Origin of the sequence: Pseudoflavonifractor hominis (assembly GCF_014288125.1) — a bacterium.
Classification (GTDB): Bacteria; Bacillota; Clostridia; order Oscillospirales; family Oscillospiraceae; genus Pseudoflavonifractor_A; species Pseudoflavonifractor_A gallinarum.
Genome location: NZ_JACOPR010000003.1, coordinates 285566 through 399690, shown reverse-complemented (window position 1 = coordinate 399690; position 114125 = coordinate 285566). Strand labels below are relative to the sequence as shown.

Genomic DNA, 114125 nt, shown 5'->3' with positions numbered 1-114125 from the left:
GCTGCGGCTGGCCCTGCTGGAGAACCTCCTCTTCTTCGTGGGCAACCAGAACATGAAGAAATACTACAAGATCGACGCCCTCTCGGTGAAGAGCGCCCGGGCGCGCATCCTGAAATACCTCACCGCCCAGGCCAGCCGCCAGCGGAGCGACACCTTCACCATCCCCTTTGACCGGGAGGCCCTGGCCGCCGATGAGTGCGACGCGGTGGTGGTGTGGAAGGAGAACGTGAAGGAGGGAGAGGCCGAGATCGTGCCCAGCGAGGAGATGGAAGCCTACATCAAGACCATCCCCGCCGCCCGGCTGACCTGCTCGGACGCCCCGGAGGCCGCCGATGCCCTGGAGGAGTTCCTGGCCGGGGAGACGGCCCGCTCCATCTGGACCGGCTGCGGCTATGAGCTGGCGGAGTAAGACCCCCTTTCACCCTCTGGAGTGGGTGAGCCTGGTGGTGCTGCTGGCGGTGCTGGGGTATGTGGCGGTCAACCTGTGGGCGGTGGTGGCCGGGGGACTGCCCCACCTGGGGGAGGCCCTGGGGCAGCGGGAGACCCGCTTTGCCCTGTGGCTGAGCCTGTGGACCACCACGGTGTCCACCCTGCTGTGCGTGCTCATCGGCATCCCCTGCGCCTACCTGCTCGCCTGCCGGGAGCTGCCCGGCCGGGGACTGGCCCGGGCGGTGCTGGAGCTCCCCCTGTCTCTGCCGTATCTGGTGCTGGGTCTGTGCCTGCTGACGGTGTGGTCCTCCCCCGCCGGGAAGGCCCTCAAGGAGCTGGGGCTGCGCATCGTCTTTGACCCCAAGGGGATCGTGGCCGTCCACCTGCTCATCAACCTGCCCTTTGTGATCCACCTGGCCGCCGAGGCCTTTGAGCGGGTGGATCCGGAGCTCCCCCTCACCGCCCAGACTCTGGGGGCCACCCGGATGCAGGCATTCCGGTATGTGACCCTCCCCCTGTGTGTGCCAAGCCTTGCCTCGGCGGTGCTGCTGGCCTGGAGCCGGGGCATCGGGGAGTTTGGGGCCACCCTCATGCTGGTGGGGGTGACCCGGATGAAGACGGAAACCCTGCCCGGGAGCATCTATCTCCACATCTCCACGGGCGAGAATGATCTGGCGCTGGCCACGGCGCTCCTCCTCCTGCTCCTCTCCCTGTCGGTGCAGGGGGTGAGCCGCCTGGCCGGACGGAAAGGAAGCGACTATCTATGACGTCAAAGGAGCTCTATGAGACCCTCCGCCGCTCCCTGGAGGGGGTACTGGCGGAGGAGGGAATGGAGGCCGAGCGGGTGGAGATCAACGCCCGGGGCCTCACCCCCGAGGAGGCCATCGGCCACACCCAGCGCACCGATTTCCCCATCCTCACCGGAAAGGAGGTCATGCTCATGGCCACCTTCCGGGGTGCCATGGGACAGGCCTTTACCGACGCCCCCGCCCGGTTTGAGGGCACCCTCCGGGACATCCTGTCCCTGGATCTGGAGGGGGATTCCCACGCCCGGGGGCTCTTTATCGCCTCCCTCAACGCGGTGATGAAGGCTCTGGGCCGGGCCGACAACACGGTCCACTGCAAGGACGGCGGCCCGGAGTTCTGCGCCCGGCACATGGCCGACTGGGTGGCCGAGACCTACGGCGCCCCCAAGATCGCCCTGGTGGGCTTCCAGCCCGCCCTCATCGGGGCCCTCTCCCAGCGCTTCCCCCTGCGGGTGCTGGACCTGAACCCGGACAACATCGGCAAGGAGAAGGACGGCTGCCCCGTGCTCTCGGGAGAGAAGTGCCGGGAGGAGGCGGTGGCCTGGGCCGATCTGGTGCTCTGCACCGGCAGCACCCTGTGCAACGGCACCATCGTGGACTACCTGGATCTGGACAAAGAGGTGGTCTTCTTCGGCACCACCCTGGCGGGCGCCGCCCCCATCCTGGGGCTGAAGCGGGCCTGCTTTGCCGACGAGAGCATGAAATAAGCCATAGAAAACCGCCCCTGGTTCCCAAAAGCGGAACCGGGGGCGTCAGACTGTCAAAAAAGTGTACATCTGCGATTGGCGCTGCAAGAGCCTCGCAGAGTTCCGCCGTCCGCAGACGGCGGAAAAAGTCAAAATCGTGTTTTCCGGCGGCGTGTACGTCGGAAAACACTCTGCTCAGGCCGCAAGTGTGCGAGCGCAAGCGAGTGCATGAAGGGGCCTGCATCCCCCTCTCAAAAATGCCTGCATTTTTGAGAAGCGTGTCGAAGTTCTTCGACACGCTGACGCCCCTGGTTCCCAAAAGCGGAACCGGGGGCGGTTTTGCTATCCTTCGGCGGGGGGCGCGGAGCGGAGCTGGTCCAGCTTGTAGGCCACCCGGAGCTGGAGCTGGGTCTCCACGTCGTGGATGGGCAGGCCCAGCAGCCGCTCGATCTGGGTCACCCGGTAGACCACCGTGTTGTAGTGGCTGTGGAGGAGCTGGGCGGTCTTCTGGGTGTTGCACCCGGCCTCCAGATAGACCCGCAGGGTCTCCAGCAGGGCGGTGCGGTGGCTGGCGTCGTACTCCCGGAGGGGGCGGAGGAATTTGTTCTGATACTGCTCCACCGCCTCGTCCTCGGGCAGGAGGGCCAGGAGGTAGAGGATGCCCAGCTTGTCGTAGGTGATGATGTGATCCCGGATGCCGCAGCGCTGGCTGATGCTGCTCACCGTGCGGGCCTGCTGATAGGCCTTGGGCAGGTCCTGGACCGGATAGGCGCTGCTCAGACAGAAGCTCATGTCCCCCTTGTCCATGATGTAGTTGAGCTTTTCCGTGAGGAGGGAGAGCTCCCGCAGGGAGGCCGCCGCGTCGGGGCGGTCCTCCACCACCAGGATGAGCTTCCCCTCCAGCACGGTGAACATGATGTTGGAGTCCAGATTGCGGATGATGTGGCGGATCACGTTCACGTCCTGGCTGCGGAAGCGCCCGGCGGAGCGGGTGGTGTTCAGGTTGACGATGGCCACATAGTAGGACTGGTCGGCCCGGACCGGATACCCGTCGCTCTGGGCGGAGACACAGATGTGGATGGCGTCCCCCAGGCGGCCGAAGAGCCAGTTCTCCACGAACTGCTGCTTGTACTTCCGGCGCAGCTTCTTCAGGGCCAGGGCGTTTTTCATCTCGGCGGCCAGCAGGTGGCGCACCCGGTTGATGACCTGCTGGTCCACCGGGCTGAGGGGGCCGTAGTACTCCGGGATGATGATGCGGATGCCCGTGGGGCCGCCGATGTCGAAGAAGTGGACGGGGACCTGCTCGCTCTTTCCCTCCCGCCGGATGGTGAGGGTGTGGCGGTTGGTGCGCTTGTAGAGCTGGCGGATGATGTCGTCCTGCAGGGGCTCCAGCAGGAGGGAGCGGCTCTGGGGGGAGACCAGAAGCTCATTCTCCTCGTCAAAGATCATCACCGGGTTGGCGATGACCTCCTCCACGGCCAGAAGGGTCTGCTCCGGGTCGTCCGAGCGGAGAAAGGCCCCCAGCAATCGCTCCATCTTGTCCTGGATGACCTGGAAGGAGTGGGTCTCCCGCTGGAAGAGGGCCTCCATGCTCTCCTGCACGATGTTGGAGAAGATGGCCGTTATGGGCAGCTCCACCAGGGGGAAGTCCAGGGCCTGGGCCTCCTTCACCACGGCCTGGGGCAGTCCCTGGCGGAAGCGGGTGGGCTTGAGGCACAGGACGGCCACCCCCTTGTCCCGGATGCGCCGCAGCTGGGTCAGCAGCAGCTCATCCTGCCCCCGGAAGGCATAGCCCGAGCTGATGATACAGTCCCCCGCCTCGCCCCAGTCGGAGAGCTGTGCCCCCTCGATCACATTGGCGCGGAGAATGGCGCGGCCGGTCTGATCCGCACCGGCGCGCAGAAGGGCCCCCTCCATGGCGCTGAGCTGGAGGAGGTCTCCCAGGGTAAAATCCAGGGATGGGTCGGGGGCGGTAGGTGTTCGGTGCATAGCGGGTACCTCCTCTGTCTGGGTAAAAAAAGGCCGGACGGGCACGTTTTCCCTTTATACGGCCGGTTTGACACCCAATCATTATAGTCTTTTTCACTGAAAAGGCAAGAGAAGAACCGGGTGTTTTCCGTCGCTTTTGTGAACGCTTCCCAAAATTGCACGAATCAAATTGGTGTCAGACCACATTGTTTTGGTGGAAAGTGCCAGTTATAATGGAGCATGTGAACCAAGACAGCCCTTAGGTTGGTCCTACCAACCGGAAGAAGACCGCCGGGGGCCTCTGATTGGAAAGAAACGGGGAATCACAGTGAAAGAATATGTCTATACGGTCAAAAGCAGTCTGGGCATGCACGCCCGCCCCGCCGGAATGTTCGTCAAGCTGGCCAAGCAGTGTGAGTCAGTCATCGAGGTCTGCAAGGGCGATAAGCGGGTCAATGTCAGCCGCATCCTGGCAGTGATGGGCATGGGCATTCAGCAGGGCGATACCATTACCCTCACCGTAGAGGGACCGGACGAGGAGACGGTGTTTCCTCAGCTCCGGCAGATCTGTGAGGAAAATCTGTAAACAAACCGCGGGAAGGGAGGAGCCCTTCCCCGGGAGACGGGAATAGGAGGAATGTGACTATGAGACGACTGGGTAAGATTTTCCGGGAAGACGGCCGCACCGTCATTGTGGCCATGGACCACGGCATGGGGATGAACGTCAACCCCGCCCTGGACCGGACCGGTGAGATCCTGGAGGCCATCGTGGCCGGCGGCGCCGACGCCGTGCTGACCACCTACGGCATCGCCAGCAAGTACGCCGACATACTGCGCCATGTGGGACTGATCCTCCGCTGCGACGGCGGCTACTCCGCCATCCCCAGCGCCGCCAACGGCCATCCCCGGATGCTCTTCTCGGTGGAGGACGCCCTGCGCCTGGGCGCCGACGCGGTGGCCTGCAACGGCTTCCCCGGCACTCCCACCGAGCAGGACTGCATGAAGAACGTGGCAGAGCTCTCGGCCCAGGGCCGGGCCTGGGGGATGCCGGTCATGGCCGAGATGCTCCCCGGCGGCTTCGGCAATGAGGTGCCCAAGACGGTGGAGAACGTCCGCCTGGCCGCCCGGACCGGCTGTGAGTACGGCGCCAGCATCATCAAGACCACCTTCACCGGCACGCCCGAGGAGTTCCGGGGGGTCATCGAGGCCTCCTACCAGCCCGTGGTGGTGCTGGGCGGGGAAAAGACCAGCCAGCTCTCCGACCTCTTCGTCTGCATCGAGCAGGCCATCTCGGTGGGTGCGGCCGGCGTGGCCATCGGCCGCAACGTGTGGAAGCATCCCGAACCCGAGGCCGTGACCCGGGCGCTGGTGGATCTGGTCCACAACGGCAAGCGGGCCGCCGACATCCAGGGCCTGTAAGAGAGGAGGGAAGCGACATGATTCCGGAAACCATGAAAGCCATCGTCGTGACCGAGCCCCGCAAGGCGGAGGTCAAAGAGCTCCATACCCCCGTCCCCGCCGCCGGCGAGGTGCTGGTGCGGGTGGAGAAGGCGCTGATCTGCACCTGGGAGCAGCGGATCTTCTCCGGCGGCGACGTGGCCCTTCCCTTCGTGCCCGGCCATGAGATCTCGGGCACCGTGGCCGCCATCGGCGAGGGGACCTTCGCCAACGTAAAGGTGGGGGACAAGGTCGTGGTCAAGACCTTCGACAGCTGCGGACAGTGCGAGCAGTGCTACCGGGGCCATGACAACGAGTGTACCGGCAACGCGAAAAAACGGTTCTATGACGGCATCCCCGGCACGGGAGGCTTCGCCCAGTACCTGGCCATCGGCTCCGAGCGGGTCTATGCCCTGCCGGACAAGGAGGCCGACCTCTCGGTGGCCGCCTTTGCCGAGCCGCTGGCCTGCTGCCTGGGCAGCCTGGACCAGGGCGAGGTGGACTTCGGCGAGGACGTGGTCATTGTGGGCGGCGGCATCATGGGCCAGCTCCACAATGTGCTGTGCAAGAAGCGGGGCGCCCGCACCATCCTGATGGAGCCCGACCCCGCCCGGCGGGAAATGGCCAAAAAGATGGGGGCCGACGTGGTGGTGGACCCCACCCAGTGCGATCCCATCCAGACCATCCTGGAGCTGACCGGCGGCCGGGGCGCCCACGTGTGCTTCTACACCGTCAACGTGCTCTCTCTGGCCCAGGATTATCTGGAATGTCTGGCCAAGCGGGGCCGTATGGTATATTACGGCTCCTTCCATCCCAGCGGACCCATCCAGATCGACCCCAACAAGATCCATTACAGTGAAAAGCGCATCACCGGCTCTTACAGCCCCACCGCCAGACATTTCTGGACAGCGTCCCGGCTTCTGGGGTATCATCTGATCGATGTGGAGCCCTTCATCACCGAGCGCTATGCCATGGAGGATTGCCAGACCGCCTTTGAGCGGGCCTCCAGCCCGGAGACCTACCGGGTCCTCATCGATTTGAGCGGGGATTGACCGTATCCCTGAAGCGGAAAGGAACGAAACAGCGTGATCAATTTGATTCTGATTAGCCATGGCGCCTTTGCAGCCGGTGTGCGGGAGGCGGCCGAGATGATCCTGGGCCCCCAGGAGAACCTGGAGGTATTCGGCCTCTACCCGGGCGACACGGTGGAGACCTTCTCCCTCAAGCTGGAGCAGGCCATCGACGCCTTCGGAGACCCGGATCACACCCTGATCCTGGCCGACCTGCCCAGCGGCACGCCGTCCAACACCGCCATGCTGATGGTGATGAAGCACCATGTGCACGCCCTGTCGGGTTACAATCTGCCCGCCCTGCTGGAGCTGCTCACCCTCCGGGAAGAGATGGAGGCCGGGGAGCTCATCGCAGCGGCCACCGAGGCCGGACGGGAGGGATTTGTCAACGCCGAGCAGGTGATCGCAGAAAGGGAGGGAACCGTATGAGCGTGGTATTTTACCGCATTGACGACCGCCTGATCCACGGACAGGTGATGACGGGGTGGAGCAAGGTCTATCAGGCCACCCGGATCTTCGTGGTGGACGACAAGACCGCCCAGGACCAGTTCCTGTGTCAGGTCATGAAGATGGCGGTCCCCCGGGATTACGACGTACACATCTACACGGTGGAGCAGGCCCTGGAGGCCATCGCCAACGATCCCCCCGAGCTGCGCACCATCGTGCTGGCCAAGACCCCCGATGTGATGCAGCGCCTGCTGGAGGGCGGCGCCCCCATGAAGGAGCTCAACCTGGGCGGCATGGGCTATGTGGCCGGCCGGAAGATGATCCTGCGCAACATCCAGGTCTCTCCCGCCGAGCTGGAACAGCTCCAGGCCATCGCCGCCAAGGGGGTGCGGGTGTTCTGCCAGATCGTGCCCGACGGCAAGTGCATCGAGATCGACAAGGTCAAGCTGTAACACCTGTATTTTCTCCTGCGCGCCCATGAAAACTCCGCGGGGAACCAACGGCGGGGGACGAAAGGAGGGCGTTGCCCGCCGTACTGATAGATTGTCCCGGATTCTGAGCGAATGAAAAGAGGAGGTCATTTGTTATGAGTTGGTTGCAAGCCCTGATTATCGGAGTGCTCTACTATCTCTCCGACGCACCCTGGTTCTTCGGTGAAGGATATTACGTGCTCCAGCGTCCCATTGTGGCAGGCTTCCTGACGGGCCTGGTCATGGGCGATCCCGTGACGGGCACCATCATCGGCGCCACCATCAACCTGATCTATCTGGGCCACCTGAACGTAGGCGGCTCCATGCCCTCCGACATGGCCGTGGCCGGCTACATCGGCACCGCCCTGGCCATCGCCACCAACGTCAGCACCGAAGTGGCTCTGGCCATCGCCGTTCCCCTGGGCCTGCTGGGCACCATCTGGTGGGTCGGCAAGATGACCATCGACTCCTTCTTCGTCCACTGGGCCGACAGCTATGCGGCCAAGGGCGATGAGAAGGGCGTCATGCTCATGAACTGGCTGCCCAGCGCCGTGATGATGCTGGTCTTCAAGGTCATCGTGGCCGTGGTCATCCTCATGGCCGGCGTGCCTCTGATGGAGAGCTTCCTGAACGTGGTGCAGGGCACCAACATCCTCCACGCCCTGGAGGTGGTGGGCGGCCTGCTGCCCGCCCTGGGCATCGGCCTGAACCTGCGTGCCATCCTGAAGAACGAGACCATGCCCTTCCTGCTGGTGGGCTTCCTGCTGGTGGCCTACTTCCAGATCAGCATCGTGGGCGTGGCCATGTTCGGACTGGTCTTTGCCCTCATCTACATGCAGATGAATCAGAAGGAGGATGCGAGCTATGGCGGCTAATGTGGAAAACAATGCGGTCCAGGAGACCGATAAGCGGATTAAGCTGGACAAGAAGGACATCCGCCGCTCCTACTGGCTGTGGCAGTTCTTCTCTCACGCCAACTACAACTACGAGCGCATGCAGGGCGGCGCCTTCGCCATGTGCATGGCGCCCATCATCAAAAAGCTCTATCCCGACCGGGAGGAGAAGATCGCCGGCCTTCAGCGCCACCTGACCTTCTTCAACACCAACCCCAACGTGGGCGCGGTCATCCACGGCGCCGTCATCTCCATGGAGGAGGAGCGGGCCAACGGAGCCGAGATCAGCGACGAGGCCATCAACGCCGTCAAGACCGGTATGATGGGCCCCATGGCCGGCATCGGCGACGCGCTGGACCAGGGCGTCATCATCCCCCTGGTGGTGGCTCTTGGTATCAGCTTCGGCAGCACCGGAAACCTCTTCGGGCCCCTGCTGGTCCTCATCGGCCTGCCCATCATCCTGATGCTCATCGCCTACAACTGCTGGATGAAGGGTTATTCCCTGGGCAGCAGCGCCATCACCGCCATGCTGGCCGGCGGCCGGATGAAGCAGCTCATCGGCGCGGCGGGCATCCTGGGCTGTACCGTCATGGGCGGCCTGGTGGCCACCTCCGTCAGCTTCAAGACCGCCATCGCCTTCAACATCGGAGAGCAGGCCTTCGATCTGCAGAGCCAGCTCTTTGACGCGATCATGCCGGGTCTTCTGCCTCTGGGCGTGACCCTGGGCGTCTACGCTCTGCTGCGGAAGGAGAAGTTCACTTCCATCCAGATCATGCTGGGTCTGGTCGTGATCGGTTTTGTCGGCGGAATGGTCGGCATCTTCTGATCGAAACCGAGCAAGCCGGGCGGCAGACCTGCCGTCCGGCTCGTTTTTACAGGAGGGACATGGACTATGACCACATTACATGGACAGGGGGTCAGCCGTGGCGTGGCCATCGGCCCCATCCACCGCCTGGGGAGCGGCCCGGCCGAGCTCCGGCCCAGGAGCGGCGCCGTGCCCGAGGAGGAGCTGGCGCGCTTTGAGGCGGCCCGTGCCCAGGCCGGCGTGGAGCTGGAGGAGATCTACCAGCAGACGCTGGAGACCCTGGGGGAGGAGAACGCCCTGCTCTTCCAGATCCACCAGATGGTGCTGGAGGACCCGGATTTCTGCGAGGGGGTGGAGGAGCGCATCCGTGACGGAGCCGACGCGGCCTATGCCGTGCAGGAGGCCTCCCGGGACGCGGCCGCCGCCTTCGCCGCCATGGACAACGACTATATGCAGGGCCGGACCGCCGACGTGCTGGACATCGGCGCGCGGCTCATCCACATCCTGAACGGGACGGAGGAGGAGGCCCTGGTCCTCACCGAGCCGGCCGTCCTGGCCGCCGAGGACCTGGCCCCCAGCCAGACCGCCCGCCTGGACCGGAGCAAGGTGCTGGCCTTCGTGACGGCGGGCGGCTCGGTCAACTCCCACACGGCCATCTTTGCCCGCACCATGGGCATCCCGGCGGTGGTGGGCCTGGGCCGCTCCCTGGAGCTGCTCTCCCAGGGCCGGGAGGTGGCGGTGGACGGGAGCACCGGCGAGGTGGTCGTGGCCCCCGACGGGGCGGTCCGGGCGGAATTTGAGGCCCGGCAGAGCGCCGCCTGCGCCGAGCGGGCGGAGGCCGAGTGCTACCGGGGCCGGGCCAGCGTGACCCGGGGCGGGCGGAAGATCGAGCTGTGCGCCAACGTGGGCGGCCCGGAGGACATCGAGGCCGCCCTGGCGGGAGACGCCGAGGGCATCGGTCTCTTCCGCAGCGAGTTCCTCTACCTCCAGCGCAGCGACTACCCCGATGAGGAGACCCAGCTGAGTGCCTACCGGGACGTGCTGGAGCGGATGGGGGGCAAGCGGGTGGTCATCCGCACCCTGGACATCGGCGCCGACAAGCAGGCCGACTACTTCCAGCTCCCTCCCGAGGAGAACCCCGCCATGGGCATGCGGGCCATCCGCATCTGCCTGACCCGGCCGGAGGTCTTTCGCACCCAGCTGCGGGCCCTGTACCGGGCGTCGGTCTACGGGAAGCTGGCCATCATGTTCCCCATGATCACCTCCCCCGCCGAGGTGCGCTCCGTCCTGGAGGCGGCCGCCGCCGTCCGGGGGGAGCTGGACGCCGAGGGCATCCCCTATGCCGGAGATGTGGAGCTGGGCATCATGATCGAGACCCCGGCCGCCGCCCTCCTCAGCGAGGAGCTGGCCCGGCAGGTGGACTTCTTCAGCGTGGGCACCAACGACCTGACCCAGTACACCCTGGCCCTGGACCGCCAGAACGCCAGCGTGGCCTGCTTTGACGACCCGGAGCACCGGGCGGTGCTCCGCCTCATCGCCATGGCCGCCGAAAACGCCCACCGGGCGGGCATCTGGATCGGCATCTGCGGCGAGCTGGGGGCCGACCCGTCCCTCCTCCAGACCTTCCTGGACCTGGGGATCGACGAGCTGTCCATGAGTCCCGGCGCCATCCTGCGCACCCGGATGCAGGTGTGCCAGATGGGGCAGTAATCCCGAAAAAAGAAGTGCGCCCCCGGTTCCGCTGGTTTGGAACCGGGGGCGCGTCTGCGCGGCGGGAGAGCGGGTCAGCGGGGGCGGGAGAGGGAGAGCTCCTCCGCCCGGTACCAGCGGCGGGTGCCGTCCTCAAAGAGCACCCGGAACACGCCCTCCTCCCCCACCTCCACGATGGTGCCCTCGGGCCGGATGGCCGGGCGGCAGCCCACACAGGCGCCGGCGGTCACCACCACCCGGGTCAGGAGGGGAATGGTCTGCTTGCACGTGACATTCATAGCGATACACTCCTCTATTTCAGCGGCGTGTCCCCGGCGGGGACGGCCCTTGTCGATGTATCCTATGCCGGGAAAGGGAAATTCAGAACCGGAAGGAGAGCCCTCCTCCCAGAGGCGGGCAGAAGGGCACCGGATGGAGGAAAATCCATCCAAAAAGCCGCGGCTTTGTGAAAAACAGTTTAGAAAAGGGCAAGAATCGCCAGTTTATTTTCCACATCGTACCGTTGCCGGGCGGGGGGATCTATGCTATACTAAAGCCGGTGAAAATCTGTTTTACAGCCTGCGATAGAACCATTCAATAAAGGAGGGAATTTTTCATGCGCCTGACCAATATTAAGGATGTCCAGAAGTTTATCGACGTGGTCAACTCCTGCGAGCACGAGGTCTACCTGAAGTCCCTGGAGGGGGATATCTTCAACCTGAAGTCCTCCATGTCTCAGTACATCGCCATCGGCCGTCTGATCCAGGAGTCCGGCTCTTCTCTGGAGCTCTTCGCCAACGATAAGAACGACCAGATCCGCCTGATCAACTTCCTGCACGAGCTGAACGCGGAGTAAACAACGCACAGGAGGGCCGCACCTGCCGGAGAGATCCGCAGGTGCGGCCTTTTTGCCGGAGGGAACGACCATGAATCTGAAGCTCACCATCCAATACGACGGCACCCGCTACGACGGCTGGCAGCGCCAGGGCAACACGGGCAACACCATCCAGGGCAAGCTGGAGGGGGTGCTCTCCCGCATGGCGGGGGAGGCGGTGGAGATCCACGGCGCCGGGCGCACCGACGCGGGGGTCCACGCCCAGGGCCAGGTGGCCAGCGTCCGCCTGCCGGGCACATGGGAGCCCGGGGAGGTGCGCGCCTATCTCAACCGCTATCTCCCCGAGGACATCGCCGTGATCGGAGTGGAACCGGCGGGGGAGCGCTTCCATGCCCGGCTCAACGCCGTGGGCAAGACCTACCGCTACGCCATCCGCCTGGGGGATGCCCCCGACGTGTTCCGCCGGAAGTACCAGCTCCGGGTGGAGGAGACGCTGGACCTGGCGGCCATGGAGCGGGCGGCCGCCGCCCTGACCGGACGGCACGACTACCGCTCCTTCTGCTCCAACCGGCGCTTCAAGAAGTCCACCGTGCGCACGGTGGACGCCATCCGGATTGTGCGCCGGGGGGACGACCTGGACCTCACCTTCCACGGGGACGGGTTCCTCTACCACATGGTGCGTATCCTCACGGGAACTCTGCTGGAGGTGGGCACCGGAAAGCGTGCCCCTGAGGAGATGGCGGCCATCCTGGCCGCCCGGGACCGCTCCGCCGCCGGTCCCACCGCCCCGCCCCAGGGGCTCACCCTGGTGGAAGTGGAATACGCATAAAGCGCTTCTCAAAAATGCAAGCATTTTTTCGAGGGGATGCAGGCCGCCGCGCGCATCGTCGGGGCAAAGTCCGCACCGTTCCCCCCGGCCTGACGGCCAGGGCTCACTTCACTCCCTTGCCCCTCCTCTCCCTAACAAACCCGCTTCGCTGGGCTTCGTTTGGGTCCCCGAGGGGGGCCACACACTTGCGGCCTGAGAAGTGTTTTTTCCCACGTACATGCCGCCGGAAAAAACGATTTGATTCTATTCCGTTGTCTGCGGACAACGGAACTCTGCGAGGCTCTTTCTCCGTTGATGGATAGACGAAGTCCGCCGGACAACAGTCCGGCGGACTTATTTTTTGATCAGATTGTTTTATCAGGCGGGACGGATGACCAGCTCCCGGATGAGACCGGAGACCGGGTCATAGCTCTCGATGGTGGCCAGAGCGTGGTTGACCTGGCCGCCGTAGTTGATGTAGAGGTTCACGGTGCGCTCGTCCACGATGCGGGGGTCCAGCACGGACAGCCCGCCCAGGACGAATTTGTTGTGGTAGAACATCTCCACCGCCCAGCGACCGTAGATGTAGTAGTTCTCATTCTTGATGCGCAGGGGGCAGTAGTCGAACAGGCGGCACTCGTCGGCAAAACAGGCGGCCATGGCCTTGTGATCCTTTGCCTGAAGGGCGCGGACAAAATCAGCGATGATCATAGCAGGTCCCTCCTCAATACACTTTTTCCGAGTTGAGCAGCGCGTCGGTCCCGCCGTCCACAAAGAGCACCACGCCGTTGACGCCGTGGGCCTCGGGGGAGGCCAGGAAGGCGATGGCGTTGGCGATGTCACTGGGGTCCATCAGCTCGCCGCTCTCATAGTTGACGGGCACGGGCAGAGCCTCCACAGCCGCGCGCTGCTCGGGGGAGAGGCCGTCGGTCATGGCGGTGCGGACGTTGCCGGGGGCCACTGCGTTGAGCCGCACCCCCTGGGCCCCCCAGCTGGCGCTCATCCGCCGGGCCCAGCGGGCCAGGGCGTACTTGGTGGCCGCGTAGAAGGAGTGGGCCGCCCGGGGGTCATAGTCCTTCACCAGCTCCAGGATGCGCGCCTCGTCGGCCTGGTTGTTGAGCATGCCCACCACGTCCATCCGGGCCGCGCCCTGGACGATGGAGTTGGAGGAGGTGACCACACAGCTGCCGCCCTTTTTCTTCAGAAGGTCGAAGGCTCCCGCGGCCATCTCGGTGGCCCCGAAGTAGTTCAGGGAGATGATGAGGGGAATGTTCCGGTTGACCCCCGCGTTGCAGATCATGGCGTCGATGCCGTCCGGGTAGCGGCGGTGCAGCTCCTCCAGCGCGGCGGAGCGCCCGGCGGGGGTGGCCAGGTTGGCGTTGATGTCCCCGTCCTTCAGGTCGATGTTGACGGTCTCATGGCCCCGCTCCTTCAGAATTTCCACCGTGCGCTTTCCGATGCCGCTGGAGCCGCCGGTGATGACGTAGATGCCCATAGATACTCCTCCTAACAATTTGTTTTCTTATCTAACAATAAGTTTGATGTCAAAAGTATAAAAAGTAAACTGTGAAGTATTACAAATAAAATGGATAAGAGAATCCAGGAAACGGTCAAAACATCCAAAAAGAAGCCGGGCGAATCTGTGATTTTTTTCACGATTCGTCTAATTTATTTTTTCACAAAGAGAGGGGGCCTTTTTGCCGGGGAAGGGGGCTGATTCTCGCCGGAGAGTTTGCTATAATAGAAGCAATCTTGCCCTCCGTCCTGCCGGACGGAGGGCCATCTGTCACCGAGGAGGGACTTCCATGCACGAGAGAGCGGAAAAGACGCCCTGGGCCGCCCGGGCATGCTATGCCCTGGGAGGACTGGCCGCCGGCCTCTTCCTGGGGGTGCGCCTGGCGGCCTTTCTGGTCCAGGCCCGGGGCATCCCCCTGCCGCTGGGGGCGGCGCTGGCCCTGGGGCCCCTGCTGGCCCTGCTGGGCGGGCTGTGCGCCCCCCTGGTGAACGGCCATCTGGCCCGGTACGCCTTCGGCGGGCAGCGGGCGGGGTGGGTCCTCTACCCCCTGTGCGTGGTCTTTGCCCTGCGCTTCCGGGGGCTGGTGCTGGACCGGGCCGTGGAGGGGGGCGGGATCGCCCTCTCCTGGGGGATGAACCTGCTGGTCCTGGCAGGGGGCGGGATTTTGCTGGCCCTCTTTCTCCTGCACCTGCTCTTCGCCCTGCGGGAGTGCCTGGGCGGGGCGGGGACGTGGCTGCGGGGCCTCTCCCGGCGGGATGTATGCGCCATCCTGGTCCTGTGGGGGCTGGTCAACCTGCTGGTCTACGCCTACGCCCGGGGGAGCGCCACCATTTACAGCTGGGACAGCGCCATCTACTGGCGCAGCACCTACTCCCTGGCCGAGACCTTCCGGGACCAGGGGGTGGCCGCCGCCCTGAGCCGGGTGTATGAGTCCATCTTCACCACCGACTACAACGACACCATCGGCCTTCTGTGTGTCCCCTTCGCCCTGCTCTTCGGGCCCTCCCGGCTGGTCTATCTCATGTCCATCGGGAACTTCTGCCTCTTTCCCACCCTGCTGCTCATCTGGGGGTACGCCCGCAGCCTGCGCCCCCGGGGCTATTGGCTCCCGGCCGCCGGGATGCTGGCCTTGCCCTCCCTCTTTTACACCTCGGTGACCGGCTATGTGGACATCGCCGGGACCGCGGTGGCTCTGGGGGCCCTCCTCCTCCACCTGAAGGAGCCGGGGAAGGGCCGCTTCTCCCGCTATCTGCTGATCGGACTGCTGGCCGCCGGGGCGGTGGTGCTGCGGCGGTGGTACGCCTTCTACGCCCTGGCCTTCCTGCTGGTCCTGTGCGTGGAGGCCCTCGCCTTCCGCCGCTCCCCGGCCCCGGTGCTGGGGTACCTGTGCGGCTTCGGCTTCCCGCTGCTCTACTTCCTCCAGACCTTCGTCTCGGGGCGCCTCTTGGCCGACTACGCCCAGATGTACGCCGCCTATGACCTGGGGCTGGGGGTGGATGTGCGCATCCTCCAGCGGTACTACGGGCTCTTCCTCCTGTTGGCGGCGGCGGCCCTGGGGCTGTGGCTGTGCCGGGGGAAGGCCACCCGGCGGCAGGCCCTCTTCCTCCTGCTGGAGCCGGCGGTGTGCGCCTTCCTCTTCGTCCATGTCCAGTCCCACGGACAGCAGCACCTGCTCCTCTACGCCCCGGCTCTGGCCTGCCTGCTGGTGCTGGGCTTCCACTACCTGGCCGGACGGGGGAGACTGGGCGTGATTTTGACGGCGGCCATCGTGCTCCCTACCGCCCTGAGTCCCGCCCTGCCCCGGGTGCAGTCGGGGATCATCCAGGACTATCCCCTCATTCAGATGCTGCCCACCTTCTCCTACGCCCCGCCCCGGCGGGAGGACGCCTATGAGATGGTGGAGCTCATCCGCCGCCTGGACGAGTTCGGAGCGGAGGGGAAGAAGGTGGGGGTGCTGGCCTCCTCCTTCGTCCTGAACCAGAGCGCCCTGGTCAACGTGGAGGACTCCCTCAACCTGCCCCGGGTGTCCGATGTGGACCGGGACGAATATCTGGTCAACCTGGCCGCCGTGGACCAGCGGGACGGCTTCTGGGACAGCATCTACACCTGCGACATCCTGGCCGTGGCCGATCCCATCCAACTCCACCTGGGGGAGGAGAACCAGCAGGTGGTCTGGGCCCCCGCCCACTGTCTGCTGGAAGGGGAGGCCATCGCCGGGGCCTACCGGAAGCTGGATGAGACCTTCGTACTGGAGAGCGACGGCATCACGGTCTATTTCTTCGAAAAGCTGCGGGAGCCCACGCCGGAGGAAAAACAGGAGCTGGCCGACCTCATCCACCAGGTCCACCCGGAGATGGAGATCCACACAGGAGCTTAGAGCGTATGAAAAAGGGGCCGCGCTTCCAGAAAGAAGCGCGGCCCCTCGGACTATTCGTAAGAAGGATCTCTGCGGTTGCGGCAAGAGCCTCGCAGAGTTCCGCCGTCCGCAGACGGCGGAAGGAAGTTGAATCGTGTTTTCCGGCGGCATGTACGTCGGAAAACACTCCCCTCAGGCCGCAAGCGTGCGCCCTAAAGGGGCGTGCGACGCAGCGGACTGCATCCCCTCTCAAAAATGCTCGCATTTTTGAGAAGCAGCGTGTCGAACCGGTTCGACACGCGGTTAAAAAGACAAAGCGTGGCGGTGGGTCCAGCGGTGATAGCGGGCCTGCTCCTCCTCGTCGGCGAAGGGCTGGCCGTACTGCCGGGCGGCGACCACCTGGGCACTCTGGGCGGTGTCGGCCAGGGCGGCGTCCTGGGGAGCGGCGCACTCCCCCGCCACCACGGCGGCCAGGGACTCGCACTCGCTGTCACTGAAGCAGGCGAGCAGGTGGAGGAAGCTGCGCAGATCCTCCCCGTCGGAGAAGACGCCCGCGCAGATCTTCAGGGACGCGGCACAGGCGGCCATACAGGGGTCATCCCCCAGCTCCTCGGCCATGTTCCAGGCGATGGTCCCTGCGCTGGCCATGTGCAGGGCGGTCCAGGCTGCCTCTTCCCCGGACCCCAGACGGGTCAGCAGCGCCGATTGCAGGGTAAAAAGTCGATTCATACCAGTTCACGTCCCTTTCGGAGATTGGTTCCCCCGCCCGGGAGAAACGGCGGGAGGCGAGTGTTTCCTCTATATTGAAAGTCATTATAGCACACCCCCCGACAGGGGGGGAAGTATGGAAGAAATTCTTGTGGACTACGCTGTCTATTTTCGTATAACTGGTATTTATTTTGGGCAAAAACACAATGAAAATGGTTTCTTTCTGTAAAAAATAGCTTACAAAGCGGAATCGGGGCGGGCCGCTTGCAATTTGGAGGGGAATATGCTATACTGTCTCACAATGATGCAGGCGCATCCAATCTGTGTGGAAGGAGCAGGTGAGCCCAGGTGGACGAACCTCCCTTGTGTCAACAGAATCGAGCGATTTTTAGGACAGCCTTACTCCGATGGTGAGATGGGGCTGTCCTTTCCTGCGTTGAGACGAAAACCAATCTTATGATGAAAATGGAGTTGATGAGTTCCCCTATGGGCAGTGACAGTATTGGAATGTTGATCGCAATCGTGATCCTGGTGGCCATGTCGGCCTACTTTTCCGCCACCGAGACGGCCTTTACCTCCCTCAACCGCATCCGGCTCAAGAGCCGGGCGGACAACGGCGACCAGCGGGCCGCCCGCACCTTAGCGCTGGCAGAGAGCTATGACAAGCTCCTCTCCACCATCCTGATCGGCAACAACATCGTGAACATCACGGCCACCACCGTGTCCACCCTCCTCTTCGTGAAGCTGCTGGACGAACAGAGCGGCCCCGCCGTCTCCACCGTGGTGCTCACCATTGTGATCCTGATTTTTGGCGAGATCTCCCCCAAGAGCCTGGCCAAGGAGTCCCCCGAGGCCTTCGCCATGTTCTCCGCGCCTCTGCTGCGCTTTTTCATGGTGGTGCTGACCCCGGCCAACTTCCTCTTCAGCCAGTGGAAGCGCCTGCTCTCCAAGCTCTTCCATAACGCCTCCAACGACGGCATCACCGAGGAGGAGCTGGTCACCATGGTGGACCAGGCCGAGACCGAGGGCGGGCTGGACCAGCACGAGAGCCAGCTCATCCGGGCCGCCATCGAGTTCAACGACCTGGAGGTGGAGGAGATCCTCACCCCCCGGGTGGACATTGTGGCGGTGGAGGACACCGACTCCATGGACGAGATCGCCCGGGTCTTTGCCGAGAGCGGTTTCTCCCGCATTCCGGTCTACCATGAGGACATCGACGACGTGGTGGGCGTGATCCACGAGAAGGACTTCCACGCCGCCCGCTTCCGCGGCCGGGAGGATGTGAGCTCCTTTATGAGCAACGTGCTCTACACCACCGGAAACACCAAGATCTCGGACCTGCTGCGCATCCTCCAGAAGGAGAAGGCCCACATGGTCATCGTGGTGGACGAGTACGGCGGCACCGAGGGCCTGGTCACCCTGGAGGACATCGTGGAGGAACTGGTGGGCGAGATCTGGGACGAGCACGACGAGGTCATCGAGGAGTTCAAGAAGCAGGAGGACGGCAGCTACCTCATCTCCTGCAACGCCGACCTCACCGATCTCTTCGACCTCTTCTCCATCCGGGGCGAGTGCGACGCCAATACGGTCTCCGGCTGGGTCATGGAACAGATCGGCCGGGTCCCCGAGGAGGGGGACCGCTTCCAGGCCGAGGGCCTGGACGTGACGGTCACCCGGGTGGACCACCGCCGGGTCATGGAGATCCGGGTGGAGGTCCTCCCCGAGGAGGACGCCGAGTCCGTGGAAAAGGAAAAATAAAGAAAACGAGGGCGTGCCGGAGTTCCGGCACGCCCTTCAGGCTGTCGATAAAGTGAATTTCTGCGATTTTAGATGCAAGAGCCTCGCAGAGTTCCGCCGTCCGCAGATGGCGGAAGAAGGTCAAATCGTGTTTTCCGGCGGCGTGTACGTCGGAAAACACTCTGATCAGGCCGTAAGTGTGTGGCCCTTCGGGCCATGCGCGCGGCGGCCTGCATCCCCTCGAAAAAATGCTTGCATTTTTGAGAAGCGTGTCGAAGTTTTTCGACACGCTGAAGGGCGTGCCGGAGTTCCGGCACGCCCTTTGTGCGTGTATGGGGTTATTTCTTGGCGGGGGGATTGGGCTCCATGGAGTCGAAGACTCCCTTGGCGCTGGCGCACAGACCGGCCAGGCCCTGGATCTCGCTGGGAATGATGATCTTGGTGGCCCGTCCGTCGGCGGCGGCCTGGAAGGCCTCCAGCGCCTTGATCTTGACCACCTGGTCGTTGGGGTTGGCCTTGTTGAGCATCTCGATGGAGTCGGCCAGGGCCTGCTGCACCTTGAGGATGGCCTCGGCCTTGCCTTCGGCCTCCAGGATGGCGGCCTGCTTGGCCGCGTCGGCCCGCAGGATGGCCGACTGCTTCTCGCCCTCGGCCACCAGGATCTGAGACTGCTTCTGGCCCTCGGCCTGGAGGATGGACTCCCGGCGCTCGCGCTCGGCCTTCATCTGCTTCTCCATGGCGTCCTGGATCTCTCTGGGCGGGATGATGTTCTTGAGCTCCACCCGGTTGACCTTGATGCCCCAGGGGTCGGTGGCCTCGTCCAGAAGGGTGCGCATCTTGGTGTTGATGATGTCCCGGCTGGTGAGGGTCTGGTCCAGCTCCAGCTCGCCGATGATGTTGCGCAGGGTGGTGGCGGTCAGGTTCTCAATGGCGCTCATGGGGTGCTCCACGCCGTAGGTGTAGAGCTTGGGATCGGTGATCTGGAAGTAGATCACGGTGTCGATCTGCATGGTGACGTTGTCCTTGGTGATGACCGGCTGGGGGGCGAAGTCCACCACCTGCTCCTTGAGGGAGACCGCCTTGGCCACCCGCTCAAAGAAGGGGACCTTGAAGTGGGGACCCACGCCCCAGACCTCGTGGAAAGCGCCCAGGCGCTCGATGACATAGGCCTTGGACTGGGGCACGAACTTGATGTTGATGACCAGGATCAGCAGGATCAGGACGCCCAGGATACTCAGAATAATGGGTAACATGTACAATTCCTCCTCTTACGCATTTCTTCCAATGTGGTTTGGGAACAGGGGGATGACTCAGGGCTGAGACACAGCGGCAGGGGCGCCTACCGGCTCCACAAAGAGCTTGACGCCCTCCATGCGCACCACCCGCACCCGGGTACCGGCGGGGATGGTCTCCTCCCCGGCGCTGCGGGCCGACCAGTCCATGCCGCGGACCTGGACCGTGCCGGTGGAGCGGAGATTATCGATGGCCTGGGTGACCACGCCCTCCATGCCCAGAACCCGGTCGGCATTGGTGGGGGTGCGCCGGGAGGGGTTCAGGTACTTGAGGGCCATGGGCCGGAAGGCCGCCAGACACAGGGCGGACACCGCCAGGAAGCAGGCGATCTGTGCCCAGATGTTCTCCACTCCGAGGGAGAGGAGCAGCGCGGCCAGCGCACCGGCAGAGAACCAGATGGAGACCAGGCCCACCGTGAGGCCCTCCACCACCAGAAAGACCACCAGGGCCACCAGCCAGAGAATGGTTGGGAGCATACGCGTCCCTCCTTTCATGGGCTCCGGAACGGGGGGACCGGAGCGGAATGGGGGTTGCCGGGGATTCCCGGAAACCTTGGTGGTATCATACCATATTCCCTGTGGAAAATCCACAGCCCTTCCGGGGCGGTTGGGGCGGATTTTGGACGGCTTTGCTCCCTTGGGCCCATCCGGGCGCGTGAAATCGCCTCTTTTCGCGTCCGCGGTCCAAAAGGGTTTGCCTTGCGGGGGAAAATCAGATATACTGGACGGGAAACATAGCTGCGTGTCGAACTGGGTTCGACACGCTTCTCAAAAATGCAAGCATTTTTTCGAGGGGATGCAGGCCGCCGCGCGCATGGCCCGAAGGGCCACACACTTGCGGCCTGAGCAGAGTGTTTTCCGACGTACACGCCGCCGGAAAACACGATTTGACCCTCTTCCGCCGTCTGCGCCCGGCGGAACTCTGCGAGGCGATAGTGCCTGAACTCAAAAGAGTGCACTTGAATTGACAGACCGGTATTTGTATTTTGTATAGGAAATGGAGTATGTCTCGATGATGACCAACCTGCAACTTGTCGTCCCCACCCTCTTCGGCCTGGAGGGCCTGGCCGCGGAGGAGCTGCGCCGCCTCTCCCTGCCCAACGTCCGGGCCGAGAACGGCCGGGTCTTCTGCGACGCCACCCCCGCCGACATCGCCCGGGTCAACCTGAACCTGCGCACCGGCGAGCGGGTGCTGATCGTCCTGGGCCGCTTTTACGCCGGGGACTTCGACGCCCTCTTTGAGGGGGTGCGCGCCCTGCCCTGGGAGGAATTCATTCCCCGGGAGGGCGCCTTCCCGGTGAAGGGCCACTCCCTGAACTCGGCCCTCCACTCGGTCCCCGCCTGCCAGTCCATCGTGAAAAAGGCCGTGTGCGCCCGCCTGGGGGCCAAGTACGGCCTGGAGAAGCTCCCCGAGACCGGGGCCCTCCACCAGATCCAGTTCTCCATCCTCAAGGACGAGGTCACCCTCATGCTGGACACCAGCGGCGCCGGGCTCCACAAGCGGGGCTACCGGGCGGTGGGCGTGGCGGCCCCCCTGCGAGAGACCCTGGCCGCCGCCATGGTGCTCCTCTCCCGCTACCGGGGGAGGGACCCATTCTGCGACCCCTTCTGCGGCAGCGGCACCATCCCCATCGAGGCCGCCCTCATCGCCAAGAACCGGGCCCCCGGCCTGAGCCGCTCCTTCGCCGCCCAGAAGTGGGACTGGCTCCCCGCCAAGGTGTGGATGGAGGGGGCCGACGAGGCCATGGACAAGGAGTTTGACGGGCACTACGACATCTGGGGCGGGGACATGGATCCCGCCGCCGTGGCCATCGCCCGGGACAACGCGGTCAAGGCCGACGTGGAGGACCTGGTCCGCTTCGAGGTGGCCGACGCCCGCACCTTCCACCGGAGCGACCCCTACGGGCGCATCGTCACCAACCCGCCCTACGGCGAGCGCATCCTGGAAAAGCAGGAGGCCGAGGAGCTCTACCGGGCCTTCGGACAGGCCGTGCGGGACCTGCCCAATGGGTGGAAGGTCTCGGTCCTCTCCTCCCACACGGAGTTCGAGCGCACCTTCGGCCGCACGGCGGACAAACGCCGCAAGCTCTATAACGGCATGTTAAAATGTGACCTATTTCAGTATACAGACAGGAAATAAGATAGAATAAATTACGGGGAGGAATGGAAAATGGCCCATCGTTGGACCAAAGCCGCCCGAGCGGGGCTGGCTGCGCTGGCTCTGTGCGCCCTCCTTCCTCTGGGCGCGGGGGCCGCTCCCGCCGGGGTGACCATCTGGGGCTACCAGGAGGGCATGGCCAAGGCCCAGAGCCCGGACGGGAAATTCGGATACGCCAACGCCCGGCGGGAGGTGGTCATCCCCATGCAGTACACCTCGGTGCTGGACTTCACCCTGGGGCTGGGCCAGGTCCAGCTGGGCGACCGGCTGGGGGTCATCCGGCAGGACGGGACCTACCTGATCCAGCCGGAATACGGCTCCCTCTTCCACATGACCGGCGGGCTGTACATCGCCCAGAAGGGGACCAAATGGGGTGTGGTGAGCCTGCTGCCCTTCCCAGACGGGAAGGGTGGGACCACCCAGATCTTCTACGACTTCGTCTATGACTCGGCCCGGCTGACCGAGGTGAGCGGGGGAGAGGCCCTCCTCCTCACCAAGGACGGGGAGACCACCGTCCTCCCCTTCTACCAGATCAACCAGCTCATGCTGGAGCGGCAGGTCCCCTCGGCCCGCTTCCCCCTCAACCGGGGACGGCTGCCCGACTTTTCCGACGTGTCCCCCCGGTCCTGGTACGATCTGTGGGTGGACCTGGCCTACAACCTGGAGCTCATGGAGGGTGTGGGGGACAACCGCTTCGCCCCGGACCGTACCATGACCGTGGCCGAGGCGGTGCGCCTGGCCGCCTGCATGGAGAGCCGCCAGCGGGGGGACAACTTCCACCAGCAGAGCGTCTCCGGGGCGGTGTGGTACCGCTCCTCGGTGGACTACTGCGTGGCCAGCGGCATCCTCCGGCGGGGGGAGTTCCTGGACTATGAACGCCCCGTCACCCGGGCCGAGATGGCCCACATCTTTGCCTCCACCTCCCTGGGCCGCGCCATCCCCGAGAAGAACAGCCTGGAGCGGGTGAAGGCCTCCGTCCCCGACGTGAAGGCCGGGGACTATGCCGCCGACGACATCTATGCCCTCTACGCCAAGGGGGTGCTGGCCGGGAGCGACGGAAAGCTCACCTTCCGGCCCGGGGATACGGTCACCCGCGCCGAGGCCGCCGGCATCGCCGCGCGCATGGCCCGGATGGAGCAGCGTATCACCCTCTTTTGAATGGGAATCTGAACACAGTAGGATGGATGGACCATGAAGCATTTGTTTGTGCTCAACCCCTCCGCGGGGCAGTATGACCGCAGCCAGGAGATGATCGCCCGGCTGGCCGACACCCTGGACCCCCTGGGGGTGGCATGGGAGGCCAGGGTGACCGACTACCCCGGCCACGCCGTGGAGCTGGCACGGGCGGCCGCCGAGACGGGGGAGAGCGTGCGCATCTACGCCTGCGGGGGCGACGGCACCCTCAACGAGGTGGTCAACGGGGCCGCCGGGTATCCCAACGCCGCCGTGACCCAGTACCCCTGCGGGTCGGGCAACGACTTTCTCCGGCTCTTCGGGCAGGACCGGGGGCGCTTTTATGATCTGAAGGAGCTGGTCTACGGCGACCAGGCCGCCGCCGACCTGATGGACTGCAACGGCCGCCTCTCCCTCAACATCTGCTCGGTGGGCTTTGACGCCCGCATCGGGCTGGGCATGGCCCAGTTCCGGCGCTATCCCATGGTCAGCGGTGCCATGGCCTACCAGCTCTCTCTGGTGAAGAACCTGATCGCCGGCATCGCCCGCCCCTACGAGGTGGAGGTGGACGGGGAGATCTTTGCCGGGGACTTCTCCCTGCTGTGCGCCTGCAACGGGCGCTACTATGGCGGGGGCTTCCACCCCTCGCCCCGGGCCGTCCCCGACGACGGGGTGCTGGAATTTCTGCTGGTGAAGGGGGTCTCCCGCCTGACGGTGGCCCGGCTGGTGAAGCTCTACGCCGCGGGCCGGGCGGAGGAGATCCCGGAGCTGGTCATCCTCCGGCGGGGCAGGTCCATGAAGGTGCGCTGCGACCGGCTCTCCATGGTCAATGTGGACGGGGAGCGGCTGGATACGGATGAGCTCTCCATCGCCCTCTCTGCTAAAAAAGTGAACTTTGTGTTCCCCAGGGGAGCCTCCTGGGCCCCGGCCTCCGGTGTAAAAAATGAGATTTCCGGAGAAAAAAAGAGATAAGAAGACTTTGAGGGAGATTGAGAGAGATTCGCCTGGAAATTCACCCATCATTCATAAAAAATTTAAAAATTAGGGCTTGCAGAATTGTAGAACTAAGTTTATTATAATAAGCGTGTTAGCACTCCGGTAAAATGAGTGCTAACACGCTGAACTTGTTTTGAAAAAGATTTATCACATATAAGGAGGAACCTGTTATGAAACTCAAGCCTTTGGCTGACCGCGTTGTCCTGAAGATGGTGGAGGCCGAGGAGACCACCAAGGGCGGCATCATCCTCACCGGCGCTGCCAAGGAGAAGCCCGAAGTGGCTGAGGTCATCGAAGTGGGCCCCGGCGGCGTGGTGGACGGCAAGGAAGTCGTCATGACCGTGAAGGCCGGCGACAAGGTCATCACCAGCAAGTACTCCGGCACCCAGGTCAAGATTGACGGTGTGGAGTACACCATCGTGCGCCAGGGCGACATTCTGGCTATCGTCGAGTAACAAACCACCGGCCGCTCCGGCGGCGGTGTATCAACATCTCATTTTTTGGAGGTAATTCATTATGGCTAAGATCATTTGCTACGGCGAGGAAGCCCGTCACGCTCTGGAGCGCGGCGTCAACCAGCTGGCCGATACTGTGAAGATCACCATGGGCCCCAAGGGCCGCAACGTGGTGCTGGCGAAGAAGTTCGGCGCCCCCCTCATCACCAACGACGGCGTGACCATCGCCAAGGAAATCGAGCTGGACGATCCCTTTGAGAACATGGGCGCTCAGCTGGTGAAGGAAGTCTCCACCAAGACCAACGACGTGGCCGGCGACGGCACCACCACCGCCACCCTGCTGGCTCAGGCCATCATCCGCGAGGGCCTGAAGAACCTGGCTGCCGGTGCCAACCCCATGGTCATGAAGAAGGGCATCTCCAAGGCTACCGCCGCCGCCATCGAGGCCATCAAGGCCAACAGCCAGAAGGTCAACGGCAGCGATGACATCGCCCGCGTCGGCGCTGTCTCCTCCGGCGACGAGACAATCGGCAAGCTGATCGCCGAGGCCATGGAGAAGGTCTCCCACGACGGCGTCATCACCGTTGAGGAGTCCAAGACCGCTGAGACCTACAGCGAGGTCGTGGAGGGCATGCAGTTCGACCGCGGCTACATCACCCCCTACATGGTCACCGACACCGAGAAGATGGAGGCCGTCCTGGACGATCCCTACATCCTCATCACCGATAAGAAGATCTCCAACATCCAGGAGCTGCTGCCCGTGCTGGAGCAGGTCGTCAAGACCAGCAAGCCCCTGATGATCGTGGCTGACGACGTGGAGGGCGAGGCTCTGTCCACCCTGATCGTCAACAAGCTGCGCGGCACCCTGAACGTGGCCTGCGTGAAGGCCCCCGGCTTCGGCGACCGCCGCAAGGAGATGCTCAAGGATATCGCCATCCTGACCGGCGGCACCCTGGTTTCCGCCGACCTGGGCTATGAGCTCAAGGACGCCACCCTCGACATGCTGGGCAAGGCCCGCCAGGTGAAGGTCCAGAAGGAGAACACCATCATCGTGGACGGCGCCGGCAGCAGCGAGGCCATCAAGGGCCGCGTGGATCAGATCCGCAACGAGCTGGCCATCAGCACCTCCGACTACGACAAGGAGAAGCTGCAGGAGCGCCTGGCCAAGATGGCCGGCGGTGTGGCCATCATCCGCGTGGGCGCTGCCACCGAGGTGGAGATGAAGGAGAAGAAGCTGCGCATCGAGGACGCCCTGAACGCCACCCGCGCCGCGGTTGAGGAAGGCATCGTGGCCGGCGGCGGCACCGCCTATGTGAACGCTGTCTCCGCTGTGGAGAAGCTCATCCCCGAGGTTGAGGGCGACGAGAAGACCGGCGTGCGCATCATCGCCAAGGCCCTGACCGAGCCCATGAAGCAGATCGCTGCCAACGCCGGCATCGACGGCTCCGTGGTCCTGGAGAAGATCCGTGAGTCCGGCAAGGTCGGCTACGGCTTCGACGCCTACAAGGAGACCTATGTGGACATGATCTCCGCCGGCATCGTGGATCCCACCAAGGTGACCCGCTCCGCTCTGGAGAACGCGGCTTCCATCGCCGCCACCCTGCTGACCACCGAGTCCCTGGTGGCCGACAAGAAGGAGCCCGCTGCTCCCGCTCCCGCTGCTCCCGACATGGGCGGTATGTACTAAGCAATAGCCTGAACCCATTGGGACGCAAGCAATTGCCAGAAGTACAGCCGTGAATTTACGATAAACTTACGACAATTGCAAAGAAAAAGCGTCTGATATGTATGAACGCCGCTGTCTGTGATTTGCAGACAGCGGCGTTTTATTTTGTTTATCCCTCCTGCGAAAAAAGTCTTCGGCTTCTACCTGTCGAGGGAAAAATGAAAAATCTTTTGATGGATCTTGATTTATTTTATAAGTATGTTAGTATGTAAACATACATACTAAATGCAAAGGAGGTGGGCGTATGAATCATCGGCAGAAAACAGCATTTGGTGAATATCTGGTCGGAGAGATCAAAAAGGCAGAAATGTCGCAGGAAGAGTTTTATACCGCAGTCGGCATTAAAAAACCGTACTTCTACGATCTGTTGACAGCCACGCCCCCTCCAACCGCGCTTCAGGATAAGATTGTAGCTGTACTGGATGAAAAGACTGGCGCCGATGATATCCGACGAAAACAGTTATACGATCTGGCAGCAGAAGGCCGCAACGAGATCCCAGCAGACATAGCAAAGCTCATTAAAGACAATCCGGCCAAACTGGACATGATACGCAAAACACTGAACGAGCTGCTTGCGGCGCAAGGATAAGGAGATGGAGATATGGCAGCATTAAATGAACTGATTCAAAAAATAGAGAATCCGGAGCTGCGGGCGCAGATTCAGGCAGCGGCAGACAAACTGATAAAGCAGAAAAAGTTTGGTCTTGTGTTTGAGGACCATCTTCCGGAGTGTACGCCCCTCTATGATATTCCAGTTAGAAAAGGCCTCAAAGTATCGCTTCGTAATGGAAAGGCAAATGAAACTTATACTGTTTTGAAAATTGAGGCAGGTAAGGCTCTCTGTTTGCCGAGAAATGGGAACGAAGCTGTAGAATTTGCTGTTTCAGATCTCGTAACAACGGCAGAACTGGGTGACCCAATTTACCCCTGCCTCCAGATGCTGGACGAAGTATGTAATGCGCCGGGCAGTGACCTTTGGCATACACTGATTGAAGCAGATAACTACCATGCCCTGCAGCTTCTGGAATATTTATATGCCGGCCAGGTGGACTGTATTTACATTGACCCACCCTATAATTCTGGCGCCAAAGACTGGAAATATAACAATGACTATGTTGATAACAATGATACTTACCGTCACAGCAAATGGCTTTCTATGATGAAAAAACGGCTAGAGATTGCTAGGCAGCTGTTAAATCCAAATGATTCAGTATTAATTGTAACCATTGACGAAAAAGAATACTTACATCTGGGCTGTCTATTGGAAGAAATGTTTCCAGACTCAAAAATGCAAATGGTAAGTGATGTAATTAATCCCAGAGGAGCCACTAGGGATGGCCAGTTTTCTCGATCTGACGAATATATATTTATTGTCCAACTAGGTGCAAATAGTGTTTCCTATCCGAAGGCAGGAAGTAAGCACTATGTTGAATGGTATCGTTTACGACGGACAGATTATGATTCCAGACGAGGCACTGTTAAGGGTGGAACGCGACAATTTTACCCCATTTATGTTGATACTAAGTCTGAAAAGATAGTACACATAGGAGAGCCACTTTCTATAGGTCAAGATCGAAATTCTGTACCTCAAATTGAGGGTGCTGTGCCAGTTTTTCCAATTAAAAATGACGGAACGGAAATGAACTGGGGAGTAACACCAGAGACACTTAAACTATTAATAGATAATCACTTTGTCCGTGTACGCAGAAACGATGATGAAAAGTATCAGCCTTATTTGCTTCACTATATTTCATATAAACAATTAGAAGCCATCAGAGAGGGCAAATCGTCAATTGAAGGATACAATCCTGATGGGACAGCAATTGTTGTTGAAGATGATGGCCACATTATTCGACCTGGTTCAGCTTGGAATATCGCTAGCCATAACGCCGGTACATATGGTTCAGAGATTTTAGCAAATATAATTGGGGAAAAAAGATTTAATTTCCCCAAATCACTATATTCTGTACTCGATATATTACGCTATTTTTTAAGAGAAAAACCAAATGCACTGGTGGTTGATTTTTTCGCTGGTTCAGGTACAACTCTACATGCGATTAACCTTCTCAACTTTGAAGATAACGGCAATCGTCGGTGCATTATGGTTACAAATAATGAAGTATCTTCAAGCGAGGGCAAAGTTCTTCGTGAACATGGTTTCCAGCCGGGTGATGAGGAGTGGAATGCACTAGGAATCGCACGATATGTAACATGGCCGCGAACAGTTTGTAGTATTAGAGGTTCTAATATTAAAGATCAGCCAATTAAAGGGAATTATGGTGTTATGGAAGAGGAATTTACATTGGATGAAGACAGCATAGTCCTCTCTAAAATTACAGGTAAACCAATATCAAGAAAAGTGTATATTAAGAAAAAAACACAGAAAGAACCAATTCTTTCAAATATTAAGTGCTCGGATGGGCTCAAGGCAAATGCAGTATTTTTTAAACTAGGGTTTCTTGACAAAACTAAAGTTTCCCTCGGCATGCAGTTCAAAGAGTTACTCTCTATCCTATGGATGAAAGCGGGCACCATTGGGAAATGTCCCACCATTGATGCAGGGGTACCCGATATGCTCATTCTGCCGGAAAATAAAATGGCGATCCTCAATGACGAGAACCAATTTGGAGCATTTGCGGAAAAGCTGGCACAGCATCCCGAAATCGAGGTCGTATATCTGGTGACCGATTATGAATCCAGCTTTGTTTCCATGACGCAGGCGCTGGAGGGCAAAACAACGTATCAGTTGTACCGGGATTATCTGGACAACTTTAGAATCAACGCAGGGAGGAACAGCAGATGAAAGTAAATTTAATATCCTTTCAGGATAAAGCTGTGAAGGATCTGCGTGTGGACATTGCCGACGCGCTGGACAATTATAGACGCAGGAAGAAAACGCAGGTCGTTTCCCTGCAGGCCCCCACCGGAGCCGGAAAGACGATTATTGCGGCTGGACTGATCGAGGATATCTACTTCGGATCAACCCTTGCAGATGGGACTACGTTTGACGAACAGCCGGAGGCAATTTTCGTTTGGTTGTCGGATTCTCCGGAGCTGAATGCCCAGTCCAAGCAAAAAATTGAGTTGAAAACCAGCAAACTGCGCTTCGGCCAGTGCGTCACCATAGCAGAAGATTCTTTTGATATGGAGATGCTGGAAGATGGTCATGTCTACTTTCTGAATACTCAAAAAATCAGCAGAAACGGCAAACTGACGCAGCACTCTGATGACCGGCAATACACGATTTGGGAAACCCTTGATAATACCATTCAAAACAAAGCGGACAGACTGTACTTTATTATCGATGAAGCGCACCGCGGTGCCAAGAGCAAGCGGGAAGCCGGTACAGACACCACGATCATGCAGCGGTTTATCAAGGGGTATGAATATACCGAGAACGGCATCAAGCGAAAAATGCGGGCTATGCCGGTAATCCTTGGCATCAGCGCCACTTCGGAGCGATTCAATACCTTGGTTGGCAACACCACCAACGTTGGTCTCCAAAAGTATGTAATTACAGCAGACGAGGTGCGCAGCTCGGGCCTTCTCAAGGATCGGATCGTCATTACTTATCCGGAAGATCTGGAAAAGAACAACGACATCGTACTTCTGGAAGCCGCTGTGGAAGAATGGCTGAAGAAATGCAAGCGCTGGTATCAGTACACGTCTGAGCAGCACTATGCCAATGTAGATCCGGTGCTTGTGGTTCAGGTGTGCCAAGGTCATAACGGCGCGTTGTCTGACACCAACTTGGAAGATGTACTTGCAAAAATCGAAGAAAAGGTTGGTACACCATTCAAACATGGAGAAGTTGCCCATTGCTTTGGAGAAGGGACGACTTTGGAACTGAATGGATTGACCATCCCCCATGTTAAGGCATCCGAAATCGCGGACGATCACAAGATTAAAGTGGTTTTCTTTAAGGAGGCACTTTCCACAGGGTGGGATTGTCCCAGAGCCGAAACCATGATGTCCTTTGCGGTGAGAAACGACCCGACTTATATCGCGCAGCTCCTTGGAAGAATGGTGCGGACACCGCTGCAGATGCGGGTCATGCGCGATGAGTTCCTGAATGACGTGAAGCTGTACCTCCCTCATTTCAACAAGGATACCGTCAAAAAGGTTGTGGAAGAACTCCAAAGCAATGAGGGCGGCGAAATTCCGACAGAAATTAATGGCGAATCATTGGAAGAACCCACCTATGTCACTTGGACAGTACACACTCCCCGACATGCCCGCCAGGCGGAACCCGATCCGAATCAGATTGATCTGTTTGATCATATGCCGGGAAATTCCGTTGCGGCAACAACACCCGCAGATACTCCTGCAGCCGAAACTGCGCCACCGCAGGCTCCTGCCGCTTCGAGCGGCACCGGCACAGGTGCGCCGGAGTATATTCCCCCAAAATCAGTGACTGCTCCAGTGCCTTCCGGCGGCCAGCAATCTGCACCTGCTGTTCCAACGGAAAATATTTTACAGGGTAAGCAGCTTGAAATGATTCCGGAGTTTGACCGGGTAGAGATTATTGATTTTATCAACGCCAAAGGGTACTTGAACTATCTTGTCCGGCAGGATCGGATCAATGATTACCTGAAGTCGCTTCTGGATCTTGCCACGTTGCTGACACATAACGTTATCTATCAAAATGCCCGTAACGAAGTGATCGATGATATCGTGGGGCTCATTCGTTCCTATATCGAAGAATTGCATCGTACAGGACGTTATGATGCGCTGGCAGACCAGGTGCTGCAATTCAAACTTTCTGTGCAGGTGTTTGACCCATTTGGTAAGGCATTGGAGGAAAACTATTTCAATGATTTCACCTTGATGTCAGAAACTGATCTTGACAGACAGGTGCGCAATGCAGATGCGCGGCTTGGCAGATACGGGTTCCCCAATATTTATGGTAGCAGATACTTTGACGAAGAGAACCCGAATGCACACAAAATCGATTGTGTCCTTTTCGCTGCAGATGAATCGTGCAGAGCAAAGCTCGGTGAATACGCAAAGAACAAGCTGCGGGAATTTTCCGGAAAGTACCGCGTGGCGGTTGCGAACAAGTCAGATGCATGTAAAAGAAAATACCGTGAAATCATGGCTGATAGCGCCGTTGTCAGCGAACAGATCTTTGCGATTCCAGAAAACATCTATGTAAAGGAAGACCCTGACGGTAAGGAATATGAAAATCATCTCCTCGCCGCTCCAGATACAGGTATTGCTAAGATCAAACTGAATGGTTGGGAAGCCGACCTGATTGACGAGGAAGCCCGCAGACCAGATTTTGTTTGCTGGCTGCGCAATCCGGTCAAAGCCTCTTGGGCGCTGTGTTTACCGTATGACATCAACAATGAGAAGAAATCCTTTTATCCCGATTTCTTGATTGTACGCCGTGATCCAGCAGTTGATTATGTTGTGGATATCTTGGAACCCCATGGCAACCAATATGCCGATAATCTGCCGAAGGCAAAAGCACTGGCAGCATATGCAAAGGCAGAAGAACGTATTGGCCGAATCCAACTAATCCATAAGATCACTGGTGCGGGCAACAAGAGTCGATTTGTCCGTCTGGATCTCACTGATATATCTGTGCGTGACAAAGTGCTTCGCGCAGCATCTAATGAGGAGTTAGATCATATTTTTGAAACAGATGGATTATTTGAATGAAGCGAAGCACAATCTTTTTAAGCGCGACCGGATTCGCAGAGACACAATATATAGAATATTTTCGGAAAATAATTCAATATGTAGTTGATTTCTGCGCGTGTCTATGATACCCTATCTTTGCCAATGTCTAAAGGCATAACTATGAATGAACAACGACAACAGCACGACCCACTTATTAGAGCGCCTCTTTTACGGCACAACGAGGAAGCCGTCCTATGGACGGCATGAAAAACCATGCGGAGGGCGGTAACGCCCGAACAATCCCACATGCAGGCGGGAAAAGTTTGCTGCACTTGCCAACCCGGTACCCTGCGGGAACAACGACCCAGCGCAGTCCAAAACTGCGCCAATGAATTTCTTTCGTGAACGGGCTTTGCGCCGGAGGTGGATAATACAGTTATTCACCAACAGCGTTTCACGGGAGGAGGTGGCGGCTATGGCATATTCTATCTATCACCATAGCAAGCTGAACGCAAACAATCAGCAGACCACCTCCGGCAATAGGCCCACATAGGCAATTTATAACCAGGGGAAACCGCTTTGGCTTACAGGAAGCCGAAGCAAAGCCCCGGTTATAAAAGGAACGAACAATCTGCCCTGGCAAGGCAGATCCAGGCAGACCTCCAAAAACTCGGCATGACACAAAAGGAACTGGCAACCGCAAGCGGTATGCCGGAGGCCAGAGTGAGCCGGATTTTGCGAGGTGGAAAAGTACGGCTGACAGAACAGGACATTAACCAGTTAGCCCTTGGCCTTAGAAAGACAACGGCAGAACGGGACAACCTGCGGTATCTCGCATGGCCTGAACTGTACGAGATCGACAAGGCGTTAAAGCGGCGTGACGGGTGTGTATTCCTGCTAAACTGTGAATTGGCCGAACAGGGACTTCCCTTATTGGGGAGTAATTTTGAAGAATGACAGAAAACCGCCGTCCCAGGCAGCAAGTGGGACGGCGGTAAATTTTTTTGTCTGAATTTCACCAGTGAAATTTTCAAGGGATTTTTTGCGATATGATAGGGCCACACAAGGACTTGTGACCTTATCATCAGGGCGGCGGATAGGCCAGCCACCGCCCACAATATAACGGAGGAAATGCTATGAAAATCACTGACCTTATCATTGACCCTAAGAGCCTGGGGAGCAAGTTGTGGCTGGTGGAGGTGTCCCCGGCCTATGAGTACCAGAACAACAGGCGGACGGATACCGTCCTCGGCTACCGCTATACGGTGGCCCTGCCGGACAAGTGCCTGGACAAAATCAATGTCCGCATCGACGGTGAAAAGCGTATGGACACCCCGGACGGCTATGCGGAAGTGCGCTTTGACGGCCTGGAGGTATTTATCTATTGGAGCCAGGGTCAGCCCCAGGTAGGAGCCAGGGCAGCGGACATCCATCTGGTGAATCCGAAAGCCTGATGACCTGGGCGGCGCTGGAGAGGCCAGCCGGGATTAGGACAGTCCCCTCAAGGGAATGGCCCCCGGCGGCAACGCCAGCGCCGCCCTCCCATAAGGGTCAGTATTACCCCTTATGGGAAACTTGTAGCATGTAGCAATACAAGGGAGGCATTCCATGGGCAGCAACAGCCAATCCCGAAAATGGGCGCTGGTGATTAACAATCCATCAGAGGCCGGATTAGACCATAGCGCCATCAAGGAAATCTTACAGAGGTTTTCCCCGGCCTATTACTGCATGGCCGATGAAACAGCGTCAACGGGGACATATCACACGCACTTGTTTTTCTATGCTCCATCGCCTGTGCGCTTTGCCACCATCAAAAATCGTTTTCCCACGGCTCATATAGAAAAGGCATATGGGACAGTACAAGAAAACCGGGCATACATCCGCAAGGAGGGCCGATGGGCGGATACCGACAAGGCGGAAACTGCGGTGCCTGGGACATTTGAGGAGTGGGGCGAGGTTCCACCAGAACGGGCAGAGAAACACCCGGAGATGTTCCGGCTCGTCCAGAATATCCGGGACGGCCTGACCACCACGGAGATCATTGACGATAATCCGGCCATGGCCTTTCGTGTCCGTGATATTGACCTGCTGCGGCAGACCTTGACGGCGGAAAAGTACGCCGTGGAGAATAGGCCGTTGCAGGTGTCCTACCTCTACGGGGCCAGCGGTGCGGGCAAAACACGGAGCATTTACAGTACCCATGACCCCCGGAGCATTTACCGGGTGACAAACTATCGGGCCACAAGGGGCATTTCCTTTGACGGCTACCACGGGCAGGATGTGCTTGTATTCGAGGAGTTCAGCAGCCAAATTCCCATTGAAGATATGCTCAACTACCTGGACATTTATCCCCTGTCGCTCCCGGCCCGGTACAACGACAAGACGGCCTGTTACACAAAAGTATATATCACATCTAACTCGCCGCTGGAAAATCAATATTGGGTGGAACAGCAGGCAAGGCCGGAAACCTGGCGGGCATTTCTCCGCCGTATCCATACCGTGGTGGAGTACCTCCCGGACGGCTCCACAATCATTCACAAGAAAGGGGGCTTTCCCTATGACAAGAAGTGATAAAGACACGATTCACAAACGGACGGAGAACCGCCGCTTACTCCAACGCATGAAAACGGGGCTTGAGGTGGTAAAGCATACTCCTTACAAGGGCGTGCTGCTGGGGGCTTATCTAGTGGGCGCTGCGCTGGTCTGGTTATTTCGAGCATACCTGTTCAGTCTGGATTCCTATGGTATGTTTTCCCCGGTTCTGGAAGCGGCTATTAACCTTTTGATTCCGCTCTATGCTGTGGGCGGCCTCCTGGCTTTCTTGGCGTTCCTGGGAACGCCCCGGGGCAACAAAGCGGCAAAGGAGGGTTTGCAGAAAGTTGGCCTTGTCAACCATGCAGGGGAGGCCCCCGCCCTCATAGCCAAACGGCAGGACGGGAATAATCCCCGGCTGACGATCTGGGAGTTTGACCCCTGCGGGATACCGCTGGGCGAGTGGGAGGATAAACGGGCCAGGATTGAAACGGCGCTGGATATTACCATAGCGAAAATGACCTGGGCGGAGGGGCGAAAACTCATTCGTGTCTATGCTGTCCCGGCAAAAAGTGATTTCCCGGCCCTGCTCCCCTGGAAAGACAAGTACCTGACCCCGGAAAGTTTTGTTCTGGTACTGGGAGAAAGTCTCACAGGGGCGGTGACAGTCAACCTTGCAAATATCCCTCATATCCTGCTGGGCGGCTCTACGGGCAGCGGAAAAAGTGTGCTGCTAAAGCTGCTGCTTATGCAGTCGCTCCGCAAGGGGGCGGAGGTCTACATAGCCGATTTCAAGGGCGGCGTGGACTTTCCCAAAGTCTGGCACAATAAATGCCGGATATGCTTCACCGAAGAAGATTTGCTCTATACCCTGGGTCAGCTTGTGACGGTGTTGGAATACCGCAAGGGACGGCTGGCAGAAACCGAGTGTAAAGATCTGGATACCTATAACGAGGTCACAGGAGAAAATTTCCATCGGATCGTGTTCGCCTGCGACGAAGTAGCAGAGATGCTGGACAAAACAGGCCGCAGCAAGGAAAGTAAGGAAGTGCTGGCCCAGATTGAAAACAAGCTAGCGACACTATCCCGCCTGGGACGGGCCTTTGGCATCCACCTGATCCTCGCCACGCAGCGCCCGGATGCTAACATCCTTCCTGGTCAAATCAAGAACAACCTGGATTTCCGGGTGTGCGGCAGGGCAGATAATGTCCTCTCTCAAATCATTCTGGATAACACCAACGCCGCCGACCAGATTCCCAAGGATGCAAGGGGCCGTTTCATCACCGGAGACGGTACTGTGTTCCAGGCTTACATGTTGGATGAAAAGCAGCTGTGAGGTGATTTCCATGGCGCATGAAATTCCTATTTGGCAGAAAGCCAATCTTACTTTGGAGGAAGCCGCTGCCTACTATAACATCGGCATCAACAAACTGAGGCAGATGACCGATACCAAGGAGTGCGAAAAATATGTGCTTTGGGTGGGAAATCGCCGCCTGATAAAACGGAAACCATTTGAGGCATATCTCCAAAGTGAATATTCCATTTGAATGGCAAAAAGCGCCCAGATATGCTATGATGACTGTATCATACATATCGGGCGCTTTTCCGGAAAGGAGTGTGCATTGTGGCGGGAAAGCGCAAAGATAGAAATGGCCGAGTACTGAAAACAGGTGAAAATCAACGCAAAAATGGCACCTATGATTATCGCTATACAGATAGTCACGGAAAAGTGCGGTGTATTTACGCTAAGACATTAGAAGATCTTCGGAAGAAGGAAGCCGCGATCCAAAGGGACCTCGCCGATGGCATCGACTATGCTGCCGGTGAAGTTTCGGTCGCTGATTTGGTAGACCGCTATATGAGCCTAAAACGAGACATTGGACATAATACGAAGCGGGCCTATGGAACCGTCATTAACCGGATCAAGGAATCTGAGTTCGGGCAGATGAAGGTGCGAAATGTAAAGCTGTCCGATGCCAAGCGTTTCTACATTGACCTACATGATACCGGAAGCAAACGCAACACAATCTCTATCTACCATAGTGTGCTACGGCCCACCTTTGAAATGGCTGTCGATGATGACATGATTCGCAAAAATCCGTTCAAATTCAAGGTGTCCGATATTATTCCGGACGATGCGGTGAAAAGAACGGCACTTACCAAGCAACAGCAGGAAAATTATCTTCGCTTTATTCAGGAGAATGGACAGGATAATTACTATGATGATATTGTGATCCTGATGGGCACCGGGTTGCGGGTTAGTGAGTTGTACGGCCTTACCAAGAAAGATGTGGACTTCAAAAAGCGGCTCATCTTTATTGACCACCAGCTCTGCCGGACGGCAGAAAAGCCTTACTTTGTAAAATCGCCTAAGACCAGCAGCGGTGTCCGGTGTATCCCCATGAGCGATGTGGTCTACATGGCGTTAAAGCGTGCTGTGGCAAACCGACAGCCTCCAACAGTAGAACTCCTGGTGGATGGGTACAGCGGCTTTCTCTTCCTGGATAAAGCCGGGATGCCAAAGGTTGCTATGCACTTGGAAAACTATATGCGGGGAATGCAGAAAAAGATGGAACGGATCTACGGAAAATCCTTTCCGCGTGTAACTCCCCATGTGCTGCGCCATACCTTCTGTACCAATATGCAGCGAGCCGGGATCGATGTGAAAAGCCTGCAATACCTTATGGGCCACTCCAATGTCAGCGTGACATTAGATGTCTATACGCATGTTGACTTTCATGCGGTTCAAGAGGCATTTGGCAGGGCGGTCTCCAATCTATAGGCATCTTTGCTTTTTGCAAAAAATACCCGGTTGGCTTACCATAAAACTTACCATTTTTAGCGGGTAAGATATGTAGACTATGGTAGAGAATATCGGAAAGAAATGATAGAATATAACGCATATCCCTTCTTTTCTCTACTTATCTCTTATAGAAAGCCGTAATTCCCCGAGGGCGGTATGTACTAAGCAAAACGCCACAAGTTTACGGCCCCCGGAACCGAGTGTTCCGGGGGCCTTTTTGCACAAAAACACTGGAGGTATCGGCAGTATTATTAATATTTCTTCCAATAAATAAAGAGATATGGTATGATAAGACCGTAAATAGAAAACAAAGAGAGGTTTCCTATGCAGTAGAAAGTACAGGAAATCGTTCTTTTGTGGAGGGAATGCAGTTTGAGCTTGTTTTTGGATATGGTGGGGGGAAAGTTTCTCCAAGCGTTTCTATTTGCTCTTTGCATAGGGATCATTTATGTCTGCATCCGTTTTGTTATGGTGAAAAAAGGGAAGAGCTCCTGGGGGAAGATTGGAAGAGAAATACTGAAATTCCTAATGGTATGCTATTTTGCTGGTATCATCGCCTTGGTCTGGGTACCGGACTGGTTTTGGTCGATCCTATATGGACGCTATGACCCGGGAGTCGGTCTGGGTGGAATTAGGGGCAGCTTCAACTTTGTGCCGTCGATATATCGATATCTGCGTGGGGAATTGACGGGAGGCTCGTGGATTCGGACCATGATTTTGGGAAACATTCTAATGTTTGTGCCGCTCGGGATCATGCTTCCGCTGCTCTTGAAAAAGAACAGGATCTATGACACGATGAAAATATCCTTAATGATTGTACTTGTGGTAGAGATCGTACAGCCGTTTGTTGGACGGAGCTTTGATGTAGACGATATCATTTATAATGCATTGGGTGTGCTCGTTGGTTTTGTGCTCTATAAAATCGTAAATTGCATCTTTCCCGATTTGCGGAGATATTGTTGTTGAGCGAGACCATGGTTTTATCTAAAGCCGAAAAGAATGAGGGGAACTTGATCCCCTCATTCTTTTTCATGTTTTTTTCAGTTAGGTGTACGCAAACGTGCACTATTCCCGCCGGGGGCGCCTAGGGTATCCAGAACATATGAGGTGATACCATGAGCGGACGAAAAAGATCTTCCCGCACGGTGCTTCCCTGGCTGACCGCCCGGTCGGACGGGAAGGAAGGGCGGTTTATCCAGGTGGGCAACTCCCTCCTGCTGGACAAGCGGGTGCAGAAGCTGAGCGGCAACGCCCTGCGGCTCTATCTCTGCATGGCCATGGAGAGCGGCGGGAAGCGGCATTTCCTCTTTCCCCAGGCGGTGGGGAAGAAGTACGGCATCTGTCCGGCGGGACTGTGGCGGGGCATGACCGAGCTGGAGGAGAAGGGCTTCCTCTCCCACCGGTCCGGGAAGAACGTGCGCCAGCCCAATGAGTACGTCTTTTCCCTGGAGTGGAGAACGGGAGAAAAGCCTCCCGCGTTCCCGCCCCCTGTGGCTATATGTAGTATATCTCCCTCAGAATGAGAGAAGGAGACGGGCAGATTTTTCTCACTGGTTCTCGCAAAATGAAGGAGTGAAGGGGCCATTTTGTGGATGGGTTCTCGCAAAATGAGAGAAGATTGGGGCCGTCTTTCCTTCAAAATGAGAGAGCCAAAAAGAACTTATCCCCTCAGACCAGCGCCTCATGCCGCACTTCATCAAAGACGATCTGTCCATCGGCCAGGTGGAGGAGCAGGGTCAGACTGCCCGTCTGATAGCGGCCGTCCTCGGTGAAGCGGTCCAGGACAGCCTGGAGAGAGCCGTCCTCCCGCCGCTCCAGAGAGCGGAGCAGAAAGGCCGACGGCTCGCCCGGGGTGGGGGCGGGTTGGTACTGCCCGTGGGAATAGGAATAATCCCCTGCGGCGCCGTGGGTATAGGCGGCATCCCCGAACCAGAGGGCCACGGCCTGGTCCACATAGTCGGCGGACAGCGCATCTCCGTGGGGGTGCCGGTATCGCAGGGGCGCGCACCAGATCCAGTTCAGGGCCTCCTCCCAGCGGGCAAAGTGGCCGTCCTGGCAGCCGGGGAGGAGAGAGAGCTGATACTGCCGGGCGAAGAGATGAAAATCAGTTTCCAGAGCGTCGGTGAGCGGGATGGGACCGGGGTCCTGGGGCAGGGCGGCCAGATCGGCTACCAGAAGATCGGCGGTGTCGTCGTCGGTGGTGAACCATCCATCCTGCGTGACCCGGGGGATGTCCACGGCCATGAGCCGCCGGACCTTGTTCTCGTCCCGGAGGTCGGAGGAGCAGCGCGGCGCGGAGGAGACGGTGGGGAGGACCTCCTCCGGCGGGGGAGAGGCCGAGGGGATGGGGGCCGCCTCCGGCGCAGGGGCCGTCAGACGGGAGACCCCCAGGAGGACCAGCGCCAGGGCCAGGACACCCGCCCCGGCTACTTTCCTCCACCGGCGGGGGCCGGGACGTCTCCTTCGGCCCGCCGCCGGGGCGGAGCCGCAGAGGGTGTTGAGGTCTACCTCCAGGAAGGCGGCGATGGCACGCAGCGTTTCCAGGTCGGGCAGGGTCTGGTCCCGCTCCCAGTTGGAGACGGCCTGCCGGGTGACAAAGAGCGCTTTGGCCAGGTCCCGCTGGGAGTGGCCCCGTTCCTGCCGGAGCCGGGCGATGCGGCGGCCCAGGGTCTCGGGTGCGGATGTGGTCTCGGGTTGCATAGGTGCGGCCTCCTTTCTCTGCATCCATGATACCGGATTTTTCCCCCAATGGGAAGGAAAGCGGGCGGAAAAAGGGGCGCAACCATTCGTTGCCCCCGAAGCGTGTCGAAAAACTTCGACACGCTTCTCAAAAATGCAGGCATTTTTTCGAGAGAATGCAGTCCGCCGCGCGCACTTCGTCGGGTCAAAGTCCGCACCGTTCGCCCTGGCCTGATGGCCAGGGTTCACTCCGCTCCTTTGCACCTCCTCTCCCAAACAAACCCGCTTCGCTGGGCTTCGTTTGGGTTCCCGGCTCGCACACTTGCGGCCTGAGCAGCGTGTTTTCCGACGTACACGCCGCCGGAAAACACGATTTTGACTCTGTTCCGCCGTCTGCGGACGGCGGAACTCTGCGAGGCTCTTGCAGCACCAATCGCAGCAGCCCTTTTTTGACAGTTTAAGGGGGGCAACCATTCGTTGCCCCCCGGACTGGTGCAAAAAAACAGGAAGATGGGACTTTCGTCCGCATCTTCCTGTCGGTGTTGATCAAAATGGCTTCAAAGGGAGGAGGGATCAGCTGCGCGCCTTGCTGTCGACCTCTTCCTTCAGCTTGGCCTGGAAGGCCTCGAAGGACATGACCTCCTGCTCGCCCTTGCGGTTGCGGACGGCCACCTCGCCGGTCTCCACTTCCTTGTCGCCCACGACCAGCATATAGGGGACCTTCTCCAGCTGGGCCTCGCGGATCTTCTTGCCGATCTTCTCGTTGCGGGGGTCAACCTCCACACGGAAGCCCTGGGCAAAGAGCTTCTCCTTGAGCTCATAGCTGTAGTCGGCGGCGCGGTCGGTGATGGGCAGGATGCGCACCTGCTCGGGCGACATCCAGGTGGGCAGGGCTCCGCCGTACTCCTCCAGCAGGTAGGCCAGAGTACGCTCGTAGCAGCCCAGGGAGGTGCGGTGGATGATATAGGGGGTCTTCTTCTGGCCGTCGGCGTCCACATACTCCATGCCGAACTGCTTGGCCAGGAGCATGTCGATCTGGATGGTGACCAGGGTGTCCTCCTTGCCGAAGACGTTCTTGTACTGGATGTCCAGCTTGGGGCCGTAGAAGGCGGCCTCGTCGATGCCGATGGTGTAGTTCACGCCCAGATCGTCCAGGATCTGGCCCATGACCCGCTGGGCCTCCTCCCACTGCTCGGGGGTACCCTCGTACTTGTTGTTGGGGTTGGCGGGATCCCACTGGGAGAAGCGGAAGGTACACTTGTCCAGCAGGCCCACGGTGCCCAGGCAGTACTTGGCCAGGTCCAGGCAGCCCTTGAACTCCTCCTCCAGCTGCTCGGGACGGAGGATCAGGTGGCCCTCGGAGATGGTGAACTGGCGCACACGGATGAGGCCGTGCATCTCGCCGGAGTCCTCATTGCGGAAGAGGGTAGAGGTCTCGCCCAGGCGCATGGGCAGGTCCCGGTAGCTGCGGCCCCGGTTCAGGAAGACCTGGTACTGGAAGGGGCAGGTCATGGGACGCAGGGCAAAGCACTCCTTGGTCTCGTCGTGGGGATCGCCCAGGACGAACATGCCGTCCAGATAGTGGTCCCAGTGGCCGGAGATCTTGTAGAGCTCCCGCTTGGCCATATAGGGGGTCTTGGTGAGGAGGTAGCCGCGCTTCTGCTCCTCATCCTCTACCCAGCGCTGGAGCACCTGGATGGTGCGGGCGCCCTTGGGCAGCAGGATGGGCAGGCCCTGGCCGATCACGTCCACGGTGGTGAAATACTCCAGCTCGCGGCCCAGCTTGTTGTGGTCCCGCTTGAGGGCGTCCTCACGCTGCTTGACCCAGGCGTCCAGCTCGTCCTTCTTGGGGAAGGCGATGCCGTAGATGCGCTGGAGGGTCTCCCGGTTGGAGTCGCCGCGCCAGTAGGCGGCGTTGCAGGCGGTGAGCTTGATGGCGTTGCCCTTCACCCGGGCGGTGGAGTCCAGGTGGGGACCGGCGCACAGGTCGGTGAACTCGCCCTGCTTGTAGAAGGAGATGACGGCATCCTCCGGCAGGTCGTTGATGAGCTCCACCTTGAAGGGCTCGCCCTTCTCCTCCATCAGCTTGAGGGCCTCGGCCCGGGGCAGCTCAAAGCGCTCCAGCTTAAGCTTCTCCTTGCAGATCTTGCGCATCTCGCCCTCGATCTGCTCCAGGTGCTCGGCGGTGAAGGGGAAGGGAGAGAGCATATCGTAGTAGAAGCCCTCCTCGATGGCGGGGCCGATGGCCAGCTTCACCTCGGGCCACAGGCGCTTGACCGCCTGGGCCAGAATGTGGGAGCAGGTGTGCCAGTAGGTCTTGCGGTACTCGGGATTTTCAAAGGTAAACTCATTCTTGACTTCTTCGGACATAACGAAAACCTCCTTGTAAATTGGGGCGGAGGGTATGAAAAAACGCCTCACCCCTGATTGGTCAGGGGTGAGGCGTACAAAACGTCCCACGGTTCCACCCTGCTTGCCAGAAGCGCGGAGCACCCAGGAGCAGGACAACAGCGAGGCGCGCAGACGAACAACAGGTCGGGCGAAGCCCGGCGGCATGTTCGGCGGAGCGCGGAGCAGTTGGCCGTCGCGGAGGGTGCAAGCGTGACATCTGGCCGCTTGTGACTTTCTGTAACGGGAAAGCCCCGGCCCGGTCCTCCCGGGCGGCTCAGGAGTGGTACAGCCGCCGCGTGTCGCAGGGCGCTTGCACCAGAGTGCGCCCCTCTCTGTTCGCCGCTGTGCGGTTTCTTCTCCGTCGTAGCCTCTTTTGACAGGGGTACTATATCACCAATCGGAGGTGCTGTCAAGGGCAGAGAAGAGATTGTCAGGGAAGGGAGAATTTGCGGGAAGTGTAAAGCGCAATTTACAAACTATTCACAATTCCGTCACGGTTTAGCCGTATTTACAGGGTAATATAAACGTGGAAGCAGGGAAGAGCAGACCTGACTTCCAACATATCAGACACGCCAACCAATCCCTCTCCAACCCCTTTGCAAACACACAACACACACACCCAGAAAACCCCGGCCGGGCAGGCCGGGGTTTTTTGGCGGTACGGCCGGTGGGACGGCGTTCTCTTGCAATCGGGGAGAGAATGGACTATCATATAAACTGTAACGGACCGTTTTCTGGAAACGGACCAGACGATCCTCAAAGGAGGTCATCCCATATGCGCGATGGTTTTATCAAAGTGGCGGCCGGCACCCCCAAGATCCGGGTGGCGGACTGCCGTTATAACGCCGAACAGATCTTCACTCTCATGCGGGAGGCGGACAAGCAGGGCGTGCGGGTGCTCTGCCTGCCCGAGCTGTGCATCACCGGCTACACCTGTGGGGACCTGTTCCTCCAGCCCACCCTGCTCCGGGGGGCGGAGGAGGCCCTGGCCACCATTCTGGAGGCCACCAAGAATCTGGACATGGTCACGACCCTGGGCCTTCCCGTACGGAACAAATGGGATAATAAACTGTATAACTGCGCGGCAGTAATACAGAAGGGAGAGATTTTGGGCCTGGTTCCCAAGGCCTGCCTGCCCAATTACGGGGAGTTCTACGAGGGACGCTGGTTCACTTCGGGCGCCGGCGTGGATGCCACCGTCACCCTGTGCGGACAGGAGGTGAGCCTGGCGGACAGCAACTTGTTCGCCTGTGAGGACATGCCCGGTCTGGTGATCGGGGTGGAGATCTGCGAGGATCTGTGGGCGCCTGAGCCCCCCTCCATCCGCCTGGCCCGGTCGGGGGCCACCCTCATCCTGAACCTGTCGGCCTCCAACGAGCTGGCGGGCAAGGCGGCCTACCGCCGGGGTCTGGTGTCCGGCCAGAGCGGCCGGCTGGTGTGCGGCTATGTGTACGCCGACGCCGGCGAGGGCGAGTCCACCACCGATCTGGTCTTTGCCGGCCACAACATCGTGGCGGAGAACGGCACCATTCTGGCCGAGCGGCGGTTTTCCACCGGCCTCACCATCAGCGAGATCGATGTGGAGCGGTTGGTCTACGAGCGCCAGCGGATGAACACCTACCGGACCGAGTCCGATCAGGCCTGCTGGCGGACCTCCTTCTCCCTCACGCCGGCCGACACCCGGCTCACCCGGCCCGTGTCCCCCACCCCCTTCGTGCCCCAGGACCAGAGCGACCGGGCCGAGCGGTGCAATGAGATCCTGTACACCGCGGCCCTGGGCCTCAAGAAGCGGCTGGAGCACACCCACGCCAGGACGGCGGTGGTGGGCCTGTCCGGCGGACTGGACTCCACGCTGGCGGTGCTCATCACCGCGGTGTCCATGGAGATGCTGGACCGGCCGGCCAGCGATATCATCGCGGTGACCATGCCCTGCTTCGGCACCACCGACCGCACCAAGTCCAACGCGGTCCTGCTGGCCGAGCGGCTGGGCTGCACCCTCAAGACCATCGACATCGGGGAGGCGGTGCGCCGCCACTTCAAGGACATCAGCCAGTCCATGGAGGACCACGACGTCACCTTTGAGAACGGTCAGGCCCGGGAGCGGACCCAGGTCCTCATGGACATCGCCAACCAGACCGGGGGCCTGGTCATCGGCACCGGAGACCTCTCCGAGCTGGCCCTGGGCTGGTGCACCTACAACGGCGACCACATGAGCAACTACGCCGTCAATGCCGGCATACCCAAGACGCTGGTGCGCCATCTGGTCAGCTTCATCTCCGACGACAAGGAGGCGGAGGACCCCCAGCTCTCCACCGTGCTGGCCGACATTCTGGACACTCCTGTGTCCCCCGAGCTGCTTCCCGCCATCGAGGGACAGATCGCCCAGAAGACCGAGGACCTGGTGGGGCCCTATGAGCTCCACGACTTCTTCCTCTATTACGCTGTGCGCTGGGCCTTCCCGCCCCGGAAGGTACTCCGCCTGGCCGAGTACGCCTTTGGGCGCTCCTATGACCGCGCGGTCCTCCTGAAGTGGCTGAAAAACTTCTACCGCCGGTTCTTTGCCCAGCAGTTCAAGCGCTCCTGCCTGCCCGACGGCCCCAAGGTGGGGTCGGTGGCCCTCTCTCCCCGGGGCGACTGGCGGATGCCCAGCGACGCCGTGGCCGAGCTGTGGCTGGACGAGCTGGAAGGGCTTATGTAAGATCGGCCCGATACGCGGGGCGCTGTCCGGGGGACGGCGCCCCGTCCCTTTCATTTCACAAGAGAGTGGTGATTCCCATGCATACCTATCTGGATCTGTTCTGGACCTTTGCCAAAATCGGCGTGTGTACCTTTGGCGGCGGCTACGCCATGCTGCCCATCCTCCAGCGGGAGCTGGTGGAGAAGCGGGGGTGGGCCACGGAGGAGCAGCTCTCCGACTACTTCGCCATCGGCCAGTGCACACCCGGCATCATCGCGGTCAACACCGCCACCTTCGTGGGCCACAGCCGGAAGGGCAACGCCGGCGGAGTGGTGGCCACCCTGGGGCTGGTCTTTCCCTGCATCATCATCATCATGCTCATCGCAGCATTCCTTCAGAATTTCGCCCATCTGAGCGTGGTGGTACACGCCTTCAACGGCGTGCGGGCCTGCGTGTGCGCCCTGATCCTCTCCAGCGTGCTCAAGCTGCGCAAGAGCACTGTGGTGGACCGGCCCACCGCCGTCCTCTTCGCGGTGGTGCTGGTGCTGGCGGCGCTGGGCACCTTTGTCACCTTTACCGGGCGCTTCCCCGGGGGAAATGTGATCGACTTCCTGCTCTCCCCCATCGTGCTGGTGGTGGGCGCGGGAACGGCCGGCGTGTGCATCCGTGCGGCGAGAGGAGGGGAGAAGGCATGATCTATCTGCGCCTCTTCTTCGAGTTCTTCCAGACCGGACTCTTCTCGGTGGGCGGAGGCCTCGCCACCATCCCCTTCCTCACCGACATGGGGGCCCGGACCGGGTGGTTCACCTCCGGAGAGCTGGCCGACATGATCGCCATCTCCGAGTCCACCCCCGGGGCCATGGGGGTCAACATGGCCACCTATGTGGGCTTCCACATGGGGGGCATCCCGGGGGGCGTGATCGCCACCCTGGGACTGATCTGCCCCTCCATCCTGGTGATCCTCATCATTGCCCGGTTCCTCAGGCGCTTCCGGCAGAGCCGGGGGGTGGACGCGGTCTTTTACGGCCTGCGTCCGGCCTCTACCGCCCTCATCGCCGCGGCCCTGCTGGAGGTGTGCTCCATCGCGCTGGTGGACCTCTCCGCCCTGTTTGGGGGCGCGGTGGGGAGCGCCTTCCACTGGAAGGCCATCGTGCTGGCCGTGGTGATCTTCCTCTGCATGCGGGAAAAGCACCTCAAGAAGCTCCACCCCATCGTCTTCATCGCCGCCTCGGCGGTGGTGGGCGTCCTCTTCCAATTCTAAACGAAACAGCGGGCCGCCGCGGAGGAAACCCTCTGCGGCGGCCCGTTTGTCTCCCCTCAGGGGAGGAGGGAGCTCTCCCCCCGCTCCACATAGTGGGCGTCGGCCCGGAGGACCAGGCGGCGGGGGCCGTCCGGATTCAGGTCCAGCTCGGCGGGGAGAACAAAGCGCACCGCCGGCCCCTCCACCTCCGCCCGGCCGGGGCCCGGCTGAGGCGGGAGAAGAAGGGTCCGCAGGCCCCTGGGAAAGGGATTTCCCGCTCCGTCCAGCTCCTCCAGCGCGATGGCGGCCGCCACCTGGCGGTCGGGCAGCACGCCGGAGAGGTGAAGGGTGACCGAGAGCACCCGGCCCCCGTCCCCGGGGGAGAAGGGGGGCAGGTCGCAGCCCACCGCGTCGCTTCCCTCCAGCTGGAGGGGAAGGGTCACACTCGCCTGGGAAAAAGTGGCGTCCATTTGCCGCACCTCGCATTCCAGTCATTCATACGGCAGTCTCTGCGCGTATGTACCGTCCGCGAAAAAGAGGAGCGCCCGCAGGGTGCGGACGCTCCATTCTATGCTCACCGGGTCTGACCGGTGCCGTAGATGACGTATTTGGAGGAGGTGAGCTCCTCCAGGCCCATGGGGCCACGGGCGTGCATCTTCTGGGTGGAGATGCCGATCTCAGCCCCCAGGCCGAACTCCCCGCCGTCGGTGAAGCGGGTGGAGGCGTTGACATAGACCGCCGCCGCGTCCACCTCGTCCAGGAAGCGCTGGGCGGTGAAATAGTTGTTGGTGACAATGGCCTCGGAGTGGCCGGTGCCGTGGGCGGCGATGAAGTCCATGGCCTCCTCCACGCCGGAGACCACCTTGCAGGCCAGAATGTAGTCGCCGAACTCCGTGTCCCAGTCCTCGGCGACCGCGGGGCGCACCCAGTCCCCCAGGATGGCACGGGTCTCGTCACAGCCCCGCACCTCCACCTGCTTGGTCCGCAGCAGCTCCCACGCCATGGGGAGGAAGTCGGCGGCCACCGACCGGTCCACCAGCACGCACTCGGCGGCGTTGCACACCGAGGGGCGGGAGCACTTGGCGTTGAAGAGGATGCGCGCGGCCATGTCCAGGTCGGCCTCCCCGTCCACATAGATGTGACAGACGCCCACGCCGGTCTGGATGACCGGTACCCGGGCGTGCTCCACCACCGAGCGGATGAGCCCCGCGCCGCCGCGGGGGATGAGCACATCCAGATAGCCCGTCAGGTTCATGAGCTCCTGGGCGCTCTCCCGGCTGGTGTCATTCACCAGGGCCACGCAGTCCCGGGGAAGCCCGGCCTCCTCCAGAGCGTCCCGCATGACGGCCACCATGGCCGAGCTGGAGTGGAAGGCCTCCTTCCCGCCCCGGAGGATGACCGCGTTGCCCGACTTGAGGCAGAGGGCGGCGGCATCCACCGTGACGTTGGGGCGGGCCTCATAGATGATGCCGATGACCCCCAGAGGCACCCGGCGCTTGCCGATGGTCAGCCCGTTGGGGCGCACGCCCATCTTCACGGTCTGGCCGATGGGATCGGGCAGGGCCTTCACCTGGCGCACCCCATCCACGATGCCGGCCACACGCCCCTCGTCCAGGGCCAGGCGGTCCAGCAGGGCCGGGCGCATCCCGGCGGCCCGTGCGGCCTCCAGATCCCGCTGGTTGGCGGCGAGGATCTCGCCGGAGCGCCGCTCCAGGGCGGCGGCGATGGCCTCGAGGGCGGCGTCCTTCCGGGCGCTCCCCGCCACGGCCAGTACGCGGGCGGCCTGGCGGGCGGCCAGACCCTGTGTCTCCAGAATGGTCATATCACTTCACTCCTTTTTTTGATAAAAACAGATGGCCCCGTACAAACTAGAGCGGGACGGAGGGTTTTAGTCCCGCCGGGGCGCGCAGAACCGGGTGCCGATGTCCTCTCCGGCCACGATGCCGTAGAGATCCTCCATCCGGCTGCCGTTGGCGATGACCATGTCGATGCCGTGGGACATGGCCCGCTGGGCGGCGGTGATCTTGGTGACCATGCCGCCGGTGCCCCACTTGGAGCCCTTGCCCCCGGCCAGGGCCTGGATCTCGGGGGTGATGGCCTCCACCCGGTGGATGAGCTTGGCGTCCGGATTCTGGTGGGGGTCGGAGTCGTACAGTCCGTCGATGTCGGAGAGCAGGATGAGGAGATCCGCCTTACACAGCCCGGCCACGATGGCCGAGAGGGTGTCGTTGTCGCCCAGCACCTTGGCGTGTCCGGTCTCGATCTCGGCCGAGGAGACCGAGTCGTTCTCGTTCACGATGGGGATGCACCCCAGCTCCAGCAGGGCGGAGAAGGTGCTGGAGAGGTGGGCGGCCCGGATCGGGTCCTCCACATCGTCTCCGGTGAGGAGGATCTGGGCCACGTTCTGGTTATACTCCCCGAAAAATTTGTCGTAGAGGTGCATCATCTCGCACTGGCCGATGGCGGCGGCGGCCTGCTTCATGCGAAGCTCGGCGGGCCGCTCTTTCAGGCCCAGCTTTCCAGTGCCGATGCCGATGGCGCCGGAGGAGACCAGGATGATCTCATGCCCCATCCCCTTCAGGTCGGACAGGGTGCGGGAGAGGCGCTCCATACTGTACAGGTTCAGGCTTCCGGTGGAGCGGGTGAGGGTGGAAGTGCCAACCTTGACCACCACGCGCCGGGTTTGATGTTGTTCGTCCAAAGAGAGTCACGCTCCTCGATGAGATACTGCCCCCGAAAGGCAGTGAAGGGTAAGGCAAGTATAGCACAAAAGTACCATAGGGGAAAGCTAAACTTTCCAGTCGGCGGTTTTTGGCGTACTTTGGGACAAAAGCGCAAATTTAGCCGCCCTTTTCGGAGGTTTTGTTATTGAAATTTACCCGAAAATGGAGTACAATAACCTCCGACAAACGGATGGGAAATCCCTGAAAATGAGGTGGTTTTGTGCTCAATCTGGTACTGGTCGAGCCGGAGATCCATATGAACACGGGCAACATCGCCCGCACCTGCGCGGCCACCCGGAGCCGGCTGCATCTCATCAAGCCCCTGGGCTTTGACATCAGTGACAAGGCCGTCAAGCGGGCGGGACTGGACTACTGGCATATGGTGGATCTGCACGTATACGAGAACCTGGACGACTTCTTCCAGCGCACCGGCGCCCAGGACATCTGGCTGGCCACCGCCAAGGCAAGCCGCCCCTATACGGAGGTGCGCTTCCAGCCCGACTGCTATCTGCTCTTCGGCAAGGAGAGCACGGGGCTTCCCCAGGCGCTGCGGGAGCAGTATGCCCAGCGGTGCATCCGCATCCCCATCCGGGAGGGGGCGCGCTGCCTCAACCTGTCCAACTCCGCGGCCATCCTGGCCTTTGAGGCCCTGCGGCAGTGGGGTTTCCCCGGGCTGGAGACAGCGGGGGAGATGGCCAGCGAGTAACGGCGCGGCCCGGGTCGCTTCCCCTTTCGCACAGAGCGTTACCGGTCAACATGAAAGGAGCCAGACACCTATGAATTACAACAAAAAGACTGTGAAGGACATCGACGTCAAGGGCAAGAAGGTCCTTCTCCGCTGTGACTTTAACGTACCTCAGGACAAGACCACCGGCGCCATCACCGACGACAAGCGCATCGTGGCCGCCCTGCCCACCATCCGCTACCTCCTGGAGGAGGGCGCGGCCGTCATCGCCTGCTCCCACCTGGGCAAGCCCAACGCCACCTTCGACTCCTTTGTGAAGAAGCAGACCGAGAAGGGCAAGGACCCCGCCACCCTCACCGAGGAGGCGTGGAAGAAGTCCCTGGCGAAGCTCTCCCTGGCCCCGGTGGCCAAGCGCCTGAGCGAGCTGCTGGGCCGCGAGGTCATCATGGCCTCCGACGTGGTGGGCCCCGACGCCCAGGCCAAGGCCGCCGCCCTTCAGCCCGGCCAGATCCTCCTGCTGGAGAACACCCGCTTCGAGAAGGGTGAGACCAAGAACGACCCCGCCCTGGCCAAGGCCATGGCCTCCATGGCTGAGGTCTATGTGTCCGACGCCTTCGGCGCCGTCCACCGCGCCCACGCCTCCACTGCCGGTGTGGCCGACTATCTGCCCGCCGTCAGCGGCTTCCTGATCCAGAAGGAGCTGGAGATCATCGGCGGCGCCCTGGCCAACCCCAAGCGTCCCCTGGTGGCCATCCTGGGCGGTTCCAAGGTCTCCTCCAAGATCGGCGTCATCAACAACCTGCTGGAGATCGCCGACACCATCATCATCGGCGGCGGCATGACCTACACCTTCCTGAAGGCCCAGGGCGGCTCCGTGGGCAAGTCCCTGCTGGAGGCCGACTGGCTGGATTACTGCAACGACATGATGAAGAAGGCCAAGGACAAGGGCGTCAAGCTCCTCCTGCCCGAGGACACCGTGTGCGCCAAGGAGTTCTCCGCGGAGGCCGAGCCCATCACCGTGGACAGCATGAACATCCCGGACGACTGCATGGGTATGGACATCGGCCCCAAGGCCATCGCCGCCTACGCCGAGGCTGTGAAGGACGCCGGCACCGTCATTTGGAACGGCCCCATGGGCGTCTTTGAGTTCCCCGCCTTTGCCGCCGGCACCAAGGCCGTGGCTGAGGCCCTCAGCAAGAGCAGCGCCATCACCATCATCGGCGGCGGCGACTCCGCGGCCGCTGTGCAGCAGCTGGGCTATGCCGACAAGATGACCCACATCTCCACCGGCGGCGGCGCCAGCCTCGAGTTCATGGAGGGCAAGGAGCTGCCCGGCGTGGCCTGCCTGCTGGATAAGTAAAAACCCCGTGCCGGGCAGCTCCCGGGGGGCCCCATGTGAGCCCAGCGGAGCGGGTCACATGGGGAGAGGAGCCGCAAGGGAGCGGACGGAGTTTTCCGCATAAAGCGGGAAACGGAGGAAGCGGACTTTGCGGCGACGACGCCCGGCGTGGCCTGCCTGCTGGACAAGTAAAAAGTTTCATGCCGGGCGGAGTCACCGTCCCCGGCAGGCGTACCACGCCTGAAAAATAGCCCATCCCGCCCCGGGTTTTACCCGGGAGGGATGCAGGGCGGGATGGTCTGGCCGTCTTCCATGCCCGACCAACCAGATGCTTCGCGGAAAAAACGATGTTTTTGAAAGCAGAAGTGCACTATTTTCGATTTTTCGCTTGACAAGTTTGAAAAATAACGTAAAATAATTGAATTGGGCCGCATGTGTCATCCTGCGCCCCGTTTACCGAGATTTCAGCGGCGTAGTTCTGCAAAAGTCGTTTTGAAACGCCAACGGAAAGAAGCATTTTTGAGGAGGCCAAACAGCCATGAACAGAAGATACCGCAAGACCATCATCGCCGGCAACTGGAAGATGAACAAGACCCTCTCCGAGACCCGCGCTTTTGCCGAAGAGCTCAAGCCCCTGCTGGGCAAGCCCAAGTGGTGCGAGGTGGTGCTGTGTGTTCCCTACGTGAACATCCCCGCCGCCGTCCGCCTGTTCAAGGAGTGCCGTGTGGCCATCGGCGCGGAGAACGTTCACTACGAGTCTCACGGCGCCTACACCGGCGAGGTCTCCGCGGAAATGCTCAAGGAGCTGGGCGTGAAGTATGTCATCATCGGCCACTCCGAGCGCCGCAGCTACTACAATGAGACCGATTTCACCGTCAACAAGAAGGTTCACGCCGCCCTGGAGGCCGGCCTGTACCCCATCGTGTGCGTGGGCGAGAGCCTGGAGCAGCGTGAGCTGGGCGTGACCATGGACCTGATCTCCTATCAGGTGAAGGCCGCGCTGGCCGGCGTGCCCGCCGAGAAGATGCGCCATGTGGTCATCGCCTATGAGCCCCTGTGGGCCATCGGCACCGGCAAGACCGCCACGGCCGAGCAGGCCGGCGAGGTGTGCGAGTCCATCCGCGCCGTCATCCGCAAGCTCTACGGCGCCCGCGTGGCCCGCTCCGTGACCATCCAGTACGGCGGCTCCATGAACGCCAAGAACGCCCACGAGCTGCTGGCTCAGCCCGACGTGGACGGCGGCCTCATCGGCGGCGCTGCCCTGAAGGCCCCCGACTTCGTACAGATCGTCAACGCTGCCAACCAGGAGTAAGCCTGCGGCGGCGGGCGGACCCCTCCTCCAAGGAGGGCCCAGAACGCGCCGCTCTTCTTCATTTTGTCAGAACCGAGGTTTATCTATGAGTAAAACGCCGACTACCCTCATCATTATGGACGGATTTGGCCTGACCGATGTGGAAAAGGGCAACGCCATCACCAACGCCCGCACGCCCAACCTGGACCGGATCTTTGCCTCCTGCCCGGGGTGCAAACTCTCGGCCTCCGGCCTGGACGTGGGCCTGCCCGAGGGGCAGATGGGCAACAGTGAGGTGGGCCACACCAACATCGGTGCGGGCCGGGTGGTCTTCCAGGACCTGCCCCGGATCACCAAAGCCATCCAGGACGGGTCTTTCTTTGAGAACACCGCCTATCTGGAGGCCATGGGGGACTGCAAAGAGCGCAACAGCGCCCTGCACCTCATGGGTCTGCTCTCCGACGGCGGCGTACACAGCCACATCACCCATCTCTTCGCCCTGCTGGAGATGGCCAAGCGCCAGGGCCTGAGCAAGGTCTATATCCACTGCTTCCTGGACGGCCGGGACGTGCCCCCCGCTTCGGGCAAGGGCTATGTGGAGCAGCTGGTGGCCAAGTGCAAGGAGCTGGGCATCGGCCAGGTGGCCACCGTCATGGGCCGGTTCTACGCCATGGACCGGGATAAGCGCTGGGAGCGAGTCCAGCGGGCCTACAACGCCATGGCCAATGGGGACGCCCCCTTCTGCGCCGACCCGGTGGAGGCCGTTCAGAAGTCCTACGATGCCGGGGTGACCGACGAGTTTGTGGAGCCCGTGGTCTGCACCAAGGGCGCCACGGTGAACGAGGGCGACTCCATCATCTTCTTCAACTTCCGCCCCGACCGGGCCCGGGAGATCACCCGCTGCTTCGTGGACAGCGCCTTCGGCGATGTGGAGCGCAAGCGGGGCTTCCTGCCCGTCACCTATGTGTGCACCACCGAGTATGACGCCACCATGCCCAATGTGTCGGTGGCTTTCCCCCACAAGGAGCTCCAGAATATCTTTGGAGAGTATATCAGCAAGCTGGGTCTCACCCAGCTGCGCATCGCCGAGACCGAGAAGTACGCCCATGTGACCTTCTTCTTCAACGGCGGCGCCGAGCAGGTCTTCCCCGGGGAGGACCGGGTGCTCATCGCCTCTCCCAAGGTGGCCACCTATGACCTCAAGCCCGACATGAGCGCCCACGAGGTGGCCGACGAGGCCGTCAAGCGCATCGAGAGCGGCAACTATGACGTCATCATCCTCAACTTCGCCAACTGCGACATGGTGGGCCACACCGGCGTGTACGAGGCCGCTCGCCTGGCCGTGGAAGCGGTGGACGAGTGCGTCAACCAGGTGGTGGAGGCCACCTCCCGGATGGGCGGCGTGACCCTCATCACCGCCGACCACGGCAACGCCGAGCGGATGCTGGACGCCGACGGCTCCACCCCCTATACCGCCCATACCACCAATCTGGTGCCCTTCTATATCGTGGGCGCCGATGTGAAGCTGCGGGACGGCCGCCTGGCCGACATCGCCCCCACCATGCTGGATCTCATGGGCCTGGAAAAGCCCGCTGAGATGGACGGCGAGACTCTGATTGAGAACTAAGGGCGTTTCCAGGCCCACCCCATGCCGGGGCAATTCACTTGTCCCGGCAGATGCAAAGAGACGGGGTCCCCATGCGGCCTGCCGCATGGGGAATCTGGAAAAGCCCGCTGAGATGGACGGCGAGACTCTGATTGAGAACTAAGGACGATTTCCCGCCATATATTCCCGCGTCAGCCCGCCCGGCCGGCCCGCGCCGGCCTCCCTTCGCGCGATGGGACCGGGCAGAGATAGAGAGCCCCTTCCGGGGCGCAGCCGGCACTGCCGGCGGGAGGGATTCCCTCCCACACTAGAAAGGAGTAGATTCCCCATGAAGCAGATCATTGAGATCGTTGACGTCCTGGGCCGTGAGATCCTGGATTCCCGCGGCAATCCCACCGTTGAGGTCGAGGTCTATCTGGACGACGGCACCATGGGCCGCGCCGCGGTGCCTTCGGGCGCTTCCACCGGCGTGCACGAGGCCTGCGAGCTGCGGGACGGCGACAAGGGCCGTTACCTGGGCAAGGGCGTGCTCACCGCGGTCGAGAATGTGAATACCGAGATCGCTGAGGCTCTGATCGGCATGAACGTGCTGGATCAGGTGGCCATCGACAAGGCCCTCATCGACCTGGACGGCACCCCCAACAAGAGCCGCCTGGGCGCCAACGCCATTCTGGGCGCCTCCCTGGCCTGCGCCAAGGCCGCTGCCGAGAGCCTGGGCACCAGCCTGTACAACTATATCGGCGGCACCAACGCCAAGGTCCTGCCCGTGCCCATGATGAACATCCTCAACGGCGGCGCGCACGCCACCAACAACGTGGACATTCAGGAGTTCATGATCATGCCCGTGGGCGCCTGCTGCTGGAAGGAAGCCCTGCGTATGTGCGCTGAGGTCTTCCACACCCTGAAGAGCGTCCTGAAGGAGAACGGCACCCCCGCCGCCGGCGTGGGCGACGAGGGCGGTTATGCCCCCAACCTGAAGAAGGACGAGGACGCCTTCAAGTGCATCGTGGCCGCCATCGAGAAGGCCGGCTACAAGCCCGGCGAGGACTTCATGATCGCCATCGACGCCGCTGTGTCCGACTGGTACAACGCGGAGACCGGCTGCTATGACCTGCCCAAGGCCAAGAAGAGCATGACCAAGCAGCAGATGGTCAACATGTGGAAGAAGTTCGCCGACAACTACCCCATCATCTCCATGGAGGACTGCATGGGCGAGGACGACGTGGAGGGTTGGCAGATGCTGACCAAGGCCCTGGGCGGCCGCGTCCAGCTGGTGGGCGACGACCTGTTCGTCACCAACACCGAGCGCCTGAAGATGGGCCTGGAGAACAAGATCGCCAACTCCATCCTCATCAAGGTCAACCAGATCGGCACCCTGACCGAGACCCTGGACGCCATCCAGATGGCCAACCGGGCCGGCTACACCGCCGTGGTCTCTCACCGCTCCGGCGAGACCGAGGACACCACCATCGCTGACATCGTGGTGGCCACCAACGCCGGCCAGATCAAGACCGGCGCTCCCAGCCGTACCGACCGTGTGGCCAAGTACAACCAGCTGCTTCGCATCGAGGAGGAGCTGGGCGACGTGGCACAGTACCTGGGCAAGGACGCTTTCTTCAACCTGAAGTAAGGTAATAAAGGAACAAGAGGCCGCCGGCAGTTGCCGGCGGCCTCGTTCTATATGTCGCCCAGCTCCGGGGTACCCCGGCCGGGCCCAGCGAAGCGGGCCGGCTGGGGAAGAGGAGACGCAAGGGAGCGGATGGAGGGATGCCCATACCTGGGCGTCCCGAGTGGAGCGGACTTTGCGGCGACGAGGGCGACGTGGCGCAGTACCTGGGCAAGGACGCTTTCTTCAACCTGAAGTAAGACGGAAGCGCGGAGCCGTTGTGAGCAGGGCGGATGGACTGGAGCGAGGGCGAAAAACCAAAAGACTGCGAAGCAGACTTTGTTTTGAACCCGAGACGGAGGGAAGCCGCCCGTCGCGAACAGGCAAAGCGTGACAAAATCAGAGCGCTGAAGTCCCGGAGCAGGCGCACAGGGGACCGCGGAGGCAAAAAAGCAGTTTGGCCTTTGGCCAAAGGTGTTTTTTGCGGAGCGGTTCGCAGTGTGCCGTTGCGGAGGGACGGGAAGCGTGACAAGGAAATAGCAAGAGGCCGCCGGCAAATAGCCGGCGGCCTCGTTCTATATGCGGGGTTTTTCAGGTTCAGCAAGGCACACCGTTTTATTTTTGAGACCTTCTAAAAAGTTTTTTGACATAGAAAAGTGTATCATTATACAGGAATATTTTCATAATTTGCCATTCTGGTCTGGGGAGAGGACAGAACGGGCGGTAAGTGAGAAGCATTTTAGTAGAATCGACAGGCTTTAAAAATTCCTATCAAAAAGTTTTTCTATGAAGTTGACATATTAAACAAAAAGTCATATACTCTTCATAGGAGTTTTGGAGAAGTGTGACGTGCTCCAACCTCCCAAATTGAAAGATGCAGATCACTGCAAGGAGAGGAGACATTTTCTATGTCCACAGGAACGAAAGAGACAAGCCGTTCTCTGTATGTCTTCGACAGCAAACCTCCCATTCGCAAAGCGCTGCCGATTTCACTGCAACACATCATGGCCATGTTCTTGGGAACCGTCACGGTGCCCATCGTCGTGGCCGGCGCGGCCGGAGCGGATCCGGCCACCAAGACCCTGATGATCCAGTACTCCCTGATGATGTCCGCGCTGGCCACCCTGATCCAGGCCTTCCCCCTGGGACCGGTCGGCTCCAAGCTGCCCATCATCTTCTGCGCGGGCTTTACCTGCGTGCCCGTGTTTACCCCCATCGCGACTCAGTACGGCCTGGCGGGCGCCTTCGGTGCACAGATCCTGTGCGCGGTGGTGACCATTCTGCTGGGTTTCTGCGTTGGAAAGCTCCATAAGTTCTTCCCCACCGTGGTGACCGGTACCATCATCCTGGCCATCGGCCTGTCCCTCTATCCCATCGCCCTGAAGTACATGGCCGGCAACGCCAGCTCCCCCAGCTACGGCCAGCTCAATAACTGGATCGTGGCCTTCATCACCCTGGCCGCTGTGCTGATCTTCAACCTGCTGGGCAAGGGTGTGGTCAAGATGGCCTCCATTCTCCTGGGCGCCGTGGTGGGCTACATCGTGGCCGTCTGCATGGGCATGGTGAGCTTTGACGGCGTGATCTCCGCCGGTTGGATCGCCATTCCCAAGCCCTTCTTCTTCGGCGCTCCGGTCTTTGACGTGTCCATGGTGCTCCCCGTGGTCCTGATCACCGTGGTCAACGTGATGCAGTCCGTGGGCGACATGACCGGCACCACCGTGGGCGGCTTTGACCGGGAGCCCACCAGCAAGGAGCTGACCGGCGGCGTGCTGGCCTCCGGCCTTGCAACCCTGCTGGGCGCCGTGTTCGGCGTGCCCGCCGTGTCCTCTTACAGCCAGAACGTGGGCATCGTCTCCATGAACAAGGTGGTCAGCCGCCGGGTCATCACTGTGGCCTCCGTCATCATGCTGGCCCTGGGCGTGGTGCCCAAGTTCAGCGCCCTGGTGTCCACCCTGCCCGCCCCTGTCATCGGCGGCGGCACCCTGATCGTGTTCGGTATGATCACCCTCACCGGCCTCAAGCTGGTGACCAGCGAGCCCCTCACCGCCCGCAACAGCACCATCGTGGGTGTGTCCATCGCCCTGGCCATGGGCCTGTCCACCCTGGAGGGCACTCAGGCTCTGGAGAACTTCCCCAGCCTGGTCCAGACCCTGCTGACCAAGCCCGTGGTGGTGGCCGGCGTCATGTCCTTTTTCCTCAACCTCATCGCTCCCAACAAGACCGTGGAGGAAGAGGCCAAGGAGCGCGCCGAGCTGGACGCCAAGTAATCCATTCTCTGTATCCGGAGCGGCCGGGACCTTTTGGGTCCCGGCCGCTTCAGCGTGTCGAACTGGTTCGACACACTTCTCAAAAATGCAAGCATTTTTTCGAGAAGATACAGCCCGCTGCGTCGCACGCGCAAAGCGCGCACGCTTGCGGCCTGAGCAGTGTTTTTTCCGAGGCACATGTCCTCGGAAAAAACGGATTTAGATCTTTTTTTGCCGCCTGCGGGCGGCAAAACTCTGCCGAGTTTGCTCCCAATGCCGGAAGCTTTCCAAGTGTCCGAGCCTTGCGCCACGGGGCGAAATTTGATATAATCTCGGGGATAAAACGGAACGGAGGAGCAGCTATGGACACCATGATCATCGGCATCGCCGGGGGGACCGGTTCCGGTAAGACCACCCTGACCCGGCGGCTCAAGGAGCGCTTCGGAGGGCACGTGAGCGTGCTCTATCATGACAACTACTACAAACAGCACGACGACATGCCCTTTGAGGAGCGCTGCAAGCTCAACTACGACCACCCGGACGCCTTTGACACCGACCGGATGATCCAGGATATCCAGGCCCTGCGCCGGGGAGAGACCGTCCACTGCCCCACCTATGACTATACCGTTCACAACCGCTCCGCCGAGACGGTGGAGGTGCATCCCACCAAGGTCATCCTCATCGAGGGCATCCTCATCTTCGAGAACAAAGAGCTGCGGGACCTGATGGACATCAAGATCTTTGTGGACACCGATGCGGACGTGCGCATCCTCCGGCGCATCCTGCGGGACGTGAAGGAGCGGGGCCGCTCCCTGGACTCGGTGGTGGAGCAGTATCTGACCACGGTCAAGCCCATGCACGAGCAGTTTGTGGAGCCCTCCAAGCGCTGCGCCGACATCATCGTGCTGGAGGGCGGCCACAACATCGTGGCTCTGGACATGATCATCGAGCGCATCCGCAGCCACGTGGAGCAGGACTGAGCGGGGATCGATCCGCGGTTTTTTGGGCAGAATTTCATCGGATCTACACCCCTGGGGCGCCGGTACACGGGTACCGGCGCCCCGCTGTATGGCGGAACAAGCACCATTGCCCGGAGAGAAGGGAGAAATACGCCGAAATTGGAGGCGCACCCTATACAGGGCGGTATGGGTGTGGTATAATACGCACTTGAATTTGAAAAAATCAGAATAGAGAGGGGAATGTCTGATTATGAACCGGATCGGCTTTGACAACGACAAATACCTGGAGATGCAGTCGGCCCACATCAAGGAGCGGATCTCCCAGTTTGACAACAAGCTCTACCTGGAGTTTGGCGGCAAGCTCTTTGACGACTACCACGCCTCCCGGGTGCTGCCCGGCTTCGCGCCCGACAGTAAAATCCGTATGCTCACCCAGCTCAAGGACAGCGTGGAGGTCATCATCGCCATCTGTGCCTCCGACATTGAGAAGAACAAGGTGCGGGGCGATCTGGGCATCACCTACGACGTGGATGTGCTCCGCCTCATCGACGCCTTCCGTGGACAGGGCCTGTTCGTGGGCAGCGTGGTCATCACCCAGTACGCCGGACAGCCCGCCGCCGACGCCTTCAAGCGCCGGATGGAGCACCTGGGCCTGCGGGTGTACCTGCACTATCCCATCGCCGGCTACCCCCACAACATCCCCCTCATCGTCAGCGACGAGGGCTATGGCAAAAACGAGTATGTGGAGACCACCCGTCCCCTCGCGGTGGTCACCGCCCCCGGCCCGGGCAGCGGCAAAATGGCGGTGTGCCTGTCCCAGCTCTACCATGAGTACAAGCGGGGCGTCAAGGCCGGCTACGCCAAGTTCGAGACCTTCCCCATCTGGAACCTGCCCCTCCAGCACCCGGTGAACCTGGCCTATGAGGCCGCCACTGCCGACCTGGGGGATGTGAACGTCATCGACCCCTTCCACCTCCAGGCCTACGGCAAGACCACCGTCAACTACAACCGGGACGTGGAGATCTTCCCGGTGCTCTCGGCCATGTTTGAGAAGATCATGGGGGAGTGCCCCTACAAGTCCCCCACCGACATGGGCGTGAACATGGCGGGCAACTGCATCTTTGACGACGAGGCCGTCCAGGATGCCGCCCGGCAGGAGATCATCCGCCGCTACTACAACGGCCTGAGCGACCGCCGCCAGGGCAAGGCCGACGATTCCCTGGTGTACAAGCTGGAGCTGCTCATGCAGCAGGCGAAGGCCAGCGCTGCCCAGCGCCCGGTCATCGCCGCCTCCCTCCAGGTGGCCGAGGAGACCGGCAACCCGGCCTTCGCCATCGAGCTGCCCGACGGCCAGGTGGTCACCGGCAAGACCACCGAACTCCTGGGTGCCTGCTCCGCCGCCCTGCTCAACGCCCTCAAGGTGCTGGCCGGCATCGAGCACGAGTACCATCTGATCTCCCCCGAGGCCCTCACCCCCATCCAGACCGTAAAGGTCAAGCACCTTGGCTCCAACAACCCCCGCATCCACAGCGACGAGACCCTCATCGCCCTGGCCATCTCGGCCGCCGCCGACCCGGTGGCCGCCAAGGCCCTGGCCCAGCTCTCCAAGCTGCGGGGCTGCGAGGCACATTCCACCGTGATCCTGTCCCAGGTGGACAACTCTACCTACTCCAAGCTGGGTATGCACCTGACCACCGAGCCCCAGTACGAGACCAACAAGCTCTACCACAGATAAAAAGTTTCTCAAAAATGCACTGCCCCCCATCCGTTCGGATGGGGGGTTATCTTTGGCCAGGAACCCTCCCCCGGGCCTTCTTTCCGCCCCTTTCTTCGCGAAGAAAGGGGCGTTCCCGCCGAACAGGCGCGGCTCCATCGGAACAGACACCTCATGCCCACAAAAAATGTGCCCCATCCCGACAGGACAGGGCACATTTTTCTGATTTGTTTACTTACACAGCTCCACGATGGCGTGGGTAAAGATCTTACAGGCGCACAGGAGCTGCTCCACATTGGCCTGCTCGTCGGGGGCGTGCATCTTGGGATCAAAGCCGGGGAAGACGCAGCCGAAGGCCACACCGCCGGGGATGTCGTGGACATAGGTACCGCCGCCGATGGCCAGGGGCTTGGACTGGGTGTCCCCGGAGAAGGTCTGATAGCTCTCCATCAGGGTGGTCACCAGCTTGGAGTCGGCGGGGACGCAGTGGACGCTGGTCATGTCCGGGTCGGCGGTGACCGCGATGCCGTGGCGCGCCAGGCTTTCCTCACAGGCCTTCTTGCAGTTGTCCTCGTTGGAGGAGACCGGGTAGCGCACGTCGAACTTGGCGGAGAAGCCCTCCCCGTCCAGCTCCATGAGGGCCAGATTCAGGGTGAGGGGGCCGGACTCGGCGTCCTCCTTGGCGATGCCCAGGGCCTTGCCGCGGGTGTCGCCGAAGGGGAAGAGGGTGTGCATGGACCGGAGGGCCTGGGTGCTCTCGCACTCGGCCAGGGGGAGGCGCGCCAGCAGCTCCAGGAGGCCCGAGATGGCGTTGCGCCCGTCATCGGGGGAGGCGGCGTGGGCGTTCTGACCGGCGCAGTGGATGCGCACGGACTCTCCCTCGGCGGTGACGGTGAAGGGGGTGTGGGTGGCAGCGGCCACCGCTCCGGCCGCCTCCTCCACCTGAGCGGGGGTGAGACCGGAGACCACGCACTCGGCCTCGGGGGGCACCACGTTGGTGCGGAAGCCGCCCTTCAGGCCGGTCACCCGGGGCAGAGCGGTCTCCGCAGCCCAGCGCTTGCCGAAGGAGGGGTGGTAGTGGCCCTTCTCGATGTGGATGACCGGGAAGTCGGCGTCGGGGGTGAAGGCGTAGGGGGCGAAGGGGTGCTTGGAGTAGTAGTAGGCGATGTCGCCCGAGCCGCTCTCCTCATCGGTGCCCATGAGCAGGCGCACGTTGGCCGAGAGGGGAAGGCCCAGCTCCCGGATGGCCTTCATGGCCATCAGAGCGCAGACCACGGGGCCCTTGTCGTCGGAGACGCCGCGGCCGTAGAGCATGCCGTCCTTTTCCACACAGGTGTAGGGGTCGGTGGACCAGCCCTTGCCCTCGCCCACCACGTCCAGGTGGCCCAGGATGTGCAGGCGGGTCTCCTTGTCGTTCAGGTCGGCGGTGCCCACCTGGTTCTCATGGTTCTCGGTGTGAAAACCCCACTCGCCGGCCAGCTTCAGGCCCTCGGCCAGAGCGGCGGCGGGGCCGGGGCCGTAGGGCATGCCGGGCTGGGCCTCGCCCCGGACGCTCTTGACCGCCACCAGGCGGGAGATGGCCGCGATGAGGGTCTCACGGGCCTTGGGGTCGTCAAAATAGGCGTGGATCTGTTCCTCGTACATGGTAAATTCCTCCTTGCAGATGGGTCAGAGCTCACCGGGCTCGTCGGCGTTGCCGCCGCCCTGCTCGGCCAGCTCTCCCAGGTATTTGTACACAGTATAGCGGGAGACCTGGAGCCGCTTGGATACGAAGGGCACCGACTTGCGGAAGGAGAAGGCGTTCTTCTGATCCAGCAGGGCGATGACCTTCATGCGGTCCTTTTTGGTCAGGGAAGAGACCGGCTTCCCAACGGCGGCAATGCACTCATCAAAGATGTCGGCCAGGCGGCTGTCCCCGCCCTGCCACATGGCGCTCTGGAGATCGGCCTCGGCATTCATCAGGTCCACCAGGATGCGGTTGGCGTACACCAGGGAGGTGTAGTCAAAGTTGATGCCCAGGGCCAGGTTATAGCCGTCCTTCCCCTCCTGGATGATGTGGAAGGTACTGCTCTTGATCTGCTGGCCCGAGGGGGTGGTGGCGTAGAGGTTGACGAAGTCGGTGGTCAGGGCGGTCATGTCCAGCTCCTTGGCGGTGCCCAGGATGTCCATGGTGGAGCCCACCGTGCGCCCCGACACATGGCCGTTGTAGATGGAGAGGATGGGATGCTTGGGGTCTCCCATATCGTGGACCAGGGTCTCACAGGAAGAGCCGAACATTTCCGCGATGCCTCTTGCGGTCCGGTCGAGAAATTCAAAAGCTTCCGCGCGGGTCATGGCGGAATCACCTCACAAAGCTGAAATCTGGGATAACAATTCATTTTAGCATCTTTCCCATGGGGAGGCAAGGGGGCAGAAGGGGCGGCACCCCAGAAAGGAGATGATTTATGCGGGGAGCTGTGATATAATAAAAAAAATGCGGGTCTTTCGACCCCACCAAGCGCGACTGGAGGAAGGAACCCATGCTTTTCAACTCCCTGGATTTCCTCATCTTTTTCCCCATAGTCACCCTGGCCTACTTCCTGCTGCCCCACCGGGTGCGCTGGGTGTGGCTTCTGGCGGCCAGCTACTATTTCTATATGTGCTGGAACCCCCGGTATGCCCTGCTCATGGCCCTGTCCACCGGCATCACCTTTGTGAGCGGACTGCTCCTCCAGCGGGCGGGGCAGGTGGAGGACGGGGAAAAGCGCCGGCGATTGCGCCGGCTGTGGGTGACCCTGAGCTTTCTCTCCAACCTGGCCATCCTCTTCTTCTTCAAATACTGGGGCTTCTTCTGGGACAATGTGGAGGCACTCTTCGCCCTGGGCGGGATCGGCCTGCACAAGCCGGTCTTTGATGTGATCCTGCCCGTGGGCATCTCCTTCTATACCTTCCAGGCCCTGAGCTACACCATGGACGTGTACCGGGGCGAGGTGGAGGCCGAGAAGAATTTCTTCCGCTACGCCCTCTTTGTCTCCTTCTTCCCCCAGCTGGTGGCCGGACCCATTGAGCGCTCCAAGAACCTGCTCCACCAGGTCCATGAGGAGCACACCTTTGACCCCCTCCGGGCCCGGGACGGGCTCCTCCTCATGCTGTGGGGCCTCTTTGAGAAGATGGTGGTGGCCGACCGGGTCTCCATCGTGGTGGACCAGATCTTTGACCACTACCAGGAGATGCCGGCCTGGGCCATCGTGCTGGGCACCGTGCTCTTCGCCTTCCAGATCTACTGTGACTTCGGGGGGTACTCCAACATTGCCATCGGCGCGGCCAAGGTGATGGGCTTCTCCCTGATGGAGAACTTCCGCCAGCCCTATCTCTCCAAATCCTGCGGGGAGTTCTGGCGGCGGTGGCACATCTCCCTGTCCACCTGGTTCCGGGACTACCTCTACATCCCCCTGGGGGGCAACCGGAAGGGAAAGAGACGCAAGTATTTCAACAACCTGGTCACCTTCCTGGCCTCCGGCCTGTGGCACGGGGCCAGCTGGAACTATGTGGTGTGGGGCGGCCTCAACGGAGTCTACCAGGTAGTGGGGGAGATCCTCCGTCCCGCCCGGGAGCGGCTGTGCGCCGCATTCAAGATCGACCGCTCCGGACGGCTCTGGCAAGTCCTCCGGGTGGGGATCACCTTTGTGCTCATCGACTTTGCCTGGCTCTTCTTCCGGGCGCCCTCCTTCTCCACGGCGGTGGACATGCTCCGCGTCCTTCTGGCGGGCGGTGCCGCGGTGGGCGAGGGCTTCACCCTGGGACTGGAGGGGGCCGAGCTGCGCCTCATGTTCCTCTCCATCCTGGTCCTCATGGCGGTGGACCTGTGCAACAACGCGGGGGTGGAGCTGCGGCGCGGGCTGGTGCGCCTGCCCCTGCCCGTGCGGTGGGTGTGCTACCTGCTGGCGGTGTATGTGATCCTGATCTTCGGCATCTATGGGCCGGGCTTCTCCGCGTCCCAGTTCATCTACTTCCAGTTCTAAGGAGGAGTGCGCCTTGTCATCCACGAAAAAATTCCTGCTCAGCGGCCTGGCCCTCTTCCTGCTGCTGGTGCTGACGGCGGGGCCGATCACCTGGATCTTTGCCCGCAAGTCCCTGGAGGGCCCCTGGGACATGACCAACAAGATCGGCGGGTTCTACAACGAGCCCCGGGGGGAGTTCACTGCCATGTTCTTCGGCTCCTCCCACATCTACGCCTCCCTCTCGCCCCTGGAGCTGTGGCATGAGACCGGGGTGAAGAGCTATGTCTTTGCCACCCAGCTCCAGCCCATGTGGGCCACCTATACCTATCTGAAGGAGGCCCTCAAGTACCAGTCCCCCCAGCTGGTGGTGGTGGAGTGCAACATGATGGGCAACAACACGGAGTACCACGACAACGGGGTGAACTTCTCCTACATGGACGACCTGCGCTTCTCCCTGGACAAGGTGGCCCTGGCCAAGGTATCCGCCCCCAAGGGGGAGCGGGCCCCTCTGCTGTGGAACTTCATGATGTACCACGGCCGCTGGGATGAGCTGGAGGAGGAGGACTACCACACCCGGAAGGAGGACCTCCACGACCCCTACAAGGGCTATGTGCTCCTCCCCGGACAGGCCGTCCGGCCCGAGACCATCCCGCCCGAAGAGGGGGAGAGCGGGAACTTGAGCGAGAAGAATGTCTACTGGCTCAACCGGATCATCGACCTGTGCCAGTCCCGGGGGATCGACCTGTGGCTCATCAAGGCCCCCTCCAACACCGCGCTGGAGGAGACCCAGCGCCTGCGCATGGAGGAGGTGGCGCGCATCGCCGCCGAGCGGGGGGTGCCCTTTGACGACTTCAACAACAGCTACCAGGAGATGGGGCTGACGCTGGACGACTTCTATGACCAGCGCCATCTGAACGGCGGGGGCGCGGTGAAGTTCACCGACTATTTCGCCTACCTGATGAACCGGCGCTATCCGGACCTCTTCGCCGAGTCGGAGGAAGCCGACTGGCAGGCCGACTATGAGGCCTATGCCGCCAAACTGGCCGAACTGGCCTGAGCGTAAGAAAAAGCGCATGTCCCGGTAGGGACATGCGCTTTTTGATTGGGTGTTTATTTGGCCAGCCAGACCAGGTTCTTGTCGGTGACGAAGTTGGAGACGCTGTAGAGGACCAGGGCCTCGTCGATGCCGTTCTCCTGGATGTAGTCGGCCACCGAGAGCTTGTAGTAGCGGGGGTCCACCAGATGGATCTCCGAGAAGTGGGCGGTCAGGAAGGGGACCAGGCTGTCGGTGTAGGAATCCCGCACGATGAGGAGCTTGGGGGCGTCGGTGTGGGGGGTGCGCACCACGGCCAGGGGCTGGTTGCCGCCCAGGAACATGGAGTACTTGTCCTTGACGCTCAGGAAGGAGGTGTCGTAGAGGGGACGCTCCTCCTCCACCGGGTTGCCCTTGTTGTCATAGGTGTGGGAGGTGACGGTGATGCCGTCGGCGGGCACATAGGTGTCGATGCAGTCGGGGCGGACCCAGCGCACGCCGGAGGAGGAGAAGATGGTGCCGCAGAAGGAGTCGGACACGGTGGTCTTGGTGTAGTTGGAGAGGGGCACGGCTTCCATTCCCAGAGCGTCCATGAGGGCGGTATAGCCGTAGTAGGCGCCCAGGCTCGTCCAGTGGTGGTCGGTGCGGTAGTAGATGTCCTCGTCGCTGTGGGCGTCCATAACAGAGTAGGTGTCATAGACCAGGGCGTTCTTCAGCGTGGAGGCGGCCTGGTCGATGACGGCCTTCTGACTGGCGTTGGGCGCGCCCTCGGGCAGGCGGTCGGACCAGATCTCCGCCGCGCCGGGAATGAGGGAGAAGTAGACGGGCACGCCCGCCTTCTGGGCAAACTGGTCCACATAGCTCAGGTTGTTGGCCACGTTCTGGGCGTCCGGGGTGTCAAAGCGGGTGATGAGGGTGTCCTCCTTGCAGAAGTACACGCTGTTGTTCTCCTGCTTGCCCATGGCTTTCTCGGTGCGGGCCTTCAGGTCCACCCAGGCGTCCCGGCCGGGGAACTGGTCGGTGGTGTAGGTCTCAAAGTCGGACATGAACTTGCCGTTGAGCACGGTCTCCACCGTGGGGGTGGGGAGCTGCTGAAGGGTGCGGTTCTCCAGCTGGGAGAAGGACTGGTCGGGGCTCACCGCGCCCGCCATCAGAAAGACCGCCAGGAAGGCGCAGAACAGAGCCGAGAGGAAGATACAGTAACGCTTGCTCATACAAACATACCTCCTATTAGAAACGGAAATAGAGGAAGGGGTTATAGGTGGCATCCACCAGATAGGCGGTGGAGAAGAGGAGACCGGCCAGCACCAGAATGGGGAGGAGGACCAGCCGGGGCCGCTCCCGGAGGCGGCGCCACAGACCCGCCCCCAGGGGCAGGGAGGCCACGCACCCCACCAGCAGGGTCAGGCCGTAGGAGCGCAGGTAGTAGCCGAAGGCGGGGTCGGCCAGACCACCCTGGGCCATGCCGAACATGGCGCCCAGGTAGGCCCCCATGTGGGAGAAGTCCTCCACAGCGAAGATGGCCCAGCTCACCAGTACGAAGAAGAGGGCGTAAAGGTGCTGAAGGGTGGCGGGCAGGCGCTTGAGATACTGGAGCAGGAAGAATTTCTCCACGATCAGCAGCACGGCGAAGTAGAGGCCCCAGATCAGGAAGTTCCAGCTGGCTCCATGCCAGATGCCGGTGGCGGCCCACACCACCAGGAGGTTGAAGAGGAGCCGGGGCTTGCTCACCCGGTTGCCGCCCAGGGGGATGTAGAGGTACTCCCGGAACCAGGTGCCCAGAGACATGTGCCACCGCCGCCAGAACTCGGTGATGGACTTGGAGATATAGGGGTAGTTGAAGTTGGGCATAAACTCAAAGCCCAGCATCCGGCCCAGGCCGATGGCCATGTCGGAGTAGCCCGAGAAGTCAAAGTAGAGCTGGAGGGAGAAGGCCACGATGCCCAGCCAGGCCCCCGCCGTGGTCAGCTCGCTCACGGGCATGGCCTTGTAGGCGTCCCAGAGCATGCCCAGGTTGTTGGCCAGCAGCACCTTCTTGGCCAGACCCACCACGAAGACCTGCACGCCGGAGGCAAACTGCTCCGGGGAGTGAGTGCGGTGCTCCAGCTGGTCGTCCAGGTCCTTGTACTTGATGATGGGACCGGCGATGAGCTGGGGGAAGAGGGTGACGAAGGTGCTGAAGGTGATGACGTTGCGCTGGCACCGGGCATCCCCCCGGTAGACGTCGATGGTGTAGCTCATGGTCTGGAAGGTATAGAAGGAGATGCCGATGGGCAGGCGGATGTTCAGCACCGGCATGAAGGGCAGGCCCACGGCCGCCAGGGACTGGGCCAGGAAGTCCCAGTATTTGAAGAAGAAGAGCAGGGCCAGATTGAAGATCACCGAGGAGGCCACCGCCATCCGGGCGCCCCGGTCATTGCCCTTGGCCTTGCACCGGGTGACCAGCATGCCATGGGTGTAGTCGATGGCGATGGAGGCAAACATGATGAGGATGTACTTGGGCTCCCCCCAGCCGTAGAAGATCAGGTTGAAGAGGAGGAGTACGGCGTTGCGCCATTTCAGAGGCGTCACATAATAGGCCAGAAGGACCACTGGCAGGTACAAAAAGAGAAAATACAGGCTGGAAAAGACCAATCACAATCACCTTCCAAAGGAAAAATAGCAGACGTCCGGGGCACGGCCGCCGCCGGACGCCTGCTTAGTATACCCGATATTTCTTACTTTGTATAGGTGTTGAAGGCAGAAACCGCCTCGTCGGCGTACTCGCTCACCACGAAGAGGACGTAGTTGCCATTGGTCACCAGCTGGTAGTTCTTCACCAGCTCATACTGCTCGGGGAGGTACTGGCTCCACTGCTGGTCCAGGGCATCCTGGCGGGCTTCCAGAGAGGCCTTCACGCTGTCCATCTTGCCATCCTTGACCTCGGCGATGAAGTACTCGGTGGCCGTCACATTGATGAGGGGGATCTTGCAGACATAGTCCACCAGATCGTCGGAGGAGATGCCGTAGACCGCCTCCAGCGTGGCGGCATCCACGTCGCTGAGGGAGGGGAGATCGGAGCTCTTGGCGATCTCATTCCACACAGAGTCCACCGCGGAGGTGGCGGGAGCGGGCGTGGGCGTGGGGGCCGGAGTGGGGGTGGGCTTGGCCGTCGGCTTCGCGGTGGGCTTGGCGGTGGGCTGCGCGCTGGGCTTGGAAGAAGGTGCAGCGCTGGGGGCGGAGGAGCTCTCCGGCGCGGCGGAGGGAGTGGCCTCGGGCGCGGGGGTCTCCGAGGGGAGGAGGCTCTCACTGGGAAGAGGCGTGGGGGTCTCCGAGACCACCGGCGCGGAGGGATCGGGCGAGGGCGTGGAGGGGGGCGTGGAAGCGCCGCAGCCGGTCAGAAGACCGGCGGTGAGGAGGCCGGCCAGGGCCAGAGAGGAAAAGCGGTGATTCATATGTGTCATAACTCCTTTTAAAAATACAAGATGAAATCGGATTTGCGCCGGAATCCCGGCTGCATGAAATTGGACGAGAGGGCGGGAGAAAAAGTTCCCGCAAAAAAGGACAAAGTTTCAAGGGGGCAAAAAAATCCCTCCGGCGCGTTGGCACCGGAGGGATTTTGCGCTGTGGTGTCGGAGGAGCGATCAGATCCGGGCCACGCCGGACTGACGGGCGGCCTCGGCCACGGCCTTGGCCACCGCGTCCTTCACGCGGGGGTCAAAGGCGGCGGGGATGATATACTCGGGGGAAAGCTCGTCCTCGCTGATGAGGGAGGCAAGGGCCTTGGCGGCGGCCACCTTCATGGCATCGTTGATGTCGCTGGCCCGCACGTCGAAGGCGCCCCGGAAGATGCCGGGGAAGGCCAGGACGTTGTTGATCTGGTTGGGGTAGTCGCTCCGGCCGGTGGCCATGACGGCGGCGCCGGCGGCCTTGGCCTCCTCCGGGAAGATCTCGGGGGTGGGGTTGGCGCAGGCGAAGAGGATGGGGTCCTTGGCCATGGTGCGCACCATGTCGCCGGTGAGGACGCCGGGGGCGGAGACGCCGATGAACACGTCGGCACCGGCCAGCACGTCGGCCAGGGAGCCGCTCTTCTTCTCCAGGTTGGTGACCTGGGCGATCTCCTCCTTGACCCAGTTCATGCCCTTCTCCCGGCCGGCGTAGACCGCGCCGGTGCGGTCGCACAGGATGATGTTCTTGGCCCCGGCGGAAAGGAGGAGCTTGGTGATGGCGATGGCGGCGGCGCCCGCGCCGTTGACCACGATGCCCACCTCCTCCATCTTCTTGCCCACCACCTTGAGGGCGTTGACCAGTCCGGCCAGGGTGATGACAGCGGTGCCGTGCTGGTCGTCGTGGAAGATGGGAATGTCGCAGCACTCCTTCAGACGGCGCTCGATCTCAAAGCAGCGGGGAGCGGCGATGTCCTCCAGGTTCACCCCGCCGAAGGAGCCGGCCAGCAGGCGCACCGTGTTCACGATGTCGTCCACATTCTGGCTGCGCACGCACAGGGGGATGGCGTCCACATCGCCGAAGGCCTTGAAGAGCACGCACTTGCCCTCCATGACGGGCATACCGGCCTCGGGGCCGATGTCCCCCAGGCCCAGTACGGCGGAGCCGTCGGTGACCACGGCCACGGTGTTCCACCGGCCGGTGAGCTCATAGCTCTTGGCGGGGTCCTTCTGGATCTCCAGGCAGGGCTGGGCCACGCCGGGGGTGTAGGCCAGAGAGAGGGCCTCCTTGGAGTCGACCGCCATCTTGGGGACGGTTTCCAGCTTGCCCTTCCACTGGGCGTGGAGCTTCAGGGATTCCTTTGCGTAATCCATGGGTCATTCCTCTTTTCATGGGAGAGTCAAAGTTGTCCGTCCAGGACGGACGGCGGCACGCCGCAGCGGACCGCGCCTTGCAGTATCCCCATTATACTACGGCGGGGGAATGGGATGCAAGAGGTGATGCAAGCGGGGCGGTTGCCCTTTACCGGGGAAAGGGGGCATGCTATAATATAAAGGATTGAATCCACAGAGAAAGGGGGCGCGGCCCTTGCGGAAAAACATTCTGCGGCGGATGACGCTGTGCGCGCTGGTCCTGGCCATTCTCCTGGTCCTGCCCTGGGGCAGCGCCGCCGGGGAGCCTGAGGTCTACCAGCTGGCGGTGAACGAGAGCTTTCTGGACAAGGACGGCCTCACCACCGCCAATATGCCCGTGGCGGTGGGGGGGACCATCTATGTGCCCTACACCGTCTTTGACAAGAACAAGAACAACACCGGCGTGGACCTGGGGATCTCCTGCCTGGAGTACAAGGACGCCGAGTCCCACGCCCTGACCATGTTCAGCCTCAAAGGGACGCTCATCTTCGACATCAACGCCCAGACCTGTCTGGCCAATGACGAGTATGTGGAGATGCGGGCTATTGTCCGCAATGGAAAGACCTTTGTGCCCGCCAACGGGGTGTGCCAGTTCTTCGGACTCCAGTACAGCTACCGCCCCACCGAGACGGCGGGGACCCTCATCCGCATCAAGAACAGCTATGCCACCCTCAGCGACGAGCGGCTGCTCAACTCCTCGGAGTCCTACCGGCAGGACCGGTATGACCGGTATATCCAGAGCCTGAACGCGGTGCCCACCGCCACGCCCACGCCCACCCCGTCCGCGCCCCCCATCCTCCCCGATCCCACGCCGGAGGTGCCCGAGGAGACGCCGGGACTGTGGGTCTATCTGGCGGTGCGCTGCGAGGGGGAGGATACCCGGCTGGACGGGGTTCTTACAGCCCTGAAGCGCAGGGGGGAGCAGGCCCTCTTCCTCTTCCGGCCGGAGGAGCTGGCTGAATTGGACGAGCAGGTGCGCCGGGTGATGGGCGCGGGCCACGCCGTGGGACTGTTGGTGGACGGCAGCGATGCCGAGACCACCCTCGCCGCCCTGGAGGAGGGCAACGCCCTGCTGGCCGATCTGGTCTGGAGCCGCAGCCACATCGTCTGCCTGGAGAACGGGAACGAGACCACCCGCCGGGCGGTGGAGGAGGCGGGCTGGCACCTGTGGAGCGCCAACCTGGACGCCTCGCCCTATGAGGGAACGAGCGCCATGAATGTGTCGGGCATCCTCTCCCGGCTGGAAAAGCGGCGGAGCACCGTGCGCATGGAGCTGACCGGCAGCGCCGCTACCTCTGCCTCGCTGGAGCGGCTGCTGTTACAGATGGAACAGAACGATTACCGCCTGCGCCCGGTGCTGGAGACCGAGCTGGGCTGAGAGAACAACGGAGGGACAAGCGCGATGAGACGTGTATACATGGACAACGGAGCCACTTCTTACCCCAAGGCCCCCGGCGTGGGAGAGGCCATGGCCGACTATATCCTGAATGTGGGGTGCAACATCGGGCGGGGGGACTATGCCGCCGCCTACGACGCGGCCTCCCTGGCCCTGGAGACCCGGGAGCAGGTCAAGCGCCTGGTCAACGGCCCCGGGGCCCGGAACGTGATCTTCACCCCCGGCTCCACCCACTCCCTGAACTATCTCATCAAGGGCCTGCTGCGGCCCGGGGACCGGGTGGTGACCTCCCCCATGGAGCACAACGGGGTGCTGCGCCCCCTCACCCAGCTCCAGGCGGAGGGGGTGGAGGTGGACTTCCTCCCCTGCAACGACAAGGGCGAGCTGCTGCTGGAGGAGGTCCCGGCCCATCTGACCCCGGGGACCCGGGCGGTGGTCCTCACCCACGCCTCCAATGTCTGCGGCACCATCCTCCCCATCGGGGCGGTGGGCAAGCTCTGCCGGGAGCGGGGGATCCGCTTTCTGGTGGACGCCTCCCAGACCGCGGGGGCGGTGCCCATCGACATGGAGGAGATGGGCATTGACGGCCTGGCCTTCCCGGGCCACAAGGCCCTGCTGGGCCCCCAGGGCATCGGCCTCATGGTGGTGACCGACGCCCTGGCCGGGGAGCTCACCCCCCTGGTGGCCGGGGGAACGGGGAGCGTCTCCCACGAGCTCACCATGCCCTCCTTCCTGCCCGACCGCTTTGAGGCGGGCACATTGAACCTGCCGGGGATCTACGGCCTCCACGCCGCCCTCACCTATCTGGAGGAGCAGGAGGAGGAGCTGCGGAAGCGGGAGCACAAGGTGGCCTGTCATCTCTGGGCCCGCCTCAAGGAGCTGGAGGAGGACGGCCTGCGCGTGGTGGGCACCGACGATCTGACGGCGCGCACCGGGGTGGTCTCGGTGGACTTCACCACCGGGGACAACGGGGAGATGGCCTTCCGCCTGGAGCAGGAGTACGGCATCTCCACCCGCTGCGGCCTCCACTGTGCCCCCACCGCCCACCAGACCCTGGGCACCTATCCCCAGGGGACGGTGCGCTTCTCGGTGGGCCCCTTCACCACCTTTGAGGAGGCCGACTATGTGGGCTGCTCGGTGGAGGAGCTCCTTCTGAGCAGCCGGGACTGACCATGGGACACACCATTTTTCTGGTGGAGGACGAGGCGGGCATCCGGCAGGAGCTATCCGCCCTCCTGAGCCGGTACGGCTACCGGTGTGTGACCACCGCCGACTTTGAGGACGTGGCCGGGCAGGTCTGCGCCTCGGGGGCCGACCTGCTGCTGCTGGACCTGAACCTGCCCCGGTATGACGGCTACCACGTCTGCCGGGAGGTACGCCGCCGCTCCCAGATGCCCATTATCGTGGTCACCAGCCGGGCCACCGAGCTGGATGAGCTCATGAGCATGAACCTGGGGGCGGACGATTTCCTCACAAAGCCATACAATACACAGATCTTGCTGGCCCGGATGGCCCGCCTTCTCCAGCGGGCCTGTCCGGGCGTGTCCCCCGCCGTGAGCCGGGGCGGGCTCACGCTGGACCTGGGCCGGGGCGTGGCCGCCCGGAACGGGGTGGAGGTGGAGCTCACCCGCAATGAGAGCCGCATCCTCCAGACCCTGCTGGCGGCCGAGGGGCGCATCGTCTCCCGCAATGCCCTGATGGAGGCGCTGTGGAAGTCGGACGCCTTCGTGGACGACAACACCCTCACGGTGAATGTGGCACGGCTGCGCCGGCGGCTGGAGGAGCTGGGGCTCTCAGAGGTCCTGGCCACCCGGCGGGGACAGGGGTATCAGCTGTGTCTCTGATGGAATATGTCCGGGACCGGGCGGGGGAGCTGGCCGGGGGCGCGGTGTCCATGGTCTTTGCCGGGGCACTGCTGATGGCCCTGGGCGTGGACGGCCGGGCCATCGGCCTTCTGGAGCTGGTGCTGGCCGTATGCCTTCTCCTGCCGCTGCTGGCCGATTGGCTGCGCCGGTGGCGCTTCTACCGGGCGGTGGAGGAGACCGGAGATGGGCCGGACGGGCTCTTTCTGCCCGACGCGCTGCCCGAGCCCGACTTCTGGGAGGGGGAGCTCCTGTGCCGCCGCCTGGGAGAGCTGGGCCGGGCGGGCAACGACCGGCTGGGCCAGGCCCGGCGGGAGAGCCGGGAATACCGGGAGTATGTGGAGACCTGGATCCACGAGGTCAAGACCCCCATCGCCTCGGCCCGTCTGCTGCTGGAGAACCACCCGGGGACCCTGGCCGACGCATTGGAGGAGGAGCTCTTTCAGATCGACCGCTATGTGGAGCAGGCCCTCTTCTACGCCCGCAGCGGTACCGCCGAGCGGGATTACCGGGTGCGCACCATGGCGCTGGAGGAGTCGGTCCGGGCGGCGGTGCGCCAGTATGCCCGGCCCCTCATAAGGGCGGGCTTCCGGCTGGAGCTGGGGGAGTGGAAGGCCACCGTGTACACCGACCCCAAGTGGGTGGAGTTCATCCTGGGCCAGCTCCTGGCCAATGCGGTGCAGTACCGCTCGGAGCAGCCGGTGCTGCGCTTTGCCTGCCGGTGTGAGCGGGACGCGGTGCTCCTCACCGTGGCGGACAACGGCATCGGCATCCCGGCGGAGGACCTCCCCCGGGTCTTTGACAAGGGCTTTACCGGGGCCAACGGGCGGCGGGCCGCCCAGCGCTCCACCGGGCTGGGGCTCTACCTGTGCCAGAAGCTGTGCGCCCGGCTGGGCCTTGCCATCCGGCTGGATTCCCAGCCGGGGCAGGGGACTGAGGTCACCCTGGTCTTTCCCCGGGGGCGGTTCCACCAGCTGGAGGACTGGGCGGGGAGCGCCCCGGCAGAGCAGATGCCCGTAGAATAAGAAAACGCGGCCCGGAATCTCGGAGGAGAGATTCCGGGCCGCATTTGTGTGCGGTTTGGCTCACGCGCTCTTGGACTGGACGGGCTCTCCGGGCTGGGCGGCCGGCGCGGGGAGGACCACCGTCATGCGGGTGCCCACCCCCTCCCAGGAGACCACCTCGAACCAGCCGCCGTGGCGCTCCACGATCCACTTGGCGATGGCCAGGCCCAGGCCGGTGCCGCCGGTCTGGCGGGTGCGGGACTCATCGGTGCGGTAGAAGCGGTCGAAGATGTGGGGGAGGGAGGCGGCGTCGATGCCCTGGCCCTCGTCCTGCACGGAGAGGCGGGCCTCGCCCCCCTCGCAGGAGACCGACAGGGTGATGGCCCCACCGGCGGGGGTATACTTGATGGCGTTGTCCACCAGGATGCGCAGGGCCTGCTTGATGAGGCCCACGTCGGCCACCACGGGCACCGGGCCGCCCCACCGGGACTGGAAGCGGTGGCTGCGGTCGATCATGCCGGTCTCCTTGAAGACCTCGGCGGCGATCTCGGTCAGGTCAAAGGACTCCATCTCGATGTGCATGGAGTCGTTGTCCCCCCGGGCCAGGAAGAGGAGCTGTTCCACCAGCTCCTTCATGGAGTCGGCTTCGCTTTTGATGGCGTCGATGGCCTCCTGCCGGGTGGTGGGGTCGTCCTTGCCCCAGCGGTTGAGGAGGTTAGCATACCCCTGGATGACCGCGATGGGGGTGCGCAGCTCATGGCTGGCGTCTGAGACAAAGCGCATCTGGGAGCGGTAGGCCTCGTCGATCCGGTCCAGCATGGCGTTGATGGCCCCGGCCAGGATCTGGAGCTCCTTCTGGGTGCCCGGCACCGAGATGCGGGTGTCCAGATGGGTGGCGTTGATCTGATCCAGCTTGCCGGCCAGGGAGCGCAGCTCCTCCGGGGACATGGCCCCGGGATGGCCCAGCCGGTTGGCGGCGGCGGCCAGCTCCTGGATGGGCTTGAGGGTGCGGCGGATGGTGCCCGCGTTGCGGAAGAGATTGCTCAGCAGAGAGAGGAGCTGGAAGAGGAGCAGCAGGCGCAGAGCCACCCCCATCACGGTCACCGGGCCCTGGATGTCCAGCCGGATGGCGTAGGGCTGTCCCTGGCTGCTGCGCAGCTCCACAGTGTAAGTGGCCCGGGTGAGCTGGGGGAGCCCCTGGCCGGTGGACGTCCCCTGGAGGTCGATGGTGTGGAGGGCATTCTCCAGCCCCGGGAGGGGGGAGACCAGAGGATAGGAGAGGCCCTGGGGCGGCCGGTCCAGGGCGGTCACGGTGTAGTCTCCCGCCGACATCCACACGGCGGCCTCGGCGGAGGGGACGCCCCGTTCCTCGACCAAGGCGGCGATGTCGGCGCACTGGTGCTCGGCCCAGAAGAGCATGCCCCCCAGGCACAGGGCGGCCAGCAGCAGGTCCATGACCAGATAGATGCCCAGCAGGCGGAAAAAGAGTTTGGTGTTGAGCCGCAGCACGATGGAGGACTTGATGCGCTGGAGGGGCGCGGCTGTCTCACGGGGAGATCGGGGCATACCATCACCTCTCTCGACGGATCATGTGTGAAACTCCAGCCAGGTCAGCACGGGGGGGAGGAGCTTTTCCGAGGTGAAATCGCCCCCCTGGACCAGAACGGTGTGCATGACCCGCTGTTCCGGCTCCTGGGACTTGGCGGTCATGCGGAGCATGGGCTGCATCATGAGCCGATACATCCCCCGCACCCGGTCGGGGGCGTATCCGCCCCGGAGGTAGAAGAGAGGGGTGCTGCCCAGACGGTGGGCGGCGGCCAGTCCCTCCACACCCTCAGGGGGCATGGGTGCCAGTCCCACGGCGCAGACGGCCTGGACCTCCCAGCGCTTGCGGGCCTGGGCCAGGCCCTGGATGCGCCCGGCGCACAGCCAGCCCAGATAGAGCACGCCCGAGCCGGGAGCGGGGAGCTCCTTCCGCTGGGAAAGGTCATAGGCGGGGATGCCCGAGGCCCGGGCCAGCATCCCGGCGTAGCGCTTGGTAAAGCCAGTGTGGCTGGTATAGACAATGGCAGTGAGTTTTTTCATTTGGTACCTCCTCCGGTCTCCCGGATCACATAGCCCACACCCCGGACGGTGTGGATCAGCTTTTCGCCAAAAGGCTCCTCCAGCTTGGCCCGGAGGAAGCGGATGTACACATCCACGGCGTTGGTCTCGCCCACATAGTCAAAGCCCCACACGTGGTCCAGGAGGGACTCCCGGGTGACCACCTTCTCCTTGTTTTCCAGCAGATAGCGCAGGAGATCAAACTCCCGCCGGGTGAGCTCCACGGCGGTGCCCTGCATGGTGACGGCGTGGCGGTCGGTGTCCATCACCAGACTGCCCGCGCGCAGGGTGCGGGTGGGCATGGGGGCGCGCTTGCGCAGGGCGGAGCGGATGCGGGCCAGCAGCTCTTCAATGGCAAAGGGCTTGGTAATATAGTCGTCGGCCCCCGAGTCCAGCCCGGAGACCTTATCCACCACGGTATCCCGGGCGGTGAGCATGATGACGGGGACCTGGCTCTCCCGGCGCAGGCGGCGCAGGACCTCCATGCCCGAGAGGGCGGGGAGCATGATGTCCAGCAGGATCAGATCAAAGGCGCCGGAGAGGGCCCGTTCCAGGCCGGTGCGGCCGTCAAAGGCCTTTTCCACCTCATACCCCTCATAGCGCAGCTCCAGCTCCACCATGCGGGCCAGCTTTTCCTCGTCTTCCACCAGCAGGATGTGTTCGGACATAATGGATTCTCCTTCTCGGTCCGGACGGGGCCGGACCGGTGATCAGTCTTTGGGGGGACGGCGGCGGAAGGACTCCTTCCAGTCCTCCACCGTGTCAGAGACGGCGCCCAGGGCCCCGTTGAGGACCTCCAGGTTCACATGGGGGCTGGCGAGCCGGTAGCGGCAGCCGGCCACCAGGCCGATGAGCAGCAGGGGCAGGGTGATCCAAAAGGCGAACATCACCGCCAGAAGCAGGATGAGAAGGGGCACGGCGGTGAGCTGCCGGCCGTCCTGCCAGATCTCCAGCACGGAGCTGGGGCGGAGCACGTCGCCCACCGCCCGCAGTCCCTCCCGGATCTGCTCCCAGAAGGCGTCGCCGCTGTGGGTGCCGTTCCGCTCCTCCCGCGTCCGGCCCCGGTCGGAGGAAGCGGTGGGAGTGGCGGCGGGATGGGCGCCGGGCCGGGTGGAGTAGGTCCCCCCACCGCCGGGCCGGAGCCGGCCTTGCCGCTCCAGTTCGATGAGGGCGTCCAGCAGATCGCCGTGGCAGCGCTCCAGCAGGTCCCGGGCCTCCTCATAGGAGAGACCGCTCTTCTCCCGCAGGCGCTCTACCTGTTCCAGTGTGATCTCCATGCCGCAGCACTCCTTTCGCCCCTGTCCTTCTCTCATAGTATACGGTACCAGGGGAGAAAAGGGATTTAGATTTTCTGAAATTTTCATTAAAATGGGAGGACACAGCCCCATTGTACCCCAGGGGCCCGGAGGGTGCAAGCAAAGAAATTGCCGTTTCCGTGCAACAAAAGGGGCGGCTGGATTGTATATCAGACAGAACGGCCAATGGGCCGGAAAGGATGTGCAGTCAATATGAAATATCATCAGATGATGCTCACCGCCGCCTGTGCGGTCAGTATGATGCCCGCGGCGCTGGCAGCCGCTCCCATTGCGCCCGCGCCCGTCTCCGCCCCTGCCGTGACCGTGGAGGGGACGGCGGTGGATCTGGGGGGAGCCGCCCCCTACCAGGAGAACGGCGTGTGGATGGTCCCCCTCCGGGCGGTGGCCGGTCCCATGGGCTATGAGGTCACATGGTGCCCGGAGGACAACGGCGTGCTGGTGGCAGACGAGGCGGTGAAGATGAACCTCACCTACGGGGTGGACAGCTATGCCCGGGCCTCGCAGACCGCGCTGGGCATGACCGCGCCCCAGTCCTACGGCGCCGGTCCGGAGGCCTGGGCGGAGGGGGTTGCCCCGGAGACCCTGGAAGGCTTCCTGGCCTGAGCAGAGCTCCGCCGGGAAAGAACCCTTGGAAAGGAGGAAGGAAGATGGAAGATACGGCAGTGGAACAGGCGCTGGAGGCCCACGGCGCGGCCATCCTCCATCTGGCCTACGCCTATCTCCACGACCGGAGCGAGGCGGAGGACGTGCTCCAGGACACCCTGGTGCAGCTGCTCAGCCGGGCCCCCGCCTTTGAAACTGGAGCGCGGCGGCGGCCTGTCTGGCCGTTGCGGTGGCCCTGGGCGGCTGGGGGCTCACCCAGGGGATTTCCTCCCCTGCACCCGCGCCCACTCCCACCACCGGGGTGAGCGTGGGAAACCCGGTCCAGCCGGCAGAGAATCTGGATGCCCTCCAGAAGGCGGTGTCCTTCCAGATCCAGCTGCCGGAGGAGCTGCCCGAGGGATGGACCCCGTCAGCCTATACCGCCATCGGCGGCGTGCTGGCCGAGGTGCGCTATACGGACGGAAGCGGGGAGACCGTGCTGGTCTACCGCATGGGCGAAGGAGAGGATGTGAGCGGCGACTTCCAGACCTGGGCCTGGACCGATACCGTGGAGACCGGGGACGGACCGGTCACCCTGAAGGGGGACGGCACGGCGGTCTTTCTGGCGGTCTGGGTGCGGGACGGCCTTGCCTTTTCCCTCCAGAGCCAGCAGGGCATGACCGCCGAGGCCATCCTGGCCGCGGCGCAGTCGGTGAAATAAGTTTGTAAATAAGCGAAGAGCTCCCCGCGCCGAAAAGGCGCGGGGAGCTTTTTTAACGGGATGGGATTTGTGATTATTTCTGCGCCATCAGGGCGGCGATGGCGGCATCGGCGTCCGCCTGGGTGAGGGTGCCCTGGGGGGCGAACTGGTTGTCCTCACCCACGGGGAGGTACTTCTGGATCACGTTCCACATGACGCCCTCGCTGGCCCAGGGGGAGATGGAGGAAGCGTCCGCGTAGGGGATCTGAACGGCCCAGGCGCCCTGGGGACCCTTGTCCAGCGCGGCGGCGGCGTTCATCAGCATGACCGCGGCCTGCTCCCGGGTGATGGGGGCGTTGGGGTTGAACTTGCCGGTGCCGTCACCGGAGATGACCTTCTGACCGGAGAGCCAGAGGATGGCGGTGTTGTCCGCGATGTCAGTGAAGGGCTCGTCGGCGGGAGCGGCGAGGGTCTCAGCGTCGGCGGTCATGGCCTGATAGAGGCTCTCGGCGAACTGGAGACGGGTCACGGTGTCGGCGGCGGGAGAAGTGCCGGCGTTCAGGGTCCAGTGGCTCTTGGCCTCGGGCGGGGTGATGTCCTTGCCCTCGGCGGTCATGGCCTTGATGTACTCCGCGATGACCAGGGTGACCGAGCCGCCGATGGAGCCGAACTCCTCGGAGACAGAGCCGTCCCACAGCACCGCGTCGGTGCCCATGGTGATGCCGGTGGTGGCGTACCAGCCGAACTCATCGCCGGCGGCGTTGGCCGACAGGCGGTAGGAGTTGAGGGCCACCTTGAAGGTCTGGTCGTCGGTGACGGGCTTGCCCTGATAGGTGAGGTTGACCACCCGGCTGCCCTCGGGGTTGCCCATGTAGATGTCATAGTCCATGCCGTAGAGCTGATCGGTGCCGAAGCCGCCGCCGGTGATGGTGCCGCCGGCCTCCACGGTGAAGTCCTTGGTGCAATCCTCCAGCCAGTCCTTGATCTGCTTGCCGGTCATCTGGATCATGTAGATGAGGTTGTTGTCGTACTTATAGAAGGAGTAGCAGTCCTTCAGGCTGATGGGGGCGGAGTCCTTTCCATCCAGGAGCTGGCCGATGCAGAAGTCCTTGTTGGCCACGGGAGAGGCCAGGGACAGGTCCGCGCCGGTGGCCCACAGCTGGGCCTCGTGGACCAGGTTCATGGTGTCGCTCTGGACGTGGAAGAGGTCAGTCTCGTCGTCCCAGTCGCCGGAGAGGGTGCCGATCTGCTCAGTGATGAAGGGCAGGGTCCGGTCATAGTAGGGCTGCATGAGGGCCTTGAGGCCGGCGTCGTTCTCATAGGTGGTGAGGTCCAGGTTCTCGCTCTCACCGATGGTGAAGGTGCCATCGGAGCGGATGGTGACCGGCGTCTTGGTGAGGGTGGAGGTGCCGCCGTTGACGCAGGGGACGGTCTGGCCGTCGGCGTTCTTCATCTCGGTGACGCCCACCTTGTGGTTGTGGCCGGCGATGACCATGTCGATGCCGGTGGTGTTCTCCACCAGGTGGCGGACCTGGTTCTCGGGGGAGAAATCGGTCTTGCCGGTCTCCACGGCGTCGCCGTCACCGGCGCCCACCAGACCGCTGTCCTCGCCGGAGTGGCTGGCCACGATGACGAAGTCGCAGTCCTCCTTCTCCCGCAGCTCCTTCTGCCAGTAGTTGACCCACTCGTAGGCATAGGTGCGCTCGGTGTTGTCCTTGTGGACGAAGTCGGAGCCCTCATAGTGGGTGGGCAGGTCCCAGTTGGGAACGTTCACGTTCTCAAAGCCCAGGATACCCACCTTGAACTCGGAGCCGCCCACATCGAAGGTCATGACCTTGTAGGGGGTGAGGTTGGGCTCCTGGGTGGCTACATTGATGTAGTTGGCGCACAGGGCGTCCACCGGCTTGCCGGGGTACTTGGAGCTGGTGTCGGAGAGCATATCGTAGAAGATCTGCTGGGTCTCCATGTCAAAGTTGAACTCGTGGTTGCCGGGGACAAAGGCGTCATAGCCGATGTAGCGCAGGCAGATGGCCATGGGGTTGTCCTTGCCGCCCTCCATGTTCATGTTGTAGCTGATGATGGAGCTGCCCTGGATGATGTCGCCGTTGTCGATGAGGATGGTGCCGTCCATGGCGGCGCGCTCCTTCTCCATGGCGGTGGCCACCTTGAGGTAGCTGTTCTTGACCTCTTTGCCGTCGATGGGGTTGAGGTCGTAGCACTTGCCGTGCATGTCGGTGGTGGAGTAAATGCCGATTTCCAGGGAGGCCGGTTCGGCGGCCAGGGCGGGGACGGCGGCAAAGCCGGCCGCCAGTGCTCCGGTGAGCACACAGGCGGTCAGACGCCGGGCGGTGCGAGAGGTTCCTTTCATGACAATGCTCCTTTCCTGTTTGGTGGACTCATGGGGGTCTGCTGGCCACAGTATACCATAACCCGTCAGAAATGACAAATGCAAAGAAAAGATCCGGTGTGTTCTTGTGCAGAACACACCGGATCGAAAAGAGAATCAGAGATTAGACATTGGACATCTCGTAGCACTTGAAGTTCTGGTTCTTCTTGAACTTGAACTCCATGCTCAGCAGGTGGCCCTCCATGCGCTGCTCCATCTGCTGGTCCAGCTCGATGCACCAGCCGGACTTGTCATGGCTCTGCCAGATGTCGTAGTCGGCCCAGTAGATGACCACATTGATCTCACCGGGCACGTCCCGGCTGATCCAGATCTCCTTGCCCAGGAAGCCCTCGGAGACCTTCAGGCGGCTGGTCCAGACCTCGTCGTCCAGCTCGACCCAGCGGTCGACCCAATCGGGGGAGACCATAACGCGGATCTCCTCAACGGCGATGGGCTTTTCCAGCTTGTTGATGTGCTTGAGTTCCATGTGCGCTGCCCCTTTCTGCGGACGGATATGCCCGTCTCTCTATTTAGTGGTACTATACTACTAAATAGTATACCAGAAGAAGGGGAAAAAGCAAGTGGATTTTTGTGCAGAACCGTCAGTTCAGAGCGGAGAGGGCGCAGGCGGTCCGGGCGGCCAGACGGGCGTTGTTGAAGACCAGCTGGATGTTGGAGTCCAGGCTGCTGCCGCCGGTGATCTCCTTGATCTTGGCCAGCAGGAAGGGAGTGGTGGCCTTGCCGTGGATGCCCTGGGCCTTGGCCTCGGCCACGGCGTCCTCAATGGCCTTGTTGATGACGGCGGGATCCATGGAGTACTCCTCGGGGATGGGGTTGGTCACCAGCATGCCGCTGCGGAAGCCCAGGTCCAGGCTGGTGCGGAAGGCGGAGGCCAGCTCCTCGGGGGTGTCCAGCTGGTAGTCCACGCCGAAGCCGCTCTTGCGGGTGTAGAAGGCGGGCAGCTCCTTGGTGCCGTAGCCGATGACGGGCACGCCGTGGGTCTCCAGGTACTCCAGGGTGAGGCCCAGGTCCAGGATGGACTTGGCGCCGGCGCAGACCACCATCACGGGGGTGTTGGCCAGCTCCTCCAGGTCGGCGGAGATGTCCATGGTGGTCTCGGCGCCCCGGTGTACGCCGCCGATGCCGCCGGTGGCGAAGATCTGGATGCCCGCCATGTGGGCGATGATCATGGTGGTGGTGACGGTGGTGGCGCCGTCGGCTCCCTTGGAGACCAGCACGGCCAGGTCACGGCGGCTGGCCTTGTTGACCTTGGTGCCCTCCTTGCCCAGGTACTCGATCTCTTCATGGGTGAGGCCGGCCTTCAGGCGGCCGCCGATGATGGCGATGGTGGCGGGCACGGCGCCGTTCTCCCGGATGATCTCCTCCACCTTGAGGGCGGTCTCCACATTCTGGGGATAGGGCATGCCGTGGGAGATGATGGTGGACTCCAGGGCCACAACGGGCTTTCCGGCGGCAACCGCGGCGGCAACTTCAGGGGCGACGTCCAGATACTTGTTCAGATTCATTTGAGATACCTCCATAGATCGTAGTGGCATTTCTAATTTGCAGCAGGGGCGCACCGTGTGCGCCCGCGGGTCAGGCGTTCATTCTGGCGTTTAAGGTCTCGGCGTTCAGGGCGGGGTTGATGGTCTCGGCGCTCTCCATGGCGATGGAACCGGCGGCCAGGGCAGCCCGGGTGGTGCCCAGCAGGTCGGTGCCCTCCAGATAGGCCCAGGCCACGGCGGCCATGGCGGCGTCCCCGCAGCCGGTGGTGTTGACCATCTCCCCCGGGAAGCAGGGGACGTGGACGCGCTCGTGGTGGTCGGCGGCAAAGATGCCGTCCCCGCCCAGGGAGATGAGCACCCGGCGCAGTCCAGTATCCAGCAGCACGTCGGCGGCCTGGTTGAGGCTCGCCTCATCGGTGATGGACACCCCGGAGAGGAGCTCGGCCTCGATGCGGTTGGGCTTGAGGGTGTGGAGCTTGCCCAGCACGGGGCGGAGCTTCTCGGCCTTGGCCGTAGACACCGGATCGGAGAAGAGGGGGACCTTGGCGTGATGGGCCAGCCAGGCGATGGTCTCAGCGGGCAGGTTGGTGTCGAAGACGATGAGCTGGGCATTGTCCAGCAGGGCCTGCCGGGACTGGAGATAGGCGGGAGTCACGTGGGAGTAGATCTCCATATCGGACACGGCCAGGGCCATGTCCCCCCGCTCGTCGGCAATGAAGAGATAGGTGGAGGTGGCGGCCCCCTTCACCTGGAGGGACTGGGAGATGTCGATGCCCAGCTCTCCACAGGAGGCGGCAATCTTCTGGGCGTACAGGTCGTCCCCGAAGGCGGTGAGGAGCCGGACGTCCACCCCCAGAAGGCTCATGTTGTGGGCGATGTTGCGCCCCACGCCGCCCAGGCTGATGCGCACCTGACCGGGATTGGAGTCCTGGGCCACCAGCTTGTGGGCGGGGCGGCCGCCGATGTCCATATTCACCCCGCCGATGACCACGGCGTAGGGGGCGGTGTGGACGATGTAGCCCTTGCCCACGATGTATCCTTTTTTCATCAGATTGGAGATATGCACGGCCACCGAGGACCGGGTGATGCCCGCCTTGTCTGCCAGCTCCTGCTGGGAGATGAGGGGATTCTCCTCGATCCATCGGAGCAGCTGCCGTTCCCGCTGGGTCATGGCGCTCACTCCTAAACAAAAGTAAAGTAAGTAATCTTGTGCTTATATAATAATGCCGCCTGGGCCGGATGTCAAGGGGAAAGTTCTGCTGAAAGAGCAGAAAAAGACCGGACCTCCGGGGAGCGGAGATCCGGCCAAGGGACTGATTATTTCCAGAGCTGTTCGGGATAGAGGCCCCGCTGGGTCATGTCGGCAATGGCCTGGACCACAGTGGGCTTATCCTCCTTGTAGGTGACGCCGTACCAGCGGTCGTGGCTGCGCAGGACCTGCACCCGGGCCTTGCCCTCGTCGATGAGCTGGCTGACCACGCTGGGGAGGAAGTACTCCCCCTTTTCCGGCTGCTCGGTGAGGGCCCGGTCCAGGAAAGCGGGGAAGCGGGACTGGGCCTCCCGCAGGAAGCTGGGGGTGAAGCCCCACAGGTTCATGGACACGATGGTGTCCCCGGGCAGGGCGGACCAGGTGGCGCCGCCGTCCTCGGTGAAGCGGGCGTGGTCCCCGTCCTTTTCAATGTGGGTGTGCTCGGTGACCTGGCGGAGGTAGTGGTTTTCATCCTCCACACACACGCCCCGGGCCACGTGTCCGTGCTCGGTGACCGTGTTGCCCAGCAAGTAGCCCACCATGGCGTACTCATAGTAGTCCCCGTCGGGATGGGAGAGGAGATAGTCGTAAATGGTCCGGAAGGCCTCGGGGCCGTAGTAGTCGTCCGAGTTGATGACGGCAAAGGGGCCGTCCACCACATGCCGGGCGGCCAGCACCGCGTGGCAGGTACCCCAGGGCTTGACACGCCCCTCGGGCACGGCGTAGCCCTCGGGCAGATCGGTGAGCTCCTGGTAGGCATAGCGGACCTCCATGACCTGGGAGAGCCGGTCGCCGATGGAGGAGCGGAAGGTCTCCTCCAGCTCCCGCTTGATGACAAAGACGACGGTATCAAATCCGGCCCGGTGGGCGTCGTAGATGGAATAGTCGATGATGAGCTGGCCGTGACTGCCCACAGGGTCCACCTGCTTGAGTCCGCCATACCGGCTGCCCATGCCGGCGGCCATGACCACGAGAACGGGTTTCTGCATCGTAAAACACTCCTTTTTCCTCTGCCGCAGCAGGGTGGGGGCCATTCCCCGGCGGGGCGCGGCCTGCCTTCCTATTATACCGCCCCGGGGGACGTGCCGCAACCCCCGTCCCGGGGCCCGGGACACGCAAAAGCGCCGCATCCCGTTTCGGACGCGGCGCTTTTGCTTGAGTCAAAGAGTTTTGGGAAAATGGGAAAGGAAAAACTTATTCACCCTTCACCTTGTGCAGAAGGTCGGTGAAGGCGCGGGTGATGAGGGTGGTGGCCATGCCGATGGGGATGTACTGGAAGCCCTGCTCCGCACGCATCTTGGCGATCTCGGGGTACTCGGCGTACACACCGGGGATCTTGCCGTACTTCTTGCAGGCGGCCAGCACGATGTCGGCGGCCTCCTGGATGCGGGGGTGATCGGTCTGGCCGGGGATGCCCATGGACTGAGACATGTCGTAGGGCCCGAGGAAGAGGACGTCCACGCCATCCACGGCGGCGATCTCCTCAATGTTCTGCAGGCCGATGATGTTCTCAATGTGGACGGAGACCAGCGTCTCAGCGTTCTCGTGCTCGATGTAGTCCGTAAAGGGGGTCTTGCCGTAGTCGCAGGAGCGGGTCATAGCCGAGCCGCGGATACCCATGGGGTAGTACTTGGCGCGGCGGACAGCCAGCTCGGCGTCCTCCCGGGTGTTGATCTGGGGGACCTGCACGCCGTGGGAACCCACGTCCAGGGCGCGGAGGATCTCGGTCTCACCGTTGAAGGTGACCCGGGTGATGGGGGTGGTGCCGCCCGCCTGAGCGGCGCGCACCAGATGCATGGTGGCCTCGGGGGACAGATAGCCGTGCTCGCAGTCCAGAATGACAAAGTCGAAGCCGGCCAGGCCGCCGATTTCCACCACGTCGGTGGAGTTCAGGCACATGAAGGTGCCGAAACAGGTCTTACCGGCGTAGAGGTCGTGTTTGAGTTTGTTGGTAAACATGATTTATTCCTCCCTGCATTCTGTCGGGGTGCGGTGGGAAGGCCGCACCGGGGGCAGAACAATCAATCACAGCGATTGCCCTCTTTGCATTTCATATTGCGGAATCAAGTTCCACAATACGAAAGAAAAAAGAGCCGGTCCTGAGTTCAAACTCAGACCGGAGCCGGAAAAAACCGGTTCTGCTGATATAATAGCGAAGGCCGGGCCGCTTGTCAAGGGGCGGATTGTGTATTTTCGGCAAAAAGGCCCCAGAGGGACAAAGTATCTGAGCGATACTTGCCAGAGCGGACGGGGATGCTATAATGGTCTTTGCACATCTGAGAACAACCGCCCGACCCAGGTCCCGGAGCGGGAGGAGAAAGAAGGGGCGCACATGTACGATACGCATATTTTTCTGGATTTTGAGATGAATCCCATTCCCCGGGAATACCGGGAGGCCCGGGAGATCGCCCGGAGCGAGATTGTGGAGATCGGAGCGGTCAAGCTGGACCGGGAATACCGCCTGGTGGACCGCTATTCCTGCTATGTGAAGCCGGAGTACGGCCCCATCCACAAGCGGATCACCCAGCTCACCGGCATCACCGACGCCGACGTGGCGGGGGCCAAGCCCTTTGCCCCGGCCATGGAGGACTTTGCCGCCTGGATCGGAGAGGGGAGAGGGCGCATCTACTCCTGGAGCCGCAGCGACCAGTACCAGCTCTACGATGAGAGCTGGCTCAAGGAGGCCGAGCTCCCCTGGCAGCTCAACCAGCGGTGGATCGACTTCCAGGCGGTGTATACCCGGCTCATCGGGCTCTCCCGCTCCAATCCGCTCTCCCTGCAGAATGCCCTTGGCGCGGCGGAGTACCGCTTTGCGGGGGAGGCCCACCGGGCGGTGCAGGACGCGGAAAACTCGGCCTCCCTCCTGATCCTGGTGAAGGAGGGCCGCCTGGCCCAGCAGGCCGGCGTGGTCATGCAGGCCATGCGCCCCAAGGAGGAGCACAGCTTTGCCCTGGGCGGGGAGGCGGCCGAGAAGCTCCGGCAGTTCCTGGCCAGCCAGGAGCAGGGGTAAGCGCTCCCCCTTTACAAGGTGCGGGAAACATGCTAGAATACCTCCCGACTGGTTTCCAACCCAGTCCAAGCACGGCGCAGCCGTGTTCGTTCGGCGGGGCAGGTCCCCGATCCGTTCTCTAAACAAAAAATGGGAGGAAAATTCAATATGAAAGTCAATCAACCCCAGAACACCCGTACCCGCACCCGGGAGCTGACCATGGCCGCCATGGTGGCCGCCCTCTACGCCGTACTCAGCTACTTCGGCAACTTCTTCGGCCTGACCTATGGGCCCATCCAGTGCCGGTTTGCCGAGGCACTGTGCGTGCTCCCCTTCCTCTTTCCGGCCACGGCGCCGGGGCTCTTTGTGGGCTGCCTGGTGACCAATCTGATGAGCACCGTGGGCCCGCTGGATACCGTGCTGGGTTCCCTGGCCACGCTGCTGGCCGCCCTCTGGACGGCCCGGATGCCCAACCGCTGGCTGGCTCCGCTGCCGCCGGTGCTGTGCAACGGCGTGATCGTGGGCGCCATGATCACCTGGTATGAGGTGGGCTTTGGCCCTGGTTTCTGGGGGATGTTCGCCTTCAACGGCGTGACGGTTGCCCTGGGTGAGCTGCTGGCCTGCTATGTGCTGGGATCCATCCTGCTGACCGTTCTGCCCCGTGTGGGTGTCCTCCGTGCCCAGATCCCGGCCGGACGCCTGCGTACCGAGAAAAACTGAGTTTCCTTGGATGCCCCGCCGCTCCCGGTAACGGGAGCGGCGGTTTTTCTGGCCTTTTTCCCCAAACTGTGGTACACTGGGGACAATCCTTTGAATTTGATTACTGAGGAGGTCTTTCACTGTGAAAGTGCGTAAAGCTGTCATCCCCGCCGCGGGGCTGGGCACCCGGATGCTTCCGGCCACCAAGACGGTACCGAAGGAAATGCTTCCCATGGTGGACAAGCCGGTTATCCAGTATATCATCGAGGAGGCCGTGGAGGCCGGCATCGAGGATATCCTGATCGTCACCAACCGGGCCAAGTCGGCCATGGACGACTATTTTGACTACTATCCCGAGCTGGAGACCCGGCTCAATCAGGCGGGCAAGGAGAAGGAGCTCACCGAGGTGCGCCGGGCCGCCGATCTGGCCAACATCTTCTATGTGCGCCAGAAGGAGACCAAGGGCCTGGGCCACGCCATCTGGCGGGCCAAGCGCTTCGTGGGAGACGAGCCCTTTGCCGTGCTCCTGGGCGACGACATCATGCGGGCCCGCAAGCCGGTCACCCGGCAGCTCATCGAGGCGGCCGAGAAGTACGACGCGTCGGTGGTGGGCGTGCAGAAGGTCTCCACCCAGGCCATCTCCAAGTACTCCTCCGTCAAGATCTCCCCCCTGGAGGAGCGGATCTTCTCGGTCTCCGACATGAATGAGAAGCCCCGGCCTGAGCAGATGTTCTCCAACTATGCCATCCTGGGCCGCTATGTGCTCAAGTCGGATATCTTTGACATCCTGGAGAACCTCCAGCCGGGCTACGGCGGAGAGATCCAGCTCACCGACGGCCTGAAGGAGCTGTGCCGCCGGGACCGGATGGTGGCGGTGGACTTTGAGGGCCGCCGCTACGACACCGGCAACCTCCAGGGCTTCCTGGAGGCCACCCTGGACTTCGCCCTGGACCACCCCGCCACCGGGGACTGGCTGCGCCACTTCATCAAGGAGAAGGCCCGGGTGCTGTAAGAGTTACTTCCAAATAAAAGAAAACATCCTCCCTGTGGTCGGAACGGCCGTGGGGAGGATGTTTTTTGTTTCCATCATTTGCCTCTGGCCTTCCAAAAGCAGCCCGCACACCCGGCGGCAAAGAGGAGGAGCCAGGCCAGAAGGTAGACAAGCCACATCTCCAAAGTGGGCAGGAAGGGCTGGATCAAAACATTGGAGAGGGTAAAGCCCAGGGACAGAAGGGGGAGAAAGTAGAGCTGCGGGGCGGCGCCCAACAGGTTGAACCAGTATCGTCCCATCACCAATTCCTGATAGAGCACCAGGAGGAGCATCAAAAGACCAAAGGCGCTGAGAAGAAGGGCCTGGACGATGGGCTGCCCCTCCCGGGCGGAGACGCGGCGGGCCAGCAGGACCCAGAGGAGCAGAAAACCGATCGATACGGCATATAGCAAAATGCTGGAACTGGGCAGAGAGAGTATGACGAAATTCAGGGCATACCCCAGCGGCAGGGGGAGGATACCAAGCAGCAGCAACGCGATGTTTCTCTTCATGGTGCGCACCTCCGATTCACGATCTTGCTGGATGATTGCACATACAGTATACCGAATGTGGAGAGAAAGCGCAACAAAAGGCACAAAGGAGAGGGATCAGACCGCCGATTCCTCCAGCCCGGCGAAGAGGACGGCCCGCCGGCGGCGGTAGTAGAGGAAGCCGGCCAGATCGGCCAGGAGCCAGCCGATGGGCACCGACCACCAGATGCCCAGCACGCCCACGGCGGGGATGGCGGAGAGGGTGTAGGCCAGCAGCACCCGGGTCCCCAGGGAGATCACGGTGAGGACCAGGGACATCCCGGGACGGCCCACTGCCCGGTACAGGCCGTAGAGGAGGAAGAGACACCCGATGCCGCAGTAGAAGGCACCCTCCACCCGGAGGTACTGCACGCCGATGGCGAGGATCTCCACCTCCTCGGGCTGGACAAAGAGGAGCATCAGGGGGCGGGCGAAGAGACAGACCGCCGCCGAAATCACCACGCAGAAGAGCAGGGCGGCCGCCACGGCGCTGCGGATGCCGGAGCGGATGCGCCCGGCCTTCCGGGCGCCGTAATTCTGGGCCACAAAGGTGGAAAAGGCGTTGCCGAAGTCCTGCACCGGCATGTAGGCAAAGGAGTCGATCTTGACCGCCGCGGCAAAGGCGGCCATGACGGTGGTGCCGAAGCTGTTGATGAGCCCCTGTACCATGAGAATGCCGAAGTTCATCACCGACTGCTGGAGGGAGGTGAGGAAGGAGAACTGGGCGATCTCCCGCAGCTGCTCCATCCGGATGCGGAAGCTGCTCCGGTCGGGGCGGAACTGGGGACAGCGCACCCAGGTGTAAAGGCCGATGCCCAGGCCCGAGACGTACTGGGACAGCACCGTGGCCCCGGCCGCTCCGGCCACTCCCCAGTGGAACACCAGGACAAAGACCAGGTCCAGGGCGATGTTGAGCAGGGCGCATACCGCCAGAAAGAGCAGGGGCACCAGGGAGTTGCCCACTGCCCGCAGAAGAGAGGCAAAATAATTGTAGAGGAAGGTGGCCGCGATCCCCCAGAAGATTACCCACAAATATTCCCGCATCAGGGGGCGGGTATCCGGTGGTACCTGAAGGAGGGTGAGAATGGGGTCCAGCAGGAGAAAGACTGCCAGGTTGAGGACCAAAGTCACCCCGCCGATGAGCAGGAAGGAGGCGGCCAGGCTGCGCTGGAGCCGGTCTTTGTCCCCGGCGCCGTGGCAGATGGAAAAGACGGCTCCGCTCCCCATGCAAAGCCCCAGCAGGATGGAGGTGAGGAAGGTCATCAGAGTGTAGGACGACCCCACCGCCGCCAGGGCAGAGGCACCGAGAAAGCGGCCCACGATGAGGGTGTCGGCCACGTTATAGCACTGCTGGAGCAGATTTCCCAGCATCATGGGCAGCGCAAAGAGCAGCATGGTGGCGGTGATGGGGCCGCGGGTCAGATCGCCGGACATATCCGTCCTCCTCTCAAAAGCACAGATTCTGTACTACTATAACATGAAAGGGCCGCCTGCAAAAGGGGGGAGGACGGGCGAGAGAAAAATTTTGCAAAAAAATGGGAAAGAGGTGCGGCCTTCCTCCAGATATCCGATATAGTAGCAGCAAACTACGGGAGGGGTTCTCTGCTTGTCATTCACGCTTTGATGTGCTAAAATGCATGTAAGGTACAAAAAGGGGGAGAGAGTATGATTTTTGTCTATATCATCCCTGTATATGTCATCTTGGCGGCCATTCTCATTGCCATCGGCGGAATCTATCATATCGTCACGGAGATGTATGTACTCCTCTTTACGATCACCACATTTCTGACGGTCATCGGGGGGATCTATACCTTCTTTGTGTCCATCTCGAAAGCCGTCGCCACCAAGAGAGTCTATCTTCTGCTCCCCGGCGTGCTCTTCCTGGTGTTTGGGGCGTTCGCCACCAGCGTGTTCAAGCAGAGCCTCTGTCTGTCGCAGCGATGGCTCGAGAGTGTCAGCTTGGAAACCCTGGGTACCCTGACGATCCATAAAAACGCCGTTTTTCTGTGGTCGATCCTGGCTGCAGTTGTGCTGTCCCTGCTGTTCGCGGTGTTCTTCCGCAAGTCGTATCAGACACCAAAAACGGGAAGCAGTGTGCTCTTCAGCCTGCTCTCCTGTCTGATTTTGATCGTTCCGGTATTTGCCGTGCACGGATATGCGGAGCATGCGTACTATGAGCAAAACAGCACGTCCTATGAGCAGGTGTACACCGTCAAAGAAACGGTGGCCGTAAAACGGTATGTAAATGAAAGCTATCGCGGAAGTATGCTGACAGTCCAAGGCGGGGACGATCTGATCCGGATGCTGTTCCCCCAGAAGCTGGAAAAAGGGGAGACCGTCTATGGGGAGGCGTATCAATCCGGCGATATCCTGGTGTTCAATGATGACCATGTAATCGGAGAGGTCCCGTCCGAGTACCTGGAACCGCAATAAAGCCGGAAAGAAATCTTTGCAGAAAATGGGGAAAGGGGCTTGACTTTCCCGGAAAATCCGATATAATAAAAAGGCTTGTTTAGAAAACAAGCACATCCTTGCCCCCGCATGATACGGGGGCCATATGTCCATAAGGAGGTGCAACGAAAATGGCAAAGCTGAATGCGAACTACGAGGCCGTCTACATCCTCGATCCCAACCTGGGCGAGGAGGCTACCGCCGCTCTGGTGGCGAAGTTCAAGACTCTGGTCGAGAACAACGGCACTCTGGCCGAGGTTGACGAGTGGGGCAAGCGCCATCTGGCCTATCCCATCAACGACCTGAACGAGGGCTACTATGTCCTGATGACCTTTAGCTCCGCTCCCGCCTTCCCCCAGGAGCTGGACCGAATCTTCCGCATTACCGACGGCGTGATGCGCTCCATGATCATCTGCAAGGATGAGTAAGGAGGCGCTTCCATGCTGAATCGCATTATCCTCATGGGTCGCCTGACCCGGGATCCTGAGCTCCGCCACACCCAGACGGGGACCCCTGTGGCCTCCTTCTCCCTGGCGGTGGACCGGGATTTCAAAGACAAGACCACCGGCGAAAAGGCCACCGATTTCATCGATATCGTGGCCTGGCGGCAGACGGCTGAGTTCGTCTCCCGCTTCTTCACCAAGGGCCGCCTGGCCGTGGTGGAGGGCCGCCTCCAGCTGCGCGACTGGACCGACAAAGACGGGAACAAGCGCCGCAGCGCCGAGGTCGTGGCCGACAATGTCTACTTTGGCGACTCCAAGCGGGATGCCGAGGGCGGCGGCTATGCGCCCCCGCCGCCGGCTTACGGTGGATACAGCGCCCCGGCGCCGTCCGCGCCCGCTTATGCCGCGCCGCTCAGCGGCGGCGACCAGTTCGCCGACCTGTCCGACGACGACGGCGAGCTCCCCTTCTGAGGAGCGACTGTTTTGCAGTTCAGCCGGTTCTTCCGGCTTGGCGTTAAGCGCCATTCCGCTCCGCGAAAGCGCTCCGGCTCTTGCGGAAGCATCGTTGAAAGGAGTACTGTACCATGGCTATGGATAGAGAGCGTCCCCGCGGCCGCAAGCGCCGCAAGGTCTGCACCTTCTGTGTGGACAAGGTGGAGCACATCGACTACAAGGACGCGGCCAAGCTGCGCCGTTTCCTGTCTGAGCGTTCCAAGATCCTGCCCCGCCGTACCACCGGCACCTGCGCGATGCATCAGCGCCAGCTGACCGAGGCCATCAAGCGCGCCCGTCAGATCGCCCTGCTGCCCTTCGTGACCGACTAATCGGAACGATTTGAGAGCGGACCAGCCTTTTGCTGGTCCGCTCTTTTTTGCGTGTCGAAGTTTTTCGACACGCCTCTCAAAAATGCTTGCATTTTTGAGAGGGGATGCAGGACGCCGCGCGCACTTCGTCGGGTCAAAGTCCGCACCGTTCGCCCCGGCCTAACGGCCAGGGTTCACTCCGCTCCCTTGCCCCTCCTCTCCCAAACAAACCCACTTCGCTGGGCTTTGTTTGGGTTCCCGGTTCGCACACTTGCGTCCTGAGAAGTGTGTTTTCCGACGTACACGCCGCCGGAAAACACGATTGGACTTTTTTCTGCCGTCTGCGGATGGCAGAACTCTGCGAGGCTTTTGTACCTAGTATGGCAGGAATGCACTTTATTGCTAGACGGAGCAGACCAGCCTTTTGCTGGTCCGCTTTTTTGTTTTACCCCCCTTCCGGGTCTGATCCGGGAAGGGGGCGTATTTTTTGGGGCCATCCCGGTTTCTTTAGGTTCACTTTAGGACGGCGGAGTATACTAGACAGGCCCGCGGACGGGGGCCGTCCGCAGGCCGAGAATAACAAGCGAGGAGGTTCCTCCATGATCAAGGTCGAGCACTTGACAAAGTACTACGGCGATTTCCTGGAGGTGGACGATCTGTCTTTTGAGATCGACGAGGGCCATGTGTATGGATTCCTGGGGCCCAACGGCGCGGGAAAGAGTACCACGATGAATATGATGACAGGCTGTCTGTCGGCCACTTCCGGCCGTGTGGAAGTGGGCGGATTCGATCTGTTCGAGGACGCCGATCAGGCCAAGAAGCTGATCGGCTATCTGCCCGAACAGCCCCCCCTCTACATGAACGAGACGCCGGCGGAGTACCTGCGCTTCGTGGGAGAGGCCAAGGGGCTCCGGGGCGCCGAGCTGGAGCGCCAGATCCAGGCGGTGATCGAGCAGGTCCGGATCGCTGAGGTCAAGAACCGGCGCATCTCCGCCCTGTCCAAGGGCTACAAGCAGCGGGTCGGGATCGCCCAGGCCCTGCTGGAGCTGACGCTGAAACGGGCCAGCCTGGAGGACATCTTCCTGGAGCTGACTGAAAACGGAGACCCGGCCGACCAGACACCGGCCGGAGAGACCACGGAGGAACAGGAGGGAGAAGGCGCATGACAGCCGTTTTAAAGCATGAATTGAGAAGCTATTTCCACTCCTTCACCGCCTATGTGTTCGGCGCATTTCTGCTGGCCATCGTGGGCTTCGGCGCCATGCTGTACAATTTGCAGGCGGCGGTGAGCAATTTCGAATATGTGCTCAGCTTCGGCAGCATCGTCTTTGTGGTCATCGTGCCCATCCTGACCATGCGGGTCATTGCCGAGGAGCGCAAGCAGAAGACCGATCAGCTCCTCTACTCCCTCCCCATCACCACCACCCAGGTGATTTTGGGGAAATATCTGGCCCTGCTGGCGGTCTATCTGATCCCCCTGGCCGTCATTTCCATCTATCCGATCATCTTCGCCCAGTTTGGCGATGTATACCTGCCCACCTCCTACGGGTCCCTGGTGGCCATCTTCATCATGGGCGCGGCCCTGGTGGCGCTGGGCGTATTTATCTCCTCCCTGACCGATAACCAGGGCCTGGCGGCCGGAATCGGGATCGCCGTGATCCTGTTCAACTATTACAGCGTGAGCCTCTCGGAGTATGTCTCCTCCACGGCCGCCGGCACGGTGATCGCCCTGGGCGTCCTGGTGCTGGCCCTGGGTGCGCTGATCCGGTATCTGACCCGGAACGAGTATCTGGCCTACGCCGTCGCCTTTGTGCTGCTGGCCGCCATCTGCATCACGGGCTTTGTGGACCCGGAGGCCTTTGAAGGACTCCTGCCAAACATCATGCGGCAGCTGTCCTTCTTTGAGCGGTTCAATACCTTTGTCAGCGGCGTCTTTGACCTGACCGCCATCGTCTATTACCTGTCGGTCATCGTCTTTTTCCTGTTCCTGTCGGTCCAGTCCCTGGAGAAAAGGAGGTATCATTGATGAAACGCTGGAAACTCCTTTCTGACGGGGGACGGGCGGAGAGAAACCGCATCGCCTTCCAGGGAGGCTCCTATTCGCTCATCGCCACCGCGGTGGTGCTGGCCATCCTGATCGCACTGAATATCCTGGTCTCGGCCCTGCCGGCCAATCTGACGAAATATGACATCAGCGCCAGCAAGCTCTACTCCATCACCAGCAACACCAAGGTGGTGGTCAATGCGCTGGAGGAGGACGTGACCATCTACTGGATCGTCCAGTCCGGCGAGGAGGACGATGTGATCGAGACCCTCCTGAACAAATATGACAGCCTCTCCGACCACATCACGGTGGTCAAGAAGAATCCCGACGTCTATCCCACCTTTGCCGAGCAGTACACCAGCGAGACGGTGCAGAACAACAGCCTCGTGGTGGAGTGCGGGGAGCGCAGCCGCTTCATCGGGTACGACGACATCTACGTCCAGGAGCCCGATATCTACTCCTACTCCTACAACACCTCCTTTGACGGTGAGGGTGCCATCACCTCTGTCATCGACTATGTGGTCACCGAGGATCTCCCCCAGCTGTATGTGGTGGAGGGACATGGCGAGCAGGCTCTGCCCGACAATTTCCAGGAGCAGATCGAGCAGGAGGTGGAGATGCTCTCCAGCTACGCGGAAGCGGGCGGAAAGCTGCTGGTCATGGCCGGCCCCACTGAAGAGGGTTCCCTGAGCAATCTGTACAGCCTGCTCTCCGACTACGGAGTGAGCACCACCGAGGGCATCGTGGTGGAGGGAGACCGGGAGCACTATACCGGCTATCCCTACGTCCTTCTCCCCGAGATGTCCAGCCATGCCATCACCGACCCCCTCATGGAGGAGCACTACTATCCCAACATGCCCATCTCGCAGGGCATGACGGTGGATGAGACGGCGGGCAGCGCGGTCACGGTGCTGCTCTCCACCTCGGAGGAGGCCTTCAGCAAGAGCGCGGGCTATCAGCTCACCAGCTATGAGAAGGAGGAGGGCGACGTGGACGGTCCCTTTGCCGTGGGCCTCTCCATCGACTGCTCCAATGAGGGACAGATCGTCTGGTTCTCCTCGGCGGCCTTCCTGGACGATATGTACAACGCCCTCTCCTCCGGATCCAACTCGGATCTGGCTATGAACGCCCTGTCCTCCCTGATCGGAGAGAGCGAGGCCATGGCCATCCGCAGCAAATCCCTGAACTATAACTATCTGTCCATCAGCGACTCCACCGCGTCGCTGCTCAAGACCCTGATGATCGGCGTATTCCCCCTGGGCTACCTGGGCATTGGCGTCTGCGTCATTGTGAAGAGAAGGAGGGAGCAACATGAAGCGGGCTAAACGGCTCTATGTGCTGCTGGGCGTTCTGGTGGTGGTCTGCATCGCCGCCTTCGCCGTGGTGAAGCACGAGGAGCGGCAGGAGGAGATCCGCAACAGCGGCGAGATCGTCCTGGAGATCGACCCCGAGACGGTGGATGCCCTCTCCTGGGAATACGAATCGGAGAGCCTGGCCTTCCACAAGGATGAGACCTGGCAGTACGACGAGGACGCGGCCTTCCCGGTGAGTGAGGAGAAGATCCAGGAGCTGCTGGAGCCCTTCCAGGCGCTGGAGGCGGCCTTCATCATCGAGGAAGTCACCGATTACAGCCAGTATGGGCTGGACAATCCGGTCTGCACCATCCACCTCTCCGCCGGGGAGGAGGACTATGAGATCAAGCTGGGCAATTACAGCACCATGGACTCCCAGCGCTATCTCTCCACCGGGGACGGCAACGTCTACCTGGTAGAGGACGATCCCATGGAAGACTACGAAATTACCATCCGCGACATGATCGCCAACGATGAGACCCCCTCGTTCGGCCAGGTCACGGGCATTCAGTTTGAGGGCGCGGACTCCTACCAGGTGGTCTATCAGGAGTACTCGGAGGAGAGCCCCTACACCTATTGCAGCGAGGACGTCTACTTCCGGCAGGAGGGGGAGGACCTCAAGCCCCTGGACACCAACCTGGTGGAGAGCTATCTCAGCGGGATCGAGAATCTGACCCTGGATAACTATATGACCTATCAGGCCGGGACGGAGGATCTGTCCCAGTACGGACTGGATGCACCGGAGCTGACGGTCACCGTCACGTACACGCCGGAGGAGGATGAGGAGGGCGAGAGCCAGACCTTTACCCTCCACATCAGCCGCTCTCCCGAGGAGCGGGCTGCGGCCGAGAACGACACCGCGTCGGAGGAGGACGAGGAAGAGGAGATCACCGCCTATGCCCGGGTGGGAGACTCTGAGATCGTCTATCAGATCACCGGCGAGAGCTATGAGAAGCTGATCGCGGCCGGATATGATGACCTGCGGCACAAAGAGGCGCTGACGGCGGACTTTACCCAGGTGACCGGTCTGGACATCACCCTGGAGGGCTCGGTCTACAACCTGACTTCCGAGGGAAGCGGAGAGGACAAGACCTTCCACTTCGGCGAGGAGGAAGTGGACGTGGCGGACCTGCAATCGGCCCTGGAGGGACTGACTGCCGACAGCTTCACTCAGGAGGAGCCCACCCAGAAGGAGGAGATCGCCCTGACGGTCTACCTGGACAGTGAGGTCCACCCCAGCGTGCAGATCCAGCTCTACCGCTATGACGGGGAGAACTGTCTGGCCGTCATCGACGGGGAGCCGGTCTCCCTCATCCCCCGCTCTGCGGTGGTGGATCTGATCGAAGCGGTCAACGCCATCGTGCTGTAATCTGACAGCAATCCGAAATCCAGAGACAACGAAAGGCCCCGGCGCGTCAGCGCCGGGGCCTTTTTGGGTGAATCAGCTGATCTTGACTTCCTTGGCCTGCTCGGGGAAGAAGGAGTTGTCCAGATCGTACTTGTTGTGGGCGGTGGAGTCCCGCAGGACCCGGCCTTCCAGGGAATAGCAGCGGATGAAGCGCCGGCCGTCCACCGTGCTCCAGTGCTCCACGTCCCAGGTGAGGTAGCCGTCCTCATCGGTCTTTTTCTCGGGGAGATAGAGGTCCACCTGACGGTTGTTGAGCATCAGGTCGATGAGACCCTGGCGGTCTACCTCCAGCTCTTCCTTGTGAATGGTGTCGTACGCTTTCATGGGAAGTTCCTCCTGTCATACCAGTATGAATGACTCCATTCTAGCGCATTTGACGGCGGTTGGCAAGAGGGGGGATCACCGGCCCAGATCCCAGTTCTGCAGGGTGCGCAGACGGTAGTAGTCGGGGTTGAAGTAGTGGGTGTTGTAGACCACCGGCTCATCCCCGATGTCATAGAAGACCTGGTGGCTGCTGTCGATGGGGGTACCCTTGGGGACCTTGAAAATGTCCACCAGCTCGTCGGGCACGCCCATGGGGACATACTCGTTGAGGGCGTGGGCCACATCCCGGCCCATATAATCCCGGATGAGCACGTGGATATAGGCAAAGGACATCTCCTCCACATCGGTGCGGATGAGGAGCTTTTCCGGCATCATGCCCATGGTGTAGACCGCCGGGTGATCGTCGGCCAGATAGACCAGACGGTTGACCAGCACCCGGTCCCCCTCCTCCAGACGGAGCATCTTGCGGGCCTCCTCGTCGGCGGGACGCCACTCCTGAGAGAGCAGCTTGATGGCGGTCTGATAGCCCTCTTTTTTCAGATATTCGGTGAAGTAATAGCTGCGGTTCTCATAGTCCAGCGTACTGGGGTGGACATAGTTGCCCGAGCCGTGCCGCTTGGTGATATAGCCCTCCAGAGCCAGCATCATCAGCGACTCCCGCAGGGTCACAAGACTGATCCCCAGTCGGCTGGCCAGTGCGGCTTCCGAAGGCAGCTTGTTTTTTTCGAAGGTTTCCGTACGGAAAATCTCCATGATCTTGTTTTTTATGGCCATGTAGGCACTGTAATTCGTTCTGGACATGCCGTCTTCCTCTCTCGTACCGGTCCGTCAGGGCGGGATGATACGAATTCTTCATATCACTATATCAAATTGGGATGGCTCCCATTAAGTATCATAACTCATATTTTGGCAAATATCAATATTGAATAAAAATTTTTTATTTTACATTAAAAAACGTTGCACATTTACCAGAGGTAAGCCTAACCTTCCGGGAAAGCCATCTCTTCCATGTAACAGGTGGAGAAGCCGGGGTGCTGGGCCAGCTCCAGATACTCCGTCCCGGAGGCCAGGGAGGCGCACCGGGCATACTCCGCCCAGCTGAGGGCGGCCAGACAGGCCCCCTCTCCCGCGGCGTTGCCCACGGGGCGGATCTTCCCCAGCAGCTGGGGCGGGATGAGGCCGATGCGGCAGGCGCTCTCCGGGCGCATGAAGTTGCCGAAGGCCCCGGCGATGAGTACCGTCTGGATGTCCTCCAGCTCGGCGCCGTAGGCCTGGGCCAGCAGATGGATGCCGGCGGCAATGGCCCCCTTGGCCAGCTGGAGCTCCCGGATGTCCTTCTGGGTGAGGACCACCGGCTCCCCGCCCGGCTCCGGGGCCGGAGCCAGGAGAACAGCGGAGGCCCCGTCCACCTCGGTGAGGCAGGCGGCCAGCCGGGGATCGGAGAGCTCTTCGGGCTCCAGCAGGCAGCCCGACTCGTCCAGGACCCCGCCGTCCAGCAGGGCGGCCACGGCGTCCAGCAGGCCGGAGCCGCAGATGCCCCGGGCCGCGCCCTCTCCGATGACATGACAGACCAGGCGTCCGTCCTCCAGATAGACGTGGTCGATGGCCCCTTCGGCGCCCCGCATGCCGCAGCGGATCTTGGCCCCCTCAAAGGCGGGACCGGCCGCCGTGGAGCAGGTGATCCGCCGTTCCCGGTTGCCCAGTACCAGCTCGCCGTTGGTGCCGATGTCCAGGAGCAGGGTGAGTTCCTCCCGGCGGACAAAGTCCCCGGCGAGGAGGCAGGCGGCGGTGTCCGCCCCCACGAAGCCCGCCAGGTTGGGAAGCATGGCCACCTGTCCGGCGGGGTGGACGGGGAGATTCCACCCGGCGGCCGGGAGGAGTAGGGGCTCCCGCAGGACGGGCAGGTAGGGGGCCAGGCCCAGGGAGGCGGGGGAGAGGCCCAGGGCCAGGTGGTGCATACAGGTGTTTCCGGCCAGGACGGTGAGGACGATCTCCTCCGCCGGGCGGCCGGCCCGGGCGGCCATCTCCGCGGTCATACGGGAGAGGGTCTGGAGCAGGGCCTCCCGCAGGGGAGCGGGGCCCAGCTCCCGGGCCGCGTCGATGCGGGCAATCACGTCGGCGCCGAAGGAGGCCTGGGGATTGCGGTCACTCCCCACCGCCAGCGTCTCCCCGGTCACACCGTCCAGCAGGTAGCCGGCCAGGGTGGTGGTGCCCAGGTCAAAGGCCAGCAGCAGGGGGGCGGGGGGATCGGCGCGCAGCGCCAAAAGGGTCTCCCCGGACAGAAGGGCCCAGACCTGGGCGGTCTCCTCCGCCAGATACCGGGCCAGCTCCCCCAGCACCGCGGGGGAGGGGACAGCGGGGGTGATCCCAAAGGCGGTATGGAGGGCCTGGGAGAAGCCCTCCCACAGGCTGCGGCTGCGGCGGCAGTCCGCAAGGGAGACCGGATACCAGCGGACCAGGGGGTCGGCTGCGATGCGCCGCCCGGCTCCGTCGGTGAGGATGTGCAGCCCTCCGGATTCCTGGGGCAGGCGGACTTCCAGATCCTCGGTGACCGGGGTCTGACAGGCCAGGACCGAGACCCATTCGGTGCCCCGGCGGAGCTCCACACGGCACTTGCCGCAGGTTCCATTTCCGCCGCAGGGGCTGTCCAGCCAGAGACCGGCCGCGCGGCAGGCCTCCATCAGCGTGCTTCCCAGGGGGACGGAGCAGCGCACATCCGCCGGGAAAAAGCGTACCTGTTTTTCTTCCATGGTATGCATACCCTCCAATTCATTCCGATTCGTCTGAATGAGATCCCATTTTTGGCTCCGGCTGAGCCGCTTGAGGGCGGCCTCCCGCCGGAGGGCCTGGGAGCGGCTGGCACAGCGCTCCCGATAGACCAGAAGGACGGGGCGGCGGCCCCGGGTGTATTTGGCGCCCCGGCCCGTATTATGGGCGCGCAGGCGGCGGGGGATGTCGTCGGTCATGCCGGTGTACAGTGTCCCGTCGGCACAGAGAAGGATGTAGACCCACCAGCTCTTTTCCGCGCCTACCATCCCGGCACGGTCTCCGGCCGGAGGGGGAGCTCGGTGAAGATGCGCTCCACAGCGGCCTCAAAATCCCGGGGGTCGGAGGCCTTCCGGAGCTGTTTGCCATAGCGCTCGGCCCCCTCGAAGCGGTGGATCAGATAGAACCAGAGCTCCTTCATGCGCAGCATGGCGTTGCGGCGGCTGTCAAAGGCCTGGGCATAGGCCTCGTAGAGGGCGTCGTGGAAGGCGCGCAGGGTCGCGCGCTCCAGAGGCTTGCCGCCCTGGAGCACCGAGATGAGGGCGGGGTCGGCCATCAGGCCCCGGCCGATCATCACGGCCTCCAGCCCGGGGAAGGAGTTGGTCAGAGCCGAGAGGTCCCCCGGACGGATCAGATCCCCGTTATAGCAGACCGGATTGCGGCTTTGTGCCAGGATGGGGGCCAGATACTCCCCCCGGACGGGGTGGCGGTACATATCCTTCTGCACCCGGAGATGGACGGTGAGCTCGTACACCGGATAGCGGTTGTAGCACTCCAGAATTGGCCAGAACTCCTCAGGGTCCCGGATGCCCAGCCGGGTCTTGATGGAGACCGGGCCCTGCGCCCCGGCAAAGATTTCTGCCAGAAAGGCGTCCAGCTCCTCGGGAAAGGCCAGAAAGCCCGAACCCTTCCCCTTGGCGGTGACGGTGCCCGAGGGACAGCCCAGGTTGAGGTTGACCTCCGGATAGCCCATCTCGAACAGGCGGTTGGCGGCCCAGAGAAAGTCCTCCGCCCGGCGGGTCAGAAGCTGGGGCACCACGGGCAGGCCCTCATTATATTCCGGCAGGATCTCCCGTTTCTCCCGCTTGGTAAAGACATGGTCATGGCTGGGGGAGAGAAAGGGGGTGTAGTACTTGTCCGCGCCGGGAAAATAGCGGTGGTGGATGCGGCGGAAGATCGTGCCCGTCAATCCCTCCAGCGGCGCTACATAATATCGCATGGGGTCCTCCTGTATAAATGGATATTTTTATATTATAACATATACAAGAGTCATTTTTCCAGTTGAAAATGAAACTCCGGCCCGGCGCATTGCGCGGCCGGGCCGGAGCGTATGGGGAAGGGGAAAATTACGCGGCGGTCTGCGCGGGCAGGAGGGACTCCAGGTCCTGAAGCATCCAGTCCAGCGCGGTGATGCCGCCCTCGGCGGTGTACCACACGGCTGGATGGGCCAGGTAGACGATGTGGCCGTCCTGATAGGCCTGGGTGCCCATGACCAGCTCGTTCTCCACAATGTCCTGGGCCAGCTTGGCGCCCTCGGCGGCGATGGCGGCGTCCTTGTCCAGGACGAAGAGATACTCCGGATTCTGCTGGAGCACGAACTCAAAGGAGGCCTCATTGCCGTGGGTGGAGGTGGCGGCGGCCTCGTCTACGCCGACGTTGGTGAAGCCCACCTCCCGGCCGATGAGGGAGCAGCGGCCATCGTCTCCCAGCACGTTGAAGCTGCCGCTGGTGCACATGCCGATGATGGCGGTCTTTCCGGCGGCAAACTCGGACAGAGTCTGGATGCGCGCGTCAAAGCCGGACAGGAGCTCCTCGGCCCGCGCCTCCAGACCGAAGAGAGAGGCGACGGTGGAGGCGTTGCGGCGCACGCTCTCCACCACGCCCAGCTGGGTGTCGGTGGACAGGTAGACCACGGGGGCGATCTCACTCAGAGCCTGGTAGCTGCTGGCCAGACGGCCGCCGATGAAGATGAGGTCGGGCTCACAGGCCATGACCGCCTCCAGATCGGCCTCCTTGATGGTGCCCAGAGGGGCCACGGAGTCGCTGTTGATGTAGGACTGGAGGTATTCCAGGGTGGTGTCGGCGCTGCCCACCACCCGGTCGCCCACGCCCAGGGCGTCCAGAATGTCCAGGGAGGCCATGTCCAGCACGGCCAGGCGCTGGGGATCGTAGGGGACCTCCAGCTCCACGGTCTCCTTGTCGCCGTTCAGGGTCTGGATGGTCACGGTGGAGGGCTCGCCCTCGGGCTGGGCGGAGGGCGTGGAGGTGGGGGCGGCGGCGGTGCCGCAGGCGGTGAGGCCCAGGCCGAGGAGAAGGGTGAGGGCGAGGGTGGGAAGAATCTTCATGGGATATACGCTCCTTTGCAGTGTTTCAATATGGAAATTTAGTAGTAGATGGACAGGGGACGCCCCTCCACCTCCATGATCTCAAATTGGACCCGGTAGATGTCGGAGAGGGTCTCCTTGGTCATGACCTCGGCGACGGTGCCGAACTTGGCGATCCTGCCGTCCTTGAAGGCGCAGATGTAGTCGGAGTAGAAGGCGGCATAGTTGATCTCGTGGAGCACGAGGATCACGGTCTTGCCCAGCTCGTCGCACAGGCGGCGGACGATCTTCATGAGGTTGGTGGCGTGGTAGATGTCCAGGTTGTTGGTGGGCTCATCCAGGAGGATGTACTCGGTGTCCTGGGCGATCACCATGGCGATGTAGGCCCGCTGGCGCTGGCCGCCTGAGAGCTCGTCGATGAAGCGGTCCTGGAACTCCTCCAACTCCATGTAGGCGATGGCCCGGTCCACGATGGCCTGGTCCTCCCCGGTGAGGCGGCTGCCCGAGTAGGGGAAGCGGCCGAAGGAGACCAGCTCCCGCACGGTGAGCTTCATCTGTACGTTGTTGCTCTGGGTCAGGATGGCCAGGTGCTTGGCCAGCTCCTTGTTTTTCCAGCTGGTGATGTCCCGGCCGCCCAGCTCCACCAGGCCGCTGTCCCGGGCGATGAGGCGGGAGAGCATATTGAGCACGGTGGATTTTCCCGCGCCGTTGGGGCCGATGAGGGAGATGACCGCCCCCTTGGGCAGGGAGAAGCTGATGGAATCCACCACGGTCTTCTCCCCGTATCGCTTGGTCAGTTCTTTGATCAACATGGTTTCAGACCCTCCTGTCGGTCAGCAGAAGATAGAGGAAGTACACGCCGCCCCCCACGGTGATGAACACGCTGACGGGGATGGCGTAGGTGTAGACATGCTCCACCAGGAGCTGTCCCCCCACCAGCACCGCCGTGCCCAGAAGGGCGGCACCCAGGATTAGGTGGGCATGGCGGTAGGTCTTGAGAAGCTGGCGGGAGAGGTTGGCGATGATGAGGCCCAGGAAGGAGATGGGGCCCACCAGGGCGGTGGCCACGGCGATGGAGAGGGTCACGCCCAGCAGCAGCCGCCGGACGCACTTGTCGTAGTCCACCCCCAGGTTGATGGCCTGGTCCTTTCCCAGGGTGAGCACATCCAGCAGGGCCAGCTCCCGGCGCAAGACCAGGACCAGCAGGGCCAGCAGGAGCACCGAGAAGGCCAGAATGCTCCCGTTGATGTTGCTGAAGCTGGCCACCAGGGTGGTGAGGAGGCTGTCGTACTCATTGGGGTCCATCACACGGGTGAGGGTGGTCTGGATGCTGGAGAAGAAGGAGCTGAGCACGGTGCCGATGAGCAGGACATAGAGAATGTTGTGGTTGGTCTTCTGGAAGAGCACGCTGTAAATCAGAGTGGCCACCACCCCCATGATGAGCAGGTCTGCGGCAAAGGACAGGTTGGCATTCCGGGCCAGCAGGCTGCCCGAACCGGCAAAAAAGACCACCGCGGTGTGGATGAGGGTATACAGGGCGTTCATGCCCAGCAGGCAGGGGGTGACGATGGTATTCTGGATGATGGACTGAAAGACGATGGAGGCTCCGCCGATGGCAAAGGCGGTGACCACCATGGCCGCCAGCTTGGGGAGGCGGAGCTTCATGGCGTACTGGAAGAGACGGGTGTGCTCCAGGGAGACCTCCACCAGCAGGTAGGCCAGGGCCGCCAGAGCGGCCAGGCCGGCCAGCAGGACCAGCTTGCGCACATTGGCGCGGTAGGCGGCGGTGTGCATCAGCCCTCACCTCCTTCCGGGAGGGGAGAGCAGCATCCGCTGCCGGGATTCCCGCCCAGGCGGATGGCCTTCTGCCCGTGGCGCAGGCGGTAGAAGAGCAGAAGCACAAAGAGGAGGCTGCCCAGGATACCTGAGATCAGCTCAATGGGGAGCTCATAGGGGAAGAGGACCACCCGTCCGATGAGGTCGCAGACCAGCACGAAGAGGGCGCCGAACAGGGCGGTGTCCACCAGGGTGCCCTGGATCTTGTCCCCCTTGAACATGGCCACCACGTTGGGGACGATGAGACCGATGTAGGAGATGGACCCCACGACCACCACCACGCTGGCCGTGATGAGGGCGGACAGGGTCAGCCCCAGAAAGAGCACCAGGCGGTAGGGGACTCCCAGGTTGTGGGACATGTCCCGGCCCATTCCCACGATGTTGAAGTGGTTGGCAAAGAGAAAGGCCAGGGCCACCAGGGGGAGGGTCAGGTAGACCAGCTCATACCTCCCCCGGAGCACCAGGGAGAAGTGCCCCACCAGCCAGGAGGAGAGGGCCTGGGTCAGCTCATACTGGTAGGCCAGATAGCTGGTGACGCCGCCGATGATGTTGCCGAACATGATGCCCACCAGCGGGACCATGACCACGTCCTTGAACTGGACCCGCTGGATGAACCACACGAAGATCCAGGTGCCCAGGGTGGCGGTGCAGAAGGCGAAGAGGGCCCGGCTCCAGAGGGTGGAGTTGGGCAGGAAGAGCAGGGCCAGCAGGATGCCGAACTGGGCGGAAGAGATGGTGGCCCCGGTGGTGGGGGAGACAAACTTGTTCCGGCAGAGATTCTGCATGATGAGTCCCGCCACGCTCATCCCCACGCCGGTGCACAGGATGGCCATGAGCCGGGGAAGGCGGGAGATGAGAAAGAGCTGGAGATGCTCCAGGTCGCCCCGCAGCAGGGCGGCGGCGTCCAGGTCGATGACCCCCACGAAGAGGGACACGACGGAGAGCAGCGCCAGGGCGAGGGCCAGAAAAAGGGTGATGTGCTTTGCTTTGATGGTACATTCCTCCTGAAGGTTAGCAATAGCTAACTGCTGGGCATAAAAAAGCACGGTATCCACCGGACAGAAGGCCGGGTGGGTATCGTGCCATCACGAAGCGGTTAGTAGATGCTAACTAATGGCGTAAAAAAGAATGGGTAGGGAAGAAATTCCTCCTCTGCTCATTTCTGCGCCATTATAGCATAGCCAAATCCCAGATGCAAGTGTTATTTTTTGGAATAGAACGCAGGGGGGGAGGTCCCCCCGCGTTACGCCTCAGAAGGCTCGGATGCGGCAAGGGCCTCCCCCTCGTTGGCCTCCTCGGTGGTACAGGTCTGCTCGGGGGGCTGGTCGGGAAAGGTGATGTGGAGCACGGCCTGGGGCCAGTTGACCCGGACCTGGACATAGCGGCTCCGGGCCCGGGCGGCCTCCTCCAGCGGGGGGAGGAGCTCCTCCAGCACGCCCCGGGTGAGTGCCCCGCCCCGCCAGTGGAAGAGGAGGGGCTGCTTCTTGCGCAGGGCCTGCTCCCCCCGCCGGACCACCTCTTCCACGCGGGTAAAGGAGCGCTTCTGCACCCGGTAGTAGAAGGCGTCCCCGTCGGTGCAGGAGGGCGCGGGGTAGACCAGGGGCTGGTGGTCCCGGAAGATGCGCCGGTCATCCAGATTGAAATAGTCGTAGCGGATGGGCCCCTCCCCGCTCAGGGTGCGGTCAAAGGTGGCGTCCAGGTGGTAATAGCTTCCCCCCAGACGCAGGATGTTCCAGGCGTGGCGGTAGCGGATTCCCTGCTCAGGGGCGGCGTGGGAGACCACCACGATGCACCAGAGCCCCAGGGCGTCGCACAGGGCCTTGACCGACTTGGCCATCCCCTCGCACACCCCCACCCCCTGGCCCAGAGGGCCCAGGATCTCGTGAGAATAGGGCTTTTTCAGCTTGTCATAGCGCACGTTCTGGCAGATGAAGTCGTGGACATAGCGCTCCTTCTCCCCGTCGGTCATGGACTGGGCCGGACGGGCCAGCTTGGTCACCCGGGCGGACAGGGCCCGCTGGTGCTCCCGGATCTTCCCCTTGTCAAAGAGGTACTGGGGAATGAAATCCACACTGGCGGCCTGGGGGTGCACCCGGTAGGAAAAGCCGGTGACATAGAAGAGCTCCGGGCGGTCCAGCCGCAGGCGGAAGAGGACCTCACTGAGCTCCTTCCCCTCCATCCGGGGGACCGGAAAGGAGGGACTCAGGGCGGTGAGCCCCTCCTGGATGGCGTGGTAGACGCTCTGGCCGTACTTGTCCAGCTGGCGGAAATAATAGGCCTCCATCTCAGCGGGCGCGGCGGGCCTTCAGGAAGGCGAGGAAAGCGGCGCTGTCCCGGTTCATGACCAGCTCCTCGGGGAAGTCCAGCTCCTGGAAGAGGGCGTCGGCGTACTGGTGATTGCCCACGTAGGAGACAAAGTGGGCGTCACTCCCCACCACCACGGGGACCCCCTGCTTTTTGCACTCCCGGAGCATCTCGGCGCAGTGGAGCGGGCCGTTGACCCGGAAGCCGCCGGGGGTGAGGGAGCTGTTGTTGACCTCCAGCAGCACCCCCGCGTCGGCGGCGGCGCGGACCAGGGTGGGATAGTCCAGGGGATAGCGGCCGTCGTCAGGATGGCCGATGATGTTCACATAGGGGTTCTTCATGGCCTGCAAGAGGCCGTTGGTATAGCCCTCGGCGGTGCCGCCGGTGGGGATGCACTTGGTGTGCAGGCTGACGATGGCCATATCGGTGCGGCGCAGGAGGGGCTCGTCCAGGTCCACGGTGCCCTCGGTGTCCAGCAGATTGAGCTCCACGCCCATCCGGATCTGCACGCCGAAGAGCTCCCGGTCGATGACCCCCAGATTGGCAAAGTAGTCCCGGCAGGTGGTGCCCTCCATGGCGGGGGCGTGGTCGGTGATGCACAGCAGCTCCAGCCCCCGGTCGGCGGCGGCGCGGGCCATCTCCAGCACGGTGCAGTAGGCATGTCCGCTGGCGATGGTATGAGTATGGCTGTCCAGGAGATATTTCATGGTGATTCGCCTCATTCATGGTTCAGATTTCAATGATTACGATTAACAGAATACCCGAATCCCATACAAAAAGCAAGCCAGGCACCGGGCGAGTGCCCGATGCCTGGCGAATTTCGTCGGAAGAGACAAATCAGTCCCGGTGAAGGGCCGCCCGGTTGATGGCCGAGAGGATGCCCTTGAGGGGAGCCAGGTTGATGTTGTGGCTCATGCCCACGCCGAACCAGTCCGCTCCGTTCTCGTCCCGGAGGTGGATATAGGCCACGGCCTGGGAGTCAGAGCCCTGCTTGATGGCGTGCTCCTTGTAGTCCACGAAGGTGAAGTGGTCCATCTTCTGGCCGTGGATGGCGTTGAAGAAGGCGTCGATGGGGCCGTTGCCCGAGCCCTGGACCTGGAAGGTGGTGTCGGCATGGCGGAGGGTGCCGGCGAAGGTGACGTGGGAGTGGCCCTCCTCGTCGGTGAACTCGGCGAAGGAGTGGCGCACCAGCTCATAGGGCTTGACGGCGTCGATGTAGTTCTCCCGGAAGAGCTCATAGATGCGCTCGGGCTTGAGCTCGGTGCCCACCCGGTCGGTCTCCACCTGGACGATGTGGCCGAACTCCGGGTGCATGGCCTTGGGCAGGTCGAAGCCGAAGGAGTGCTGCATGACGAAGGCCGCGCCGCCCTTGCCCGACTGGGAGTTGATGCGGATGATAGGCTCGTACTCCCGGCCCACGTCGGCCGGGTCGATGGGAAGATAGGGGATCTCCCACTTGCCGCTGCCGCTGTCGCGCATGTACTGGGTGCCCTTGTTGATGGCGTCCTGATGGGAGCCGGAGAAGGCGGTAAAGACCAGCTCGCCGGCGTAGGGCTGCCGCTCGCCCACCTTCATCTTGGTGCAGCGCTCGTACATCTCCTTGATGCGGTTGATGTGGGAGAAGTCCAGCTCCGGGTCCACGCCTTGGGTGTGCATGTTGAGGGCCAGGGTGACGATGTCCACGTTGCCGGTGCGCTCGCCGTTGCCGAAGAGGGTGGCCTCGATGCGCTCGGCCCCGGCCAGCAGGCCCATCTCGGCGGTGGCCACGCCGCAGCCCCGGTCGTTGTGGGGATGGAGGGAGATGATGGCGCAGTCCCGGCTGGGCAGCTTGGAGATAAAGTACTCCAGCTCGTCGGCAAAGTAGTTGGGCATGCAGTTTTCCACCGTGGTGGGGAGATTGAGGATGACCCGCTTCTCCGGGGTGGCATGGAGCTCCTCCAGCACGGCCTGGCAGATCTCCGCCGCGTAGTCCATCTCGGTGCCCATGAAGGACTCAGGGGAGTACTCATACCGCAGGTCCATGCCCTCGGCGATGACGCTCTGGGAGAGCTCGTAGATGAGCTTGGCCGCGTCGGTGGCGATCTTGGTGATGCCGGGCATATCCATGTGGAAGACCACCTTGCGCTGGAGGGTGGAGGTGGAATTATAGAAGTGCAGGATCACGTGCTTGGCGCCCCGGATGGCCTCAAAGGTCCGCTGGATCAGATGGGGCCGGGCCTGGACCAGCACCTGGATGGTCACGTCGTCGGGGATGTGGCCGCCCTCGATGAGCTCCCGGCAGATCTCAAACTCGGTCTCCGAGGCGGAGGGGAAGCCAATCTCGATCTCCTTGATACCGATGTCCAGCAGGGTGTGGAAATACTCCAGCTTTTCCTGGAGATTCATGGGGTCCACCAGGGCCTGATTGCCGTCCCGCAGGTCCACAGAGCACCAGATGGGGGCCTTGGTGATCTGCTTGTCGGGCCAGGAGCGGTGCTCCATCTTGAGGGGGACAAAGGGAATATACTTCTCAAACGACTTGCTCATGATGCATACCTCCGAACTTGAGCGATTGGTCAGAAGACAAAACAAAAAGCCCCTGACCGGTTAAGGTCAGGGGCGTCATTTCATACGCGGTACCACCCTGGTTCCGTCCGCCGTCACCGGCGGACGCTCACGGCCTCCAACAAGGCCACGGCCGCTAACGGGGCCAGCCGTCCCGCCCTACTGAGGTTCAGGCGGACCGCTCGGGGACCAGAATACACAGGCCCTGCACGTACCGGTTCACACCAGCCACCGGCTCTCTGAACGGAGGAAACCTGTCTTTTTTCCCTTCATCGCTTTGCCACATTATAGCGTGGACGTGCCGGTTTGTCAACCCCGGGACGTTCCTCACTCCCGGTCGGTGTTCTCGGAGAGCAGGCGGCGGATGGTCTCCTCCGGATAGGAGAGGAGGCGGCCGTAGTCCCGGGCGATGCGGCTGCGGTTACCGCCGAAATAGGCGCCGGCCTCCACCGTGGCGGCCTTGCGGTCCTTGAGCCGGATGTACTCTTCGATCACATGATCGGCCTTGTAGAAGAGAATATTGTACTTCCCGCGGTTGAGGGAGGCGGGAAAGAGATCGGTGATGAGGGGATCGCACTCGGGATAGAGCTTGGTGCCGTGCCGGCGGCAGCTCTCGTGGGCATAGGCGATGAGGGCCTCCATCTCCTCCCGGGTATCCATGGGGTGGCTCAGGGCCAGGGCCTTGACCTCGGCTGCCACCATCTCGTTGAAGGCGTCCACCACGCCGCACTGATAGGAAAAGGAATCACGTTGTTCCATGATTAGGGCCTCCTGTCTGACATACAAGTCTATTGTACTGCGTTTGACCGGGCCCTGCAAGAGAAAAAGGAAGAAACAGGAACGGGAGCAGGAGAATCAGTGCTCGGCCCAGTCCAGGCTGCGGCCCACTGCCTTGTGCCAGCCCCGGAGGAGCTCCTCCCGGCGGGGTGCGGGGAGGGCGGGGGAGAAGCGGGCGTCCTCCTTCCACAGGGCGCGGATCTCCTCCCGGTCTTTCCACACGCCCACGGCCAGTCCGGCCAGGCAGGCCGCGCCCAGAGCGGTGGTCTCCCGGATGACGGGGCGCAGGACGGGCCGGTCCAGTATGTCGGCCTGGAACTGAAGGAGGAAGGCGTCCCGGCTGGCCCCGCCGTCGGCCCGCAGAGCCGAGAGGGGAAGGCCGGTGTCCTTCTCCATGGCCGCCACCAGGTCGGCCACCTGATAGGCGATGGACTCCTGGGCGGCCCGGATGATGTGCTCCCGCCGGGTGCCCCGGGTGAGGCCCACCAGACAGCCCCGGGCGTACATGTCCCAGTAGGGGGCACCCAGACCGGTGAAGGCGGGGACCAGATAGACGCCCCCGGTGTCGGGGACTTTCTGGGCATAGTACTCGGCATCCCGGCTCTCGGTGAGCAGGCGCAGCTCGTCCCGCAGCCACTGGATGACGGCGCCCCCCACAAAGACCGACCCCTCCAGGGCGTACTGGACCGCGCCGTCCAGGCCCACGGCGATGGTGGTGATGAGGCCGTTGCTGCTCTCACAGGGGGTCTCGCCGGTGTTCATCAGGAGGAAGCAGCCGGTGCCGTAGGTATTTTTCGCCTCACCCGGGGAGAAGCAGCCCTGGCCGAAGAGGGCGGCCTGCTGATCCCCGGCGATCCCGGCGATGGGGACCCTTACCCCCTGGAGGTCGGTATAGCCGTAGATGGCGCTGGAGTCCCGCACCTCCGGAAGGATGGAGCGGGGGATGTCCAGGGCCTGGAGGAGGGTCTCATCCCAGCACAGGCGGCGGATGTCATAGAGCATGGTGCGGGAGGCGTTGGTGTAGTCGGTGACGTGGACGGCGCCGCCGGTGAGCTTCCAGAGCAGCCAGGTGTCCACCGTGCCGAAGAGGAGGCGGCCCTGGTCGGCCAGAGCCCGGGCCCCCTCCACATGGTCCAGCAGCCACTTGATCTTGGTGGCCGAGAAGTAGGCGTCGGGGACCAGTCCGGTGGTCCGCCGGATGTGCTCCCCCAGGCCCTGCTCCAGCAGGGCGTCCACCATGGGGGCGGTGCGGCGGCACTGCCAGACGATGGCGTTGTGGATGGGGCGTCCGGTCTCCTTGTCCCAGAGGATGGTGGTCTCCCGCTGGTTGGTGATGCCGATGGCGGCGATGTCGGCCGGGTCCACGCCGGACTGGGCCAGCACCTCCATCATGACGCTGTACTGGGAGGACCAGATCTCCATGGCGTCGTGCTCCACCCAGCCCTCCCGGGGATAGTGCTGGGTGAACTCCTTCTGGGCGGTGCCCACGATGCGCTGCTCCCGGTCGAAGAGGATGGCGCGGGAGCTGGTAGTGCCCTGATCCAGGGCCAGCAGATAGGTCGGCATAAGATTCCCTCCTGAGTGCATATGGTTGTGCGTGGGGCGGCGGGGAAAAATGGCGTGTTGATGGAACTTTTTACCCAACGATCACGTCAAAGTCTTTTGACTGCGTATCTTGTTCTCCTACCAGGGAGATAATGAGCTTGTTGGGAAGACAGATGATCTGCTCTCCGGCCTCGTCGATCCAGCCGGTGTGGACACAGTCCTGGCTGGGACAGTCGCTGTGGGAGATACGGACCCGGCGGCCGTCCAGTTCCAGCGTAAGGGGCCAGGGGGCGTTCACGTCCACATAGACGGGGGCGTCGGCCTCCTCCAGAGGATAGGAGCCGATCAGGGTGCCGTCCAGCCGGACCTCCACCGTCAGCTCCCCGGCCGGGGCGGGACGGAGCAGCCAGAGCAGCGCCAGCGCAGCGCACAGGACCAGCAGGACCACCAGAGCGTCCCCCGGAGCGGGGCGGAGGCGGTCAGCGGCGGACGATCTCGCAGGTGTAGCCATGGGAGTCCTCCTCATTGTACAGGAACTGGTCCTCCAGTCCCTGGGTGATCAGGATGCGTCCGTCCTCCAGGCAGAGCACACACTCAAAGGAGTTGTCCGCCCGCCAGAGTTCCAGCGCCTGCTCCGGCCCGGCCACGAACAGAGCGGTGGAGAGGGCGTCGGCCCGGGCGCCGTTGTCGGAGACCACCGTGACCGAGAGGATGCCGGTCTGGGCGGGATAGCCGGTCCGGGGGTCCAGAATGTGGTGGTAGGTGACGCCGTTCTCCTCAAAGTGCTGCTCATAGGCCCCCGAGGTGGACAGGGCCTGGTCGGACAGGGAGAGAAGCAGGATCTGCTGCTCCTCGTCCTGGGGGTCCTTGAGGGCCACCCGCCAGGGCTGGCCCGAGGGATTGTTCCCCACCAGGGTGATGGTGCTGGAGCCCAGATTCAGCAGGGCGGAGGAGACGTCGTACTCCCCCAGCAGCTCCACCAGCCGGTCGGCGGTATACCCCTTGGCGATGCCGCCCAGATCCACCTCCATGCCGGAGCGGTCCAGCCGGGCGGTGTTCCCGGCGGTATCCACGTGGAGAGCGGCGCTGTCCACCAGGGGCAGGAGGGCCTCCAGCTCCCCTTCCGAGGGGAGGCGGTACTGCCCGGCGTCCCCGGTGCCGAAGCCCCAGGCGTCGATCACCGGAGCCACGGTCACGTCAAAGGCGCCGGCGGTGGCCGACGTCTCCTCCAGCGCCAGGGAGAGCAGCTCCGTGGTCTCGGGAGAGAGGGGGACGTCGGTTCCGTCCCCGGCGTGGGCGTTGAGGCGGGCGATGTCGCTCTCGGACTGACTGCGGGAGAAGAGCCGGTCCAGCCGGTTGACCTCTTCCACCGCGGCAGAGAGGGCGTCCTCGGCCTCCTCGCCGGTGATCTGGAGGGTCATCAGGG

General features: G+C 62.0%; 107 protein-coding genes, 1 pseudogene and 1 other annotated feature (2 of these 109 running past the window's edge). Of the genes and pseudogenes, 63 read left to right on the top strand and 45 right to left on the bottom strand.

The features are described 5' to 3' along the window. The 3 genes in view from H8S34_RS07155 to H8S34_RS07145 are tightly spaced (each overlapping or abutting the next) and all read left to right on the top strand, a layout consistent with a single transcriptional unit that may run on beyond the window. On the top strand, window positions 1-409 hold the 3' portion of the coding sequence (locus H8S34_RS07155) for a cyclic nucleotide-binding domain-containing protein (protein WP_186963488.1). The gene continues 353 nt to the left of window position 1, outside the view; the window shows 409 of its 762 coding nt (coding positions 354-762); the start codon falls outside the window, past its left edge; the stop codon is at window positions 407-409. Next, window positions 393-1196 (top strand): ABC transporter permease, encoded by an 804-nt coding sequence (locus H8S34_RS07150; protein WP_186963486.1) that lies wholly within the window; start codon window positions 393-395, stop codon window positions 1194-1196. Before H8S34_RS07155 ends, H8S34_RS07150 begins: the two co-directional genes overlap by 17 nt. Next, window positions 1193-1942 carry a Rossmann-like domain-containing protein gene (locus H8S34_RS07145; protein WP_186963484.1) on the top strand — a complete coding sequence of 250 codons (750 nt, stop codon included), beginning with the start codon at window positions 1193-1195 and terminating at the stop codon, window positions 1940-1942. The genes H8S34_RS07150 and H8S34_RS07145 overlap by 4 nt, the downstream gene beginning before the upstream one ends. 321 nt (window positions 1943-2263) lie before the next feature. Here the strand turns inward: H8S34_RS07145 and H8S34_RS07140 are convergent, their stop codons facing one another. Continuing rightward, window positions 2264-3910, bottom strand: a complete 1647-nt coding sequence (locus H8S34_RS07140; RefSeq protein WP_186963482.1) for a PucR family transcriptional regulator — start codon at window positions 3908-3910, stop codon at window positions 2264-2266. A gap of 307 nt (window positions 3911-4217) precedes the next feature. Between H8S34_RS07140 and H8S34_RS07135 the strand changes: the two genes are divergently transcribed. From H8S34_RS07135 to ptsP, 8 genes are all read left to right on the top strand, one after another. Beyond that, window positions 4218-4475 carry an HPr family phosphocarrier protein gene (locus tag H8S34_RS07135; RefSeq protein ID WP_180956748.1) on the top strand — a complete coding sequence of 86 codons (258 nt, stop codon included), beginning with the start codon at window positions 4218-4220 and terminating at the stop codon, window positions 4473-4475. Window positions 4476-4534: 59 nt separating this feature from the next. Then, on the top strand, window positions 4535-5308 hold the full coding sequence (locus H8S34_RS07130; RefSeq protein WP_186963480.1) for a class I fructose-bisphosphate aldolase: 774 nt from the start codon (window positions 4535-4537) through the stop codon (window positions 5306-5308). A 17-nt stretch (window positions 5309-5325) separates the two neighbouring features. Beyond that, window positions 5326-6378, top strand: a complete 1053-nt coding sequence (locus H8S34_RS07125; RefSeq protein ID WP_101691784.1) for a zinc-dependent alcohol dehydrogenase — start codon at window positions 5326-5328, stop codon at window positions 6376-6378. A gap of 42 nt (window positions 6379-6420) precedes the next feature. Next, the gene (locus H8S34_RS07120; protein ID WP_186963478.1) at window positions 6421-6825 is read left to right on the top strand and encodes a PTS sugar transporter subunit IIA; all 405 of its coding nucleotides are present in this window, start codon (window positions 6421-6423) and stop codon (window positions 6823-6825) included. After that, window positions 6822-7295 carry a PTS sugar transporter subunit IIB gene (locus tag H8S34_RS07115; protein ID WP_101691786.1) on the top strand — a complete coding sequence of 158 codons (474 nt, stop codon included), beginning with the start codon at window positions 6822-6824 and terminating at the stop codon, window positions 7293-7295. The genes H8S34_RS07120 and H8S34_RS07115 overlap by 4 nt, the downstream gene beginning before the upstream one ends. Window positions 7296-7429: 134 nt before the next feature. Further along, window positions 7430-8188 carry a PTS mannose/fructose/sorbose/N-acetylgalactosamine transporter subunit IIC gene (locus H8S34_RS07110; RefSeq protein WP_101691787.1) on the top strand — a complete coding sequence of 253 codons (759 nt, stop codon included), beginning with the start codon at window positions 7430-7432 and terminating at the stop codon, window positions 8186-8188. Continuing rightward, the gene (locus H8S34_RS07105; protein WP_101691788.1) at window positions 8178-9032 is read left to right on the top strand and encodes a PTS system mannose/fructose/sorbose family transporter subunit IID; all 855 of its coding nucleotides are present in this window, start codon (window positions 8178-8180) and stop codon (window positions 9030-9032) included. The genes H8S34_RS07110 and H8S34_RS07105 overlap by 11 nt, the downstream gene beginning before the upstream one ends. 66 nt (window positions 9033-9098) lie before the next feature. Continuing rightward, entirely contained in the window at window positions 9099-10721 is a 1623-nt protein-coding gene (gene ptsP / locus H8S34_RS07100; RefSeq protein WP_101691789.1) for a phosphoenolpyruvate--protein phosphotransferase, read from the top strand. A 74-nt stretch (window positions 10722-10795) separates the two neighbouring features. On the opposite strand, the gene H8S34_RS07095 is transcribed toward ptsP, so the two are convergent. After that, window positions 10796-10999, bottom strand: a complete 204-nt coding sequence (locus H8S34_RS07095; RefSeq protein ID WP_101691790.1) for a hypothetical protein — start codon at window positions 10997-10999, stop codon at window positions 10796-10798. A 317-nt stretch (window positions 11000-11316) separates the two neighbouring features. Here H8S34_RS07095 and H8S34_RS07090 point away from each other — a divergent pair, with 317 nt between their 5' ends. Together H8S34_RS07090 and truA are read left to right on the top strand one after the other, a co-directional pair. Then, on the top strand, window positions 11317-11556 hold the full coding sequence (locus H8S34_RS07090) for a polya polymerase (RefSeq protein ID WP_101691791.1): 240 nt from the start codon (window positions 11317-11319) through the stop codon (window positions 11554-11556). Between the two features lie 70 nt (window positions 11557-11626). Continuing rightward, a complete protein-coding gene (gene truA, locus H8S34_RS07085) occupies window positions 11627-12364 on the top strand; it encodes a tRNA pseudouridine(38-40) synthase TruA (protein WP_101691792.1) in 738 nt (245 codons plus the stop codon). 357 nt (window positions 12365-12721) lie between these two features. On the opposite strand, the gene H8S34_RS07080 is transcribed toward truA, so the two are convergent. Together H8S34_RS07080 and H8S34_RS07075 are read right to left on the bottom strand one after the other, a co-directional pair. Further along, the gene (locus H8S34_RS07080) at window positions 12722-13054 is read right to left on the bottom strand and encodes a Cif family virulence factor (protein ID WP_101691793.1); all 333 of its coding nucleotides are present in this window, start codon (window positions 13052-13054) and stop codon (window positions 12722-12724) included. Window positions 13055-13067: 13 nt separating this feature from the next. Then, the gene (locus tag H8S34_RS07075) at window positions 13068-13838 is read right to left on the bottom strand and encodes an SDR family oxidoreductase (RefSeq protein WP_186963476.1); all 771 of its coding nucleotides are present in this window, start codon (window positions 13836-13838) and stop codon (window positions 13068-13070) included. Window positions 13839-14148: 310 nt separating this feature from the next. Between H8S34_RS07075 and H8S34_RS07070 the strand changes: the two genes are divergently transcribed. Continuing rightward, window positions 14149-16236, top strand: coding sequence for a hypothetical protein (locus H8S34_RS07070; RefSeq protein WP_186963474.1), 2088 nt, complete (start codon window positions 14149-14151; stop codon window positions 16234-16236). A 282-nt stretch (window positions 16237-16518) separates the two neighbouring features. Here H8S34_RS07070 and H8S34_RS07065 read toward each other — a convergent pair whose 3' ends face one another. Further along, window positions 16519-16944, bottom strand: coding sequence for a hypothetical protein (locus H8S34_RS07065; protein WP_186963473.1), 426 nt, complete (start codon window positions 16942-16944; stop codon window positions 16519-16521). A gap of 465 nt (window positions 16945-17409) precedes the next feature. Here H8S34_RS07065 and H8S34_RS07060 point away from each other — a divergent pair, with 465 nt between their 5' ends. Further along, complete coding sequence (locus tag H8S34_RS07060; protein ID WP_101691796.1) at window positions 17410-18681, top strand: HlyC/CorC family transporter; 1272 nt, start codon at window positions 17410-17412, stop codon at window positions 18679-18681. Between the two features lie 317 nt (window positions 18682-18998). Here H8S34_RS07060 and H8S34_RS07055 read toward each other — a convergent pair whose 3' ends face one another. Beyond that, window positions 18999-19913 (bottom strand): SPFH domain-containing protein, encoded by a 915-nt coding sequence (locus H8S34_RS07055; RefSeq protein WP_101691797.1) that lies wholly within the window; start codon window positions 19911-19913, stop codon window positions 18999-19001. Window positions 19914-19970: 57 nt separating this feature from the next. Next, a complete protein-coding gene (locus tag H8S34_RS07050; RefSeq protein WP_101691798.1) occupies window positions 19971-20429 on the bottom strand; it encodes an NfeD family protein in 459 nt (152 codons plus the stop codon). A 535-nt stretch (window positions 20430-20964) separates the two neighbouring features. Between H8S34_RS07050 and H8S34_RS07045 the strand changes: the two genes are divergently transcribed. The 17 genes and pseudogenes from H8S34_RS07045 to H8S34_RS06970 all read left to right on the top strand — a co-directional run bounded on the left by H8S34_RS07045 (window position 20965) and on the right by H8S34_RS06970 (window position 38943). Continuing rightward, window positions 20965-22092, top strand: coding sequence for a THUMP domain-containing class I SAM-dependent RNA methyltransferase (locus H8S34_RS07045; protein ID WP_207724913.1), 1128 nt, complete (start codon window positions 20965-20967; stop codon window positions 22090-22092). Window positions 22093-22122: 30 nt separating this feature from the next. Continuing rightward, window positions 22123-23268 carry an S-layer homology domain-containing protein gene (locus H8S34_RS07040; RefSeq protein WP_101691800.1) on the top strand — a complete coding sequence of 382 codons (1146 nt, stop codon included), beginning with the start codon at window positions 22123-22125 and terminating at the stop codon, window positions 23266-23268. 33 nt (window positions 23269-23301) lie between these two features. Continuing rightward, the gene (locus tag H8S34_RS07035; protein ID WP_186963471.1) at window positions 23302-24255 is read left to right on the top strand and encodes a diacylglycerol/lipid kinase family protein; all 954 of its coding nucleotides are present in this window, start codon (window positions 23302-23304) and stop codon (window positions 24253-24255) included. A gap of 194 nt (window positions 24256-24449) precedes the next feature. Beyond that, window positions 24450-24734 (top strand): co-chaperone GroES, encoded by a 285-nt coding sequence (locus H8S34_RS07030; RefSeq protein WP_101691802.1) that lies wholly within the window; start codon window positions 24450-24452, stop codon window positions 24732-24734. A 61-nt stretch (window positions 24735-24795) separates the two neighbouring features. After that, window positions 24796-26421, top strand: a complete 1626-nt coding sequence (gene groL / locus H8S34_RS07025; protein ID WP_101691803.1) for a chaperonin GroEL — start codon at window positions 24796-24798, stop codon at window positions 26419-26421. Between the two features lie 283 nt (window positions 26422-26704). Continuing rightward, window positions 26705-27049, top strand: coding sequence for a hypothetical protein (locus tag H8S34_RS07020; RefSeq protein ID WP_186963469.1), 345 nt, complete (start codon window positions 26705-26707; stop codon window positions 27047-27049). Window positions 27050-27061: 12 nt separating this feature from the next. Then, window positions 27062-29263, top strand: a complete 2202-nt coding sequence (locus H8S34_RS07015) for a site-specific DNA-methyltransferase (protein WP_186963467.1) — start codon at window positions 27062-27064, stop codon at window positions 29261-29263. Next, the gene (locus H8S34_RS07010) at window positions 29260-32124 is read left to right on the top strand and encodes a DEAD/DEAH box helicase (protein ID WP_186963465.1); all 2865 of its coding nucleotides are present in this window, start codon (window positions 29260-29262) and stop codon (window positions 32122-32124) included. Before H8S34_RS07015 ends, H8S34_RS07010 begins: the two co-directional genes overlap by 4 nt. Before the next feature lie 540 nt (window positions 32125-32664). Continuing rightward, the gene (locus H8S34_RS07005; protein ID WP_186963463.1) at window positions 32665-33042 is read left to right on the top strand and encodes a helix-turn-helix domain-containing protein; all 378 of its coding nucleotides are present in this window, start codon (window positions 32665-32667) and stop codon (window positions 33040-33042) included. 179 nt (window positions 33043-33221) lie between these two features. Then, entirely contained in the window at window positions 33222-33539 is a 318-nt protein-coding gene (locus tag H8S34_RS07000) for a hypothetical protein (RefSeq protein WP_186963461.1), read from the top strand. A gap of 154 nt (window positions 33540-33693) precedes the next feature. After that, a pseudogene (locus H8S34_RS15460) lies at window positions 33694-33963 on the top strand (viral replication protein); the annotation flags it as partial. A gap of 48 nt (window positions 33964-34011) precedes the next feature. Further along, window positions 34012-34656, top strand: coding sequence for a hypothetical protein (locus H8S34_RS06995; RefSeq protein WP_366485764.1), 645 nt, complete (start codon window positions 34012-34014; stop codon window positions 34654-34656). Continuing rightward, window positions 34643-35953, top strand: a complete 1311-nt coding sequence (locus tag H8S34_RS06990) for an FtsK/SpoIIIE domain-containing protein (protein WP_186963457.1) — start codon at window positions 34643-34645, stop codon at window positions 35951-35953. Before H8S34_RS06995 ends, H8S34_RS06990 begins: the two co-directional genes overlap by 14 nt. A gap of 10 nt (window positions 35954-35963) precedes the next feature. Further along, window positions 35964-36164 (top strand): excisionase, encoded by a 201-nt coding sequence (locus H8S34_RS06985; RefSeq protein ID WP_087336634.1) that lies wholly within the window; start codon window positions 35964-35966, stop codon window positions 36162-36164. Between the two features lie 77 nt (window positions 36165-36241). Beyond that, entirely contained in the window at window positions 36242-37399 is a 1158-nt protein-coding gene (locus tag H8S34_RS06980) for a site-specific integrase (protein ID WP_186963455.1), read from the top strand. Between the two features lie 393 nt (window positions 37400-37792). Next, window positions 37793-38386, top strand: a complete 594-nt coding sequence (locus H8S34_RS06975) for a VanZ family protein (RefSeq protein WP_186963453.1) — start codon at window positions 37793-37795, stop codon at window positions 38384-38386. Between the two features lie 149 nt (window positions 38387-38535). Further along, window positions 38536-38943 (top strand): hypothetical protein, encoded by a 408-nt coding sequence (locus H8S34_RS06970; RefSeq protein WP_101691806.1) that lies wholly within the window; start codon window positions 38536-38538, stop codon window positions 38941-38943. Window positions 38944-39088: 145 nt separating this feature from the next. Here the strand turns inward: H8S34_RS06970 and H8S34_RS06965 are convergent, their stop codons facing one another. Together H8S34_RS06965 and thrS are read right to left on the bottom strand one after the other, a co-directional pair. Next, window positions 39089-40120, bottom strand: a complete 1032-nt coding sequence (locus tag H8S34_RS06965) for a helix-turn-helix domain-containing protein (RefSeq protein ID WP_186963451.1) — start codon at window positions 40118-40120, stop codon at window positions 39089-39091. Window positions 40121-40672: 552 nt separating this feature from the next. Then, window positions 40673-42469, bottom strand: coding sequence for a threonine--tRNA ligase (gene thrS, locus H8S34_RS06960; RefSeq protein WP_101691808.1), 1797 nt, complete (start codon window positions 42467-42469; stop codon window positions 40673-40675). Window positions 42470-43265: 796 nt separating this feature from the next. Here thrS and H8S34_RS06955 point away from each other — a divergent pair. The 3 genes from H8S34_RS06955 (at window position 43266) to H8S34_RS06945 (ending at window position 46428) form a co-directional block, all read left to right on the top strand. After that, entirely contained in the window at window positions 43266-45188 is a 1923-nt protein-coding gene (locus H8S34_RS06955; RefSeq protein WP_186963449.1) for an NAD(+) synthase, read from the top strand. A 77-nt stretch (window positions 45189-45265) separates the two neighbouring features. Beyond that, window positions 45266-45862: a chromate transporter gene (locus H8S34_RS06950; RefSeq protein ID WP_101691810.1), complete on the top strand. Its 597-nt coding sequence runs from the start codon at window positions 45266-45268 to the stop codon at window positions 45860-45862. Further along, window positions 45859-46428: a chromate transporter gene (locus tag H8S34_RS06945; protein WP_101691811.1), complete on the top strand. Its 570-nt coding sequence runs from the start codon at window positions 45859-45861 to the stop codon at window positions 46426-46428. Before H8S34_RS06950 ends, H8S34_RS06945 begins: the two co-directional genes overlap by 4 nt. A gap of 56 nt (window positions 46429-46484) precedes the next feature. Here H8S34_RS06945 and H8S34_RS06940 read toward each other — a convergent pair whose 3' ends face one another. The 3 genes from H8S34_RS06940 to proB all read right to left on the bottom strand — a co-directional run bounded on the left by H8S34_RS06940 (window position 46485) and on the right by proB (window position 49108). Then, window positions 46485-46877, bottom strand: coding sequence for a hypothetical protein (locus H8S34_RS06940; protein WP_101691812.1), 393 nt, complete (start codon window positions 46875-46877; stop codon window positions 46485-46487). A gap of 104 nt (window positions 46878-46981) precedes the next feature. Next, window positions 46982-48229 carry a glutamate-5-semialdehyde dehydrogenase gene (locus H8S34_RS06935; RefSeq protein WP_101691813.1) on the bottom strand — a complete coding sequence of 416 codons (1248 nt, stop codon included), beginning with the start codon at window positions 48227-48229 and terminating at the stop codon, window positions 46982-46984. Between the two features lie 66 nt (window positions 48230-48295). Further along, a complete protein-coding gene (gene proB / locus H8S34_RS06930) occupies window positions 48296-49108 on the bottom strand; it encodes a glutamate 5-kinase (RefSeq protein WP_101691814.1) in 813 nt (270 codons plus the stop codon). 242 nt (window positions 49109-49350) lie between these two features. Between proB and H8S34_RS06925 the strand changes: the two genes are divergently transcribed. From H8S34_RS06925 to H8S34_RS06890, 8 genes are all read left to right on the top strand, one after another. Beyond that, a complete protein-coding gene (locus H8S34_RS06925) occupies window positions 49351-49836 on the top strand; it encodes a TrmH family RNA methyltransferase (RefSeq protein ID WP_101691815.1) in 486 nt (161 codons plus the stop codon). Window positions 49837-49906: 70 nt separating this feature from the next. After that, window positions 49907-51175 carry a phosphoglycerate kinase gene (locus H8S34_RS06920; protein WP_186963447.1) on the top strand — a complete coding sequence of 423 codons (1269 nt, stop codon included), beginning with the start codon at window positions 49907-49909 and terminating at the stop codon, window positions 51173-51175. A 517-nt stretch (window positions 51176-51692) separates the two neighbouring features. Continuing rightward, window positions 51693-52466: a triose-phosphate isomerase gene (tpiA, locus tag H8S34_RS06915; protein WP_101691817.1), complete on the top strand. Its 774-nt coding sequence runs from the start codon at window positions 51693-51695 to the stop codon at window positions 52464-52466. A gap of 85 nt (window positions 52467-52551) precedes the next feature. Further along, a complete protein-coding gene (gene gpmI / locus H8S34_RS06910; protein WP_186963445.1) occupies window positions 52552-54072 on the top strand; it encodes a 2,3-bisphosphoglycerate-independent phosphoglycerate mutase in 1521 nt (506 codons plus the stop codon). A 307-nt stretch (window positions 54073-54379) separates the two neighbouring features. Then, on the top strand, window positions 54380-55681 hold the full coding sequence (gene eno / locus H8S34_RS06905; RefSeq protein WP_101691819.1) for a phosphopyruvate hydratase: 1302 nt from the start codon (window positions 54380-54382) through the stop codon (window positions 55679-55681). Between the two features lie 884 nt (window positions 55682-56565). Then, window positions 56566-57924 (top strand): uracil-xanthine permease family protein, encoded by a 1359-nt coding sequence (locus H8S34_RS06900; RefSeq protein WP_186963443.1) that lies wholly within the window; start codon window positions 56566-56568, stop codon window positions 57922-57924. A gap of 341 nt (window positions 57925-58265) precedes the next feature. Next, window positions 58266-58883: a uridine kinase gene (gene udk / locus H8S34_RS06895; RefSeq protein WP_101691821.1), complete on the top strand. Its 618-nt coding sequence runs from the start codon at window positions 58266-58268 to the stop codon at window positions 58881-58883. 229 nt (window positions 58884-59112) lie between these two features. Then, window positions 59113-60597 carry a DUF1846 domain-containing protein gene (locus H8S34_RS06890; RefSeq protein WP_101691822.1) on the top strand — a complete coding sequence of 495 codons (1485 nt, stop codon included), beginning with the start codon at window positions 59113-59115 and terminating at the stop codon, window positions 60595-60597. 210 nt (window positions 60598-60807) lie between these two features. Here the strand turns inward: H8S34_RS06890 and H8S34_RS06885 are convergent, their stop codons facing one another. Beyond that, on the bottom strand, window positions 60808-62220 hold the full coding sequence (locus H8S34_RS06885) for a Sapep family Mn(2+)-dependent dipeptidase (RefSeq protein WP_186963441.1): 1413 nt from the start codon (window positions 62218-62220) through the stop codon (window positions 60808-60810). A 24-nt stretch (window positions 62221-62244) separates the two neighbouring features. Further along, window positions 62245-62910 (bottom strand): helix-turn-helix transcriptional regulator, encoded by a 666-nt coding sequence (locus tag H8S34_RS06880; protein ID WP_101691824.1) that lies wholly within the window; start codon window positions 62908-62910, stop codon window positions 62245-62247. A 185-nt stretch (window positions 62911-63095) separates the two neighbouring features. Here H8S34_RS06880 and H8S34_RS06875 point away from each other — a divergent pair, with 185 nt between their 5' ends. Then, window positions 63096-64577 carry an MBOAT family O-acyltransferase gene (locus H8S34_RS06875; RefSeq protein ID WP_186963439.1) on the top strand — a complete coding sequence of 494 codons (1482 nt, stop codon included), beginning with the start codon at window positions 63096-63098 and terminating at the stop codon, window positions 64575-64577. Between the two features lie 13 nt (window positions 64578-64590). Next, the gene (locus H8S34_RS06870; protein WP_186963438.1) at window positions 64591-65613 is read left to right on the top strand and encodes a hypothetical protein; all 1023 of its coding nucleotides are present in this window, start codon (window positions 64591-64593) and stop codon (window positions 65611-65613) included. Window positions 65614-65666: 53 nt separating this feature from the next. Here the strand turns inward: H8S34_RS06870 and H8S34_RS06865 are convergent, their stop codons facing one another. The 4 genes from H8S34_RS06865 to H8S34_RS06850 all read right to left on the bottom strand — a co-directional run bounded on the left by H8S34_RS06865 (window position 65667) and on the right by H8S34_RS06850 (window position 70388). Next, complete coding sequence (locus H8S34_RS06865) at window positions 65667-66803, bottom strand: DHHW family protein (RefSeq protein WP_186963436.1); 1137 nt, start codon at window positions 66801-66803, stop codon at window positions 65667-65669. Between the two features lie 16 nt (window positions 66804-66819). After that, window positions 66820-68223: an MBOAT family O-acyltransferase gene (locus H8S34_RS06860; protein WP_186963434.1), complete on the bottom strand. Its 1404-nt coding sequence runs from the start codon at window positions 68221-68223 to the stop codon at window positions 66820-66822. An 83-nt stretch (window positions 68224-68306) separates the two neighbouring features. Continuing rightward, window positions 68307-69023, bottom strand: a complete 717-nt coding sequence (locus H8S34_RS06855) for a DUF4358 domain-containing protein (RefSeq protein WP_186963432.1) — start codon at window positions 69021-69023, stop codon at window positions 68307-68309. A gap of 189 nt (window positions 69024-69212) precedes the next feature. Beyond that, entirely contained in the window at window positions 69213-70388 is a 1176-nt protein-coding gene (locus tag H8S34_RS06850) for an NAD(P)-dependent malic enzyme (RefSeq protein ID WP_186963429.1), read from the bottom strand. Between the two features lie 214 nt (window positions 70389-70602). Between H8S34_RS06850 and H8S34_RS06845 the strand changes: the two genes are divergently transcribed. The 4 genes from H8S34_RS06845 to H8S34_RS06830 are packed head-to-tail and all read left to right on the top strand — an operon-like array spanning window position 70603 to window position 74710. After that, a complete protein-coding gene (locus H8S34_RS06845) occupies window positions 70603-71805 on the top strand; it encodes a hypothetical protein (protein ID WP_186963427.1) in 1203 nt (400 codons plus the stop codon). Between the two features lie 24 nt (window positions 71806-71829). Continuing rightward, the gene (locus H8S34_RS06840) at window positions 71830-72993 is read left to right on the top strand and encodes an aminotransferase class V-fold PLP-dependent enzyme (protein WP_186963425.1); all 1164 of its coding nucleotides are present in this window, start codon (window positions 71830-71832) and stop codon (window positions 72991-72993) included. 2 nt (window positions 72994-72995) lie between these two features. Beyond that, entirely contained in the window at window positions 72996-73667 is a 672-nt protein-coding gene (locus H8S34_RS06835) for a response regulator transcription factor (protein ID WP_186963423.1), read from the top strand. Continuing rightward, on the top strand, window positions 73667-74710 hold the full coding sequence (locus H8S34_RS06830) for a sensor histidine kinase (RefSeq protein ID WP_243207953.1): 1044 nt from the start codon (window positions 73667-73669) through the stop codon (window positions 74708-74710). The genes H8S34_RS06835 and H8S34_RS06830 overlap by 1 nt, the downstream gene beginning before the upstream one ends. A 60-nt stretch (window positions 74711-74770) precedes the next feature. Here the strand turns inward: H8S34_RS06830 and H8S34_RS06825 are convergent, their stop codons facing one another. The 4 genes from H8S34_RS06825 to H8S34_RS06810 are packed head-to-tail and all read right to left on the bottom strand — an operon-like array spanning window position 74771 to window position 78105. Beyond that, complete coding sequence (locus H8S34_RS06825) at window positions 74771-76255, bottom strand: sensor histidine kinase (protein ID WP_186963419.1); 1485 nt, start codon at window positions 76253-76255, stop codon at window positions 74771-74773. A 21-nt stretch (window positions 76256-76276) separates the two neighbouring features. Then, on the bottom strand, window positions 76277-76774 hold the full coding sequence (locus H8S34_RS06820; protein ID WP_186963417.1) for a hypothetical protein: 498 nt from the start codon (window positions 76772-76774) through the stop codon (window positions 76277-76279). Beyond that, window positions 76771-77460, bottom strand: a complete 690-nt coding sequence (locus H8S34_RS06815; RefSeq protein WP_101691839.1) for a response regulator transcription factor — start codon at window positions 77458-77460, stop codon at window positions 76771-76773. Before H8S34_RS06815 ends, H8S34_RS06820 begins: the two co-directional genes overlap by 4 nt. 42 nt (window positions 77461-77502) lie before the next feature. Beyond that, window positions 77503-78105, bottom strand: a complete 603-nt coding sequence (locus H8S34_RS06810; protein ID WP_186963415.1) for a UBA domain-containing protein — start codon at window positions 78103-78105, stop codon at window positions 77503-77505. A gap of 195 nt (window positions 78106-78300) precedes the next feature. Here H8S34_RS06810 and H8S34_RS06805 point away from each other — a divergent pair, with 195 nt between their 5' ends. From H8S34_RS06805 to H8S34_RS06795, 3 genes are read left to right on the top strand one after another with little or no spacing between them, the layout of a single operon-like run. Next, entirely contained in the window at window positions 78301-78711 is a 411-nt protein-coding gene (locus tag H8S34_RS06805; protein WP_180956750.1) for a stalk domain-containing protein, read from the top strand. A gap of 44 nt (window positions 78712-78755) precedes the next feature. Beyond that, a complete protein-coding gene (locus H8S34_RS06800) occupies window positions 78756-79016 on the top strand; it encodes an RNA polymerase sigma factor (RefSeq protein WP_186963413.1) in 261 nt (86 codons plus the stop codon). Then, a complete protein-coding gene (locus H8S34_RS06795) occupies window positions 78941-79411 on the top strand; it encodes a hypothetical protein (protein WP_186963411.1) in 471 nt (156 codons plus the stop codon). The genes H8S34_RS06800 and H8S34_RS06795 overlap by 76 nt, the downstream gene beginning before the upstream one ends. 73 nt (window positions 79412-79484) lie before the next feature. Here the strand turns inward: H8S34_RS06795 and H8S34_RS06790 are convergent, their stop codons facing one another. The 6 genes from H8S34_RS06790 to H8S34_RS06765 form a co-directional block, all read right to left on the bottom strand. Further along, the gene (locus tag H8S34_RS06790) at window positions 79485-81758 is read right to left on the bottom strand and encodes a 5'-nucleotidase C-terminal domain-containing protein (protein WP_186963409.1); all 2274 of its coding nucleotides are present in this window, start codon (window positions 81756-81758) and stop codon (window positions 79485-79487) included. A 142-nt stretch (window positions 81759-81900) separates the two neighbouring features. Next, on the bottom strand, window positions 81901-82263 hold the full coding sequence (locus tag H8S34_RS06785) for a TIGR03792 family protein (RefSeq protein ID WP_101691845.1): 363 nt from the start codon (window positions 82261-82263) through the stop codon (window positions 81901-81903). Between the two features lie 115 nt (window positions 82264-82378). Then, the gene (locus H8S34_RS06780; protein ID WP_101691846.1) at window positions 82379-83302 is read right to left on the bottom strand and encodes a pseudouridine-5'-phosphate glycosidase; all 924 of its coding nucleotides are present in this window, start codon (window positions 83300-83302) and stop codon (window positions 82379-82381) included. 70 nt (window positions 83303-83372) lie between these two features. After that, window positions 83373-84452 carry a PfkB family carbohydrate kinase gene (locus H8S34_RS06775; RefSeq protein ID WP_101691847.1) on the bottom strand — a complete coding sequence of 360 codons (1080 nt, stop codon included), beginning with the start codon at window positions 84450-84452 and terminating at the stop codon, window positions 83373-83375. 146 nt (window positions 84453-84598) lie between these two features. Further along, window positions 84599-85519 (bottom strand): nucleotidyltransferase family protein, encoded by a 921-nt coding sequence (locus H8S34_RS06770; protein WP_101692056.1) that lies wholly within the window; start codon window positions 85517-85519, stop codon window positions 84599-84601. Window positions 85520-85724: 205 nt separating this feature from the next. Then, a complete protein-coding gene (locus H8S34_RS06765) occupies window positions 85725-86489 on the bottom strand; it encodes an HpcH/HpaI aldolase family protein (protein ID WP_186963407.1) in 765 nt (254 codons plus the stop codon). Between the two features lie 373 nt (window positions 86490-86862). On the opposite strand from H8S34_RS06765, the gene H8S34_RS06760 reads away from it, so the two are divergent. The 3 genes from H8S34_RS06760 (at window position 86863) to galU (ending at window position 89230) form a co-directional block, all read left to right on the top strand. Next, window positions 86863-87540 carry a 3'-5' exonuclease gene (locus tag H8S34_RS06760; RefSeq protein WP_101691849.1) on the top strand — a complete coding sequence of 226 codons (678 nt, stop codon included), beginning with the start codon at window positions 86863-86865 and terminating at the stop codon, window positions 87538-87540. A gap of 147 nt (window positions 87541-87687) precedes the next feature. Continuing rightward, entirely contained in the window at window positions 87688-88239 is a 552-nt protein-coding gene (locus tag H8S34_RS06755) for a QueT transporter family protein (protein WP_186963405.1), read from the top strand. A gap of 121 nt (window positions 88240-88360) precedes the next feature. Beyond that, window positions 88361-89230: a UTP--glucose-1-phosphate uridylyltransferase GalU gene (gene galU / locus H8S34_RS06750; protein ID WP_101691851.1), complete on the top strand. Its 870-nt coding sequence runs from the start codon at window positions 88361-88363 to the stop codon at window positions 89228-89230. Between the two features lie 74 nt (window positions 89231-89304). On the opposite strand, the gene H8S34_RS06745 is transcribed toward galU, so the two are convergent. Both H8S34_RS06745 and H8S34_RS06740 read right to left on the bottom strand, forming a co-directional pair. After that, window positions 89305-89760 carry a hypothetical protein gene (locus H8S34_RS06745; protein ID WP_186963403.1) on the bottom strand — a complete coding sequence of 152 codons (456 nt, stop codon included), beginning with the start codon at window positions 89758-89760 and terminating at the stop codon, window positions 89305-89307. A gap of 96 nt (window positions 89761-89856) precedes the next feature. Continuing rightward, window positions 89857-91212 (bottom strand): MATE family efflux transporter, encoded by a 1356-nt coding sequence (locus H8S34_RS06740; protein WP_186963401.1) that lies wholly within the window; start codon window positions 91210-91212, stop codon window positions 89857-89859. A gap of 231 nt (window positions 91213-91443) precedes the next feature. Between H8S34_RS06740 and H8S34_RS06735 the strand changes: the two genes are divergently transcribed. From H8S34_RS06735 to H8S34_RS06700, 8 genes are all read left to right on the top strand, one after another. After that, complete coding sequence (locus H8S34_RS06735) at window positions 91444-92211, top strand: hypothetical protein (protein WP_186963398.1); 768 nt, start codon at window positions 91444-91446, stop codon at window positions 92209-92211. 149 nt (window positions 92212-92360) lie between these two features. Further along, a complete protein-coding gene (rpsF, locus tag H8S34_RS06730; protein ID WP_101691855.1) occupies window positions 92361-92657 on the top strand; it encodes a 30S ribosomal protein S6 in 297 nt (98 codons plus the stop codon). 12 nt (window positions 92658-92669) lie between these two features. Continuing rightward, a complete protein-coding gene (locus tag H8S34_RS06725) occupies window positions 92670-93143 on the top strand; it encodes a single-stranded DNA-binding protein (RefSeq protein ID WP_101691856.1) in 474 nt (157 codons plus the stop codon). A gap of 113 nt (window positions 93144-93256) precedes the next feature. Further along, the gene (rpsR, locus tag H8S34_RS06720; protein ID WP_087238992.1) at window positions 93257-93496 is read left to right on the top strand and encodes a 30S ribosomal protein S18; all 240 of its coding nucleotides are present in this window, start codon (window positions 93257-93259) and stop codon (window positions 93494-93496) included. Window positions 93497-94074: 578 nt separating this feature from the next. Next, the gene (locus tag H8S34_RS06715) at window positions 94075-94641 is read left to right on the top strand and encodes an ABC transporter ATP-binding protein (protein WP_243207940.1); all 567 of its coding nucleotides are present in this window, start codon (window positions 94075-94077) and stop codon (window positions 94639-94641) included. Beyond that, window positions 94638-95501, top strand: a complete 864-nt coding sequence (locus tag H8S34_RS06710; RefSeq protein ID WP_186963396.1) for an ABC transporter permease — start codon at window positions 94638-94640, stop codon at window positions 95499-95501. Before H8S34_RS06715 ends, H8S34_RS06710 begins: the two co-directional genes overlap by 4 nt. Beyond that, window positions 95501-96844, top strand: coding sequence for a DUF7088 domain-containing protein (locus H8S34_RS06705; RefSeq protein WP_186963394.1), 1344 nt, complete (start codon window positions 95501-95503; stop codon window positions 96842-96844). The genes H8S34_RS06710 and H8S34_RS06705 overlap by 1 nt, the downstream gene beginning before the upstream one ends. Then, window positions 96831-98240, top strand: coding sequence for a DUF4340 domain-containing protein (locus H8S34_RS06700; RefSeq protein WP_186963393.1), 1410 nt, complete (start codon window positions 96831-96833; stop codon window positions 98238-98240). The genes H8S34_RS06705 and H8S34_RS06700 overlap by 14 nt, the downstream gene beginning before the upstream one ends. A 72-nt stretch (window positions 98241-98312) precedes the next feature. Here the strand turns inward: H8S34_RS06700 and H8S34_RS06695 are convergent, their stop codons facing one another. The 15 genes from H8S34_RS06695 to H8S34_RS06625 form a co-directional block, all read right to left on the bottom strand. Beyond that, window positions 98313-98603: a hypothetical protein gene (locus H8S34_RS06695; RefSeq protein WP_101691859.1), complete on the bottom strand. Its 291-nt coding sequence runs from the start codon at window positions 98601-98603 to the stop codon at window positions 98313-98315. A 75-nt stretch (window positions 98604-98678) separates the two neighbouring features. Next, complete coding sequence (locus H8S34_RS06690; protein WP_101691860.1) at window positions 98679-99404, bottom strand: GntR family transcriptional regulator; 726 nt, start codon at window positions 99402-99404, stop codon at window positions 98679-98681. Window positions 99405-99583: 179 nt separating this feature from the next. Continuing rightward, window positions 99584-101638: an ASKHA domain-containing protein gene (locus H8S34_RS06685; protein WP_186963390.1), complete on the bottom strand. Its 2055-nt coding sequence runs from the start codon at window positions 101636-101638 to the stop codon at window positions 99584-99586. Beyond that, the gene (locus H8S34_RS06680) at window positions 101632-102588 is read right to left on the bottom strand and encodes a tRNA dihydrouridine synthase (protein WP_186963389.1); all 957 of its coding nucleotides are present in this window, start codon (window positions 102586-102588) and stop codon (window positions 101632-101634) included. Before H8S34_RS06680 ends, H8S34_RS06685 begins: the two co-directional genes overlap by 7 nt. Window positions 102589-102715: 127 nt before the next feature. After that, entirely contained in the window at window positions 102716-103714 is a 999-nt protein-coding gene (locus tag H8S34_RS06675) for a siderophore ABC transporter substrate-binding protein (RefSeq protein ID WP_186963387.1), read from the bottom strand. Between the two features lie 38 nt (window positions 103715-103752). Beyond that, window positions 103753-104505, bottom strand: a complete 753-nt coding sequence (locus tag H8S34_RS06670; RefSeq protein WP_101691864.1) for an iron ABC transporter ATP-binding protein — start codon at window positions 104503-104505, stop codon at window positions 103753-103755. 4 nt (window positions 104506-104509) lie between these two features. After that, window positions 104510-105487, bottom strand: coding sequence for an iron chelate uptake ABC transporter family permease subunit (locus H8S34_RS06665; protein WP_186963386.1), 978 nt, complete (start codon window positions 105485-105487; stop codon window positions 104510-104512). Next, window positions 105487-106584 carry an ABC transporter permease gene (locus H8S34_RS06660; protein WP_366485728.1) on the bottom strand — a complete coding sequence of 366 codons (1098 nt, stop codon included), beginning with the start codon at window positions 106582-106584 and terminating at the stop codon, window positions 105487-105489. The genes H8S34_RS06665 and H8S34_RS06660 overlap by 1 nt, the downstream gene beginning before the upstream one ends. A 188-nt stretch (window positions 106585-106772) precedes the next feature. Then, complete coding sequence (locus H8S34_RS06655) at window positions 106773-107813, bottom strand: transglutaminase domain-containing protein (protein WP_101691866.1); 1041 nt, start codon at window positions 107811-107813, stop codon at window positions 106773-106775. Window position 107814: 1 nt separating this feature from the next. Beyond that, on the bottom strand, window positions 107815-108540 hold the full coding sequence (locus H8S34_RS06650; RefSeq protein ID WP_101691867.1) for a phosphatase: 726 nt from the start codon (window positions 108538-108540) through the stop codon (window positions 107815-107817). Between the two features lie 130 nt (window positions 108541-108670). Beyond that, the gene (leuA, locus tag H8S34_RS06645; protein WP_186963385.1) at window positions 108671-110359 is read right to left on the bottom strand and encodes a 2-isopropylmalate synthase; all 1689 of its coding nucleotides are present in this window, start codon (window positions 110357-110359) and stop codon (window positions 108671-108673) included. Between the two features lie 65 nt (window positions 110360-110424). Continuing rightward, window positions 110425-110659, bottom strand: a binding site (T-box leader). A gap of 45 nt (window positions 110660-110704) precedes the next feature. Further along, window positions 110705-111136, bottom strand: coding sequence for a hypothetical protein (locus tag H8S34_RS06640; protein WP_101691869.1), 432 nt, complete (start codon window positions 111134-111136; stop codon window positions 110705-110707). A 96-nt stretch (window positions 111137-111232) separates the two neighbouring features. Next, window positions 111233-112720, bottom strand: a complete 1488-nt coding sequence (gene glpK / locus H8S34_RS06635; RefSeq protein WP_101691870.1) for a glycerol kinase GlpK — start codon at window positions 112718-112720, stop codon at window positions 111233-111235. Between the two features lie 70 nt (window positions 112721-112790). Next, a complete protein-coding gene (locus H8S34_RS06630) occupies window positions 112791-113210 on the bottom strand; it encodes a NusG domain II-containing protein (protein WP_101691871.1) in 420 nt (139 codons plus the stop codon). Next, window positions 113179-114125: the 3' portion of an FAD:protein FMN transferase gene (locus H8S34_RS06625; protein ID WP_186963384.1), read on the bottom strand. It continues 124 nt past the right edge of the window; the window shows 947 of its 1071 coding nt (coding positions 125-1071); its start codon lies beyond the right edge, outside the window; the stop codon is at window positions 113179-113181. Before H8S34_RS06625 ends, H8S34_RS06630 begins: the two co-directional genes overlap by 32 nt.

Coding starts and splice junctions, on each gene's coding strand:
- H8S34_RS07150 (WP_186963486.1), top strand. CDS start 393: ATGAGCTGGCGGAGTAAGACCCCCTTTCACCCTCTGGAGTGGGTGAGC.
- truA (WP_101691792.1), top strand. CDS start 11,627: ATGAATCTGAAGCTCACCATCCAATACGACGGCACCCGCTACGACGGC.
- H8S34_RS06970 (WP_101691806.1), top strand. CDS start 38,536: ATGAGCGGACGAAAAAGATCTTCCCGCACGGTGCTTCCCTGGCTGACC.
- H8S34_RS06735 (WP_186963398.1), top strand. CDS start 91,444: ATGATTTTTGTCTATATCATCCCTGTATATGTCATCTTGGCGGCCATT.
- H8S34_RS06855 (WP_186963432.1), bottom strand. CDS start 69,023: ATGAATCACCGCTTTTCCTCTCTGGCCCTGGCCGGCCTCCTCACCGCC.
- H8S34_RS06865 (WP_186963436.1), bottom strand. CDS start 66,803: ATGAGCAAGCGTTACTGTATCTTCCTCTCGGCTCTGTTCTGCGCCTTC.
- udk (WP_101691821.1), top strand. CDS start 58,266: ATGGACACCATGATCATCGGCATCGCCGGGGGGACCGGTTCCGGTAAG.
- H8S34_RS06805 (WP_180956750.1), top strand. CDS start 78,301: ATGAAATATCATCAGATGATGCTCACCGCCGCCTGTGCGGTCAGTATG.
- H8S34_RS06640 (WP_101691869.1), bottom strand. CDS start 111,136: ATGGAACAACGTGATTCCTTTTCCTATCAGTGCGGCGTGGTGGACGCC.
- H8S34_RS06775 (WP_101691847.1), bottom strand. CDS start 84,452: ATGACCCAGCGGGAACGGCAGCTGCTCCGATGGATCGAGGAGAATCCC.
- H8S34_RS07055 (WP_101691797.1), bottom strand. CDS start 19,913: ATGTTACCCATTATTCTGAGTATCCTGGGCGTCCTGATCCTGCTGATC.
- H8S34_RS06820 (WP_186963417.1), bottom strand. CDS start 76,774: ATGAAAAAACTCACTGCCATTGTCTATACCAGCCACACTGGCTTTACC.
- H8S34_RS07070 (WP_186963474.1), top strand. CDS start 14,149: ATGCACGAGAGAGCGGAAAAGACGCCCTGGGCCGCCCGGGCATGCTAT.
- H8S34_RS07010 (WP_186963465.1), top strand. CDS start 29,260: ATGAAAGTAAATTTAATATCCTTTCAGGATAAAGCTGTGAAGGATCTG.
- H8S34_RS07145 (WP_186963484.1), top strand. CDS start 1,193: ATGACGTCAAAGGAGCTCTATGAGACCCTCCGCCGCTCCCTGGAGGGG.
- H8S34_RS06655 (WP_101691866.1), bottom strand. CDS start 107,813: ATGGAGGCCTATTATTTCCGCCAGCTGGACAAGTACGGCCAGAGCGTC.
- H8S34_RS06935 (WP_101691813.1), bottom strand. CDS start 48,229: ATGACCATTCTGGAGACACAGGGTCTGGCCGCCCGCCAGGCCGCCCGC.
- H8S34_RS06830 (WP_243207953.1), top strand. CDS start 73,667: ATGGAATATGTCCGGGACCGGGCGGGGGAGCTGGCCGGGGGCGCGGTG.
- H8S34_RS06685 (WP_186963390.1), bottom strand. CDS start 101,638: ATGGTAGGCGCGGAAAAGAGCTGGTGGGTCTACATCCTTCTCTGTGCC.
- H8S34_RS06665 (WP_186963386.1), bottom strand. CDS start 105,487: ATGCACACCGCCGCCTACCGCGCCAATGTGCGCAAGCTGGTCCTGCTG.
- H8S34_RS06755 (WP_186963405.1), top strand. CDS start 87,688: ATGAAAGTCAATCAACCCCAGAACACCCGTACCCGCACCCGGGAGCTG.
- thrS (WP_101691808.1), bottom strand. CDS start 42,469: ATGTCCGAAGAAGTCAAGAATGAGTTTACCTTTGAAAATCCCGAGTAC.
- H8S34_RS07065 (WP_186963473.1), bottom strand. CDS start 16,944: ATGAATCGACTTTTTACCCTGCAATCGGCGCTGCTGACCCGTCTGGGG.
- H8S34_RS07050 (WP_101691798.1), bottom strand. CDS start 20,429: ATGCTCCCAACCATTCTCTGGCTGGTGGCCCTGGTGGTCTTTCTGGTG.
- H8S34_RS06880 (WP_101691824.1), bottom strand. CDS start 62,910: ATGACCCGCGCGGAAGCTTTTGAATTTCTCGACCGGACCGCAAGAGGC.
- H8S34_RS07090 (WP_101691791.1), top strand. CDS start 11,317: ATGCGCCTGACCAATATTAAGGATGTCCAGAAGTTTATCGACGTGGTC.
- H8S34_RS06990 (WP_186963457.1), top strand. CDS start 34,643: ATGACAAGAAGTGATAAAGACACGATTCACAAACGGACGGAGAACCGC.
- H8S34_RS06965 (WP_186963451.1), bottom strand. CDS start 40,120: ATGCAACCCGAGACCACATCCGCACCCGAGACCCTGGGCCGCCGCATC.
- H8S34_RS06700 (WP_186963393.1), top strand. CDS start 96,831: ATGAAGCGGGCTAAACGGCTCTATGTGCTGCTGGGCGTTCTGGTGGTG.
- H8S34_RS06650 (WP_101691867.1), bottom strand. CDS start 108,540: ATGAAATATCTCCTGGACAGCCATACTCATACCATCGCCAGCGGACAT.
- H8S34_RS07020 (WP_186963469.1), top strand. CDS start 26,705: ATGAATCATCGGCAGAAAACAGCATTTGGTGAATATCTGGTCGGAGAG.
- H8S34_RS07060 (WP_101691796.1), top strand. CDS start 17,410: ATGGGCAGTGACAGTATTGGAATGTTGATCGCAATCGTGATCCTGGTG.
- H8S34_RS07015 (WP_186963467.1), top strand. CDS start 27,062: ATGGCAGCATTAAATGAACTGATTCAAAAAATAGAGAATCCGGAGCTG.
- H8S34_RS06840 (WP_186963425.1), top strand. CDS start 71,830: ATGAGACGTGTATACATGGACAACGGAGCCACTTCTTACCCCAAGGCC.
- H8S34_RS06695 (WP_101691859.1), bottom strand. CDS start 98,603: ATGAAAGCGTACGACACCATTCACAAGGAAGAGCTGGAGGTAGACCGC.
- H8S34_RS06920 (WP_186963447.1), top strand. CDS start 49,907: ATGAATTACAACAAAAAGACTGTGAAGGACATCGACGTCAAGGGCAAG.
- H8S34_RS06670 (WP_101691864.1), bottom strand. CDS start 104,505: ATGTTGATCAAAGAACTGACCAAGCGATACGGGGAGAAGACCGTGGTG.
- H8S34_RS06950 (WP_101691810.1), top strand. CDS start 45,266: ATGCATACCTATCTGGATCTGTTCTGGACCTTTGCCAAAATCGGCGTG.
- H8S34_RS06900 (WP_186963443.1), top strand. CDS start 56,566: ATGTCCACAGGAACGAAAGAGACAAGCCGTTCTCTGTATGTCTTCGAC.
- H8S34_RS07040 (WP_101691800.1), top strand. CDS start 22,123: ATGGCCCATCGTTGGACCAAAGCCGCCCGAGCGGGGCTGGCTGCGCTG.
- H8S34_RS06985 (WP_087336634.1), top strand. CDS start 35,964: ATGGCGCATGAAATTCCTATTTGGCAGAAAGCCAATCTTACTTTGGAG.
- H8S34_RS06850 (WP_186963429.1), bottom strand. CDS start 70,388: ATGGATTACGCAAAGGAATCCCTGAAGCTCCACGCCCAGTGGAAGGGC.
- H8S34_RS06630 (WP_101691871.1), bottom strand. CDS start 113,210: ATGGCTACACCTGCGAGATCGTCCGCCGCTGACCGCCTCCGCCCCGCT.
- H8S34_RS06745 (WP_186963403.1), bottom strand. CDS start 89,760: ATGAAGAGAAACATCGCGTTGCTGCTGCTTGGTATCCTCCCCCTGCCG.
- H8S34_RS06710 (WP_186963396.1), top strand. CDS start 94,638: ATGACAGCCGTTTTAAAGCATGAATTGAGAAGCTATTTCCACTCCTTC.
- H8S34_RS06760 (WP_101691849.1), top strand. CDS start 86,863: ATGTACGATACGCATATTTTTCTGGATTTTGAGATGAATCCCATTCCC.
- H8S34_RS06725 (WP_101691856.1), top strand. CDS start 92,670: ATGCTGAATCGCATTATCCTCATGGGTCGCCTGACCCGGGATCCTGAG.
- H8S34_RS06785 (WP_101691845.1), bottom strand. CDS start 82,263: ATGGAACTCAAGCACATCAACAAGCTGGAAAAGCCCATCGCCGTTGAG.
- H8S34_RS06690 (WP_101691860.1), bottom strand. CDS start 99,404: ATGTCCAGAACGAATTACAGTGCCTACATGGCCATAAAAAACAAGATC.
- H8S34_RS06885 (WP_186963441.1), bottom strand. CDS start 62,220: ATGTACGAGGAACAGATCCACGCCTATTTTGACGACCCCAAGGCCCGT.
- H8S34_RS07125 (WP_101691784.1), top strand. CDS start 5,326: ATGATTCCGGAAACCATGAAAGCCATCGTCGTGACCGAGCCCCGCAAG.
- H8S34_RS06715 (WP_243207940.1), top strand. CDS start 94,075: ATGATCAAGGTCGAGCACTTGACAAAGTACTACGGCGATTTCCTGGAG.
- H8S34_RS06835 (WP_186963423.1), top strand. CDS start 72,996: ATGGGACACACCATTTTTCTGGTGGAGGACGAGGCGGGCATCCGGCAG.
- H8S34_RS06705 (WP_186963394.1), top strand. CDS start 95,501: ATGAAACGCTGGAAACTCCTTTCTGACGGGGGACGGGCGGAGAGAAAC.
- H8S34_RS06945 (WP_101691811.1), top strand. CDS start 45,859: ATGATCTATCTGCGCCTCTTCTTCGAGTTCTTCCAGACCGGACTCTTC.
- H8S34_RS07035 (WP_186963471.1), top strand. CDS start 23,302: ATGAAGCATTTGTTTGTGCTCAACCCCTCCGCGGGGCAGTATGACCGC.
- H8S34_RS06955 (WP_186963449.1), top strand. CDS start 43,266: ATGCGCGATGGTTTTATCAAAGTGGCGGCCGGCACCCCCAAGATCCGG.
- H8S34_RS06890 (WP_101691822.1), top strand. CDS start 59,113: ATGAACCGGATCGGCTTTGACAACGACAAATACCTGGAGATGCAGTCG.
- H8S34_RS07110 (WP_101691787.1), top strand. CDS start 7,430: ATGAGTTGGTTGCAAGCCCTGATTATCGGAGTGCTCTACTATCTCTCC.
- H8S34_RS06790 (WP_186963409.1), bottom strand. CDS start 81,758: ATGAAAGGAACCTCTCGCACCGCCCGGCGTCTGACCGCCTGTGTGCTC.
- H8S34_RS07130 (WP_186963480.1), top strand. CDS start 4,535: ATGAGACGACTGGGTAAGATTTTCCGGGAAGACGGCCGCACCGTCATT.
- H8S34_RS06940 (WP_101691812.1), bottom strand. CDS start 46,877: ATGGACGCCACTTTTTCCCAGGCGAGTGTGACCCTTCCCCTCCAGCTG.
- H8S34_RS06875 (WP_186963439.1), top strand. CDS start 63,096: ATGCTTTTCAACTCCCTGGATTTCCTCATCTTTTTCCCCATAGTCACC.
- H8S34_RS07115 (WP_101691786.1), top strand. CDS start 6,822: ATGAGCGTGGTATTTTACCGCATTGACGACCGCCTGATCCACGGACAG.
- H8S34_RS06680 (WP_186963389.1), bottom strand. CDS start 102,588: ATGCGATATTATGTAGCGCCGCTGGAGGGATTGACGGGCACGATCTTC.
- H8S34_RS07000 (WP_186963461.1), top strand. CDS start 33,222: ATGAAAATCACTGACCTTATCATTGACCCTAAGAGCCTGGGGAGCAAG.
- rpsR (WP_087238992.1), top strand. CDS start 93,257: ATGGCTATGGATAGAGAGCGTCCCCGCGGCCGCAAGCGCCGCAAGGTC.
- H8S34_RS06740 (WP_186963401.1), bottom strand. CDS start 91,212: ATGTCCGGCGATCTGACCCGCGGCCCCATCACCGCCACCATGCTGCTC.
- H8S34_RS07080 (WP_101691793.1), bottom strand. CDS start 13,054: ATGATCATCGCTGATTTTGTCCGCGCCCTTCAGGCAAAGGATCACAAG.
- ptsP (WP_101691789.1), top strand. CDS start 9,099: ATGACCACATTACATGGACAGGGGGTCAGCCGTGGCGTGGCCATCGGC.
- H8S34_RS06800 (WP_186963413.1), top strand. CDS start 78,756: ATGGAAGATACGGCAGTGGAACAGGCGCTGGAGGCCCACGGCGCGGCC.
- H8S34_RS07140 (WP_186963482.1), bottom strand. CDS start 3,910: ATGCACCGAACACCTACCGCCCCCGACCCATCCCTGGATTTTACCCTG.
- eno (WP_101691819.1), top strand. CDS start 54,380: ATGAAGCAGATCATTGAGATCGTTGACGTCCTGGGCCGTGAGATCCTG.
- H8S34_RS06770 (WP_101692056.1), bottom strand. CDS start 85,519: ATGCAGAAACCCGTTCTCGTGGTCATGGCCGCCGGCATGGGCAGCCGG.
- H8S34_RS06810 (WP_186963415.1), bottom strand. CDS start 78,105: ATGAGAGAAGGACAGGGGCGAAAGGAGTGCTGCGGCATGGAGATCACA.
- gpmI (WP_186963445.1), top strand. CDS start 52,552: ATGAGTAAAACGCCGACTACCCTCATCATTATGGACGGATTTGGCCTG.
- H8S34_RS06780 (WP_101691846.1), bottom strand. CDS start 83,302: ATGAATCTGAACAAGTATCTGGACGTCGCCCCTGAAGTTGCCGCCGCG.
- tpiA (WP_101691817.1), top strand. CDS start 51,693: ATGAACAGAAGATACCGCAAGACCATCATCGCCGGCAACTGGAAGATG.
- H8S34_RS07045 (WP_207724913.1), top strand. CDS start 20,965: ATGATGACCAACCTGCAACTTGTCGTCCCCACCCTCTTCGGCCTGGAG.
- H8S34_RS06675 (WP_186963387.1), bottom strand. CDS start 103,714: ATGAAGATTCTTCCCACCCTCGCCCTCACCCTTCTCCTCGGCCTGGGC.
- H8S34_RS07075 (WP_186963476.1), bottom strand. CDS start 13,838: ATGGGCATCTACGTCATCACCGGCGGCTCCAGCGGCATCGGAAAGCGC.
- H8S34_RS06825 (WP_186963419.1), bottom strand. CDS start 76,255: ATGCCCCGATCTCCCCGTGAGACAGCCGCGCCCCTCCAGCGCATCAAG.
- H8S34_RS07105 (WP_101691788.1), top strand. CDS start 8,178: ATGGCGGCTAATGTGGAAAACAATGCGGTCCAGGAGACCGATAAGCGG.
- H8S34_RS06765 (WP_186963407.1), bottom strand. CDS start 86,489: ATGTTTACCAACAAACTCAAACACGACCTCTACGCCGGTAAGACCTGT.
- groL (WP_101691803.1), top strand. CDS start 24,796: ATGGCTAAGATCATTTGCTACGGCGAGGAAGCCCGTCACGCTCTGGAG.
- H8S34_RS06815 (WP_101691839.1), bottom strand. CDS start 77,460: ATGTCCGAACACATCCTGCTGGTGGAAGACGAGGAAAAGCTGGCCCGC.
- glpK (WP_101691870.1), bottom strand. CDS start 112,720: ATGCCGACCTATCTGCTGGCCCTGGATCAGGGCACTACCAGCTCCCGC.
- H8S34_RS07030 (WP_101691802.1), top strand. CDS start 24,450: ATGAAACTCAAGCCTTTGGCTGACCGCGTTGTCCTGAAGATGGTGGAG.
- H8S34_RS07095 (WP_101691790.1), bottom strand. CDS start 10,999: ATGAATGTCACGTGCAAGCAGACCATTCCCCTCCTGACCCGGGTGGTG.
- leuA (WP_186963385.1), bottom strand. CDS start 110,359: ATGAGCAAGTCGTTTGAGAAGTATATTCCCTTTGTCCCCCTCAAGATG.
- rpsF (WP_101691855.1), top strand. CDS start 92,361: ATGGCAAAGCTGAATGCGAACTACGAGGCCGTCTACATCCTCGATCCC.